At 41.2% G+C, this 115343-nt stretch carries 81 protein-coding genes (2 of these 81 running past the window's edge); 28 read left to right on the top strand and 53 right to left on the bottom strand.

Translation table 11 applies throughout. The annotated features are described in order from the left end of the window. On the bottom strand, window positions 1–4589 hold the 5' portion of the coding sequence (locus KHS79_RS10015; protein WP_233468367.1) for a transporter substrate-binding domain-containing protein. The gene continues 1672 nt to the left of window position 1, outside the view; the window shows 4589 of its 6261 coding nt (coding positions 1–4589); its start codon is at window positions 4587–4589; its stop codon lies beyond the left edge, outside the window. Between the two features lie 287 nt (window positions 4590–4876). Then, complete coding sequence (locus KHS79_RS10010; protein WP_212718638.1) at window positions 4877–6082, bottom strand: multidrug effflux MFS transporter; 1206 nt, start codon at window positions 6080–6082, stop codon at window positions 4877–4879. Window positions 6083–6220: 138 nt separating this feature from the next. Between KHS79_RS10010 and KHS79_RS10005 the strand changes: the two genes are divergently transcribed. After that, window positions 6221–7198, top strand: coding sequence for a LysR family transcriptional regulator (locus KHS79_RS10005; protein ID WP_212718637.1), 978 nt, complete (start codon window positions 6221–6223; stop codon window positions 7196–7198). A gap of 29 nt (window positions 7199–7227) precedes the next feature. Here the strand turns inward: KHS79_RS10005 and KHS79_RS10000 are convergent, their stop codons facing one another. Beyond that, complete coding sequence (locus KHS79_RS10000) at window positions 7228–7593, bottom strand: hypothetical protein (protein WP_212718636.1); 366 nt, start codon at window positions 7591–7593, stop codon at window positions 7228–7230. A gap of 378 nt (window positions 7594–7971) precedes the next feature. On the opposite strand from KHS79_RS10000, the gene KHS79_RS09995 reads away from it, so the two are divergent. The 3 genes from KHS79_RS09995 to KHS79_RS09985 all read left to right on the top strand — a co-directional run bounded on the left by KHS79_RS09995 (window position 7972) and on the right by KHS79_RS09985 (window position 11825). Then, a complete protein-coding gene (locus tag KHS79_RS09995) occupies window positions 7972–9198 on the top strand; it encodes an EAL and HDOD domain-containing protein (protein WP_027707419.1) in 1227 nt (408 codons plus the stop codon). Between the two features lie 126 nt (window positions 9199–9324). Next, window positions 9325–10089 (top strand): substrate-binding periplasmic protein, encoded by a 765-nt coding sequence (locus KHS79_RS09990; protein WP_212718635.1) that lies wholly within the window; start codon window positions 9325–9327, stop codon window positions 10087–10089. Between the two features lie 923 nt (window positions 10090–11012). Beyond that, entirely contained in the window at window positions 11013–11825 is an 813-nt protein-coding gene (locus tag KHS79_RS09985) for a glycine/sarcosine N-methyltransferase (RefSeq protein WP_084611134.1), read from the top strand. 5 nt (window positions 11826–11830) lie between these two features. Here the strand turns inward: KHS79_RS09985 and KHS79_RS09980 are convergent, their stop codons facing one another. Beyond that, window positions 11831–12439 carry a YiiX/YebB-like N1pC/P60 family cysteine hydrolase gene (locus KHS79_RS09980; RefSeq protein ID WP_094787145.1) on the bottom strand — a complete coding sequence of 203 codons (609 nt, stop codon included), beginning with the start codon at window positions 12437–12439 and terminating at the stop codon, window positions 11831–11833. A 289-nt stretch (window positions 12440–12728) separates the two neighbouring features. Between KHS79_RS09980 and KHS79_RS09975 the strand changes: the two genes are divergently transcribed. Further along, entirely contained in the window at window positions 12729–14498 is a 1770-nt protein-coding gene (locus tag KHS79_RS09975) for a bifunctional alpha/beta hydrolase/class I SAM-dependent methyltransferase (protein ID WP_212718634.1), read from the top strand. After that, on the top strand, window positions 14495–15898 hold the full coding sequence (locus KHS79_RS09970; RefSeq protein WP_212718633.1) for a phosphatase PAP2 family protein: 1404 nt from the start codon (window positions 14495–14497) through the stop codon (window positions 15896–15898). The genes KHS79_RS09975 and KHS79_RS09970 overlap by 4 nt, the downstream gene beginning before the upstream one ends. A gap of 145 nt (window positions 15899–16043) precedes the next feature. Here the strand turns inward: KHS79_RS09970 and KHS79_RS09965 are convergent, their stop codons facing one another. From KHS79_RS09965 to KHS79_RS09940, 6 genes are all read right to left on the bottom strand, one after another. Next, a complete protein-coding gene (locus KHS79_RS09965) occupies window positions 16044–16454 on the bottom strand; it encodes a hypothetical protein (RefSeq protein WP_027707424.1) in 411 nt (136 codons plus the stop codon). A 44-nt stretch (window positions 16455–16498) separates the two neighbouring features. Next, window positions 16499–17158, bottom strand: coding sequence for a hypothetical protein (locus KHS79_RS09960; protein ID WP_212718632.1), 660 nt, complete (start codon window positions 17156–17158; stop codon window positions 16499–16501). A gap of 218 nt (window positions 17159–17376) precedes the next feature. Beyond that, window positions 17377–18282: a glycosyltransferase gene (locus KHS79_RS09955; RefSeq protein WP_094787141.1), complete on the bottom strand. Its 906-nt coding sequence runs from the start codon at window positions 18280–18282 to the stop codon at window positions 17377–17379. A gap of 312 nt (window positions 18283–18594) precedes the next feature. Then, window positions 18595–19236 (bottom strand): MBL fold metallo-hydrolase, encoded by a 642-nt coding sequence (locus tag KHS79_RS09950; protein WP_094789397.1) that lies wholly within the window; start codon window positions 19234–19236, stop codon window positions 18595–18597. A gap of 139 nt (window positions 19237–19375) precedes the next feature. Further along, window positions 19376–27202 (bottom strand): non-ribosomal peptide synthetase, encoded by a 7827-nt coding sequence (locus tag KHS79_RS09945; protein ID WP_212718631.1) that lies wholly within the window; start codon window positions 27200–27202, stop codon window positions 19376–19378. A 579-nt stretch (window positions 27203–27781) separates the two neighbouring features. Beyond that, window positions 27782–28957, bottom strand: coding sequence for a DUF5610 domain-containing protein (locus KHS79_RS09940; RefSeq protein ID WP_212718630.1), 1176 nt, complete (start codon window positions 28955–28957; stop codon window positions 27782–27784). A 169-nt stretch (window positions 28958–29126) separates the two neighbouring features. On the opposite strand from KHS79_RS09940, the gene KHS79_RS09935 reads away from it, so the two are divergent. After that, window positions 29127–30605 carry a DnaJ domain-containing protein gene (locus tag KHS79_RS09935; RefSeq protein ID WP_212718629.1) on the top strand — a complete coding sequence of 493 codons (1479 nt, stop codon included), beginning with the start codon at window positions 29127–29129 and terminating at the stop codon, window positions 30603–30605. Window positions 30606–30693: 88 nt separating this feature from the next. Here KHS79_RS09935 and KHS79_RS09930 read toward each other — a convergent pair whose 3' ends face one another. From KHS79_RS09930 to KHS79_RS09895, 9 genes are all read right to left on the bottom strand, one after another. Further along, on the bottom strand, window positions 30694–31227 hold the full coding sequence (locus tag KHS79_RS09930; RefSeq protein WP_094787137.1) for a GNAT family N-acetyltransferase: 534 nt from the start codon (window positions 31225–31227) through the stop codon (window positions 30694–30696). Between the two features lie 118 nt (window positions 31228–31345). Then, on the bottom strand, window positions 31346–32362 hold the full coding sequence (locus KHS79_RS09925) for a hypothetical protein (protein WP_212718628.1): 1017 nt from the start codon (window positions 32360–32362) through the stop codon (window positions 31346–31348). Between the two features lie 238 nt (window positions 32363–32600). Continuing rightward, window positions 32601–33362, bottom strand: a complete 762-nt coding sequence (locus KHS79_RS09920; RefSeq protein WP_212718627.1) for an HvfC/BufC family peptide modification chaperone — start codon at window positions 33360–33362, stop codon at window positions 32601–32603. Continuing rightward, window positions 33355–34269: an MNIO family bufferin maturase gene (gene bufB / locus KHS79_RS09915; RefSeq protein WP_325167605.1), complete on the bottom strand. Its 915-nt coding sequence runs from the start codon at window positions 34267–34269 to the stop codon at window positions 33355–33357. Before bufB ends, KHS79_RS09920 begins: the two co-directional genes overlap by 8 nt. A gap of 288 nt (window positions 34270–34557) precedes the next feature. Next, entirely contained in the window at window positions 34558–34812 is a 255-nt protein-coding gene (gene bufA2, locus KHS79_RS09910) for a BufA2 family periplasmic bufferin-type metallophore (protein WP_027707435.1), read from the bottom strand. Window positions 34813–35427: 615 nt separating this feature from the next. Next, window positions 35428–35562 carry a hypothetical protein gene (locus tag KHS79_RS26080; RefSeq protein ID WP_267910734.1) on the bottom strand — a complete coding sequence of 45 codons (135 nt, stop codon included), beginning with the start codon at window positions 35560–35562 and terminating at the stop codon, window positions 35428–35430. Beyond that, window positions 35562–36563, bottom strand: a complete 1002-nt coding sequence (cydB, locus tag KHS79_RS09905) for a cytochrome d ubiquinol oxidase subunit II (RefSeq protein ID WP_212718626.1) — start codon at window positions 36561–36563, stop codon at window positions 35562–35564. The genes KHS79_RS26080 and cydB overlap by 1 nt, the downstream gene beginning before the upstream one ends. Window positions 36564–36572: 9 nt before the next feature. Then, entirely contained in the window at window positions 36573–37976 is a 1404-nt protein-coding gene (locus KHS79_RS09900; protein WP_325167606.1) for a cytochrome ubiquinol oxidase subunit I, read from the bottom strand. Between the two features lie 2 nt (window positions 37977–37978). Next, entirely contained in the window at window positions 37979–38125 is a 147-nt protein-coding gene (locus KHS79_RS09895; protein ID WP_165773376.1) for a hypothetical protein, read from the bottom strand. 298 nt (window positions 38126–38423) lie between these two features. On the opposite strand from KHS79_RS09895, the gene KHS79_RS09890 reads away from it, so the two are divergent. From KHS79_RS09890 to KHS79_RS09880, 3 genes are all read left to right on the top strand, one after another. Further along, window positions 38424–40328, top strand: coding sequence for a sensor histidine kinase (locus KHS79_RS09890; protein WP_051311002.1), 1905 nt, complete (start codon window positions 38424–38426; stop codon window positions 40326–40328). Next, window positions 40309–41727, top strand: a complete 1419-nt coding sequence (locus KHS79_RS09885) for a sigma-54-dependent transcriptional regulator (RefSeq protein WP_233468359.1) — start codon at window positions 40309–40311, stop codon at window positions 41725–41727. Before KHS79_RS09890 ends, KHS79_RS09885 begins: the two co-directional genes overlap by 20 nt. A 162-nt stretch (window positions 41728–41889) precedes the next feature. Continuing rightward, window positions 41890–42504 (top strand): PH domain-containing protein, encoded by a 615-nt coding sequence (locus KHS79_RS09880; protein WP_212718624.1) that lies wholly within the window; start codon window positions 41890–41892, stop codon window positions 42502–42504. Window positions 42505–42906: 402 nt separating this feature from the next. Here the strand turns inward: KHS79_RS09880 and KHS79_RS09875 are convergent, their stop codons facing one another. The 3 genes from KHS79_RS09875 to KHS79_RS09865 form a co-directional block, all read right to left on the bottom strand. Continuing rightward, window positions 42907–43821: a DUF4360 domain-containing protein gene (locus KHS79_RS09875; RefSeq protein WP_212718622.1), complete on the bottom strand. Its 915-nt coding sequence runs from the start codon at window positions 43819–43821 to the stop codon at window positions 42907–42909. A gap of 100 nt (window positions 43822–43921) precedes the next feature. Next, window positions 43922–44470, bottom strand: coding sequence for a hypothetical protein (locus tag KHS79_RS09870; protein WP_212718620.1), 549 nt, complete (start codon window positions 44468–44470; stop codon window positions 43922–43924). Between the two features lie 77 nt (window positions 44471–44547). Further along, window positions 44548–45171: a hypothetical protein gene (locus KHS79_RS09865; protein ID WP_212718618.1), complete on the bottom strand. Its 624-nt coding sequence runs from the start codon at window positions 45169–45171 to the stop codon at window positions 44548–44550. 626 nt (window positions 45172–45797) lie between these two features. Between KHS79_RS09865 and KHS79_RS09860 the strand changes: the two genes are divergently transcribed. Both KHS79_RS09860 and KHS79_RS09855 read left to right on the top strand, forming a co-directional pair. After that, the gene (locus tag KHS79_RS09860; protein ID WP_212718616.1) at window positions 45798–46559 is read left to right on the top strand and encodes a substrate-binding periplasmic protein; all 762 of its coding nucleotides are present in this window, start codon (window positions 45798–45800) and stop codon (window positions 46557–46559) included. 469 nt (window positions 46560–47028) lie between these two features. Next, window positions 47029–48540, top strand: coding sequence for an FAD-dependent oxidoreductase (locus KHS79_RS09855; RefSeq protein ID WP_212718614.1), 1512 nt, complete (start codon window positions 47029–47031; stop codon window positions 48538–48540). Between the two features lie 241 nt (window positions 48541–48781). Here the strand turns inward: KHS79_RS09855 and KHS79_RS09850 are convergent, their stop codons facing one another. The 7 genes from KHS79_RS09850 to KHS79_RS09820 all read right to left on the bottom strand — a co-directional run bounded on the left by KHS79_RS09850 (window position 48782) and on the right by KHS79_RS09820 (window position 60022). Next, entirely contained in the window at window positions 48782–49357 is a 576-nt protein-coding gene (locus KHS79_RS09850) for a hypothetical protein (protein WP_212718612.1), read from the bottom strand. 307 nt (window positions 49358–49664) lie between these two features. After that, window positions 49665–54734, bottom strand: a complete 5070-nt coding sequence (locus tag KHS79_RS09845) for an OmpA family protein (protein ID WP_212718610.1) — start codon at window positions 54732–54734, stop codon at window positions 49665–49667. A 70-nt stretch (window positions 54735–54804) separates the two neighbouring features. Continuing rightward, on the bottom strand, window positions 54805–55842 hold the full coding sequence (locus KHS79_RS09840; protein ID WP_212718608.1) for a hypothetical protein: 1038 nt from the start codon (window positions 55840–55842) through the stop codon (window positions 54805–54807). A gap of 79 nt (window positions 55843–55921) precedes the next feature. Next, on the bottom strand, window positions 55922–57466 hold the full coding sequence (locus KHS79_RS09835; protein ID WP_212718606.1) for a hypothetical protein: 1545 nt from the start codon (window positions 57464–57466) through the stop codon (window positions 55922–55924). 322 nt (window positions 57467–57788) lie between these two features. Further along, on the bottom strand, window positions 57789–58190 hold the full coding sequence (locus KHS79_RS09830; protein WP_212718604.1) for a VOC family protein: 402 nt from the start codon (window positions 58188–58190) through the stop codon (window positions 57789–57791). An 84-nt stretch (window positions 58191–58274) separates the two neighbouring features. Then, window positions 58275–58970, bottom strand: coding sequence for a hypothetical protein (locus KHS79_RS09825; protein WP_212718603.1), 696 nt, complete (start codon window positions 58968–58970; stop codon window positions 58275–58277). A gap of 116 nt (window positions 58971–59086) precedes the next feature. Beyond that, entirely contained in the window at window positions 59087–60022 is a 936-nt protein-coding gene (locus KHS79_RS09820; protein WP_051310680.1) for a LysR substrate-binding domain-containing protein, read from the bottom strand. Between the two features lie 298 nt (window positions 60023–60320). Between KHS79_RS09820 and KHS79_RS09815 the strand changes: the two genes are divergently transcribed. The 6 genes from KHS79_RS09815 to choV all read left to right on the top strand — a co-directional run bounded on the left by KHS79_RS09815 (window position 60321) and on the right by choV (window position 68603). After that, window positions 60321–60926, top strand: coding sequence for a sugar O-acetyltransferase (locus KHS79_RS09815; protein WP_212718602.1), 606 nt, complete (start codon window positions 60321–60323; stop codon window positions 60924–60926). Window positions 60927–62216: 1290 nt separating this feature from the next. After that, window positions 62217–63683, top strand: a complete 1467-nt coding sequence (betB, locus tag KHS79_RS09810; protein WP_027706578.1) for a betaine-aldehyde dehydrogenase — start codon at window positions 62217–62219, stop codon at window positions 63681–63683. 62 nt (window positions 63684–63745) lie between these two features. After that, complete coding sequence (gene betA, locus KHS79_RS09805; RefSeq protein WP_212718601.1) at window positions 63746–65413, top strand: choline dehydrogenase; 1668 nt, start codon at window positions 63746–63748, stop codon at window positions 65411–65413. Between the two features lie 120 nt (window positions 65414–65533). Then, window positions 65534–66469, top strand: coding sequence for a choline ABC transporter substrate-binding protein (locus KHS79_RS09800; protein ID WP_094787118.1), 936 nt, complete (start codon window positions 65534–65536; stop codon window positions 66467–66469). Between the two features lie 51 nt (window positions 66470–66520). Further along, window positions 66521–67366, top strand: coding sequence for a choline ABC transporter permease subunit (choW, locus tag KHS79_RS09795; protein WP_027706581.1), 846 nt, complete (start codon window positions 66521–66523; stop codon window positions 67364–67366). Window positions 67367–67427: 61 nt separating this feature from the next. Continuing rightward, a complete protein-coding gene (choV, locus tag KHS79_RS09790) occupies window positions 67428–68603 on the top strand; it encodes a choline ABC transporter ATP-binding protein (RefSeq protein WP_212718600.1) in 1176 nt (391 codons plus the stop codon). Between the two features lie 181 nt (window positions 68604–68784). On the opposite strand, the gene KHS79_RS09785 is transcribed toward choV, so the two are convergent. Beyond that, the gene (locus tag KHS79_RS09785; protein WP_165773374.1) at window positions 68785–68940 is read right to left on the bottom strand and encodes a hypothetical protein; all 156 of its coding nucleotides are present in this window, start codon (window positions 68938–68940) and stop codon (window positions 68785–68787) included. A gap of 636 nt (window positions 68941–69576) precedes the next feature. Here KHS79_RS09785 and KHS79_RS09780 point away from each other — a divergent pair. Further along, window positions 69577–70251 carry a TIGR01621 family pseudouridine synthase gene (locus KHS79_RS09780; protein WP_212718599.1) on the top strand — a complete coding sequence of 225 codons (675 nt, stop codon included), beginning with the start codon at window positions 69577–69579 and terminating at the stop codon, window positions 70249–70251. 2 nt (window positions 70252–70253) lie between these two features. On the opposite strand, the gene KHS79_RS09775 is transcribed toward KHS79_RS09780, so the two are convergent. Together KHS79_RS09775 and KHS79_RS09770 are read right to left on the bottom strand one after the other, a co-directional pair. Then, the gene (locus KHS79_RS09775) at window positions 70254–75530 is read right to left on the bottom strand and encodes an SEL1-like repeat protein (protein ID WP_212718598.1); all 5277 of its coding nucleotides are present in this window, start codon (window positions 75528–75530) and stop codon (window positions 70254–70256) included. A 470-nt stretch (window positions 75531–76000) separates the two neighbouring features. Beyond that, the gene (locus KHS79_RS09770; RefSeq protein WP_212718596.1) at window positions 76001–76771 is read right to left on the bottom strand and encodes a hypothetical protein; all 771 of its coding nucleotides are present in this window, start codon (window positions 76769–76771) and stop codon (window positions 76001–76003) included. A 274-nt stretch (window positions 76772–77045) separates the two neighbouring features. Here KHS79_RS09770 and KHS79_RS09765 point away from each other — a divergent pair, with 274 nt between their 5' ends. Together KHS79_RS09765 and KHS79_RS09760 are read left to right on the top strand one after the other, a co-directional pair. Continuing rightward, complete coding sequence (locus tag KHS79_RS09765; RefSeq protein WP_212718594.1) at window positions 77046–78197, top strand: ABC transporter substrate-binding protein; 1152 nt, start codon at window positions 77046–77048, stop codon at window positions 78195–78197. Window positions 78198–78698: 501 nt separating this feature from the next. Next, window positions 78699–79712, top strand: coding sequence for a sphingomyelin phosphodiesterase (locus KHS79_RS09760; RefSeq protein WP_212718592.1), 1014 nt, complete (start codon window positions 78699–78701; stop codon window positions 79710–79712). Between the two features lie 117 nt (window positions 79713–79829). Here KHS79_RS09760 and htpG read toward each other — a convergent pair whose 3' ends face one another. The 11 genes from htpG to KHS79_RS09705 form a co-directional block, all read right to left on the bottom strand. Continuing rightward, window positions 79830–81743 (bottom strand): molecular chaperone HtpG, encoded by a 1914-nt coding sequence (htpG, locus tag KHS79_RS09755; protein ID WP_212718590.1) that lies wholly within the window; start codon window positions 81741–81743, stop codon window positions 79830–79832. A gap of 82 nt (window positions 81744–81825) precedes the next feature. Further along, complete coding sequence (locus KHS79_RS09750) at window positions 81826–82641, bottom strand: hypothetical protein (RefSeq protein WP_212718587.1); 816 nt, start codon at window positions 82639–82641, stop codon at window positions 81826–81828. Between the two features lie 164 nt (window positions 82642–82805). Beyond that, window positions 82806–83519, bottom strand: a complete 714-nt coding sequence (locus KHS79_RS09745; protein ID WP_212718585.1) for a DUF599 domain-containing protein — start codon at window positions 83517–83519, stop codon at window positions 82806–82808. Window positions 83520–83768: 249 nt separating this feature from the next. Then, window positions 83769–84635 (bottom strand): prenyltransferase, encoded by an 867-nt coding sequence (locus KHS79_RS09740; RefSeq protein ID WP_212718583.1) that lies wholly within the window; start codon window positions 84633–84635, stop codon window positions 83769–83771. Window positions 84636–84969: 334 nt separating this feature from the next. Then, entirely contained in the window at window positions 84970–85716 is a 747-nt protein-coding gene (locus KHS79_RS09735; protein ID WP_212718581.1) for a M48 family metallopeptidase, read from the bottom strand. Between the two features lie 350 nt (window positions 85717–86066). Further along, window positions 86067–87170: an ACP S-malonyltransferase gene (locus KHS79_RS09730; protein ID WP_212718579.1), complete on the bottom strand. Its 1104-nt coding sequence runs from the start codon at window positions 87168–87170 to the stop codon at window positions 86067–86069. Continuing rightward, window positions 87167–89434: a thiamine pyrophosphate-dependent enzyme gene (locus KHS79_RS09725; protein WP_212718577.1), complete on the bottom strand. Its 2268-nt coding sequence runs from the start codon at window positions 89432–89434 to the stop codon at window positions 87167–87169. Before KHS79_RS09725 ends, KHS79_RS09730 begins: the two co-directional genes overlap by 4 nt. Window positions 89435–89489: 55 nt before the next feature. Beyond that, window positions 89490–90686: an acyl-CoA dehydrogenase gene (locus KHS79_RS09720; protein ID WP_212718575.1), complete on the bottom strand. Its 1197-nt coding sequence runs from the start codon at window positions 90684–90686 to the stop codon at window positions 89490–89492. Between the two features lie 443 nt (window positions 90687–91129). Further along, a complete protein-coding gene (locus KHS79_RS09715; protein WP_212718573.1) occupies window positions 91130–91342 on the bottom strand; it encodes a hypothetical protein in 213 nt (70 codons plus the stop codon). Between the two features lie 225 nt (window positions 91343–91567). After that, the gene (locus tag KHS79_RS09710) at window positions 91568–92428 is read right to left on the bottom strand and encodes a PEP-CTERM sorting domain-containing protein (RefSeq protein ID WP_212718571.1); all 861 of its coding nucleotides are present in this window, start codon (window positions 92426–92428) and stop codon (window positions 91568–91570) included. A gap of 751 nt (window positions 92429–93179) precedes the next feature. Continuing rightward, window positions 93180–94181, bottom strand: coding sequence for a PilW family protein (locus tag KHS79_RS09705; protein ID WP_212718569.1), 1002 nt, complete (start codon window positions 94179–94181; stop codon window positions 93180–93182). A gap of 501 nt (window positions 94182–94682) precedes the next feature. On the opposite strand from KHS79_RS09705, the gene KHS79_RS09700 reads away from it, so the two are divergent. After that, window positions 94683–94832, top strand: a complete 150-nt coding sequence (locus KHS79_RS09700; RefSeq protein WP_212718568.1) for a hypothetical protein — start codon at window positions 94683–94685, stop codon at window positions 94830–94832. Between the two features lie 193 nt (window positions 94833–95025). On the opposite strand, the gene KHS79_RS09695 is transcribed toward KHS79_RS09700, so the two are convergent. After that, entirely contained in the window at window positions 95026–95307 is a 282-nt protein-coding gene (locus tag KHS79_RS09695; protein WP_212718567.1) for a hypothetical protein, read from the bottom strand. A 416-nt stretch (window positions 95308–95723) separates the two neighbouring features. Between KHS79_RS09695 and KHS79_RS09690 the strand changes: the two genes are divergently transcribed. The 3 genes from KHS79_RS09690 to KHS79_RS09680 all read left to right on the top strand — a co-directional run bounded on the left by KHS79_RS09690 (window position 95724) and on the right by KHS79_RS09680 (window position 98620). Then, the gene (locus tag KHS79_RS09690) at window positions 95724–96824 is read left to right on the top strand and encodes a hypothetical protein (RefSeq protein ID WP_212718566.1); all 1101 of its coding nucleotides are present in this window, start codon (window positions 95724–95726) and stop codon (window positions 96822–96824) included. 266 nt (window positions 96825–97090) lie between these two features. Continuing rightward, complete coding sequence (locus tag KHS79_RS09685; protein WP_212718565.1) at window positions 97091–97801, top strand: hypothetical protein; 711 nt, start codon at window positions 97091–97093, stop codon at window positions 97799–97801. Window positions 97802–97888: 87 nt separating this feature from the next. Continuing rightward, a complete protein-coding gene (locus KHS79_RS09680) occupies window positions 97889–98620 on the top strand; it encodes a hypothetical protein (protein WP_212718564.1) in 732 nt (243 codons plus the stop codon). Between the two features lie 51 nt (window positions 98621–98671). On the opposite strand, the gene KHS79_RS09675 is transcribed toward KHS79_RS09680, so the two are convergent. Continuing rightward, window positions 98672–99232, bottom strand: coding sequence for a hypothetical protein (locus tag KHS79_RS09675; protein WP_212718563.1), 561 nt, complete (start codon window positions 99230–99232; stop codon window positions 98672–98674). Between the two features lie 728 nt (window positions 99233–99960). Between KHS79_RS09675 and KHS79_RS09670 the strand changes: the two genes are divergently transcribed. Beyond that, window positions 99961–100395 carry a SulA-like leucine-rich domain-containing protein gene (locus tag KHS79_RS09670; RefSeq protein WP_051310665.1) on the top strand — a complete coding sequence of 145 codons (435 nt, stop codon included), beginning with the start codon at window positions 99961–99963 and terminating at the stop codon, window positions 100393–100395. Window positions 100396–100569: 174 nt separating this feature from the next. Here KHS79_RS09670 and KHS79_RS09665 read toward each other — a convergent pair whose 3' ends face one another. The 6 genes from KHS79_RS09665 to KHS79_RS09640 all read right to left on the bottom strand — a co-directional run bounded on the left by KHS79_RS09665 (window position 100570) and on the right by KHS79_RS09640 (window position 109013). After that, a complete protein-coding gene (locus KHS79_RS09665) occupies window positions 100570–100806 on the bottom strand; it encodes a hypothetical protein (protein ID WP_027706608.1) in 237 nt (78 codons plus the stop codon). Window positions 100807–100979: 173 nt separating this feature from the next. Then, the gene (locus KHS79_RS09660) at window positions 100980–101618 is read right to left on the bottom strand and encodes a hypothetical protein (RefSeq protein ID WP_212718562.1); all 639 of its coding nucleotides are present in this window, start codon (window positions 101616–101618) and stop codon (window positions 100980–100982) included. A 43-nt stretch (window positions 101619–101661) separates the two neighbouring features. Continuing rightward, window positions 101662–104328 (bottom strand): type I DNA topoisomerase, encoded by a 2667-nt coding sequence (gene topA, locus KHS79_RS09655; protein WP_212718561.1) that lies wholly within the window; start codon window positions 104326–104328, stop codon window positions 101662–101664. A 300-nt stretch (window positions 104329–104628) separates the two neighbouring features. Next, entirely contained in the window at window positions 104629–105804 is a 1176-nt protein-coding gene (fadA, locus tag KHS79_RS09650; protein WP_094787092.1) for an acetyl-CoA C-acyltransferase FadA, read from the bottom strand. A 29-nt stretch (window positions 105805–105833) separates the two neighbouring features. Then, the gene (fadB, locus tag KHS79_RS09645; protein WP_212718560.1) at window positions 105834–107984 is read right to left on the bottom strand and encodes a fatty acid oxidation complex subunit alpha FadB; all 2151 of its coding nucleotides are present in this window, start codon (window positions 107982–107984) and stop codon (window positions 105834–105836) included. A 555-nt stretch (window positions 107985–108539) separates the two neighbouring features. Continuing rightward, window positions 108540–109013: a hypothetical protein gene (locus KHS79_RS09640; RefSeq protein ID WP_212718559.1), complete on the bottom strand. Its 474-nt coding sequence runs from the start codon at window positions 109011–109013 to the stop codon at window positions 108540–108542. A gap of 151 nt (window positions 109014–109164) precedes the next feature. Between KHS79_RS09640 and KHS79_RS09635 the strand changes: the two genes are divergently transcribed. Beyond that, on the top strand, window positions 109165–109596 hold the full coding sequence (locus tag KHS79_RS09635) for a universal stress protein (protein ID WP_027706613.1): 432 nt from the start codon (window positions 109165–109167) through the stop codon (window positions 109594–109596). Between the two features lie 68 nt (window positions 109597–109664). Here the strand turns inward: KHS79_RS09635 and uup are convergent, their stop codons facing one another. Further along, window positions 109665–111587: an ATP-binding cassette ATPase Uup gene (gene uup, locus KHS79_RS09630; protein ID WP_212718558.1), complete on the bottom strand. Its 1923-nt coding sequence runs from the start codon at window positions 111585–111587 to the stop codon at window positions 109665–109667. Window positions 111588–112109: 522 nt separating this feature from the next. Here uup and KHS79_RS09625 point away from each other — a divergent pair. Next, window positions 112110–114125 (top strand): transglycosylase SLT domain-containing protein, encoded by a 2016-nt coding sequence (locus KHS79_RS09625; RefSeq protein WP_212718557.1) that lies wholly within the window; start codon window positions 112110–112112, stop codon window positions 114123–114125. 88 nt (window positions 114126–114213) lie between these two features. Here KHS79_RS09625 and KHS79_RS09620 read toward each other — a convergent pair whose 3' ends face one another. Then, window positions 114214–115343, bottom strand: partial view of a S8 family peptidase gene (locus KHS79_RS09620; protein WP_212718556.1) — the 3' portion only. It continues 334 nt past the right edge of the window; 1130 of the gene's 1464 nt are visible here — the last part of the coding sequence; its start codon lies off the right edge, out of view — the gene reads right to left on this strand; its stop codon occupies window positions 114214–114216.

Raw genomic sequence — 115343 nt, 5'->3', positions numbered from 1 at the left:
GCAATACTCACTACCTTTTCAATATCGAGCCTACCAGCTATTTTAATTTCATGAGCACGCTGTTTTTGCAGCCAATAGCTAATTGCAGCGAGATCATCCACAAAACCATCGATATCACCTGAAACAACATCTTTAAGACCTTTTTCAACTGTTTCGTACTCTGTAATATGAATATCCAGATTATTTTTTTGCAAAATTTCCTTTGTTAGGTTATCCGCAATCACACCAATATGTAACCCCTGTAAAGAGCTAGTATCAATAAAGGATTTTTCCAGCCTAACCGCAACAACTAATGGCAAACGAAATAGTGGCCGTGTAAAGTTATACTTATCTCGCAATGAAGGTAAATCCATCGCGGCTATCAACACATCACAAGATGGATTCATGTCATCCTTACTGGTCACCAGAGAAAAACGTAAACCCGTCCTTTCAGTAATTAATTGTAAATAGTTTTTTGTCATCCCTGTATGCTCTCCCGCTGGGGTAGCAAACTCAACGGGTTGCCAATGCTTATTAATACAATACTTGACTGGACGTTTTTTAGCGACAAACTTCTTCTCTTCAGCTGATAAGTCTAACCTTAGACCTTCCATTACAGCATGAGAATAATCACCGATCCATTTTGCATTAATTTCCTGTACTTCATTAAGGCTTAACTCGCTTATTCCTTTATTCAGTATACTTAACAGAATCTTATTTTTTTTATTCACGGCAAGGTGTAAAGCTTCATGCCGCTTATCAAGCTCCAGCACGTTATTCGCAAGCACCAGATTTGTTAGTCCTTCTTTTTCTATTAAATACTTTGCTACAGCACCACTTTCTATGGTTGCATCCACCGCACCAGTACTCACCAGCTTTAACGCTTCACGGCTACTATGGGTTAGTCTTATTTTTATTTTAGGAAAAGATTTTTTTAAAAATTCCCCGACATAAAACCCCTCGGGAAATGCTAGCACTTTACCTTTAAGCTGCTGCAAAGCCTGATAATTATTTTCTTGGCGGCTAATTAATATGTTGGGTAGCTTTGCATAGGGTTTGCTAAATAACAGATGCTCACTGCGCTCAGGAGTTTTAACAATATTAACCAGAATATCCAAGCTGTTCTCATAAGCCTGGTTTAGTAATTTATTCCAAGATGATTCTGTAATAAACTCAACAGTAAAGCCTATTTTTTTGGCTAATAGATTTATATAGTCAACCGATAATCCTTGCGGTTTGCCATCATCATAAAAGTCAAAGGGTGGCCAGTCTGTCTCATTCGCGACTTTTAATACCGGATTACTTTTTAGCCACTCCTGCTCTTCGGGTGTAAGCTGTACTGTTTGTTGCTGCGCTGTCACGGTAGATTGTAACCAACGACTACTGAGCACCTTTTTTTCTGCATCAGAAATATTCGTTAACACTTTATTTATTATATTTCTTAATATTGGCCAATCATCTCTGACGGCAATAGTTAACTCATCATTATCAATATTGACACTGCTAGGCGTATCCACAACTTGCAACTGATGCATATTATGCCGCTCCAGCAAGTAATACAGTACCGGCTTGGAGTCCATATACATGTCTGCATCATTAAACAATACCGCTTGTAACCCTTTTACCGGATCACTGACAGAAACCAGTTCAGCCTCAGGAAAATATTCCCTTAACGTACGCTCGTAGTTATAGCCTTTAACAATGGCCACTCGCTGCTGCATAAGGTTTATTTGCATGGCTTGCTGTACTTGCGTTTTATCAATTGCAGCAACAGCCATGGGTAAAATAAGGTAAGGCTGTGAAAACAGCATATATTGTTCACGCTCCGGAGAAACAAATGCTGTATGCAATAAGTCCAGCTCATGGCTACGTATCATCTCCAAAAAGCGCTGCCATGGAGGCCCTGTAATATACTCAAACCGAAGACCTAAGTGCTTAGCCAGTAAATTCATCAAGTCAATAGAGTAACCCTTTGGTACACCATTTTCTGCATAATCAAAAGGTGGCCAATCGGTTTCATTGGAAACTCTTATTAATGGATGTTTACGAAGCCATTGTAACTCCTCATCCGTTAAAACCAATTTCATTCTTGAACTTGGTTCAAGTCTTGGAAGTTTTATCCACTTTCGTTGTAGCTGTTGCACTTCAACAGGTGATATTTGTTGCATTCCCTCGTTGATAATATCAAATAGCGTTGGCTCATTTTCAGAGACAATGAATAGCCAAGAGGTGCTATTTTTCAATGCTTTTATTTGCGGCTTACCCGTGATACTGATATCCGGCAACCAATAATTTCTAGTGACATAATTAAACGTCGCTTCATGTAAAATAGCAGCATCAACGTTTTGCTTACTCACCGCATTCAATAAAGTCTGAGCATCTTGAAAAACCTTCCATTCAGTTAGCGGATATTTTTCAGCCAGTAAATGATATGCTGTAGTTTCCTTTACGACCCCTACCACTTTTTTTTCTAAATCCTCTAATTGACTCAACGATCTTTTTTCTCTATGCCCTACCAGCACCCATTGATCCGCAAGTATAATCGGACTGAACAAAGCGTTATCCGTTGCTAATAAACCAGGAACATCACTGATCATCAACGAGTAATTATCCTGCTCAAACTGCTGACGTAATAACATTAAAGAATCATGAGGAAAAAACTTAACACGTAGGCCAATTTTACTTGCTAACAGTGTAATATAGTCTACGATGAACCCCTGAAATTTTCCTGACTGATTTTTAAATACAAACGGTGGCTGATTATCAACCAAAGGAACGCTGAGAACTGGATTTTTTTTAATCCAGTTTCGCTGTTCTGGTGACAGCTTTATTTCTTCTAACTGGCGCTGCCTGGTACTTGCCTCCAAGCTCAGTAATGCTTGTGTTAGAATGGGATATTGATGTTGATATTGAGTGATGTACGCCAGTTGTTCCTTAGCCGCTGTCGCGGCTGAAAACGCTTGAGAAAAAGTTTTATTTAATTGTTTTCCCCGCGCATTATTTGCAAAGGTAATGTGCAGTTGCTGAGAGCCCAACCAACGCCTGTTAATTTCCAATAGTTCTTTATCACCACGTAACTCGGGATGTGTTTGCATTAAATAATAATACACTGCAGGATCAATCACACTGGCATCAACAAACCCTTTTGACAACGCCTGTAGATTGTTTGCATCATCTAAACTGCTATACGTCTCAACTTCACCTAACGAAATTTTTCTATCCAATAATGGATGGTTTAAATATCCTTCAACAACTCCAATACGATATTTTTCTAAATCATCAATAATGCGCCAATGAATGGGGTAGGCTTTACGTTGAGCAAGCGCAACGTAACTTTGGCCAACAGGCTTGGAGTAAATAAAACGCTTGGCTAATTCAGGATCATAATATTCCGGGAAATAACCATCATATTCTTCATTTGCCGTACGTCGTACGGCTTCAGTCCACGGTAAAAAATCAACTTTAACTTGATACCCCACTTTCGCAAAAGCATCAACGACAATAGCTGATGTTAGACCATTCTCTGGCAGCGTTTTTCCTACAAATGGAGGCCATTCCAATGATGCAAGACGCACTTGTTTGCCCTGCAAACTCTCAAATAGCATTTCATTTAACTGTACATCTGAGCCGAACACCCCCATCGCCAAAAGGGCACGCCCCATTTTTCGTAATTCTCCCCAGTCTGCATTACCAACCTCAAGCTCCCCTTTTTCTAAAATAATATCTTTTAGCGCTTCAGCCTGCTGTTGCAGTTTTTTAGTGCTCAGCTCAGGCGAATAGTGCCGCTGGATGAGCTGTGCCATTTCTTCAGGATGCTTTAACGCATATTGCCAACCCCGAAGTGAAGCTGCGATGAAATCTCTCACCAACTGCGGGTGTTTGGCAGCATAAGCTTCTGATGTAAACAAGTTTCCCTCATAAAAATGTACATCCCATTCACTCATATGGAGTACTGTGTGAGGAATACCCAACGCTTGCACATCCGCAAGTTGATCTAATCTTGAGGTAAATCCTGAAATTCTTCCCTGCAGCCACGCTTGTAAAGGGTTTGGCTCAACAACCAGTTTGACTTGATCAAGAGGTATACCCTGTTGATACAAAAAAACGCGTGTTACCAAGTCGAGGTTATAGGGATTTGCAACGGCCAATTGCCCACCTTTTAATGCTTGAGGTGATTTATCAGCCCCCTGTAAAACAATCACTTTCGGAGTTTGCTTGAATATATTGGCCAATAATAATACTGGCTTATTGGCTAGCCGTGCTTGAATGAGTTTAGCGCCTGCAACACCAAACTCTGCTTGCTGATTACTCACCAGGTTAATAACATCGTGATCTGAATCCCCCGCCTCGATAGAAACCGTCAAGCCAAAAGCACGAAAATAACCTTTATCAATGGCAGCATAGTACCCTGCATAAGCAAACTGGTGAGGACCATTAATCTTTAATTTTACATGGTGAAGCGAAATGGGTTCTGCGGCCAAAACCAATGAGGAAGATAATAGTAATAAGGTGCAACATTGAATCAGCCATAGCCACAGGTAAATATACCGCATCAGTTTTATACAGTGTAAGTAATCACGAAGCTTGCTTAATTGCTGAAAAAAAACCATTAAACTCACTGCCTCAGGAATACCCTGATGAGTCGATGTATGTTGCCAGCATTCTTTTAATCAAATAATGGCTTGGTCTGTAGCCTTATCCTATATGCTTGGCATATGGCTAAATTATAGCCAGATTCCCTTCTCACTGCCGAAGTAATAGCTGGAGCCATTGAATTAATAAATGAGCTTTCGTTTTTTTGAAAGGAGTGATTTCTGCCCATTCAATAAGGCAAAAAAAAACCGTACTCACGAATAAAAGTACGGTTTAATGGTAAGGCATTCTGTCAAACAATAATTTATGCGCAGCTATGATTTTCTACTGGAAATGCATGACCTAGCCAGCTTTTACTTAATAGTAATGGAATTATCGCTAAAGTAATCATCACCAGTGACAGTGACATCAAATGTGAGAATGGCATCTGCACCGTGATAATACTTGCCACTGACGCCATCACCATCTGTAAGCAGCCCAACGTCGCAGAAGCAGTACCCGCACTTTTACCAAAGGGGGCTAACGCATAGCTCGCAGCTGAACCGAGTATTAAAGAAAAACCACAACCAGCGAGCATCACTGGTAATAAAAATCCTAGTAACGTTGTACCATGGATTATAAACCCAAGCAGCATGAGCAGACCTGCTATAACAATCAACAAGCAGCCTAACATAACACAACGGTGGCGCCCCAAATAGGTCATCAGCTTAGGCGCAAGTAAAAAGCTAGAAGCCATAATGACCAATGCATTCGCCCCAAAACAAAGAGCAAACTGAATTTGGGTCAGCTTTAATGTTTCAATCATGATAAAGCTGGCTACTGAAACATAACTACAAATCATGCCCAGTGCGACCATACAGCAGTAGCAATAGAACTGAAAGCGACGATGTTGAAGGATTTCCCAGTAAGGTCGCCAATGCCAATGTACCTTGGCAGTATCACTGGGCCGAGTTTCATCTAACCAGAACCAGACCATCACCCCTACCAGAGCCGCAAAGCCCGCAAGAAAATAAAAGCTTGCTTGCCAACCCCACTGTGTGGCAAGAATGCCCCCCAGCATAGGTGCAAGTGCTGGTGCGACGCTAACACAACCATTGAGGTAGCTGTACATTTTAGCGCCTTGTGCAGCAGAGAACACATCTCGAACGACAGCAAAGGCTACAACAGACGCACAGCAGCTGCCTAAACCTTGTATCGCTCGCGCGGTAATCAGCCAGTTAATCGTTGGTGCCCATGCAGCCGCCAGACTACAGAGCAAATACAAGACAATTCCAACAAGCACGATGGGGCGCCGACCAAAACGGTCACACAATGGACCGACAACCAGCTGACCAATACCCACCGTAAACAAAAATACACTTAGTGTGTATTGCACCTGATTGGTATTGGTATGGAAATAGTTAACGAGTGATGCCATTGAGGGCAGATAAATATCAATACCCATTGGCCCAAATAAAACAAGCGGCACGAGGGCCGCTATAAAAAATTGACTTACAACTTTAGACTTCATGTTGCAGTATTTTAAGCAGAAAGAGGTTAAAAAAATCAACTCACACGAGGTGGTTGCGCGTTCACTTTAGTATGATTAAGATATGATTTCAAATGACTAATATTCAAGGTAATATTTCCACCATGGAATATCATAGCCATGAAGCTAGATAAACTATCACGATATGACCTGAACTTACTAATTAATCTTCAAGTGTTACTTGAAGAGCAAAGTGTCAGCAAAGCCGCTAAACGCCTTCATGTCTCACAGTCTGCTATGAGCAAAACCCTGGCTCGGCTCCGTGATCTCTTTGATGATCCCTTGTTTATCCGCTCAGCCCATGGCTTGCGCCCCACCCCCCGAGCTGAAAATCTGCAACCCCAGCTTGCCAGTGCACTACAAGATATTCAGCAACTTATTCAGCCACCCAAGTTTGATCCCGCAACAACTCAACGAGATTTTAAGATTGTCACACTAGATAGTGCCTACCAGCTCTTTTTGCCGAGCTTTTTTGCTCCCTTAATGCAAGCAGCCCCAAATATGCTGTTAACTTTCGAAGACTGGTCTGAGCACTCACTTCAGGGACTTGCACAGGGACAAGTTGATCTTGGTATTACTGCGAGAGAAAATGCCACTGACTCCAGACATCAACAAGATCCCCTCCCCCATGGAGTGAAATTTGAACATCTATTAGAAGATAACTTTGTATGTCTGGTTCGCAAAGGCCATCCTATTTTATCCAAAGCATCGTGGCAGATATCAGATTACCTGGCACTCTCCCATGTTCAGGCTTCTTGCGAAGGACATGACCGCTGGGCACTGGATATCACGTTAGCGAAGCAAAACAAATCACGGCGGATCGTTGTTCAGGTGCCCGAGTTTCACGCCGCACTGGAAATCGCCCGACAAAGTGATTTAGTGTTTACCTGCCCGCAGATTTTTGCCCGGCATGCTGTTCAAAATTATCCACTCACACTGCTCCCCCTACCCATTGCATTGGATACGGTTACCTACCTGTTGGCTTGGCATCAGCGCTACGAGTGTGATCCAGGTCATAAGTGGCTACGTGAAATGCTTTATCGGCATATTCGTGAAGATCAGGCATCAACGTTAAATTTTGACCAGAAAGGAAAGTGAAAACAAAACCACTGACACATAAAACTACGCTATTTTTTAGGGTGATAACTAAGGAGCGTCATCAGTTGATCATAAAACTGATTAAAACCATGGGATCGAGCCAAGGTAGCCAGTTGCTGCCAGTCGATCTTAGGATTCATGAAGGCTTCTAATAGAGGATGTTCAGGTGGAAGACGATACCGCCACTCATCAACCAACCACTCTAGAATATCATCAGGTAGCCAGTGGTAGGGAAAATTTTGCTGCAGAAACTGCTGCCGGGCTTGATGGTTAGGCAAGTGCTGAAATTGATCAAAGAGTGATTCCATTTCATTTTTTGTGGGGTAACGAATACTTCCCGCTTCCTCCAAACCCGTAGGTGGTGGCTCTTGATAGTACTCACGAAATGTCGTCATATTCTTAGCTCCTTGCCACACACCCTAATGGACTGTTGATTCCCCCCCCTACATCATTGATGAGGTGCTTTCTGTATATGACCCCCCCTGGTTACTGCAAAACTGAAGAACATGCTCATTTAATGGGTGCCTGTAAATAGTATAGCTAGGATTTATTCCATAACATTACCAAACAGCACTGCTATACCATTCTGCACTCTTTTTCGAGAGGCCAGTTTTAACAGGCCAGAGAATCTCAGCTAAAACCCTTCGTCTTGGTTATAGCTATTAACAGCAAGCTTAAAGTCAAATTTGATACCTCTTGTCCCTTGCTGATCACATTATCCAGACTGAAAATCCTCATGTGCTATAGTTTTTCGTGTATTAGAGATTAGTAGTATGAATGAAGAAGCAGCACAAATATTAATGGCACGCCAGCCTATCATTGATACAAGCTATCGAATTCAAGGCTATGAGCTATTATTTCGAGATGCCCACCTAAGCCCTACAGATATTAGTGGCGACAAATCAACGTCTCGATTGATTGATCGTTTACTAACAACCTTTACCCTTGAAGAAATTACTGATAATAGTCGAGCATTTATTAATTTTACGCGTTTTTGGCTACTCAACCCACCTTCTTTATCACCAGATAATACAGTTATAGAAATACTCGAAACAGTGCCATTAGATGATGCTGTGCTGGCATCCATAGCTGACTTAAAAAAACAAGGTTTCACACTTGCACTGGATGATGTGATTGATACAGAGCGTCTATCGCCTCTACTTAAACTTGTGGATATTGTGAAAGTTGATGTACTACATTTAAGCCCAAATGAAATTGAACAAATAATACAACAATTAAAGCCTTATGACATTACCCTGCTTGCCGAAAAAATTGAAGATCATGAGGTGTTTCATTTTTGTAAATCCTTAGGTTTTTCACTATTTCAAGGCTTTTTCTTCAGTAAACCCCAACTTTTATCAGGCAAAGAACTTAATGCTAGCGCTCTAGCAGTAATGAACCTGATTGCACAGTTACAAGATCCTAACTGTAAAATCGATGATATTGAACAAATTATAAAGCAAGATCCTACACTCTCTATCAAACTATTAAAGTGGGTAAACAGCCCTTTATACCGTCGTCGCAAAGAAATTGAGTCCATAAAGCAAGCCATACTACAACTGGGCCTTGATCGAGTACGTAATTTTGTCACTTTATTATCGTTAAGCGATTTACAAGAAAAGCCTTCTATCCTTTGTCAAATGGCATTAACCCGAGCCAGTATGTGTGAATGGTTAGCCAAACACCATTTAAACGTACCCTCAGCGTCTTATTTCTTAGGAGGATTACTGTCCCTAATCGACGCTTTTTTTGATCAGCCCAAGGCTGATGTCCTCGAAAAATTACCCATCGATACCAAGCTGAAATCAGCCATCCTTAATTACGAAGGCCAGCTTGGACAAACTATTTTAGCGGTTTCTTACTATCAACAAGCTTTATGGGACTACATTCAGATGTCAACGCTGGACTCAATTCAAGCAGGTCTTGCAGACTTAAATCAGGCTTACGTCAACGCGATTCAAGAAACAAACCAATGGTTACATGTAGCCAGCAGGCCATAATCTTGATTACTTTTTATTACAAATTATTCTAACACCTTTATAGAAAACTGCTCTCTGTATACGTATTATCCGAAACAGCACACATTAATAAAAATATTTAAGTGCTTAACAAAGGAGAGCTGTAGTATGTGCTGTTCGCTACGAAATACGTTGTTAGGTCTCTTTTTTTTTCTTTTCCCGCTCGCTTGTTATAGCTACCAAAGCGATACCATTCAGTTAGCCTCAGGTGAATGGGATCCCTATGTAACAGAATTAAAACCCGGCAATGGCTTTATCACTGAAATAATTAAAGGAACGTTAGAAACCCAACTGCAAATTACACCCAAAATAAAGTTTATGAAATGGCGTGGCTGTGAAGCTCATTTACGCTACGGTAAAGTCAGGGCAATTTACCCTTACTATCGAAATAAAAAGCGGGAAAATCACTTCGCTTTTTCTGACCCCATAGCAGACTCTAATACGGTTTTCTTTTATATAAAAGAAAATATTCAATCCCCTCCTCATAACTGGCAGTCCCTGTCAGACTTTACTCAATACCGTATGGTAATTCCTAATGGCTACGCAGACGAAGACAAGTTACGTGCAGCCAACCTACAGGTCAGCCTAGCCAAAGATGAAGAAACTGCTTTTACTGAGCTATCTGCAGGAAAGCACGATTTTTTACCACTTGCAGAATTAGTTGGTTGGAATTTATTACTTAAAAAATTCCCTGATGCAAAGCAACGTTTTGCTACACTAAAAAAGCCATTTAATCATGCACAACTTCACTTAATGTTTAATAAATACGATACACGTGGTTTACAACTTATGGAGAAGTTTAATAAGGCACTGAGTGCTTTCAAAACAACTGAAAAATATCAAGAAATACTCACTAAATATGGCATCAATTAATACTCTGTAAAAACATAACACATTATTACTATACCCACAGCGAAGGATTTTTAGGGGCGGCTGTCAAATGCGCCTGCATAAACTACACTCCCACCGTCCTTGGTGGTCAAGAGTGCCAGCGACAAACCCTACTAATGTGTCGGGAACACATTAGAACAGCTTCGCTGGCCCATTAGGGTGAGCGCTATGGATAGCGCACATAAAACTGATTCGCAAAGGCTATATTTCCATACATTATAAAGCTTATTATTTTCCGTTAGCCAAGGATGGCAAACACTTCCTTTCTTTCAGTAAACCTACTTATCACCTAATTCCTTTCATATATTTCTTCATAATTAGTTAACATAAAGTAAGCGATACTATTCGCCTTCTTTTAGCTAAAATACGTTTAAGAGTATATAAGTCGAAGGTGCCTATACCCAAAACGAATGGTTTTTATACCCCAAGGGCACAAGGGTGCGGCCGTCAAGCGATGAAGCCCCTGGGCAAGTTTACTGCTGTGAAACTTGCGGTAGCCACTTTAATTGATATAACAGCGCTGACAACAAACCCTACTAATGTGTCAGGAACACATTAGAACAGCTTCGCTGGCCCGTTAGGGTAAGCGCTATGGATAGCGCACATAAAAATGATTCGTGAAGGGTATATAACACAAAAGAAAGCCTCCTCACGCATGCCAGTATCTTTTAGACGCAGTCATTCAAAAATATTCAGTATTGAAATAGCATTCCGCAAAACCTTTACAAGGAAAGCTATACCCAACACGAAGGGTTTTTAGTGGAGCTAACCTGCTCTGTTAAGACGAGCGATAGCAACCACAGTTTTTTTTAAACACGTTGGTAGGTCCATGAAGATAAGCACTATGGATCTCGCGCATAAAAATGATTCGTGATGGGTATACATAGATACCAAGGAGGTATCAAATGTCTCAACTAGCCACAAAGTCAGCTACAGCTCATTCAATCACTGAAAAAAGCCTTCCCTTCATTTCTGACAGCTACATTAATTGCTATCAACAGGAGTATAAAGATGATTTCGTCGATAAATGGGATGAAATCATTGACTGGAAACGTCGCCAGGAAAGTGAGGGGAATTTTTTTATAAAAACGTTACATAAATATGGAGTAAAGCGTGTACTTGATGTTGCAACAGGCACAGGCTTTCACTCCATCCAACTTTTAAATGCTGGCTTTGATGTCGTCAGTGTTGATGGCAGTGCCAATATGCTGACAAAAGCCTACAAGAATGCAAACCAATATGGTGTTCAAATAAAAACAGCCCAGGCTGATTGGCGGTGGTTAAGTCGGATAATTCATGAAAAATTTGATGCTATTATATGTTTAGGTAACTCATTTACTCATCTATTTACAGAAATAGATCAAAAGAAATCGTTAACTGAGTTTTATTATTGCCTAAAAAACAATGGCATACTCATCATTGATCAACGCAATTATGACGCTATTTTAGATGCCGGTTTCAGAGTCACACATGAGCATTATTACTGTGGAAAAAGCGTCACAATCCAACCAGTCTATATTGATGAACATTTAATTCGATTTTGTTACGCCTTTTCAGATGGCTCCCAACACCATCTAAACCTCAATCCACTCCGCTCTTGTAAAATGACGGAATTACTGAGCGGAGCAGGATTCAAATACCAAAAAACATATGGCGATTTTAAAGAAACATTCCATTGTTATGAACCTGACTTTCTGATTAATATTGTGAAAAAGTAAGCCGCTTAATGTTCAGACAGTAATATTGTATCTAATTGCTGGTCCACTAACTGGCTTTGCGGGGTCACTGTTTTTCGATTCCATGGGATGCGTCCAAAATACCACAACCGCCAAAACCATAGCTTAGTATTGGGATTACTTTTTAATAGCGTTTCAAATGTAACCACTTCACCCAATTGCATGTTTAATGCTTCAGCATAGACATGATGAACAAACTTTGAGCAATATTGCCGCGTAGCATCAAAATCAAAACCTAAATGATACAAAACTCTCATACGACTGTTTATGCTTGCTTTTAGCTGTAATAACTGTTCTTCACTTACGCCACCCTTAAGACGACGGATGCATACTTGCGTACCTATCGTTCTTTTTAAATATTTTTTTAACCGTGTTTTTCGGCTAAAAGGAACCGCACTTTCTGCTACCCACCACTCATTATTTTCTTTAATAGCAATACCAACATGGGATGTCCAGGTATTTGTCGCTTGGGCAACCTGCTTATAAAGTGCACTTTTTATCGATATAAAAACTAAGTCACCTTCCTGTAAATGTCGTGCTACATGATCATGAAAATCAGTCAGTGAATCATTTGCCTTGCCAAGTACCTGCTGCATATGCCCTCTCCTTTTTGATTACTATAAATCCAACTTTCTCCCCCCATGAGCTCAATCAATGAGGCATAGAAGTTAAATTTACTGTAACCACTAAAGCACTTATAACACAGCACCGCTATTAAGGTATTATATAGTGATACTTAAGACCCTATGAGATGAGAAGTGTCTATTCCAAGTAGTTCTTCCAGTCAGTTTAGGAGAAACTGGCTTAACAATGAAAGGCATCACATACTTATTTCCATTCACATTTATTTCCCTAAAAAGAAAACGGTAAAAGGGAGATCCACCCATGACACGCACACCGTTAGAACGTAACTTCAACAGCTGGGATAATACTCAACTGTTTTATCGGTACTGGCCTCCCCATCCCACAGGACATTATGCCATTATCCTCTTTCACAGAGGCCATGAGCATTCTGCGCGTTGGCAAGAGATGGTTGATCAACTCAATATACCTACCCTTCACCTGTTTGCCTGGGATGCTCGTGGCCATGGACTATCACCTGGTGAGCGAGGTTATGCGAATAGCCTTAATGAGCTTGTCAAAGATGCTGATAGCTTTATCCGTCATATCGAGAAAGACTATCAGATTTCAATGGATCGAATGATTATTTTGGGTCACAGTGTAGGCAGTGTCATTGCCAGTACGTGGGTCCATGACTATGCCCCAGCAATCCGTGGTTTGATCCTAGGCAGTCCTGCACTTCGAGTCCGTCTCTATGTCCCCTTTGCTATCCCTGCACTGCGGCTTCTCTTAAAATACCGCTCCAAATCGTTTATCAGCAGCTATGTCAAAGGGCGTTTACTTACCCATGATCCTGAAAAAATAAGCCAATATGACAATGACCCCCTGATATGTCCTGCAATTGCAGTCAACGTACTGGTTGATTTATACGATGCAGGTACTCGGTTAATGCAAGATGCAGGTGCAATTACTGTTCCTACCTTGCTTCTTTGCTCTGGTGCGGATTTTGTGGTCAAACAACAGGCACAACGTCGTTTCTATAATCATTTGCCGAATTTACGCAAAGAAATGCAGGTTTTTCCTGGTTTTTTTCATGATACTTTTAACGAAGTCAATCGCCATTTGCCTATTGCTAAAGCTCGTATGTTTATTCAGGACTTATTAGCGCGGCCTACCCCTGATGTCGATCTTACCAAGGCCGATAAACAGGGCTATACCTATGAAGAGTACCAAAAACTACTGCAACCATTACCCAAAACCAACCCCAAATACTGGTGGTTTAAGCTACAACAAAAACTCCTGTACTCCATTGGCTCTCTCAGTGATGGAATTCGTATTGGTATTCAAGATGGCTTTGATTCAGGCCATATGCTTGACTACGTCTACGCTAATAAACCCTCAGGAAAATTTTTAATAGGTAAGTGGATAGACTGGATTTATCTCAATGCCATAGGGTGGCGAGGTATTCGGCTACGACGTAAACTGATTGAGGCGGTATTACATCATGCAATAGAACAACAGCTCACCCAGCTTAAAGAAGTAGCCATTCTTGATGTAGCTGCAGGTCATGGACGTTATGTATTGGATGTGATTCAACAATACCAAGACCAACCATTACATGTGCTATTACAAGACTACTCCAAAGCAAATGTAGAACAGGGCCAACAGCGTATAGCTCAACTCAACTTAAGTGCCCAAGCGCAATTTCAGCGTGGTGATGCCTTTGATGCAGAAACTATTGAGCAACTCAGCTTCCGTCCCTCAATTATTATTGTCTCAGGACTGTATGAGCTATTTAGTGATAATGATGCAGTAATGAAGTCATTACACGCGCTCTACTCTATCCTAGCCCCCCAAGGCCTACTCATTTATACAAACCAACCCTGGCACCCTCAGCTAGAGTCAATTGCACGGATATTAACCAGTCATCAAGGTGGAAAACCATGGATTATGAGACGGAGAACCCAACAAGAAATGGATCAACTAGTCCATAAAGCTGGGTTTTATAAAGTCAATATGTCCATAGAGAAGTATGGTATTTTTAGTGTTTCAACGGCTGTAAAAAAACCACAGTGTCATCCGCAATTACCATGAAAAATCAACACCTATTCAAACAAGCATGTTATTCACTGGCTCTTTTAGGACCACTCTTTTTTATCAGCTATGGATTTGCCAACTATGTGACCTCTTTGCGTGCCCCTGTGTCCTCTGTATATTTTGAGTGGGAAAAGGCGATTCCAGTGATTCCTTGGATGATTATTCCTTATTGGAGCATCGATATTTTATTTGCCCTATCTCTCTTTTGTTGTAAGTCGTCACAAGCACTTTTTACGCTTTCTAAACGCTTGGCAAGTGCCATTTTAATTGCAGTCCTTTGCTTTCTAATATATCCATTGCAGTTTGCTTTTCCTCGACCAGAAATGGGTGGCTTATTAGGTGACCTATTTAATTTACTGTATGCATTTGATCAGCCCTTTAATCAGGCGCCTTCTTTACATATTGCATTACTGGTTATTCTCTGGGTACACTTTTTACCACTTTGTAATCGCCTTTTTAAAGGCTTAGTCAACATCTGGTTTAGCTTAATCTTACTTTCTGTATTATTTACTTATCAGCACCATTTTATTGATATTCCTACTGGATTAGCACTTGGCTGGTTCAGCTGCTACCTGTTTCCCACTATAAATAGTTCAATTAATAACCCACATTCTAAAAGCGCAAAATATTTTTCTTTTTGGCAGTGGCAAGGACTCATCCACACACGCTATTGCATTATTTATGGATTATTTGCATTACTATGCCTAGGGTTATCTTTTATTAACCCTCCGCTAACACTTATTTTATTATGGCCAGCTTGTTCTCTGACAATTATTAGTCTTGGTTATGCCGGCTTAGGTGCTAATATTTTTCAAAAGAATCAAGGAGCACTTCAACCTGCAGCTCGTTGGTTACTCCTTCCCTATCATTTAGGCGCTTTATTGTCTTGGCACTGGTATACAAAGAATCAACCTGCTTATCAAGAAGTTGATAAGCAGTTATCCATAGGCCGCCGAGTAAAAACATCAGACTTGAACAATTTGGAAGCGTTAAAACCATTAGCAATTGTAGACTTAGCCAGCGAATACAGTGAGCATCCTCAGCTTTTAAATTCCCAAATACCTTACCTGTCACTTGGTATTATGGATCTGACACCACCGAATAAGGAGCAGCTGCTTCAAGCTACTGAGTTTATCTACCACTATCAACAGCAAGGCTATCATGTTTTAGTGCATTGTGCCCTGGGTTATTCTCGAAGTGCTGCTGTAATTATTGCCTACTGGTTAGCAACTGGACGGGTTAAGACAACAGATGAAGCCATACGTTTTTTGCAAGAACTACGCCCTAACACGGTACTTAACCAAAACTTTATCCATACACTCAACTCATTCAACCAATCCCGTAAGATGGAAACTTCAACAGCATTATTATCTAAAACAATCTCTAGTCCCTGCTGACGTTATACCCTTCACGAATGATTTCTAGGTTTAGTTATCTTCACTCCTCACCCCAATCAACTATTAATATAGGCTCATGGGACTTCGTCACTCGATGGCCATACCTAAAAACCATTCGTATTGGGTATATTATTTAGTTTTTTTACTACTCAGGTAATTTAGGAATACATAACGCAAAATCAGACTCACTTTCGGCACCCGACATGCAAATAGCAGAGGCTTGATATTTTTCCCAACGCATTTGGCAATCTAAAATCAAGTTATTTAATTCATTAGTGTTATTAATAGCCTGCGTTAGCTGCTGAACTTGTTTATCTTTGGTCAAGTCCACCCCTTGCTCAGCAGCTCTCAGCTTTGCTTTCTTAAGAATATTAGGCATGAAACGCTTCATATTACTCATTGCTTGTTTACAATAGTTTTCTGCAACTGCGCTCTGTATTTTTTGTTCAGCAACTTCACCCTCTTTAGCATAAATTATATTTATTTCACTACACAAAATAATACATGCTATGTAACTTAAAGATTGCTTTTTTAATTGGCTGAAATCGAATTGCATTAGCTTCACCTTCATATTATAAAGTACCCCCGACGAGTTAAGAATCACATAATCTCTGCAAGAGACCAATAATAAATATCACCAGGTGCTAACCAATAGACTGTTTCAAAAGGGAAACGCAGTGTAAACCAATAAAAATCTTCATTTATCCCTAGAAATTGATAGTATGCTATAAATCTTTCATGCTCCACAGCCTCAGCAGTAAACTCCCAACCTTGCTTACCACTCACACCTTGCCAAGAGTGGACACCCAACTGTGACTTTGGGTGAACAAAACGTTGTTTACCTGCGAGAAAAAAATCTACTCCCCCAGATATTACGCTACTCTTTGCTGTAAGACATACCGAAATGCCTGACTTTCTAAGGAACATACCCGCCCGCTGATTTGCCTCATCATCAATTGAACCTGGAACAAACCCCATCACTACCAGCTTAATTGATGGATTATTCAGTATTACCTGAACTTTATTCACAATAGAAGAATCAATAACGCCTTGCATTAAAACCCAGTCAGGTCCTTGTTTAATAAAGGTTACTGAATCAAAATAAGGAGAAATGGAATGACTAACATGACAGGCTGCTGGGATGTCAGCCTTACCGTATGCAAAAGCAGGTATTAAAATAAAAAACCATAATACTCGAATCAAGCAACACCAATGATTATTTTCAAGCCTTCCATTGCCAACCAGCAAAAGGTTTATCATCAACACCATAACGTTCAAACATGATTTGTTGTGTAAGAATATTTTATAAGCGTAGCCTACTCAATCAATACCTTTAGGCATTATTACAACTTCATCAAAAGCTTTTTATAATAAATAATTATTTATACATATAAAAAATGGCTGACCCAATAACTTTCAGGTCAACCATTCTTAGAAAACGCGAAACAAAGCTTGCTGATAACGTAAAATTAATAACGCTATTTTACTTGTTCAGTATCCTTATTAATCTGTCTCCAAGCCAACATATCAAAATAGGTATCAAGCCCACGCCAGCTTAACTTAATTTCCTGCAAATAGTGCTGATACATATCCTTTACATCGCCAGGCAAGTAATGAGGACCTTTAGTCGTTAAAATGGCTTTTATCATTTTGTTTTGCCAGTGGCGGATGCTGTAACGCTGCTTGCGTCGATAGTATACTTTCCACTCCCGCCATGATAGCCACCCCATTGGCTCATAAGTAAAACGTGCTTGTTCGCAGACGCCTATACGCGTTCGATCCCAACCTTTCGTTACATCAAGATCAAAGCAAGCTAGGGCACCCACTAGGCTATCTTCTCCAATAGTACCTATAGGTAACTTAATATTTTCAGTTCGAACACGTTTAATAAACTGATGGGGCAAGGCATATAAATTACCCGCCAAACCACCGCGAGTAACCATCGTAATAATTTGCTGTTTGGTACCTCGGCCAATATCCATGGGAATGGCTGCCAATGCATTCTTGTTAGGATGCATTTTTTGATATTGATATAGCTGGTATAACGAATCCCCTACCACTTCACAATCACCATCCATAAAAATGTAGGTTTCAGCCTCAACAGCAACGTCATGCACGAATACGTTCCATGCATTTGATTTATCACCTTCCTTAATATCGACTAAATTGACCCATGAATACTGCTTTTGATATTCCGCAACAACCTGTGCAGTATTATCAGAGCAGCCATTTGCCAATACAAAACACTGGAATGAATCTTCAGGTAATGCGTTACAGGGTGAATTAATAATGCTAACGCGGATGCTTTCTAAGCAAGCAGTGATGCGGGCAGATTCATTATGAGCAAAAACCGCAATTGCGAGGGCAGGATTTGAGTCCTTCATGCATTTTATTCCGTGATTACTACTATTAGGTGATGATAATAAGGCGTCTAGGCTATGAATTATGTAATCCTACTTTATCCCAAAACATTCCAAAACTGACACAATCCCGCATCAGCAACTAAAGGGTACGGTTAGTTTCCAGAATATTGAATTGATGGCTAGCTTTAACCTATTAAAACGTGAACTAGCTTAGAAAAAGTTGTTAATTTAACAAGAGAAATCACAAAAGTTGTGTCAAAAGGTTCCTTCTGTTAAACACCTTACTTCAGCTAATAATCAAACATCTCATCACGCAAAGAAAAATGTGTCAACTCAGCCAAACTCGCCACTCACAAAAGGATTTGAGCGACGTTCTCTGCCCAGCGTGGAGTTTGGCCCATGACCTGGCACAAATTCTACATCATCCCCCAGAGGAAAGAGTACAGATTTAATTGAGTGGATTAATGTATCAAAATCACCTTGGGGAAAATCAGTTCGACCTATGGAGCCCGCAAACAGTACGTCCCCCACAAATGCCAGCTTACTATCCGCTTGGAAAAAGACCACATGGCCTGGGGTATGCCCTGGACAGTGAAATACTTGAAACGTCAATTGCCCTACCAGTACTTCATCCCCTTGTTGCAACCAACGATCAGGCTCAAAGCTGCGCACAGGTGGAAAGCCAAACATTGAGGCTTGCATAGGTAATTGATCAAGCCAAAAACGATCTGCCTCATGAGGGCCTTCAATGGGTACATTAAAATACTCTGCCAAACTGGCGGTGCCTCCCACATGATCCAGGTGACCATGAGTCAATAATAGCTTTTCAACGGTCACACCGGCTTCTTCAATGGCTTGTTTTAGAATATCTGTATCACCACCAGGATCAATTAACGCTGCACGCATTGTCTGTTGGCAAATCACTAACGAACAGTTTTGTTGGAAAGGCGTAACAGGAATTGTAAGAACTTTCATCGGGGCTAATGCTTTAGTGGTCATCTGAATCCAATATCTAAAAAGGCTGTGTTAATATCCACATAGCGCTAACCTTACTGTATCCAGTAAGGTTTAGCAATTTTACCCAAGTACACAGCAGCTAAAACATCAAGTTAAATCATGACACCAGACCTTCTTCTACCACTTTTACAACAACGTCTTTTTCTAGCGGTTGTTGCTTGATAACGGCTAATTGTAAATCCACATAAGCCGATAAGGCTTCTTTAGACAAGATAGGCTGTTGTAAGCCTAACCTATGTAACCTGTCTCGAGTATTCTGTTCCTTTATCTCTACAGCCTGATACCCTTCGTTATCAAATATCCCACTAAACAAATAAGGTGCAAAAGGTAATTCTTTTCCTGAGGCGATCCATGCCTCAGCTTTTGCTTGCCATTCAGCCACACTCACTTCTTTTAATCCTTGCTGCTCAACCAGTAATAAATTCCAGTCGATTTGCTGGCTTCCCAATAAGTGGAAACTATGCTCAGAACTTTGCTGCAAACTCAAGATAGCAATGGCTGCTGCGGTATAATCAACAGGAATAAAATGCTCTTTAAACATCAGTTTAGGTACAGTTTTAAGCATTAAACAGGTTTGCAAATAGCGAGCTATCACATCTGTCGTATTGCCTCTTTGAGGGCACTGAGCAGGAGCACCCACTCTTCCTAAACGTACTAATTGCACATTCATGCCATGACAATACGCTTCCTCAATAAGCTGCTCAGCTACCCATTTAGATGCTAAATAACCATTATTTTGCCAATGCTGCTGTTCTTGTACTGAAGATAACTCATCATAAGGGTGGTCTGTTGCCGCGTTAAACACACCAGAAGTAGAAATAAAGACCAAACGACATTTTTGACGGTTTGCCGCAAGTATCAACAGCTCCAGAGTTGATCCCACATTACTTGCCTCAAGACAAGTGTAGGGTAATAAGTGATTAACGCGTGCTCCATTATGGATAATTAGATCCAGTTCTTCGGCAAGTGTATTCCACTGAATATCGTTTAACCCCAACTTGGGTAACGATAAATCACCTAGTAAAACTGTTATACGATCAGCAAATTGTGGTTGCCATAGGCCATAGGCCTGTAAATGCGTTTTGATTCTTACTAAGCCGCTAATCTCATCTTCTGCTCGAACTAAACAGTAACAGTACAGGTGCTGATTTTGAACTAACAACTGATGCAATAAATAACCACCCACATAACCCGTCGCTCCCGTTAATAGTGCGTATTTTATTGCGCCCTCCACATAATTGTTATCGACTTTTGCTAGAGGGAGTAAACAGTCTTTTGCTCGCTGTAACCAGTCGTCTGCAGTAACCCTATCTGCATTCTGGCGGCTATTATTAGTAAAGTCCTGATTACTGTTTTTCTGAACATGCAGACGTAAGTAATGCGCTAACTGTTGTATAGTAGGATGCGCAAAAACAATTTGTACTGTAATCTGGGCATTTAAGTGTTGCTTTATTGCTGACACCATTTTAACTGCTAACATAGAGTGCCCACCCAGCTCAAAAAAGTCAGCGGTAATGCTTAACTGCTCATACCCCAGCAACTGTTGCCAAATTTCACATAGTGAAACCTCTAATGCATCTGTAGGTGCTGCATAGCTTTGACTAATATAAAAGTCCGCCTGTTCAGGCACTGGTAATAAGCGATGATCAACTTTACCATTAACGGTTAACGGCAAAGCATCAATCGTCACAAAGGCAGCAGGAACCATATACCGAGGTAAGGTTTCAGCCAGCTTCATTCTCAATGCCGTTATCATCGCAGCCTTGTCTTCAACCACACTCTTATGATTTTCAGTACTCGCTGCATTATTTACAACAATATAGGCAACAAGCTGTGCTTGTTGTGTGTTCGGAGCATGTAAGACAACACAGGCTTGACTGATCACATCTTGCTGGGTCAACGCTGATTCTATTTCGCCAAGCTCAATTCTATATCCCCTCAGTTTAACCTGATTATCAACACGGCCTAAAAAGCAAATATTGCCATCAGCGAGGACCCTGACTAAATCGCCTGTTCGGTACAAACGCTGTTTTAGATGGTCGGCAACAGCATAGGAAATAAAACTTGTCTTATTCTGTGATGCCCGATTTAAGTAACCTCTAGCAACACCTTCTCCACCAATGTACAGCTCACCAACTGCACCTTCTGGTACAATCCGTTGCTGGCTATCTAAGACCACAAGCTGAACATGCGATAATCCCTTGCCTATAGGCACATTCTCCCCTTTAAAACCGCTTGGCACTTTATATATGCTGGCAGCAATGGTGGCCTCTGTCGGTCCATAAGCATTTAATAAATCACAATGACATACTGCGGCACTGGCTGCCCATTGCTGAGCAAAGTTAGCATTCAGAGCTTCTCCACCAACAACCACGCGCATTAAACAACTTTGTTGTTGCCAAAAACCAACATCTTCTAATACTGTCGTAAACACTTCCTGGGCATAAACTGGTGGAATATCAATATGGGTAATCTGGTGTGTTATCAACCACTGCCGGAAGGCTTCTGCTGACCATAATGATTCCTCTCGCATCACTAATTTAGCACCAATGCCAAGTGCTTCCCACGCTTGCTCTAGTGACGCATCAAACCCAATATTAGCAAAGGCCAATACGCAGTCTGAGCTACTCAGTTGATACCAATCAATCACTTCTTGAATATGTCGAGCAAAGGAATGGTGCTCAATCAATACACCTTTAGGTGTACCTGTGGAGCCTGAAGTGTAAATAATATAAGCCAGTTGTTGTGTAGTCAGCTGAGTCTGTTGCTTCACTTCATGCAGTAAATCACCTGCCTCATCAGCGCATTTAATGGATGAATAGCCCGCTAATACATCACGCGTATTTATTACTGTATTAGACATTGATATTAAATTATGACCTCGAGCTATTAACCCAGGCTCAGCAATAACATAATTAACTTGGGCATCCTTCAACATAAAATGTAATCGTTCATCAGGATACTTCGGATCAAGTGGCACATAAACACCACCGGCATACCAAATACCCAGCATGGCAACTACCCAGTCTATCGAATGATGTGTTAATACACCGATCGTGTCTTCTGACTGAATACCAGCAAGGATAAGTTTACGTGCTAAACGTAAAGCACAGGTTTGTAATTGAATAAAAGTGATTGCCTCGTTGCCTGCTTGTACAGCAATATTATTTTTTTGAATAAGACACTGTGAGTTAAATAAATCACAAATGGTTTTTGGATAAGATAATAACCATTGGTCAAAATGTTGGGTTAACCACTGCTGCTGTTGGCGATTAGTCTGTAATAAATACTCGTCTAATAAGAGGTCAGGTGCTACAGTCCATTGCTCGAATAACTGTAGTAAGCACCGATTAAACTGGCTAATGGTACCTTCCTTAAACAACTCTCGATTAAACTCCCAAAGTAACTCTGCACCTTTATCACTTTTTGTAAATTGTAAACTTAAATCAAATTTAGCAGGCAGTTCAGGGTAAGGTAATGCGGTAGCAGACTGCTCACCCAGGGTAAACATCGTATTATTATCATCTTCAACCGTTAACATAATTTGAAAAAGCGGATGAAAACTTAAGGAACGTTCTGGTTGTACTAACTCAACAACACGCTCAAAAGGAAAGTGTTGGTGTGTATATGCGTTTTTCACAACCAACATAGCATCATTAAGTAGCTGGTTAAGAGAGCGATTTCCATTTATTTGCCAGCGCAAAACTACTGTATTCACAAAGTAGCCAATTAACTCACTGAATGCTGGGTTATCACGATTCGCCATAGGGGTACCAATCACAACATCTTGCTCACCCGTAAAACGGTATAAAAACGCAGCAAATATCGCATATACGCCACTAAATAAGCTCACGCCTTGTTGCTCGCATAATTTTTGCAAGCGGGTTAATTTATCTGAAGCGATCTGTGCCCGAAACAATCCTCCCTCATGCAGTAAACGATCAGGTCGAGCAAAGTCTAATGGTAACTGGTGCAGTTTAGGTAATTCAGCAAGCTGTTGTTGCCAATAATCAGCTTGTATTTTAGCCTCATCAGTATTTAGCCATTGCCGCTGCCAGGCCGAATAATCTACATATTGATAAGGCAACGGTAACTGTTTTTGTGTTTGTTTTTCATAAAATTGCTGATAAAAAAACTGTAGCTCTTTCACAAAGAGTGCAACAGACCAACCATCAGCGGCAATATGGTGAAATGTAATAAGTAGTATATTTCCTTGTTCAGAGCCAAGCTCCAGACGTTTCACTCTAATTAAATAACTATCATCCGTTAAATTAAATGACTGATAAATCTCTTCATACCGAAGTTCATTAACTTCATCCCATAGAGCTTCATTATTCGTTTTTTTAAAACTGTCGCAACTTTCTAACTTAATGACCTCGATGAGATTTTGACAAGGCGGAGGCGACACTATTTGTAAAACATCACCTTGTTCAAGTGTAAAGCGAGTACGTAAAGTTTCATGACGAGTAATAATTTGAGTCAATGCGTAATTTAAAGCATCATCATCAATCTTCCCCCGAATATGGTAAGCAGCAGGCATATTATAATGTGTACTACCCTGCTCCATATGATCAAGAAACCACAAGCTTCGTTGTGCATAAGACGCATAAAGCTTCTCATTTCTGTCAACAGGCGTGATTACGCCATGAGCTGTTTTTTCATTTTGAGCACAAAGAATCTTCTCAGCAATGCTTTTTATTGTAGGCTTGGCAAAAATATGACTTACAGGTAGCTCCACCGAAAACGCATTACGTATAGCAGCCACCATTTTCATGACCAGTAAAGAATGACCTCCTAAACGAAAAAAATTGTCCATCCTTTTTATTCGTGATTGATGAGGTAATAATGTTTTCCAAATTTCACACAACTGGCGTTCAACCACGTTAAAAAACACATCAGGCTCTTCAACGTCTAATGCGTTCTGTTTCTTTTCTGCCATGTGTGAAAGGGTACGATAGTCAATTTTACCATTTACGTTTAACGGCAGCTTATCAACAATGTACCATTTCGTTGGCAACATATAGTCTGGTAACTGCTGTTGTAACTGTTCTCTTAATAATTGAATAATTTGATTTTCATCTTTACTATTCAGTGACTCATTTCCCTCAATATCATTTACTATTTTGTCGACATCACACACTATAAAAGTAACCAAACAGCGACTCTTATCCTCAATATCCGTGCATACAGCTGCTTGACAAACACCAGTAAGTTGTTCCAGTTGATATTTGATTTCTCCTAGCTCTATCCGAAAACCACGTATTTTTACTTGATCATCTATCCTTCCAACGTATTCAAGATTACCATCGGGTAACCAACGAACTAAGTCACCTGTTGCATATAACCGCTGCGTCTCCTGCTCACAATCAAACATTGATAGTTCTGCAAATGGGCTTAACCAACAAAACTTTTTTGCGGTCAACGCAGGTTGGCCAAGATAACCCAGGGTAACACCATCACCACCAATATATAACTCACCAATAGCCCCTATCGGTAATAAATGCTGCTGCTTATCCAGAACATGGAGAGAGTATCGCTTTAATGGTTTACCAATGGGCAACTTATTTTGCTGAGCCTGATAAGCTCCTAGCGTCGCACACACTGTTATTTCTGTTGGACCATATACATTGATTAACGGTACTTTTTGGGACCATTCTGCCGCTACTTGAACATTACATGCTTCTCCACCAATAAACAGTTGTTGTAATCCCGACCAATATTCTGCATCCAGAGAAGGCAGTAAACCGGGTGTTAAGAAAGCATGGGTTATACATAACTCACTAACCTTTTGGTTTAATAACTTTGGATCATAATTAATTGACTTTGGCAGTAGGTAAAGACAAGCACCCGCATAAAATGCTATCCCCCACTCAAGTACAGATGCATCAAATGTTATTGCTGCAAACTGTAACACACGACTGCTAGCGTCAATATTAAAAACCGAAGCTGATTTAAAGAGATTTACCACATTAGCATGAGAAACCAATACGCCTTTTGGTAGCCCTGTAGTACCTGAGGTATAAATAACATATGCATAATTATCTGCAGGTATGGGCCTTTCACACTGTAAATTTTCTTTGGGTAGCTGTTGTATCTCGGCAAGGGTAATATCATCATCAATGACACAAAGGAAAGTATCATGGTTATCTATTAATAGTCGTTCAAGCGTATATGAAATGTTTTTTTCCGAAATAACACACTGACAATGACCATCTTTAATAATATATTTTAAACGTTCTTCTGGTAGTTCTTGGCTTAGGGGTAAATATCCAGCACCTATTTTCATTACAGCCATTATTGAAATAAATAAAGCAGGAGAACGTTCGAGATAAATACCGACTAATTCATTAGGCTTTACCCCTTGACGAATCAAGTAGTGTGCAAGTTGATTCGCTTGTTCATTAAACTCTTTATAAGTGATAGTATTTTCCAAGAAGTACATAGCGGGATTATTGGGAAATACCCCAGCATTATGCTCTAACCACTGATGTACATAATCACACTTAGGTTTGCAAACTTCCTTTCTGTTAACTTCTGAATGATGAAGCTTATTTATATTTGGTAGTGATTTAACTGCATCAAAATCGTTAACTGACCAGCTGCGCAGCTGTTGATATTCATCAACACTACAAATAGGAAGCGCTTCAAGTAACTGATCAGTATTTTCGATCATGAACGCCCAGATTTTTAACAGTCTTTTTGCCAACAATGAGATTTCCATGGGCGCAAAATAATCTTTACGATAAGTGATAGAAAGCTGCTGCCCAAAACGGTCACCATGATCCAGAACCCTAATATTTAACGGATAGGATGAATCATCTGTATATATATCCTCTAATCGATGTAATAACCTATTAAAGTCTGTATCTAGGGCAAAGGAGTTATAAGAAAATAGTACATCAAATAATCGGTCATTATGGCCACTAGCATGTTTGATCTGTGCAGTAGAAATACACTGATGACGATAAACATGTTTAATGACTTGGGCAACGTATTTGATTAAATCACTACATGTTTTTGCCTGGTCAACAGTAATATAAAATGGTAATACTCCCGAGAACATTCCAACAACATCACGTTGTGCTTTTCCCTTCCGTTTATGTAATACTGAACCCAATGCAACAGTTGATGATTGCTGGTAAATTGAAAAATGAAGTGCTAAACCAGCCAAACATAATGCAAGTGGCCCACCAATATTTAATCTCTGTGAAGCTTCAAACATACCTTCTTTCATCAAGCGGGGCATAGCACAGCAATAACTCGCCACGCCTTTACTTACTTCACCCAAATACTTTGCAGGTAAAAGGTTAATTTTTGGCGAGTGCAAATGGACTGTTTTTTTCCAGTATGCTTCAACTTTGCAGTAGTTTTCGGTTTTTGAATATTCTGTACTTTCAATAACACAAGGTAAATATTGCTGAGTATTTCCTTTCCACTCAACCCCTTTTATATTAGAAATATAGGCATCACCCAATTTATTAATAAGCTTTACGATGCCATAACCATCAACCACAATATGATGCGCTAAAACAACGAAAACATGACGTTGATCTGACTCAGTTAACAACACCACACGAACCAAGTCACCGCGGTCCAAAGAAAATGCATATGGGAGTTCATTCTTTAACCATGCTTGTAACTGCTGACTCGGATCTAAGGTTTGGCTAAAGTCAATTGTTGAAAGCTCAGGGTATTGCTGTACATTATACTGCTTTGGTACACCATCAACGAGTGTAAATCGAAGCCCCACAAAGTCTAATGACTGAAATACTTGATTAACGGCTTTTGATAATGCTTCTTTATCCAATAAACCCTGCAACTCAATAATTAGACCGACGGTATATTTTGTTGAATCAGTTTCCTGACACTGATCGAAATAAATAGCTTGTTGCTCTGGGTGAAGTGGATAATGTGTATACTTCATAAATACTCCCTAATAAATTCAAGCACAATCAACAGCTACGTTAAGATTGTTTGCTATACCTTTAGCAATAACGCGAATATGACTGAATCAGCCATACTTTCATAGGTACAAAAAGTAATTGGCGTGTTCTTTAGCAAAAAAGAAGAGAAAGGCTATCATATGATCAACTCCTTGATGCTCACCTGTTGTACATACTACAGGTAACCACTAATCCTAAAAAAAGCTTAATTATTGGACAAAAAGTGGCCCTTGGTGAAAGGCATATATACCCTTTACGAATAATTTTTAGGGTTTGTTGTCAGCGCTATTAAAACAACTATGGTTGCGCTCGTAAGTCCTAACAGACTAGACTAGCACCGCTAAAAACCCTTCGTTTTGGGCATATAAAACAAGTGAAGCCTATCAGAAATCAGCTGAATTTCCATCCGTAAAATACGAAATGTATCAAACTGCGTATTGATATGTATCAGGCAATGTCGTAGTAGCGGCTACGCTACAGATATAAAGCGTTTGCATTTCTTTTCACAAACGTAAAAGCCTATCTACCTTTTTCAATAGGTAGATAGGTTACATGTGGTATCAACTTTCTAACGAAGATAGAAAATAATCTGTTATTTCCTGCAACTTCACTAACTCGTCATTTAATACGCTTTCCTGGCGCTTATTATTTTCTAATTTGACAGGTTCTAACTGACTCAGTAACTTGGCTAGCAGTTTACCTGGTTGATCAAACAACTGCCCTACCTTTTGATATGTATTTTGGAGCTGTTGACCAAAATCAGCTAATTGGGTAATAGGAGAGCGATTATTCAACGCTTCAAAGCCTCCACCGTTAGCTGAGGCATATGCCTGCTGCATCTGTTGTACTTCAGTTTGTTGCAATGTCAGTGAAAATTCACTGAGCGTAGAGGCATCAATACCCAACGACAAAGCCTGGTCAAATGCGCTGCTGACATTACCTTCAAAAAAATCATTAGCTAATACTGTTACATCAGCTAATAAAGCATTAATCGCATTTAACTCAGACTCATTTAAATCCCCTTCAACACTCAACTGAAACCCACTTTGGTACTGTGTTTGATTAGTGCTGACCGCTGCTTGTCCTTGTTGCAAGTATCCATTTGCAGCTGAAAACTGTTTAAATGCATTTATCGTCACCACATCGCCCTCTTTCGTGGTAACCTGAAAGGAAAACTGATTATCTAACTGATAATACTGTTGATGACTACGTAGACTCGTCGTTTGAGGCTCTCCCCCTAGGGCAATATCACTTAACGAGATTTTATCCGCATAATCAGTAAACCTACTCTGTAGCTCGTCAAGCCCTGCAGATACCAGATCAAAACTAGTATCAATATCTGCTTCTAAGTTGGGATTTAATAAGCCTAAAGCCTGAAGATCTTCACGAGCTTGAGCAAAACCTTTTGCAACGCCCTCCCTTGCTTGTCCTAATAAGTTTTGTAATCGCTCATTATCAGCACCTTCGGATTGTTCTGTGACTAAACGCTGTTCTACAAATTTTAAAATAGTATCGGCCACCTGCTCTGGTCGATACCCCGCAGATTCAGCTTTTAAGGGTTCTTCAGCACCTAGCTGCTGCCCTACACGTTGTAATAACGTATTCTGCAACAGCTGACGTGTACTTCCCCCAGCAGACGACCGCATTAAAGCTTGACTGTTTGTTGCCGCTTGCTGATATTGTTCGGCATGTTCTGGCCGCATTGAGTTCAGTAAATGTCCTGGTGTGATATTCATTAATGTAACCTCCAGATCGCTCTCTCCGACACTGACGCCATCGAACATGCCTTAAAGAACGTACTGATTCAGTCCTCTCTATATACTCGTTATCGGCATACGCCGCCAACACTTTAAGACTGCTATACTCATTCACAACTCATAATTAAGTTGGAAGCCATTGCAAGCCATGACGGCGCCATCTAAGCAAAGAATTCACGACTTACTGCAACAATTAGGCCTATCTCCAGATGCTTCGTTGCATGATGTTAAACAAGCTTATCGACAACGCGTAAAATCATTACATCCCGATAAAAACCCAGGGCAAGATACGACTGCAGCGTTTCAACAGTTACAACATACCTACCAAACTTTGGTGCAATACTACCAGTATGGAGCTCAGCCTCCACCAGTCCAACCGCCCTCTCATCACACGAAAGAAGAAATCACCACACCTGTGTCATTTGCTAATCAGGCCCCCAAACCGCCACCACCTATACCTAACCCTGTCATCAAACAAGCTATCGTTTGTCGGCATTGCCGTAAAGATAGACAAGGTTTGCGTTATCGCTGTTGGCAAAAAGTCACTGGTTTGATCATTATCACTCGACACAAACTGGTGTCAGGTATTTGGTGCCAGCATTGCAGCTTACGCTTAGCACTCAAAATTAATATTTGGAATTTACTACTGGGTTGGTGGAGTATAACCGGGCCTTGGCATACCATCCGGAGCTGGTGGACAAACACTTTAGGAGGCAAAACACCGCTAGCCGAAAACAGTAAATTAGAATATCGACTGGCATTGCAGCATATTGCAAAAAGCCGATTTAATGAAGCAATCGGTCACTTGTATTGGTTGAAACACTATTGTCAAAATCAAGCCATGCAAGACAAAGTCAATCAGCTATTACATCAACTGGGTGATCCCAGCGAGGCTGTCGCTCAGCCTCCAGAATCTACTCACTTCTTTAAAAGTCAGTTTATTTTGCTGAGCTTGATGATATTGTTTATTAGTCTACCTATACTGATATGGCAACAGGCATTTGAACCACTTGCATTAGTCAGCAAACCACCCATTTCTGCAAATCCCATTGCACCAGAAGCCCAACATCAAGCTCTTTATCGAAGCCATCGCTTAGGAAGTCATTATACGCTTGACGCTGTCGCCTTACTTTCTGCTCCAGATATTAAAAGTGCCATTATTACACGAGTAGGCCAATATGCACCTGTTAATGTAGTATCTAAAGGACCTCAAGGCTGGGTGACACTATCAACAACTAAAGGCTTGCAAGGGTTTGTTGCTGAACAGCTTATAGGATTTGGCAATCATACTATCGCAAAACGTTACCAGTGCCAGCAATACCCTGGTCCACGCCCATTTAATGGTGAGCTATTAGGACAACATAATGGAAAAAAACGCTTATCCATCGAAAACCCACACACAAACGATGCGATTGTTTTATTTAGACAACAAAATAAAACCGTTCAATTAGTTTATATTTACGCTCAGCAGCAAATCCACGTTCAACGCTTACCTAATCGAATTGACAATATTATTATTCGCCATGGTCAATTTTATAACCACGCCTGCCGCACATTTACTGCTAATTTAGAAGAACGCAAAGAGCCCCTTACTATTATTAGCAACCAACAAAAGCTACAGTTATAATGCTTACGATATTGCTACTGACAAGCAAGAGCAAATTTAATATTCTCAATTACAACAATTAACTAAAAAATTGACAAAGTATTTATATTTAATTCTTTTTATTTTGCAAATATTGAGTTTTAGTGAGCTTAAATATATCACACTGCTTCCCCATCACGGTTTGAGAATGGCTATAAACTTCACCTACTTTTAGAGCCACACTCTTTGATGCTTTATTTTCCGGATGGATTAGACTAATCAGCTCAGGTGTATCAAGATAAGTGAACCCCCACTCAATTGCTGCCAGTGCTGCTTCGGTTGCATACCCCTTGCCCCAATAATCAGGCGAAATCCCCCAACCTACTTCAATGCCTGGCCATCCTTCAGGCTCCCAAATTCCGACTCTACCCAAAAAGTTACTTGTTTTTTTATCCTCAACAACCCAAAGTCCAAATCCCTTTAAAACCCAATGTCCCGCAAGAAGAGCAAGTACTCTCCAGCTTTCTGCTTTATTAATTGGCTGTCCTGCACCAATATATTTGGCAAAATCAGCGTTTGCATTCAACATAGCAAATGCATCCGCATCGGCTAATGACCATCCTCTTAAGCGAAGTCGCGATGTTTCAATAATAGGAATTTCCATTTACATACTTCTCTTTTTTTACAAATGTAATACCACTGCTTAAATTGTCATGTATACCCATAATGAATCATTTTTAGGTGTCAAAATAAAGTGGCATTATCTTTTGGGAAAGTGGCTGCTATTCATTAACGACATAGCGTGGTTTTATGTAACGATATGCATAAGGCGACTCAGAAATAGGATAATCTGCTAATTGTTTGCCTTCTTTACTCCAATCCTTAGGCATCAAATCACCTAATGGTTGAACGGCTATGGACTGTTTCTGACACACAAAAAAAGGCATCGCAGCAACAGGCGTCAATGGTACCTGATGGACTTTATCTGTTTTGTTATCCTTATAATAAAAAATATTTCCTCGTGGATGAGGTCTGATAACTCGATAATCCGCAAATAATAACTCATTATCTGCTAACCCTTCCAAAGCCTCTACATTCATTCTTAACCGCACCAACTTTCCAGGCGCTATATTGTTATCAAAGTAAGGCTTAATACAAGCACCTTTACCATAGTGTGCTTCTGCTTCCGCAATGAGTCTGGATCGAAAGTCACCTACTGAAACCTGTCTTCCTCCTACCCCTTTTCTACGCCAATGGAATTGCACTTTAGCAATTGTCATAGGCCTTATTTCATCTTCTGGTGAAAACAACGGCACTTGACGATAAGCCTGCAAAAAAACGACCGTTTCTTGCCTTGGACCTCTCACATATTTATGCATATGACGTCGTATTCGTTGGGGTAACGCCGCCATTGCCTGGCGTAAACATTCTTTCTGTACATTAAATAGCTGAAGTTGCTGATAACTTTGCAAACTTACGTTTACAAGCCCTGTCAATCGTTTCGTAGTATTAATGTTTTGCTCAGGCGATTTATAAAAATCCGTTAAAATATCTATAATCGACGCTTTCGTATTTTGCGACTCTGGGGGTAATGATTCTACATGAATAGCGGTAGGGACTTCAGCTTGATCGCGAATGGGAATATGGCTAGCACAGAATACCCGCCAATCACTATCATGGGCTAACTGATCACGCACAGTCTGGGAAATAGCCAATAATTTTTCAAATTCGATCCTGACAGCCTCTCGTAACAAAGACTCTTCAGCAGAAAATTTTGGTGTCGTTATATGACCAGACATAAGCTCACTGTAATGTCCATTACTTAGTTGTGAGCAGTTTTACTGATTAAAAGGGCAAAAGCAAGCATCCCCACCTTAAGAGGCTGTCGCAAAACTACTTCGCTTGCAAATACAGCGTTAAAAATCGACTCAAAGTACTCATTTATTAAGTATAAACTCCGCCTTTTCGCCGATTTTTGCCTTGTCTTTGCTTCGCTCATAACCTTTTGCGACACCCTCTTAAAGCAAGAGAGAAGTGTTAGTGCGAAATCACTTTTCGAATCAGCTCATCATTTAACCACTGCTGCAGGAGTTGTACAACACGTGTAGCCACCACATCTGGCTCATGCCATTGGCACAGCTGCTCACAAAAAGAAGCAAAGTTATGTCCTTGTAGACTAAGCTCCAAAGCGACACGTTCATCTTTATGGACTGAGCGGAAGTTTGTCACTAGCCCCTTACGCCAAATAATCCAATCCGTCCGCTCTTCGACAATAGCTGGCGGTGTCTGTTGTTGCTCAAGGGCCTGCCATACTGCAACAGCATTTGTTTGCCAGGATACTATTTGCAGCGAGGGAACTAACTCAAGCTGTAATGTTGGCCACTGTTCAGCCGTCAACTGTTGTACATGATCAATGACAGCTATTTCACTTCCTGCCGCATCAAAGGCTAATCTTAAACGCCATTCCCACTCCGCTAATTCAGCAACAATTGGCATGGATTGATAATGTACTTGTTCACGAATAAATGCAGGTAAATATTGACCAAACCAACGCAAAGAAGGATCTGACGACGGATGATGTACAATATAATCAGATACCAGTTGGTTGAATTGCGCATCTCCCAACAACAGACCTAGACAGGGGTAATCTCCATCAAGCGCCTCTGTTAAGCGTTGTTGATAGGCATTGGCATATATCGCCAACCCAGGCTGCTCTTTTGTCACATAGTTTGTAATCGGTGTAGATTGACCTTGTAAATGCCCTAAAAAAATCTTTTGTAAATCTGCCAACTCAACCATAGTGCTGCTCCTGCACACCCACTGATGGTATGGTACTCGTAAATTGATAACGACTGGTTACGGGTAATACGACAGATGCTTGCTGTTGGCTATAAATTGGCTCTGCGAGTGTCCTTGCAGAATTTAACTCAGCCAGCAATTCAGAAAAAGTGGGCATGTTATCATCCCGCTCAATCATCGTAGAAACGGGACCAAATAACTCAGCAGCCACTTTATACAGCTGCCAAACAGGGTCTACCACAGGGGCATCATGGGTATCGATAATATAGTCTCCATAATCACTATGACCCGCTAAATGGTGCTGCATAACACGTTGAGGAGGCACACCTTTTAAATAATCAAGGGGGTCAAAATGATGGTTTCGGGCACTCACATAAATATTATTAATATCAAGTAGCAACATGCAGTCAGCCCGTTCAACCACTTCACTTACAAAGTCCCACTCAGTCATATCTGATTCAGCAAATGAAACATAGCTTGAAAGGTTTTCTAAGAGTATTTGCCGGCCTAAATAATCCTGAACAAAGTTTATGCGCTCAACAATATGTTTAATCGATGCCTCGGTATAAGGAAGGGGTAATAAGTCATGACTATTTATGCCACCGACACTAGTCCAGCACAAATGATCTGAAATAAAGATAGGATTAATACGATCTGCAAGAGATTTTAAATTTTTTAAGTAGTGCTTATTTAGTGGATCAGTACTACCGATCGATAAAGAAACACCGTGCATAGCAATAGGATATTGCTCACGAATAGCATCTAAAAAATACAGTGGTTTGCCACCATCAACAAAGTAATTCTCAGAAATAATCTCAAACCAATCTACAGCAGGCTGTGTGGCCAAAATTTCACTATAATAATCTTTCCGCAAACCTAAACCGAAGCCATGGAATATTTTTTTCACAGCATGCTCTCACAATTTTTATCATTATCAAATCAGGCGTGGTAAAAAATACCTGGATATTAAATAACATCCAGGTTTACTCGCAAACATTTATACCCTTCACGAATGATTTCTAGGTTTTGTTATCTTCACTCCTCACCCCAATCACCTATTAATATAGGCTCATGGGGCTTCGTCACTCGATGGCCGCACCTAAAAACCATTCTTATTGGGTATAGTTAAGCGTTGAGTTCAACAAAAAACCATAAACTCAACACTCTCAAAAAATTAAAGACTTAACGCTAACGTTTATTCTTTAACCGTACCACCTTTTTCTTTACATTCTTCAGCTGACATATTCAGATAGCCCTGACCTTTACAGGAACCCATACCTTTACAGTCATTAGTGGCTGTCGCACAATCATTGTGCCCTTTACAACTATTGATACCCCAACATTTCACCTGATCTGCTTGGCCCGCCACAGCCAACTCTGCGCCCATCGTAAACAAGCCTGCTGCAGCAACGGCTAATGCAGTACCACTCACTTTTTTCATTGTGCTCATAATAAAGTTCCTAAACTCTGCAAATAATCATTAGCAGCTCAACTTATGTAGAAAGCAAGACTTTCGACCTCCTTTAGTCAGAGTCTATATCCTGACTAAACGGCATAATAAGCTGTGCTACAGTTTTTTGTTCACATGTAAAAAGCCATTCACATTGACTTTCAACTAAAGACAGCTAAGGAAAGAAAAAAATTTCATTAGTAACAGCAATTTTTTTCTCCTTATGAAAATAGTCGAATTTTTTTTGGAGAGCACGTTTAATATCTACTTAAAATATTTTTACGACACAGGGTACTAAATCCAGCCTTTGTAGTGCCCTAAATATATTGTGCTATTACTGTTACTGATTTAAGCAAAACTGGGGTATAGCAAAAAGAAGGTGGGCAATACTTGAATTTGTTTGTGTATTTTTAGAGATACCCTTTTGTTTACACATGTAATTAGTTCCATTAATCGGTGGTTTTACTCATATATAATTATAGTTAACGTTAGGATGGTCTAAGCGATGAGCTAAAAAAATTTCTTCAACGTGGAGATATAGTAACTGAGATAGGGAAAGTACAAAGGCTAGCCATCCTTAACTTGGACAGCTAACCCGTAGAGTAACATATCAATTTAGAAAATTAACCAGCGTACACCATAAGCCAGTAATGTGGTGCCACTTATTCCTACAAGGTACAACAACAAAAACCACCCCCAAGGATGTCGTATTTGATCTGCTGCAGTAGGCTCAATGGACTTTTTCATCATTAATACCCCCCATCCAAGGTATCCAGTTTACCGCTGAAGACCTTATAACCAAACAAGGTATACGCCAAAATCACCGGCACTAATACCAGTACTCCCGGTAAGATAAAATTTAAACTTTTGGCGGGTGCAATCGCTTCCCAAATTGTCAGCTGCCAGGGAATTAAAAATGGAAAGACACTCACCACCAAACCAATAAATGACAGACCAAAAACAGCGATAACCCATGCAAACGGCAGCCATTCACGCTCAGAAGGCTGCTTTAAGCCACACCATGCACGCCAGAGCGCATAACCTGTCAGTAAAGGCAAAGGGGCTAACCACAACATGTTGGGAAAGCTAAACCAGCGATCCATAATGCGTGCATCTAATAAAGTGGACCAACCACTCACCACACACAATAAAACAGCAATAATCACCAACAGCATAATGGCAAGCTTACGACTGTGCTGCTGAATAGCCCCCGATGTTTTCCACACCAGCCATAAACTACCGAGTAAGGCATAGCCCACCATTAATGCAAAGCCTGTAAAGACACTAAAAGGTGTTAGCCAGCTCCATGAGCTTATCGTGAGCTGCCCTTCTTCTAATGTTAAGCCTTGAAGTAATACGCCCAACATTAAGCCCTGACAGAATGTTGCAATTGAAGAACCCGCAAAAAAAGCAAAATCCCACCAATGCTTACTGGTAGTTGCTTTAAACCGGTATTCAAAAGCAACCCCTCGAAAAATTAATGCCCATAACATGATCATAACGGGCAAGTATAAATGGCTAAGTACTAAGCTGTAGGCTGGTGGAAAAGCAGCAAACAATAAAACGCCTCCCAACACCAACCATGTTTCATTACCATCCCAGATATGTTTAATGCTGTTCATCATCAACAAACGTTCATCAGGCTGATACCAGGGGTAAAGTATCCCTAGCCCTAAATCAAAGCCATCCAGCACAACGTACATAAAGACGCCAAAACCCAACAATAAGAACCAAACAATTGCCCAGTCCATAATTACTCCTTAGGATGGTATGCCGGTTGTTGTAGATGAAGTTGTTAAATACTCAGCCGATTGTGATTTTATGGACTCTTTTTCATCAACCGGTGCATCGATTGAGGGCAAACGTTTTAATAATTTACGCATGAAATAAAGATACACAGCAAATAGCAGGCTGTAGAGAATAACAAAAAGAATCAAGGTGAATAGCACACGCTGCTCCGGATGGGCTGAAACCATGTCATTAGTTCTTAAGAAACCATGAACTAACCAAGGTTGTCGCCCGACTTCAACAACATACCAACCAGCCAGTGTTGCTACCAAACCTGCTGGAATCATCCACTGCAAGCCTTTATGAAACCAGTTAGCACTATACAAACTCCCACGCCAGCGTAACCATGCACCTACCACAGCAGCTAACAGCATCAGCATGCCAATGCCAACCATGATTCGGAAACTATAAAAAACCACTGCCACTGGAGGTCGCTCATCCGCAGGCACAGACTTTAAACCTTGTAATGTACCTTGTGCATCATGGGTTAAAATCAAGCTTGCCAGGTAAGGAATTTTAACTTCAAAGTGATTTGTTTCCTGCTCTTGGTCTGGCACCGCAAATAAGCGTAACCCTGCACCCTGCTCAGTTTCCCAAATGCCTTCCATTGCGGCGACTTTGATGGGCTGATGCTCAAGTACATTAAGTCCATGAAGATCACCGACCCAAGCTTGCAGTGGAGCAAGTACCAAGGCAGCCCACAAGGCAACACTTAAGCCTTTCCGCGCCACAGGATTTTGTCGATCTTTACGTATATGCCAGGCTGAGACACCAGCTATCAAGAACGAAACTGTTAAGAAGGAAGCCAGCAGCATATGCACTAGACGGTAAGGGAAAGAAGGATTGAATATCACCTCCATCCAACTTACTACTTGAAATACACCTTGCTTATCCAATACCGCACCCGCAGGTGTCTGCATCCATGAGTTGGCGGCCAATATCCAAAATGCCGAGATAATAGTGCCTATTGCGACAATAACCGTCGCCACAAAATGCATTCGCTCACTGACCCGATTCCAGCCAAACAGCATTATGCCCAGAAAACCCGCCTCAAGAAAAAAAGCAGTTAAAACCTCATAGGTTAACAATGGACCTAATACGGTTGATGTCGCCTGAGAAAACTCGCTAAAGTTAGTGCCAAATTCATAGGATAAAACGATGCCAGACACCACTCCCATACCAAAGGTTACTGCAAATGGCTTTATCCAAAACAACAACTGGGCACGATAAACGGGATTTCGGGTTTTCAGCCACAATCCTTCCATGATGGCCAGATAACTTGCTAAGCCTATAGTGATCGTGGGAAATAAAATATGAAAACTGACTGTCCAGGCAAACTGAATACGCGATAACAATGCACCATCCATTTCCATCATCGTTACCCCCTGCCTTGCTCACCTACCCCGACATCAGCGCGTCGACTTTGCAGCACATGGCGCCACTGAGCTATACCACCAGGCACGAGTGCCAGACTAATAATACAAACAAATGTCAGCAGGTCTTGCCACACAAGAGCAGAACTCATATGCTTCTCCTACAACTTATACTTCAAAGTAATAAATGAAAAAGTTTTAATACTCTTCATTTATACAAATATCATGCCATATCTCTTATATACTCCAATTGCACTGATTTATATCAAGTTTTAACAAAGTAAACCCACCCATCTGTAAACCTTGTTTACAGTTTGATAGACTAGTCAGTGTAAACGCCGTTCACAGTCCAACCCATAACAGTGACTCACAGAACCTTTCAGCCACACCCAGTGTTGATAGCGATCGGCCTATAGTCTTGTTTAAGGGAATACTTAATCTGGAAAACAAATGTCTTTATTGCTTGTTTTTAACACAGCGATGCTGATAACAACGTTGGCAGGAACTGTCGTTGGTTGCTGGCTATGCTGGGGTATTAAAGAACCTCAACAGCTCGCCCTCCGCCCACTAGGTGGGTTTTGTTTAGGTATGGCTATTTGGTGCGGAAGCCATGTCCTCATCCAGCATAGCCATCCAGTCATGAGTCAACTGGGCCTTTTGGGGCTACTGGCAAATCCTTTTATACCTACCACATTTTTACACTTTGCTTTGCTGTTTATTGCGCCTGGAGATAACCCTCAGCAACTTAGGCAACGTTTGCGCAAGCCAATTGCCATATTGTATTTACTGGCCCTGGCTGTCACATTAGTCAGTTTTAAGACAACTGATGCATTTCTGCTTCCCTGGCTGGTATTTCCTGCATTCATTGTGCTAGATACCCCAGGTTGGTTAAACCTGTTCTACACCATTGTTGTGGGTGTCATCGCCCATGCTATTTTAATCTGGGGATGGCACATCAGTAGTGCCAATAAACGTCGCTCGATTGTCGCATTATTTTTAGCTGGTGGCTGGGGATTGGTACTCGCCAGTAGTTTTGTCTTGCCATCACTGGATATAGCCTGGTTTCCCTACCCTATGTTACTGCTGCCCAGTTATGTTTTACTACTGGTCTATGGCATTGTGCGCTACCAGCTTGTAGTGGTTAATCGTTGGGCTGTACGTGCCGTATTTTGGCTGTGTATTTTACTCACATTATTACTGCTTATTACGTTATTCACTTCAGTTGCAGACTTACTGGGGGCAGAACCATTCACAGATATCCCTCTTTGGGAGTTATGGTTATATTCTGCCTTTGTACTATTCATTGGCAGTTCACTCTATCGACCCGCACAGCGCATTGCCGAAAAGTTAATTTATCCTGGAGCACAGCTTCGCGAGCAAACACTTCAATACTGGCTTTCCACCTTACAAAACTGCGGTAGCTGGGAAACGCTAAAACAAACAGCAACCCAGTTACTCGAAAAACATTTGTCTATGCCAGTGCATATCTGTTTTGAACAGCCCAGCGCCTCAAACACAATACCTACCCTTTTTTGCAAACGTCATCACCAAGGCTGGCAGTTGCATTTGCTACATTGGGAAAATGCAACACCTGCCGCTATTCATGTCGCTGAAATGTTTGGCACCTTATTGGCCAGCAGTTGCCGAGGACTTCAGCAACAACTTTACCTGGCAGAACAAACACAACAACGTTTACAAGAGCAACATTTAGTTGAATTAGGCGCGTTAGCTGCTGCAATGGCGCATGAATTACGTAACCCTTTAAATATTATTGCAATGGCCAGTACCCAGTGTGACCAAACCACCCGACATCATATCAAAATGCAGATCGAACGGGCTGACCACTTAATTACTGATATGCTTTGCTATGCAGGTCCCTTATCCTTACAACTTGAACCACTCACATTGCGCCCTTTTTGTCAGTCTATCGCCCACTATATTGAACAACGCTACCAAGTACCTATTTCAATAGAGGTAACGAATGATCTCACTCTAAATGCAGATCGCCACCGTCTACAGCAGGTATTAACTAATTTATTAGAAAATGCTGCAGCATTTACCCGCAATGTCACCAATGGTCAAATACATATTTCAGCTATCAAGACAGCCAATAACACCTTACAGCTAGGCATTCATAATAATGGGCCAGCCATACCCGAAGAAATCCAACAACATTTATTCCAGCCTTTTATCAGTAAACGACAAGGTGGGAGTGGATTAGGTCTGGCTATCATCAGGCGAATCATGGATGCCCATCATGGTCAAGTGTGGCACACCCAGATCGAACCCTGGTCCTGTAGTTTTATTTGTGAATTTCCCCAGCATGGGGCCGAAGATGATGCAAGTAGAGAATAACAAAATGGCAGAAAAACTTATTTTGACGCAACGAATTTTACTCGTGGACGACGAACCTGCCTTTTGTGAACTTTGTAGTCAATGGCTACGCCAGGTGGGTTATCATGTTGATAGCTGTCACGATATAGCCTCAGCTCAGCAACGACTACAACAGCAGTCGTATAGTTTAGTGCTGTTAGACTTAGCCCTTCCACCTTCTTTTACGCCACAAGAAGGACTGAAACTACTAAACGACATTAGCACTATACCTGTTATCGTTCTCACAGGACATGCTGATCGAGAACTAGCACTTGCCGCTATCGCTCAAGGAGCCTGGGATTTCCTAGCCAAACCGGTTGATCCCGACATGTTAGCGATTGTTGTCAAACGAGCATTAACCAAACACAGCCTGGAAAATGAAGTACAACAGCTAAAAGCACAACTTGCGGAACAACAAACAGCACTTGGTTTAATTGGTGTCAGTCAGCACACTGAAATGTTGCGTAATCTGATTAGCCGTATTGCACCAACAGATGTATCGGTTTTAATCAGTGGACCCAGTGGAACAGGTAAAGAAGTGATAGCCAAAGCCATACACCAGCTCAGTTATCGAAAAAATCAACCCTTTATCTCAGTGCATTGTGGCGCTATACCCAGCGAGCTATTAGAAAGTGAATTATTTGGTTATAAAAAAGGGGCTTTTACTGGTGCAGATCGTGATCGCCAAGGACTTTTAGCCCTTGCTCACCAAGGCACATTATTTTTGGATGAAATCGGTGAAATGCCACTGAATATGCAAGTCAAATTATTACGGGTCTTACAGGAAGGTAAATTCTATCCAGTGGGTGGCAGAGAAATTGTATCCATTGATGTACGTTTAATCAGTGCCACAAATAAAGATTTACCTCATGCCGTTAACACTGGCACCTTTCGTGACGATCTTTATTATCGGCTTAAAGGTATTACCATTAATACCCAACGTCTTGCTGATCGGCCAGAAGATATTCCCATATTAGCGCAGCACTTTTTGCAACATTACAGCCAAAAACACCAACGGCCTCTACAATTGGATGCAAATGCTTTACATTGGTTTATCACTCAGCCTTGGCCAGGCAATGTGCGTGAATTAAAAAATACCTTAGAAAGTGTCGCCGCTATTGCTCAGCAGCCTGTCATAGGTATTAATGATATTGAGTTTTTAAATGGAAATAAACTTTCTCAATCATCCAATACAATTCCAGAGCTGCCTAATGAAACCCTTGATAATCAAGTACGACATTTAGAAATACGATTGATCCTTGATGCATTACAACAGGTTCAAGGAAATCGAACACATGCCGCACGTAAATTAGGCCTATCCCGTCAGGGTTTATTAAAAAAAATGGAACGCTATGGTATTCAAGATATTGACCACAGCTAGTCAACTTTATTAAGGCCTGTTAGAAGTTAAATATAATACACTTGTTTTGTGCTATATTAACCAAATCAATGCATGACTACTGGTTCAGTATAATAAAATATGTCACTCTTAATTGACGTGTAATAACAACGTTTAAAACTATTTATCACTCAGGAAGATTGTATGTTCAAACGTGTTGCTGCAGATGCTTTGGGTTTAAGTGATATTGGAGAAATCATCGACCCACAAGACTTCGACAAAGTCGATGCTGATGACTACGTCATGCATGAAGACAACGAAAAAATCTATTGTTTGATCAAATCAAAAACAGATGAATATTGTTTCACCAATCTGGCACTTATTCATCTTGATGGCACCAGTGCCCTCAGCAAAAAAAGACTACTAAAACGCTTTAGTTATCATGACCACGATATTCGCGATGTTTTACTTGAGACAGCGGGCACAGTAGATTTAGATGCTGAAATCAAGTTTTCGATTGGTAGCACGTCATACTCTATCGATGTTAAAAAAACACAAATAGAACACCTGAAAGACTTATACAAAACATTATATTCAATTAGTGCTATTCAAAAAGAGAATAGCCACCATTACCGCACTGCAGAGCGAAGTATAGAGCTGACATCAAATACAGTACACCGCTCTTCAAGCTCAACCACACTAGAAGAACAATTTAAAGAAATCAATCAGCATATTTTCAACTGGTTACACTCAGCCCGTAAAGCCTATTGTCGTAAAGATTATAGTGAGATATATGAAAAATACATTAACAATCAATAAACACTAGCTGCTCATAAATAATAATATTATTATTGTAAGTATGACCCCAGCTATATAAAAGGCTGGGGGTTCATTACTTTTCTCTCCTGCAGAAAACCTATACCCTTCGCGAATGATTTTTAGGTTTTGTTATCTTCACTCTTGACCACCAAGGATGTTGGAAATGCAGTTTATGCATAATGACATGGATGTCATATAGTAGAGCAATGCAGGAGCTATTGCCGAGGAGCATTTAACTGCCACCCCAATCACCTATTAATATAGGCTCATGGGGCTTCGTCACTCGATGGCCGTACCTAAAAACCATTCGTATTGGATATAATTGGAGTTCTTTCGTATAATTTGCACTCACCACAAAGGATTTTTAGTGAAGCATGCCTGTTCTGTTCCACACAGACTATTTTATAACTTAAAATAACCCCACCATTCGCCTTGAGTACCATTTATATCACCCCATTCACCTTGAAAATTTCCATGGGGATCATAAATGTTAGAAGCTTTAAATTTAAACCATCCTCCGCTATCACTGGCTTGCCAGGTACCTTTTATCGTTTTCCCTTCATCCTCTACAGTGATGTTGGAAAATTGACCTATAAACCCTGCTGATGACTGAAAGGTACCTGTAGTATCATCAAACTTTATCGTTGCTTTATAGGTTCTTCCATTGTACGCACGATAATAGGAAGAAAACGACTGGTTCCGCCAAAAATCACATTTTCGCCAATTCCAGTTCCAACTTAACTGATATCCTTGACCCGCTTCATCAATATCAATAGTTGAAAAGCCATCAGATTCTTGTTTTATCATCAGATTGATAACACCTGAGACCTTAACATTACGGTCGTAGTCAACGCATGTGGTAAAACCCAAATTGTCTACCTGAGCAAGTATTGAAAAGTCACCTTCACCCAAAAGATCTTTTGATACCTCCGCTTTGGAACCAATTTCATCAAGAGTATAGTCAAACCTGGCATATCCATTTGCCTGATCAATTAAATAATAATAACCATCAAGAGCCCCAGAAATAGCACGAAACTGGTGACCTTTAGGTACCTTTATTTCCGCCTCCAGATGGCATTTGCGTGATATGACACCACGGGATTCAGTTTGAACACCCAGGTCATTAAAATAAACGCGCAGTGACTCTTCTTTAATTGGTCCCTCCATTGAGGTCACTTCTTCTTTATAGTCAGGATTATCTGGATCATCACTAAGATAGCCACACCCTTCACTATGGCTAAAACGTTGGAGATTTCCTACTGCGAATACATTGATAGATATTAAACAAACTAATAATAAAAAAAATAATTTAGACATAGGGTTACAATCGTAAAAAAGAAGTTTAAATACCCCATTAATCTATGAAGTAAAGTGCGGCACTGAATCTAAAACTTAACAGACTCATCATTTTGCTGTCTTAGACGCCACAATCTACTTCAATTAATTCAAAGGGTGTTATTTCGATGTGTTTTATGGTTAATTTTGGCAATGGCATTACATTAGCGTAAAGCGCTACCTTGACATTTTCATCAATATAAATAGCGGTATCACATGCTGGGATTGCAGGTAGCTCTACTTTTAAAGTAAACGAGTGATTATTCGGTGGGGTATCATCCTCATCGTTGACTACATTTATTGATGTATTTTCTGATGCTCTTGTTTCAGAAAAATAATCATTAGCATAATATACGACCCGACTGGGCTTACCTTCCACTTCAACAAAGTGTTTGATTGTCAGACTTGCGCCGTACCGATTGAAGTCATAATACTTTACATTAATTAAAACCTTACCCTCTCTTGCCTTAGCACTAAATCCAGGAGGAATTTTCAAGCTTTCTTGCTTTAACTTGCAAATAGTAATACCCCCCATCGCGCGACTATCACACTCTAAATTAGCTGATGCCACTAAACAATTTGAGCTAAGGGTGAAAGCGCCCATAAGAAAGCAAAGAATCCATTTTCTCATTTAGGCTATCTCATTATGAGGGACCAACCTTTAAAAAAAGCATCCATATAAAGGCTGTCCCAAACCATTGATATCAGTTATGAACAGGGAACACAGCGTACGCGAGCTATATCGAAACCAGAACTGCTAACCCCTTCATCCAATGTAACCGAGGTAATTTGACCTCGATCAGTGGATGGCATTCTCGCTTGTGCATAAAGTGACGTTTTAAGTGGAATTGATGCCCCACACTGTTGAGAAGAATGACCTAGCTGATTGGCTTTAATTGTACCTGTATGGTCATTTATATCCCCAGCAAGAGGATCTCCATTAGCGGCACGTTTACTCACAGTTGTGCGGACTGATGGTGCATTTTCTACACGATGAGAGACTGTTAGACGCACACTACCACTGTTAGATAACTCGTAGTTTGCATCAACAGAAAAATCAATAAACTCTAAACGATAACCAGGAGCTACTTTTAAGTTATAGTTCATGAGGCATGATTTTTTTTGTGAGAGCGCCAAGGTTCCATCAATGGTTGCATCCATATCAAAAAAGAAAGCCTCAATATAATACTCACCATTTCGGCCTTGAACGATTTCAACTTGGTCATTGATACAATCAAGGCTTGTTTCCAAATTTTCGATTTTTACAGGAGATTCTGCAATTACATGACTGGACATGATGATAGAAGTAACCAGTAAGAAATGCTTCAACATTGTGCTAACCTTTTTTCCCTAATAGGCGATTGATAGAAACTAATACCGTTTAGCAATTCAACTTAAGCTATACATGCCCAACTCGAAAAGCTTTTAGCAGGGCCAGTCTGATTTGTTAAGACTAGCGATACTGGCGTCAATTGTTATAACAACCCTACTAATGATTCCTAACACATTAGCACAGCATCGCTGTGCCCGTTAGAGTAAGCACTATGGATAGTATGTATAAAAATGATTCGTGAAAGGCATATACAATATCAGCTTAAGTCATGGTGATTCTAGCAACATAAGTATGACAAACTAAAGTTCACCACCCCTGCCAAACAGTCGCGTATAAAAAAACTTTTAAGAACAAAGACTGTGCCAAAGCAATACATGAATCAATTTGTTCTCCCCACAGCAGAACACCATCCTTGGCCTCTACTGCTCACTGCGTGTTCGAAGGGTATTATGTAGACTTGGGGTACACTGGCTTTAAAGGAAAATTATAAGCGATTGCTCTAATGCAACTACCTGTACCACCCGCCATATTGAGGAATCAATTTCGTCTATTTAAGCTAATATCAATTATAGGAACATGAATACACTAAGTTAACAACTATTCATTCTATAATTGGGCAGTCAGTATGAACAAAACCTTCTTGCTATTCATAGGAATATTATTATCCGGTAATTTATTAGCGGATAAAAAGATAAATATTTGCACAGACAATAACTTTTGGTATCCCTTCACCTTAGTAAAAGAAGATGCTCCCGCAGGTATACATGTTGACATAATAGGCAAAGCACTTAATAACCTGGGATACCAACCCAACTTTAAAGCACTTCCCTGGAAACGCTGCCTTGATCAGGCAAAACAAGGTGAGTTTGATGCAGTTGCTACAGCATCATATAATGATGAGCGTGCTTCTTTTATGTATTACCCTGATGATGCAACTTCAGCAAGCAAATCTTCTCACCGAGTTATGCAAGTTGAGTATGTTGTGGTTACATCAGCATCAAACGATTATGAGTTCGATGGTAACCTTCAGTCTTTACCAGCCCCCATTAGAGCTCCTCGCGGTTATTCAATTGCTGAAGACCTTAAAAAAGAAGGCTTGGATGTTGATGATAAAGCATCTGGTGATGAAAATAATATCAAGAAGCTATTAAGGAATAATAAAGGGTCAGTCGTAACCATTCCAGAAGTGGTTAATATGTTAAGTAAGCAACCAACCTATTCAGGTAAGTTAAAAATAAGCTCTAAACCAATAAAATCTAAGTCTTACTTTATTCCATTTTCAAAAGCAAGCAATATAGCGAGAGAAGAACAACAAGCTATTTGGAATGAAATTGCTAAAGTGAGAGATGATACTGACTTTATGTCAAATACAGCATCAAAATATTAATTCAAGTTTATACCAAAAATAAATTGTTTTTAGCGGAGCTAGTCTTAACAGCTTAGGCTAGGGCCTGTTAACACTATTTGAATATCACTGTTATGACGGTAAAAACACTCATCTAGACGCGAAGCGAGAATTTTAGTGGTTCTAAATGAACAATGAGCAACAACGAGTAGTGTTTTTACCGTCATCACCCTTCGGGCCGAGATTATTTTTCCACCTAACGGCGTTACAAGTTATTTATGTAGGTTGAAAAGGCTACATCTTTCTTACAAAATATACATTCCCAATAAAAAGAATATATTTATTTCAGAAAAGTATTTTCACCCTACCTGCTTAACAGCTTAGCTATAACAATAACACCAGCACAAAAGACTTGCTTTGGTACAAAAGATTTAGGGCACCGCTAAAATAGTGCATTTTTAAAGGTGTTCGTTATAGGGAAATTTAATCACACATAAAGGAGTACTATACCATGAAGCATCTAGTGTCAACTAAGGACCTTTTAAGGAAAAACATTGCCATTATTGGCGCTGGAGCCAGTGGCCTTTTCACAGCGGTTGCCCTCAAAGAAAAAGGGGTTCAAAATATTGATATTTTTGAGTCAAAATCAAAAGTAGGCGGTGTTACTGATACATTAACAGAATCTGACGGTACTACCGTCGATGTTTCAAATAAGATAATCGATGGTATTTCACTGACAGCAGGCATTAAACCTGATGAAGAATATTTTAACTTTTTAAAAAGATATAACGCCCAATTTATTGAAGGGAAACGTGTTGCCTTTTTTGACCTTATTCAACGAAAAGAACTACCCACATTCAAATTCTTACTTGAAAACCCATTGAATACAATTAAGCAAATTGACCATATTGTTCGCTTACTCAAACAAATTATTCCTTTTGGATCGGACCCTGCAGCAGCAATACATTCAGGCGTTGTAAACCCTGGCGAAGATCTTGATAGTTTTTGTCAGCGCTGTGATATCCCATTATTTGCTGAACTGGCTCGCCAAAAGATGGCAGCAGTGACATTTTCGACAAGTGTTGTGCAAGATGCAGCAAGTGTATTATCTTATTTTATTGCATTTCCTTCAATTTTATTCTGGGTATTTGCTGCCTGTAAGCCTACTACCAACATCTTTGCGGAAGTAGATCCAATATTTTCTAAAGCCCGAGATGACCTGATGACAGGAAGTAATCCCTACCCAATGTCTTTAGGCGGACAAGGATTCCAAGGAGTGTTTGAAGACCTAGTAACACAAGAAGCATTGGCAGTACACTTGAATCAACCAGTTGAGCAACTCGTATTTGATACAAATACAGCAAAATGGCATATACAACCCAAACTTGCACACTCGAATGCGTACACCTATGACGTTGTTATCATAGCTACTCCACCCAATATTACCCGCAAATTACTTCCCCAAGATCACCCATTAGTTGCTTTATTTAATAACACTATCCAACCTGCTCATGGCCGGGTTTGGGCTATTTCACTCTCTTCCAGCGACTTACCCAAGAGCATAATGGAAAATGACAATGTTTATGGGCCTGTGCTTGGCGTTAATATTGGGTATGAATCACTAGATACCCCCTTTGCTCTGTTCCACACTAGCCCACAAGGTTTATTTTTGTGTACAACACTGACAAAGGGGAGTTCTCCGATAGTTGATGGTGCTCAAGCAGAGACTGTTATACAAAAAGAAACACCCCAACTCGCTGCAACTTTAGAAAAAAGAAGCCCAGGATTAACTCTTGGCAAAGTTCATCAACTTTATGAGTATGCCTTCCCTTATTATCCTGATATTAACGTAGCCCCTAAAGATTTTTATTTGAAACTAGAAGCCGTTCAAGGCCACAATAATGTTTTTTATATCTCTTCATTAAATGCAGGATTAACAATGCCTAACGCCTTAGCATACGCCCAAAAGCTGGCTAAGTTGATTTTAGAAAGAGGCTTAACCAGTCAGGATAATTACATATAGGTTGCGTTTATACACCATTGTCCAAAGTCAACATAACGTCCGTCGAACACACCGTAAACTCGTTCCTGAAGGCTTGGTTGACGCTTCCTTGCGGCAAACAGTTCGACGGACGATATACAGACTTTGTCTTACAGGCCCTACATCAAAATATCGTTAGTCTCTGTTGAAAACTCTTAACATACCAGACTAGCCCTACTAAAAACCCTTCAAATTAAGTATGGTATTACTCGAAACACGATTATTAGCTATTAGATCTTTTTCGCCATAAAAGACCTATCAAACCCAAAAAACCGAGCATGAGCGTATTAGGGGCTGTAACTTTGGTATACGAAACAGCATCTAACAATAGATGTCCATAATGACCACCTAACAAGTTTTGAATAGCCAGCGCACCATCTTCTGAACCTGTAAATTCGTAGCTGAAAGAATGCCAAACACCTGTTTGGCCAGACATACTATCAGCAAAATTTCCTTCATATGGCCAATTAGGAAATAATAACAGTGCTCCTTGAGCGACTTCAGTTAGCAAATACTGAAACGTTAACCGATCACCTTTTGACCACTCTAGGTCAGTCCAAATTAATGCTGCACCGATGGGAAGCACTGCAAAATATTCTCCAGAAGCAGCATTGTAAACTTGTCCTGCCGGATCAGTAAATGACTGTACAATAGCAGGTGCTTCTAAGCCTACTTCATACATTCGATCACCCAGCTCTCCATCCTCAAAATCATCTTGTAACAATAATGCTTGTGCATTACTCATCCAGCCAATCATGATGAGACAAGCCATTAGTCCTTGAAGTATTTTCTTGTGCATGGTCAATCCTATTAAATGACTAAAAATTTTAAATAAAAGTTTGTTGCTTAGCTATATACAAAATATACCCAAAACGAAGGGTTTTTAGGGGTGGCCGTTAAATGCTCCTCGGCAATAGCTTCTGCATTGCTCTACTATATGACATCCATGTCATTATGCATAAACTGCATTCACACCATCCTTGGTGGTCAAGAGCGCTGACAACAAACCCTACTAATGTGTCGGGAACACATTAGAACAGCTTCGCTGGCCCGTTAAGGTGAGCGCTATGGATAGCGCACATAAAAATGATTCGTGAAGGGTATAATCACTCACTAAAAACCTGAGCCTCTTTTTTCTCTGGCTTTTCTACCCAGTCTTTAATTGCCATTTTTCTATAGTTATGCTGACCTTTTTTATCAATTTGAGTATAAAAATACCATTTAACTGCAGGTTCATCCGTTGGTAGTTTTGGCAATTTATCCTTAGGTAGATTTAATTTTTTACCTTCACGCTTCATATCTCGTAAGATGTCAATGTACTTTTGTTCTGCTGCTTTAAGTACTTCCTTATCACTGGCGTTAGCAGCCCAAGGCACTACCGAGGCATCAGCCCACTTTTTAGGTGCAGGAATATAAAAGAAGCAGTCGTCATCATCATGTTGCGGTGCTTTAAAATGCTTATCACTCAGTCCTGATTCGCCCTGACTTTTCATATTTTTTATCCAGAACTTAAAGTCATGCATTTTCCCGGTATCGAGCTCAATTTTATCTTCATCGAGTAATCCAAATAAATCCCAAAATCCAGTATGACCTGCTTTATTTCCAAAAGGACGAAGACCATTCACTTTATGTCCGGCAGGTGCTTTATAGTTTAATTTACTTACACTTGCATAAACATGGAACTTGAGTGTTTGCTTTGGCTGAAAACCCGCTGTATTCGTTTTTGTCATACCTGTACGAATGATTTCTAGCATCTGCTGCTTTTGGGTCTTTTCATCGGATAACAACATGTTAATCAAATCACGCGAGCGATAATGTTTTTCATATAAATCATTTGCCAGTATATTTTGAGCAAGTGGCGTGATCTTTAATAATTTTATTGTCGATTTATCAATATTAATGCTATATGTATATCGCTCATTATTTCCATAACCGGCCGTTGTAACATCATATTTTGCATCAACTTCAACCTCGCCGACATAAACAAGCTGACCTTTTACTTCAGGCCCTAAGGTTGAGCCATTTGATTCTTCTGACACGTTTGCAGTATACGCCAATAGATCAGAGCGATGCTTCATCTCTTTATATTTTTGTGTATCTAACTTATCCGCAAAGACTAAAATGCCAAGATCAACTTCATCTTTCCAGTTAAAATCTTCAAGTTTATCGTGATGTCCAACAGACTTTCTTTTACCGCTAAATGGCGTACCATTTAAAGCATATGCATACTTCGCGGACATAAAGAATGGACCTTGGTTGCTTACCCGTAACAAAGGTGCACCAATCGTATTACCATTAAATAGCTTAGGGTACTGGTAAACACGTTCTTTAGATTTAAGGAACTCTTTATCAAACAGCAAGTGTTCAAAGTGTTGGTCCTTAACATGCGCTCCCTCAGGATCCCAGATAGGATTATTTCGCGAACTATCCACTGAAAGCATAAATTGACTATTCAATGTTATTTCAGGAGCATCTTTTTTGAAACGCTCATACAACTCAACACCTAAACCAATACCTGGCGTGTATTTAAGGATATCAATTAACGGTAAACTACCATCCTTCATCAGTTTATAATAGTCGGCATCCTGACCATCAATACTGACGGGCCTGACCAGTCGTGTACTGCGTGTATCGCGACCAACTTTAACCTCATATTGATAATGCATGGTGATACACTGCTCATTGGTTTTCCATTCTGCCCAGTCAGCAAGATAAACTGTTGAGCTGCTCATGGGTTTGGTGCCTTTGATGATTTTATGTTCACCATACTTAAAACGGGGATAAAAAATAGCCCCATAGTGATCCTTAAACGCCTGCTCCTCTGCTAGCAGCTCACCCTCGTCAAACTTCTGAGTAATATCCGTATAAGCTGGTCCTTCATTATCAGGCCAGCCCGTGTTCACCCGAATGGGTTTAACACAAATCGGTAATGGCCGCTCAATGGTACGGTTAGCATTTTTATCAACATCGTCGTAATAATCGGTATTGATAGTTTTATATTCTTCATCCCTACGCAGTACGATAATAATACGTATTTCATCTAGTGGGGAAACAGGTCTATTGTCAGTCCTTTTCAGGTATTTATCCAACCGCTCCCATTCTGTTTTTTCTTTGGTACAAGGCTTAATATAAATGGCTGTATATTTATAAATACCGAGATCTAAACCCGCATAAGATAAATCCATGGTTGAAATCAGAGCTTCTGCGCTGCTACTGCCCATATTATGAATAGGAAAACACCGTTGAAAGTTAACAGGAATCATATTCTTATCAATATTTGCCGGTCCTACAGGTAAAAACATACCATTTACGCTGATAGAATGTGATTCATGACTTTTCTTTAACTTTTGCTTGCTGAAGTGTTCAAATTGTGTCATTAACAGAGAGGGGTTACTTTTTAACGTAACATTATCTTCCCAAATATCTTCCATCCCTAAATAATCCATCCAAAACTGATCCAATGGATAGTTTTGGTAAGTATCATTAGGGTATGGCCACTCTTTATTTAATACAAATAACTCAATAAATTTATCAATTTGATACTTTTTCAGTCCACTTTGATAACGATTCCAATCCAGTTCTCGGGTATTTTTTAAAAAGCTAAAGGTAAAATCATATTCATGGGCAACACGAACCAGCAGTTTAACTAAACTATTTAATACCTCTGCACGAATTCGATATTGATTATTTAAATATTTTACATAATCAATTTCACCCTTTTGTGGGCTATAGTTAGTAATAAACGTCCGGTTGTATTTCGATTTCTTTTCCAGATCACCTTCTAATTTATTGTAGGCAATGTATTCATTAATAAGATTATCATGTAATAAGTCATCTAAGTGTTGAGCAAGCGAAACCATTGTTTTAGAGGTTTCACGAACAATTAAGATACAGTTAGCGATTAACATTGTTTGCGGCACCATCGTTAAGACACCACATGCCGAGTCAAATAACTTCCACAGAAAATCACTGACCGCTTGCTCATAAGCACAATAAGCAGCCACCTGTTGTTGGCGGGTTTGCTCCAGGTTATACATCGCTTCTCGTGATGGACGAAAAATCCGCTCACCACAAGGCACACTAATAATTAATTCAACACGCCGACTTGTTATCAAGTTAACCGTCTTATCCTCATTACGCACAGGACGTGTTTCACCATGCCAGGTAATGGCCATGCTATCGGTTGCTATCCCCTTTTGCTCTAGTTGCTTCTTAATATGCAATACACGTCGGCGAGATAAGTCTTCATTGTATTGATCCGTTCCTTCTGGACTGGCGTGTCCTTCTAACCCAATCTGCGCATCAGGTCTGGTCAGGAGTTCCTTAATTTTATTAAAGGGCAAATCTGCCGTGCAGTCTTCATCGCGTCTAAAAATTAAGGACGTTCGCATTATATAGCGACCTTCTTTAAACCCGGATATCACTTTCGATGTCGTTGACGTCAGCTTACTGATTTCTTCTAATTGTTGTTGAGCCTGTTTAAAATCATCTGTAGCTGCTTCCCCTACTTTTTCTTCATACAGTGCCAGTGTTTCATCAAAAAAAGCTTTACTGTCCTTGGCTGCTTGACTTTTCTGATTAACCTCAAGAAAGCTATTGATAACACCTTTGGCATCCATTGCCAAGTTATAAGCCGCAAGTGCCCTTGTACCAAAGTGAATAAACCTGGGGTTAATCCCTATACGCGTACCGTTAAGCCATGTACTTTCGAAGTCTTTAATCCACTTTTCCGCTTCTGCTATAGCATTTTTACCTGGTGCAAACCATTCTGGCAGGTTATAAATTTGTTTAAGTTTTTCAAATTCAATATAACGCCTTTCCTGCAAACTGCGCACAACGTCCATTGCTCTAGCACTGCGTTCGGCACTGATGCTATTGTTAACAAAATTCATTGCTCCCGCTATTTGTTCTTGGCGCCGGATATATTTTTGCTGATTGGTTAATGCTTCTTGAAACTTTCCCCAAGACTTCCACAACTCCTGACCATCAAAACCAAGACGTGCGATAAGTGCAGCATCTGTATGGCCTTGCTCAGTTAATACATTTTCTAACAGTTGGCCTGCACTTTCTATGTAACTGGCATAACTGGTGCCCGGTTTCTTTTCATTTGGATCAGGGTTAGGGTTATTGGCATAGGCTGTTGCTTTGCTTTGATCCTGATGTATTGTCTTTATGAAACCTTGCATAATCGACGAATATTCATGGCGCACACTAATATCATGCATATAGCTGGATAAACCAGGGCGTACATCCTTTTTTAAATTACCACTGGACATTTCACGGGTGATTTTTATAGTATCGCGAAAAACATCAGGAAATTGCTTAATAATAGCTTCTTCAAGGCTGATCGGGTCTGCATTGATAAGACAGATATCCGCTGTAGGTAATCGTACATTAAATTTTATTTGTTCTTTGAGTTCATAGTAATATTGTCCAATTGAATTTTTGGAGTAAAGGCTATGACTATTATCAATATTTTTACTAACTAAAGTATCAAATGTCACTCTAAAATTATGAGCACCTTCATTTAAAGAACTATTATTACTAACTAGAAATGCAAATGGCAACATACCTTCTTTATAAATAATTTCAAATTCCCCATTTTCACCCATAGCGCTTTTATGAGGCCAAACGTTAATCGTAGCACCTTTTAAAATATTATTTTTTGAAAAAGCAAAGATTACTAGCTTAATACGCGGAATCACAATCCCTTCATAAATGTAATCATGAGGTTTGTTTGATTCTTCAGGTTTCTCAAGCATTTTCTGTTCAATTTTAGTATTAACCTTAACACTAATACAGCTATTCAGCTCTTTCTTTCCTATCAGTTCTTCAATTTTTTCTAAAAACAGATCTGAACCATAACCCGCATAAAGTTGAGCAATCACTTCCAGGGGTGGAAAGTATAACTTGATCTCATCATCATTTGGAAACGTTCTTATACGACAACCTAAAGTAAAGTCACCATTAACTTGATCAATAAAACCTTCTTCATTGGTCGACAGTAAGGCTGTTTTACCTTCTTTACCAACTAAAGGGCTTTCTGCAAGCATTAGCATATTGGGTATAGGCCGTACCGTACCAGCTTTAACATCACCTGTTTGCGGGTGCATTTCAGCAGAAAATAGATAACGTTCTTTAATAAAACGACATTCGTTCAATTTTTTTTGGCTCATATATAGTACTGCACAGTAATTAATGCTTTATAGATTTCACTAATATTTAAAGGGAAAAATTACATTCTAGCTACATCTTTCTATGGTTATAATAGTAAGGAACCCCCTGACTACCTTGTAACTCTATTAGTGGATCACTAATTTCAACTTCAATAAGCTTTTTATTTTTCATATCCCACGCAACATCAAACCCATGCTTCACTTGCTCATAACTGTTTAAACTAAAGTCATACACCCTACTAATAGAATTTCCATTTCTAATAATATCTTTCTCAGGAAAATCGATATTTTTAACAACAAAATCACCTTGAACCTTAAATCCAAATATTTTATTATCTTTATATTTAATCAACCCCCAATGATAGACTTCCGGATAACTTTGTTGATAAATTTTTTCACCCGTTTTTACATCACGAATAATAATTTCTTCATTTCGAGTAAATACAAACTTCGTATCATTATCCATAAGCAAAAATGAATTACCGTGTTCTTCATACTTTGTTACAATAGATAGTTTTTGGCTTGGCACATGAAACTTTTTCATATTTCCAGCTTCATTAAAATAAAGTGTATTACTGTCTTGCGTCCATTCAAATGCAGGTACTACAGGGCCTTCACTCACAGGAATCATTTCTTTTGTTTTAATATCGTAGATTTTTTTAACAACCTTATCTTTCAAAAACGCCAGGGCAACATAACGGCCATTAGGTGAGGGTTTGGTATCAAAAATTGTTCCTTCAATCAGCTCTTTGGGTACTCGTAACTTAGGGTCTGTAAAGTCTGCTTTTACACTCCAAATTTCTTTACTCGTTTGTTTATTAATATCTTCTTCTCTAGCCTCGGTAGGAGGGTTAGCCCAAATAAACTGTATTCTGGGCTGATCATAACTATCTGGGTCTTGCCATACTTCTTCTTCAATTTTAATCCCTTTCTCTTCCAGCAAACTGTCAATGATCATCTCATCTGTTTGTTCTTCTTGTTGGTCAGCAGGTAGCTGAGCAGTTGTCGATGAGGTGCTGTTATCTTCATTACAACCACTAATCACTAAACATCCCAAAAGCATTAGTGGAAGTATGTATTTTTTATTAGTAGTACTTGCTAATTTCATAATGCAAAACCCAACTGTGTTGTTTATGCTACAGCCTATTCTTTCCAAAAATATACCCTTCGTTTTGGGTATATATAGTTTAGCTTTGATAATTCAGCGTCCGTAATGTCTCATAAGACATATTCCTAAAGATGTAAAATGGTTTTTTACCCTTTTCTTGCGGGTCTTGTATTAAGTTAAATTCGCCACTTTCTGGTACATCATAAAAAACCAGCTCCAGCCACGATGTTGATGTGCCATCCACAAACTCACAGGTCTCAACGGTAGGTTTAGACGCATGTTGCCAACTATTATCCGTTGTTTTTAATGTAAAAAGATCATTGCGTGATTTAGGTGCATGGGAATCCATCTCAAAGTGAAGAATAATTCTTTTATCGATGACTTTTAGATACACGACAGGAATTTTAGTAGCGCGTTGTCGATCAATTAATTTAGGATGTTTTGACAAGCGTGGTATTTCTTGCTCGTTTAAGTTTTGCTCGTCTTCAGTTTTCACTTGATGAGTTAATGCACTTACAATAGGACCAATATTACCTTGTTGATGATCAAAATGTTTACCACTTTCATAGCTCATAATTTGATCAATTGAGGTGCCTTCCTTTTGCAGTTTAGCCGTATTACTTTCCAGCTCACTGATTTTATCCCAGCTCCACTGCACATAACTGTATAACAAGTGAACCGCATTGGCTCCTTGCTGTACTTCGCCATTGAGCTTAAAAGGTACCCAAATGCTGTGTAACTGCATACCCAGTGCTGGTCTTAAATCGCCATTCACCTTGATAAGACGGCCATGACGTTGATTACGAAAATACTCCACACGCACATCACGGAAAAACATACCATTAACGACTTTTAGTTCACGCCAAAGTTTCCCTCGCCAAAACACATAGACCCAGCCCCCGTCCGGAAGCAACGCAGACTGGTCACGCCGCATTGCCTCGGTGATGTAACCTAATGGTTTTAACGGCACGATAATATTTTCCCAGCTGGCTTTATCAGTCGTTTCCTCCACAGGAGAAGCCGACTCTACTAACCTTAAACGCAAAGCTGGCTCCCCTTTCATGGGTATATAGATAAAAAGCCCCCTTGGTTCACTGGGTATACCTTTCAGCGTAACCAGGCTACGATGTTTGCTAGCCTCAGCATTATGAGGCTGAGGGCCTTGTAAGGCATCACGTCCTTCGCTGTCTTTTGATAAATTGATACGTTGACTATCCCCTGGCCCAACACCTGCTACTTCCACCACAATTTTATAGTCGAGGCGTTCACCTTCTGGTTCAGGTACAGGTGGTGGTTTAGGCAATATAATTTCGGGTTGCTTATAGCGGGGTCTGACCATCGCCGGCATTTCCGTAGGGCAATCCAGCGTAACCTCCAGTTTTTTTTCCATAACCAGCTTAACGAATGTGTCTTCCAAGACTTCCAGGGAGTCACAGTGACGCAATAAAGGCAATTTTAAGAGACTTTCTTTAGCATACCATGACTTATTCAACACCATTTGAATATAGTCACGGCACTCTTTTTCATTATAGAAATAGCGGTAGTTAAAAGCATTTCGCTTAGGAAATCCCTTTTGAATGACTTCATGTGGCTTGCCATCAATATAATACTGGGCAAATAGCATCTCAAATACCTAGACCAATAACCAGAAGAGGCTATTTTACGAATCAGTGTATAGCCATGCATAAGGCCAAGTCTCATATTTTAGCGAGCCATATACTTATTTTGTTGCATTATGTAACTGTTTTTTAGCTTGTGTTAGTTTTTTATAAGCCAGATGTGGGAAGTTATTGGTTGGAGTTAGCAAAATGCGGGATGGCAATGCTTGAATTAGTTTGTGAAACAGGTGCCGGGAGCACCGTAAGCAGTAGTGACCAGGGATGGTCTTCTACTGCGGGAAGAACAAATTAATTCATGCAGTGCAACACATAAGCGTTGGTCTTATACTACGCTTGTATTATTTCTACGTAGTTTTCCTCTGGATCTTGAATAAAAAAATACTGAATACCTGTTCGTCCTTGTTGTATTTCCGAAGGTATCAACCCATGCTCATTAATAAACCATTCCCTAGCGGCCAATAAATCACTTACTTTTAAAGCTATATGCTGCCACCCAGGTTGTTTAAGATGTTGAGCTAATGGTTTCGGCTCCAATATGGGAGATGCACTTTCCGTAAAGACAAAAAGCTCTAAACAAAAAGATCCTAACAGCATATGTATTATTGAACAATGAGCATCCGAATAACGCCGTTGCAGATTAAACCCCAATTTCTCATAAAACTGCTGTTGTTTTTCTAAGTTTCGGCAAGTCAACGCCACATGATGCAATGAGAAATCCGGTTGATTCATATTAAGTCCATGTTATTTATTTTTCATTTAATTAATTACAAAAAAAGAAATACGAAAACCTGTAAATAATAGTTTTTTTTGCTTTTATTCATCTAATTGTAATGTCTTCATCACCAGTCTCTGTACTGATGTTGGCATATTTTTTCCGCGAATCACTAGCATTTTATTTTCAACATCTTCATTAGCAATAAATAACCAACGTGATGTATCCCCTTCTGCAACAAAAACCAGCCAATCATCCCAAGCCATTCGTGATAATGTTACGGATTCCGTAAATAATCCTTTTAGGCTATAACCTTTCCTTAATTGACGTTTTGTATAAGGAAGAATGCCCGGCAAACGACTGGCAGGCGTTGTAAAAACCAACTCCAGCAAATCACGCGCTTGATAAAGATCAAAAATATAGTAGGCCACATAATAGTCAGTATATTTAATCACCGCCATACTATCACTTGCTGAGCGCATACCTTGTGGCCTTGCAGGTAACTGAAAAGCAAATTCTGCGGTACCAAAATTTACTGTTTTATCATTTAGCTGGGGGTCATCAACCACTGTCACATCATTCGACAATGGTTCTGATATAGGCAACTTATTTTCACTGGGCTTATTTTTACTTTGTTTGTTTTCTCTATGCTGTTGCACAGCTTGTGATGCAACCAATTCACAATACTGTACTTCACACACATCATGAAAATCTCTAGGCTCACCCGCCATCCAAAAACAACCTGATAATGTACTCGTCCCCATAACAAGAAATAAAGGGAGCATTACTCGAAACATAGTGATATCCCGGAAAAAACAACAACTGATTTATCTGGGCTATACAATAATGCGCCTGCTTCCCGCTCACAAGCGATTCAAACGCACATCGTGATCAAGATAGCGGTGTTTTACATTTACAATGGTGATACAACACCTGAAGGAAAAGTATGATGCATGATTTCATCATGAAGCCAACGTATAAAGGCTTGGTAACGAGGTCTTGCACCATGCTCACGGGGATAAATCAACGTATAGTCTAAACCAGCAGGAACATGTTGCTGTATAGGTGTTACTAATGCCCCAGAGGCTAAATAATCAGCAACGAGGTGTAGTCTTCCCATGGCAATCCCCATGTGCTGTAACGTTGCTTGCAGCGTCATATGATAATGGTTAAAAAAATATTCTGTGCAGCTTTTGCTTGATAGTATACCTACCCCCTGCTGCCACTGTTGCCATTCTGCCCGAGGATCTGCATGGTCCAGACACTCAGAACAATGCAGCAATAGACATTGGGATATTCTCTCCGGGTTATCATAAAGCTGGTGTCGTTCTGCATACTCAGGCGTACAAACAGGCACGAGCTGCTCACTAAGCAAAGTATCCACCACCACTCCACGATAATCACTTCGCCCATAGTATATTCCCAAATCCACAGGCTCATAGCGGAAATCTAAGGCACTTGCCTTAATTCTCAGCCTTAAACTCAGTGCCGGATATGCCTGTTGAAATCGAGCCAGTTTAGGCATGACCCATAACTGAGCAAATGTCGGTGAAATACCAATATAAAGCAGTCCGCGTAAGTCATTACGACGAATATCTTCTATCTCTTCTTCAATCCGCAGTAATGAGTCTGTCAGCGTTACCAGTAACTGTTCACCCTCTTTGGTAAGTTTCAGCTTTCTGGTTAAACGGATAAACAACTTGAACCCTAACTCTTCTTCAAGCCGTTTAATTCGGTGACTCACTGCAGCTTGTGTCATGTGTAATGCTTCACCGGCTTTGGTGAAACTCATAAACTGAGCCGCCATTTTAAATGTATGCAATAAATCTAATAATGCTGGATTATGCATACCCACCACCCCATCACTTCTAAATACTTCATTTCACACGATTCCAGTGGAATATTCATTCAATATATTTATGCTTTCTTGATCATAGATTAGTTCTATTTATCTATAAAGTTTGACTTTTCATTTGTCAACAACACGATTTCTAATTTCAATAGAAGACACATAGCAATGCTTGAGGATACTTGCAGTCTACCTTTGATGGGATGTTATAGATCAGCATCCGATAAGTTATAAGCAAAGGTTCAGTATCCTAAAGAGCAAAACGAGCCAAGCCTAATCCTTTTAGGAACGTAAATCGATGTGTGAATTAGAGAAAATGCTCGCAGGAGAGGTTTTTGATGGAAATGATCAAAGCATTGCAGTACTTCGTAATCAAGGCCAATTTTATCTAACACAGCTTAACCAAACACCCAATAGTGACACAGAACAACGGACTAAAATATGCCAACAGCTCTTTGCTGCTTTTGATGAAACAAGCTTAATTAGGTCACCTTTTGTCTGCGAGTTTGGCAGTAATATTATTATTGGTCAAAATACACTCATTAATTTTCAAGTAACCATTCTCGATGTCTCATCAGTCATAATTGGCAATAATGTGCTCATTGCACCTAATGTACAGCTGTATACTGCAAGTCACCCTCTCAATACCAAGCAACGACGCAAATGGGAAGTCTATGGCAAGCCCATTGTCATTGAAGATGATGTCTGGTTAGGTGGTGGTGTCATTGTGTGCCCAGACGTGAAAATTGGTCAAGGCTCAGTGATTGGTGCAGGCGCCGTAGTCACACAGTCAATTCCTGAAGGCGTTTTAGCTGCAGGCAACCCATGCCGCATTATTCGCTCGCTGACCGAGGAAGAGATGAATACTTCAGCACCAAATGACATGACTGCCATGACAGGCTAAGCCTAAAAGCCATATCTCTCGATAGTTAATTACAGCTCAAAGCTTCTCAAACTCCCTCCCTATAGCCAGTCGAGCGCCTCATAGCGAATATGACTGGTTTGTTATATTTTTATTTCAGGGTTGAAATTTAGATTTCAAAACAATAGTATAAAAAGAGAATCTTATGATTAACTAAACTATTTTAAGTGAACAAGACCTTAAATGATAAAAAAACAGAGAGGAAACCAGTCTCCCATTATTGTATAAATAAATTATTAGCAATATAGCACTCAATGCGACTATACAGTTTTAGCGCTTATTAATAAGCATGCTGTACTTTTTTGCATGTATTTAAAGCCTTCACTATCGTGTAACAGTGGGCCTTACGTTTCACATTTTGTCTTAAACTGCATACTATTACTTTTTTACTAAAAAGGATTCTCTATTAACTAAAGTACTCTTTAAAAGTATTTTTTAAACGTAAGGAAAAACTGTACTAGAAAAACCGTACTAAAGGATAAACTGTGCAAAATGGGCAATATATAAATAACATATAATGACTAAACCTATATATTTGCGGCAACAGCCTCAAACTATTTCTACATACTGACTTAGCTATCAGAATAGTGCTGATACAGCTATCACTGGAAAAGTATATTGATAGAGGTGACCTTTAATTACCTAAACTATTTTTAATAATGCCCGGTTTAAGATGCCAGGTTTAAGTATAATTTAAGGTTTATGTTTAAGGTTAAAGAACAGCAAGCTTAATTTAGAAAAAGCAGATAGTACTCATAGGGTAGAAATAACAAAAAGCTTTTCATTTTCCGTTACAAAATATACCCATAATGAATCATTTTTAGGTGTCAAAATAAATCAGATTTAAAACTTAGTGGGATAACTAGCAAGCCAGCCATAACATGTAAACATGGCGAAGAAAGGCTTTATTTTGTACCAGTAAATGAAGTCATTATAACGATTATTATATGCTCACAGCAAAGGTATTTTCGTGGAGATAGTCTTTATACTTTTTCTTTATATCTTTGCAGATCAGACCGCTAGGTCATTCCGACAATAGCGACCACGGCACTATTAAAAGCATTTGCTGAGCCGTCAAAGAATGATGGTCTCATTATAGAAACATGCATAATAGATAAATGCATACTGAGCAGCGTATCGTATATCATTTGTACAAACAGGCCACCATTATACGGCTTTTTTTATTATCACTTTGCTGTCATATATCAATAAATACAACAATGACAACTAACCGTAAAACATATTTGTGTAAATTTTAAAGGTTAAACATTTATGAGCTTGCCTTTATATCGTTCATTTATTAATGGCGAATATATATCCAATACGACAGGAGAAACCTTTCCTGTGGTAAACCCTGCAACAGGTGATGTCATTTATGAAGTTGAACAAGCGGATAATTCTCTGATTACTGCTGCAGTTCAGTCAGCAGAAGCAGGCTTTATCAAGTGGTCTTCCCTCTCTGGAATGGAACGCAGTCGAGTACTGATAAAAGCAGCTCAGCTTTTACGGCAACGCAATGATGAGCTGGCTAAAATAGAAGTTATTGATACAGGCAAACCCTGGCAAGAAGCCAGCACAGTTGATATTCAAACAGGTGCTGATAGCATCGAATACTATGCTGGACTTGCATCCTCTGCATTAACAGGTCAACAACAATCCATAGGAAACGATTTTTACTACACTCGTCGTGAACCTTTAGGCATCTGTGCAGGCATTGGAGCCTGGAACTATCCATTACAGATCGCCTGTTGGAAAGCAGGACCTGCATTGGCCTGTGGTAATAGCATGATTTTTAAACCTTCAGAAGAAACACCACTAGGCGCATTAAAACTTGCCGAAATATTTATCGAAGCAGGTTTGCCACCAGGTGTTTTTAATGTAGTACAAGGTGATTATCGTGTAGGACAGCAACTCACCCATCACCCCGCTATAGCGAAAATATCTTTTACTGGTGAGGTGAATACGGGCAAAACCGTCATGGCGGATGCCGCCTCATCATTAAAGTCAGTCACTATGGAACTTGGTGGAAAATCACCACTTATTATATTTCCTGATGCCGACTTAGATAATGCAGTAAGCGGCGCTATGGTTGGTAATTTTTATACACAAGGTGAAGTCTGTACTAATGGTACACGCGTCTTTGTCCATGAAAACATTGTTGATGCCTTTATTGAAAAATTACTCACTCGCATCAACAACAATATTGAAATAGGTGACCCTCTCAATCCCAAGACAAATATGGGCGCGCTTATTTCTGCAAATCATATGGATAAAGTACTAGGCTACATAGAACACGCTAAACAACAAGGTGCTAAATGTATTATAGGTGGCCAGCGCCTACACCCTACGGGTAATGAACAGGGCTTTTTTATCTCACCTACGGTCTTTACTGAATGCACAGATGACATGAGTATTGTGCAAGATGAAATTTTCGGACCCGTGATGAGTATTCTTACCTTTAAAGATGAAAAAGAAGTGGTTCAGCGAGCTAACCAAACACATTACGGACTTGCTGCAGGTGTCTTTACTCAAAATATTCAACGTGCACATCGTATTATTCAACAACTACAAGCAGGTATTTGCTGGATTAATCAATACGGAGCATCACCGGTCGAAATGCCTGTGGGTGGTTATAAACAATCCGGTATTGGCCGTGAAAATGGCACGGCTACCCTTGAACACTATACCCAGTTAAAAGCCGTTTATGTTGGTATGACGCCAATGGAATCACCTTTTTAGTTGAATGACACAAAACATACCGAAAATGACGGGTGTACAAGGTGTAAAGGATAAAAATTACTATGCATTTTGATCAAGACGTAGATTATATCATTGTAGGTACAGGTTCAGCGGGCTGTGTGCTCGCCAACCGATTATCTGAAGACGAAAACTGTCGTGTTCTAGTATTAGAAGCAGGCCGTAAAGATGATACCTGGAAAATCCACATGCCTGCAGCTCTCACCTATAACCTCAGTGATGATAAATACAACTGGTATTATCATACTGAACCGCAAGCCTTTATGAATAACCGCAAATTATACTGGCCTCGCGGTAAAGTTTGGGGAGGTGGTTCAGCTTTAAATGCCATGGTTTATATTCGTGGACATGCTTTTGACTACGATCGCTGGGAACAGGAAGGTGCCTCTGGCTGGTCTTACTTTGATGTTCTCCCTTATTTTCGTAAGGCAGAAAGCCGAGAAAAAGGTGGTGATGATTATCGTGGTAACGATGGACCACTCAATGTTCACACGGGTAATGAGCCAAACCCACTGTTTAATGCCTTTATTCAAGCAGGACAACAAGCCGGTTACCCTTTTACTGAAGATATGAATGGTTATCAGCAGGAAGGGGTTGGTCTTATGGACATGACCATAAAAGAAGGTAAGCGTTGGAGTACAGCTCAAGCTTATCTCCGTCCGGCACTGGAGCGCCCTAATTTATTAACCGAAACAGGTGCGATGACCACGCGGATTTTATTTTCAGGTAAAAAGGCGATTGGTGTAGAGTACCTACAAAAAGGTAAAACAATCAAAGTAAAAGCCAATTGCGAAGTGATTCTAAGTGCTGGGGCTATTAATTCACCACAACTACTGATGCTCTCTGGCATTGGCCCAGCAACTACACTCCATCAGTTGGGTATTGAGGTTGTTGAAGACCGCCAAGGTGTCGGTCAAAACTTACAAGACCACCTTGAACTTTATATACAACATGCCTGTAAACAGCCTGTTACCCTTTACAAATACACCTCACAACCAGGTAAAACCGTTGCTGGTGTAAAATGGTTTGCTAACCATGATTGGGGTCCCTGCCGGACAGCGCATTTAGAAGTCGGTGGCTTTATTCGTACCGAAGCGGGTGTACGCCACCCAGATTTACAGTTCCACTTTTTACCTTCACAGGTCATTGACCACGGTCGGCAAGATCCAGAGTGTCATGCGTTTCAAGTCCATGTAGGACCTATGCGGGCAACAAGTAAAGGCTATCTTACCTTAAAGTCAGCAGATCCCTTTGAGCACCCTGTCCTTCAGCCCAATTATCTCAGCACCGAACGTGACCGGTGGGAAATGCGTCAAGCGGTTAAATTAACCCGCGAAATTTTCCAGCAAACGGCTTTTGATGAGTTTCGTGGTGCAGAGCTTCGTCCTGGCCCTGAGACCCAAACCGACGAAGAAATAGATGCATTTGTACGGCAGTATGCGGATAGTGCTTATCACCCTTCCTGCACTTGTAAAATGGGTAACGAAAATGATCCGCTTGCTGTAGTTGATTCAGAAGCGCGGGTACACGGTATTGAAGGTCTACGAGTGGTCGATGCCTCAATTATGCCGAGTATTGTCAGTGGTAACCTTAATGCACCAACCATCATGCTCGCTGAAAAGTGTGCAGATCATATAAAAGGTGGTCCCCTGCTTCCAACAACACCTGTACCTGTTTGGGAGCATCCACACTATAAAACAAAACAACGTTAATTAAATCAGCATGACAATGCTGCCCCTCAAATTTCACGCTAACCGTTTCTTCCTAATTGGGGACAGATAAACAGTGTGATCTTAAAACAGGTTTGAGGGGAAATTATAAAAGAGGATCTTATGAATTTATTACGCTCACTACTTATCACTGGCTTGACGTGTTTTTCATCACTTAGCATAGCGGCTAATCAGTGCCAGACTATTCGTTTTGCTGATGTCGGCTGGACAGACATTACCGCCACCACTGCCATTACCTCCGTCATTTTGGAAGGGCTGGGTTATCAAACTGAAACCAAACTACTGTCGGTACCTGTTACTTATAAGTCACTTGCCAGTGGTGATATTGATGTTTTCTTAGGTAACTGGATGCCAACCATGGAAAATGATATCGCCCCTTACCGAAAAAAAGGCACCATAGACATTTTAGGCAAAAATCTAACGGGTGCAAAATATACATTAGCAGTCCCCCGCTATGTATATGAAGAAGGTGTTAAGTCATTTGCTGATATTGCTAAATATGCCAATAAATTCCAACAACGTATTTATGGTATTGAACCAGGAAACGATGGTAATCGCATAATTCAAGATATGATTGACCAAAATGCCTTTAAACTAAGCGAGTTTAAAGTGGTTGAATCCTCAGAAGCAGGTATGCTTTCACAAGTTAAACGCGCCGTAAAAAGAAAAAAATGGATTGTTTTTTTAGGCTGGGAGCCACATCCAATGAATACACAATTTGATTTAGTTTATTTACCTGGCGGTGATCAGTTCTTCGGACCAAATTTAGGCGGCGCTGAAGTCTACACGAATGTCAGAAAGAACTTCGCTCAAGAGTGTACTAACGCTGGACAGCTGCTCAATAACATACAGTTTACCCTGACAATGGAAAATGCGGTCATGGATAGCATTTTAAACCAGGGATTATCTCCCAAAGAAGCATCAAAGCAATGGCTTCGAAACAATCCAAAAGTGCTTACCCAGTGGCTTGAAAACATTAAAACAGTTGATGGAAAACCTGGCCACAATGCCGTTACCCAGTCGCTGAAGAAAAGTTAAAAAACCACGTTTTAATGGGAATTTCTATATCACTTTTAGTGAATTAAACGTATGAGCATTATTACTGACTATAAAATTCCACTAGGTCAATACATGGAAGATTTTATTGACCTATTGGTTGAACATGCAAGTTGGCTTTTTGATTACACGGCAATCACCCTTGAGTGGTTGATTGAGTCCTTAACCCAGTTATTACTTTGGTTTCCTCCCCTCATATTCATTAGTTTAATCGCTGGGCTGGCTTACCTCATTCACAGAAAAGTAGGTATTGTCATCTATGCGGTGCTTTCATTGTTACTTATTCTCAACCTCGGGTATTGGGAAGCCACCATGACCACACTGGCATTGGTGCTGTACGCAACCTTTTTCTGTGTACTCATTGGTACACCCGTGGGAATATATGCAGCACACCACCCCTGGTTATACCAATTATTACGCCCACTGCTTGATCTGATGCAAACTATTCCTACGTTTGTCTATTTAATTCCAACACTCACACTCTTTGGTTTAGGCGTGGTGCCAGGATTAATTTCCACAATTATTTTCGCAATAGCCGCACCAATCCGCCTTACTTATTTAGGGATTAGTGAAGTACCCAAAGAATTGATAGAAGCAGGAAAGTCATTCGGCTGCACCCCACGACAGTTACTGTATAAAGTTGAACTTCCTGCCGCAATGTCAAGTATTGCTGCAGGTATTACCCAATGCATTATGCTGTCACTTTCAATGGTGGTTATTGCCGCACTGGTCGGAGCAGATGGTTTAGGCAAGCCTGTCATTCGAGCACTGAACACGGTTGATATCGCCAAAGGCTTTGAAGCTGGCCTCGCCATCGTGCTTATTGCTATCCTGCTAGACCGTCTTTTCAAACAAGAATCGGTCACACAAACATCATGAAGGCATCACCTCAAATAAGGTAATAGCCATCATTGCGAATAGATAAATAGAACCTGAGTATATGATTACGTTAAAAAATATCGATGTCATTTTTGGTGATCGACCAGAGCAAGCATTTCCCCTAATTGATCAAGGGTATAACAGAGAACAAATCCAACAAACCACAGGCCTGATTACAGGCGTTCAACAAGCTAACCTGACAATTAAAAAAGGGGAAATATGTGTTCTAATGGGGCTATCAGGATCAGGTAAATCTACCCTGCTCCGCTGCCTTAATGGTCTCAATACCATTTCCCGTGGCGAAATTTTAATTGACTACCAGCAGCAATCCATAAACTTTAGTGAAGCCTCTGAAGCCCTTAAACGCGAAATTCGTATGCATCATATTGCAATGGTCTTCCAAAGCTTTGCGCTAATGCCATGGCTTACTGTCGCTGAAAATGTCGCCTTTGGTTTAGACTTACAAAAAATAAGTAAAAAAGAAAAAAATAAACGCATTTCACAACAATTGTCGTTAGTTGGTTTGACTGAGTGGAAAAATGCTTTTCCTCATGAATTATCGGGAGGTATGCGACAACGGGTTGGGTTAGCACGTGCCTTAGCGTCAGAATCACCCGTTCTATTAATGGATGAGCCTTTTTCGGCTCTGGACCCATTAATTCGTCATCAATTACAAGAGGAATTATTATCCCTTCAGGAAGAATTACAAAAAACCATTGTTTTTGTAAGTCATGACCTGGATGAAGCGTTAAAGCTAGGAACACAAATTGCCATTATGAAAGATGGCTGTATTGTACAGCATGGCTCACCAGAAGAAATTATACTTCATCCTGCAAATGATTATGTCCGTAGCTTTGTCTCAAATACGAATCCTTTAGGTGTATTAAAAGCTAATACACTAATGAAACAATATGAGGTATCTGAGAAAGAAGCTGTCCCCATCAATAATGGTTATTACAGCCAATTAATCGTGAATGGTGACAAGCTCCAACAGGCTTATATTACCCAAGAAGGAAAAAAGCTGGATTTACAACACTGGCAACCAGGCCACTCAATACAGCAACTGAAAAGCTTACCAACAACCATCCCTTTGGATACGCCAATGCAAGACATTATTGCCATAAAAAATGCAACCCGACAAAATATTTTTGTCGTAGGTGCAGATAAAATTATTGGCTACATCACGGAAAGCGAGCTTTATCACGGCTTTTTAGGTAAACATTTAGCTCCCGCCTAGAGAGCGCCTTTGCATTTACCTGACTGCTAACTGAAGTACACTAAGCACTTAAAAGGACTTATCAAAAGGTGTACTTCAGCTCAGTACTGATATCAGCATAAGCCATATACATCGAAAGACAGATAATTCTTCGCCGTAGATAACACTATTATTACAACTGAACCTTTTACAACATCTAAACTTATGACATCTGGATCGCAGAAAGTGCAGCTAGCGCGCCAGTAAAAAGGACAGGGGCAACCATCCAGTAGGTTATATCTCTGACAAACTGTACAGTTTTATTTAGCAGGTTAAAAATAACATTAGCATTTTGTTTTTTTGCTTTCGTTTTGTTCATAGTATCACTCCTTAGTCAATTATAACCCTTATCGTCTTTACCCTGACTATGGATGTTAGATATAGAGTTATAATATTTATGATTGAATACCTCTTATAAAGACCTCCTTACAAGTATAGGTATAACTTAGGATTTTAGCATATTTTTTTAATATTGATACTAGTAGATTTGCTTATTTGTTAAAAGTTCCCGAAAAAAGTTTACTCTGTGCACCTCTTACAAAAGAAAAAAATTATACCTAAAACGAAGTACTCCCAGCAGCCGTTTCACAACCCCATTCAAGCATTGCCAGTCTACTTTTTGCGATCGTCCAATCACGCTTAAATAATCACAAATGATATTTCGGTTTATGAACTGTAAAACAAAGGATGGGTAACGTACACTAAAAACCCAGTCCTAGTGGCTATATACCCAATACCAATGGTTTTTAGGTGCGGCCATTGAGTGACGAAGCCCCATGAACCTATATTAATAGGTGATTGGGGTGAGGAGAGAAGATAACAAAACCTAGAAATCATTCGTGAAGGGTATACTTCTCGGGTATTGACATTACCTATATCGCCAGCTAAAACCTTGGAGCAAGTACTTTGCTGTTACCGAGTCGAGTTTTATTAAGTGTTAACGAGTCATTACTGCATGCTTGAAATTATTTCAGAACACCCTGATTTTTACGTTATTTATAAACCTGTCAACATCAGTGTTCATCAAACTGCTGAGCAGCCGGGTATTATTCCTCTGGTGCAGCAACATGTTGGCTGTCAGGCACCGCTCTGGCTGGTTCATCGACTTGATCAAGTCACCTCTGGCCTATTAGTGTTAGCACGAAATCAGCCATCAGCCCAAATATTTGGTCGTCTGTTTAGTGATCGACAAATAACCAAATATTATTTAGCTATTACCACTGGCCGCCCCAAAAAGAAACAAGGAAAAATTATCGGAGATATGACAAAAACCCGTAATGGAAACTGGAAATTACTTCATACCAAACACAATCCTGCCATTACCGAATTTGTGAGTACGGGTTTTTTACCAGGAAAACGTTTATGCCTTATACATCCTCTCACGGGAAAAACGCATCAAATACGAGTTGCGCTAAAAAGCCTTGGTGCACCTATTTTAGGTGATCCTCGTTACTCTCCCAAAAACCATGAATCCGCTGATCGCTGTTATCTTCATGCTTACGCTTTACAATTTAACTGGCAAGAAAAACGCTTAAGTTATAGCTGCCCACCGAAAGAAGGTCACTGCTTTTTAGCACAAACTTGCCAAGACAAGTTAGCCTGCTATGACGCTCCCTGGAACCTTTTTTAGGACTATTTTGTTTTATCAAGTGATAAATACGACAGAGGAATTAATAGCCAATCTAAAGGTATATTTTCTTGTTCAATGGTTACCACATGCAGTAAACCATTATATTGAAAAATTAATTTAAACTGACTTGGCATAGCGTCTTTATGTTGAAGCCACTGCAATAAATTCGCAGAGCCTGGTATTTTTAATTGTTTGCTAGCAATCCACAGTGCGTCTTGATGGCTGCGTGTTACCTGAACAGGCGCTAATTGCTGCCACAACATAGAAAATGATTGATCCTTCTGTTGCCAATACCAACGGAGTGCTGATTGATTCGGCATTTGCTCTACGGTAAAAAATGAGGGGGAATCAGGCCACTGCTGTCGTGTTTGCTGATAGGAAGTAATACGCTGGTTTAAAGCATCCAGCTTAGCCTTTGCTAGGGTTAACATGTCCTCATCCATAGGTTTTTCTAAGGATGTTTTGTAATGCTCACTGCTCCTATCCGGTTTAACCTTTTTACCCTCAACATTCGTGTCGACTTGTTGTGGATTGGTCACTTCTTTTTCTTGTCCTTTGGCGACTATTTGCAAATCCAATTGACACACAGTCCACGCACTGATGATTGCTTCTGCGGGTAGTGATTGATCTGCATCTAAGGCCGCGTGACTAAAAAACTCGCAGGCTGTTGATAATAATCCACCAGGTAACTGAGGTAATGCTTTATCAATAATCTGCCACCATGGCATTTTACCCTGTTCTGGGTCCTGCCATGCTAATCGAGCCAGATAGTAAGCAGCGGCCCCTTGTCCTTGCTCCCACTGTTGATGCCAAAAATGCCATAACTTTTCAAAATATGGATCAGGATTGTTTTGTGTTGATTGCTGTTGACGCCAGCGACGATAAGCATGCTCAATCACAGGAAATAGTGAAGGTATCACTAAATCAGGGTCTGACTGCATCACAAGTATCATATTGTCCAATACTTGCTGAACATCAATCCGCAAAAACCGACCAGGTGAAAACAGATTATGCTGCCGAGCAAACAGTAAAGCCAAAGCACGCTGTGCATAGGGATTACTTTGTCCATTAGCGAGCTGTTGAATCCTATCCAGAGGTTCAAAAGGACCCGGTTCTAACACGATAGATAGCAACTGGGCCATGACTTGCGCATAAGGCTCTTGTTGTTGGGCTGCTTTGGTATACCAAAGCGATGCCTGTTGCAAAACATACTCGTTACTGGCACTTTGCTCCAGCCAATCCCCCAGCTGCCGCTGGGCTGCAACATCATTATCACTGGCTTGCCGTTGAGTGGTGGTTAACTCTGATAAATACTGCTGCCATAAACTCACCAGCTTTTTCATTGCTGGATCCTGATACTGCTGATAATGAGCAATAAGCAGTCGAACGGCTTCTGTATTACCTGCTGCTGCCAATTGCACAGCTTGTGCACGCGGTGCTGGTTGGTTGGGTATCTGTTGTTGATGCTGCCACTGTTGTAATGAGCTAAGTAACCCTTGCCATTTATCCTTGTTATCAGCAGGAGGCCAATTGCCAGTACTGGCTTTGACTAGCCAGTGGGCAGCAAGGTCAACATCCTGTTCTACGCCAAGCCCTAACTGATAAAACTGTGCCAATAAAAATGCTCTGTAGGGTGGTACAACCGCTTGTTTATCCTCAATCAACAAATCAGCGACAACCTCCTTAACCACATCTGGTTCTTGAGTCAACAGCGCCTGCAATTGTGCAACCCCCTGCTGTTGCACTCGATAATCCTGGCTGCGTAACCAGTACTGTAATGCAGGTATTTGCCACTGTTTATCCTGTTCTGCAGCTCTCGCTAACCAATACCTGGCCATGGACCGATCGCCTTTTTCCAGCAACCACTGTCCTAATGCCCATGCTGAGCGCGCATGTCCCTGCAGTGCTGCATGACGCCACCAAAATACGGGTGGCACTAACAGCTGCTGCGGAGATACAACCAGCAGCGAATCATCAACCGCAAGTAACTCAGCCAGCCAATAGGCTGATTCAAGGTTATTTTCAGCATCACTATGCAATGATGCCGCCCAGGGTTTCATTGCCTCATGGCTAGTCCTGGGTTCTAGGGCAAAGGCTTTTCGGTAGTAGCCAATTGCTTTTTGTGGCTGATATTCTAGAACAGCACCTTCGGCATAGGCCTTTGCAACCTGCAATAATGCGGAAACACTTAACGGTCCATCGACAGCCGCCAAACCTTTAACCGCTTCAGGCGATTTCATCAGCGCTAAATGATCAATAATCAAGGCTTTGAGCGTTTTAGATAATTCATGCTGTTGGAGTAAGCTGACTAGTGCTGGAACTACCACCTTTTGATCCAGCTTATGGAGTGTTGCCATAATAGAAGTCAGTAATGCTTCATCTGCACCGGGCAAGTAAGCAATTAACGCGTCTGCCGCAGCAGAAAAACCACGCATTCCTATTGCTTCAACTGCAGCGATACGTAACAGCGCACTGGTGGATGACTCCAGGGTTGAAAGCAATTGCTCAGCTAATGGCTTATCACTGGCTGTAACTGACAGCCAATCCAATAGCGCTTGGGCATCTCCTTGGCGAGCAGCCTTCTCTAACCAATCTGCAGCGAGTTGGGGCTGTCCCGTTGCTAAAAGGTATTGGCCCAGTGCCCGCTGCGCTTTTTGATGTCCCTGGCTGGCTGCCTGCTGTAAATAGTCACGGGCTAACTCAGCAGGAATCAAGACAACAGCTGTTTCATTACCCGTTTGCAGCCAACGCCATAGCGCATATTGTGCTGCCACCTCACCTTGTGCTGCAGCTTGTAAATATAAGTGAATAATGTCGCTCACAGAGCCTTGCAAGCTCTCATCCTGTTCATACCATTGGGCAAGTATCAATTGTGCTTTAGCTTCACCCAGGTTGGCAGCCTCTTGATACCAGCGTAAGGCTTCATGTGGCTGTGGTGCTAACAAAAATGCACCATGCTGGCTTTGTATACCCTGATAATAAAGATCCGCCAGCTTTAGCATCGCACCACTGTTCCCTTCTCGCGCTGCATACTGGAAATAGCGATAGGCTTCAAAGGCTTGATCCCGTTGCTGGTGTAACTGACCAAGATAATAATAACTTTGTGCAGATCCCAACTCTGCCGACTTTTCAAACCAATACTGTGCAGCCTGCAGATCATGCTCCCCTGCGATGCCATACCAGCAACGAAGCCCCCAAAGCAACCACAAACGTTGTTGAAAGTCTCTATCAGTTTCAGGTTTTAGGTCAGATGCCAGAACAGGTAAGTCTGCCAGCCATTGTTGAGCGGTTTTATCCTGTTGAGCTGCGGCTTTTGTCAGCCAGAAGGTTGCTTGGGCGATATTTCGTGGCTGCCCCCACCCTGCCAAAGCACTCATACCCAGCCACCGTTGCGCATCAAGCCAACCCGTCCGCCCCGCACGCAGCATTAATTGAAATATTGCTACTTCTTGATTTCGTCCACCTTGCCCCTGCCATAAGCCTTGTGCCAAAAGCCAGTAGGCCTCAGCGGCCTGGGGGTTTAGTTTAATTGCATGCTGTAACAATTTAGCAGTATCTGCCCAGGTACCGTCCACCTGTTTCGTAAGCTGGAGTTTAGCCAGTTGCAGTGCAGCTTGACTGCTACCTTGATCACTAGCGGTTTTTAACAGCTGAATACTGGATTCATTCCACTGTTGTTGTTGCTGATACTGGGCCATCACTGCCCAGTAAGCCCCCTCTGGATGTTGATGTTGCTGCCAAGCAGACTGTGCCCAGAATAGTGCTTTCTCTAATTGATCGGCCTTCAAAAAAAATTCTGCAAGCGCAAGCTGGCTATACACCCAACCTTGCTCTGCTGACTTTTCGTACCAGTGACGTGCATCCTGCTTGTTAATCGTAAAGTAGCCACCATAGTGATAACTTTGAGCGAGCTGAAACTGCGCAGCAGCATCACCCTTTAATGCTTTAGCGATAAAGTCTGGCGTTGGCCGTTTTGCAGGCACAGACCGTAATGGCACCTCCAGTGAAGTTGTTTGATCCTCAGCCAGATTAATCCACACTTTTAATGTACCGTGAGAAGCTTGCCAGGGGACGTGATAAGTCGCATATCCTTCGTTATCTGTCTGCCCTTCGTAGGTTTCTCCTACCACCTCAAGCTTAAAGGGACGCCGCCGCAATACCTGACCATTATCTCCCACCAGTTTAATCATTAAATAAGCATCCCCTGGCTGGCGCTGACTGGCTTCCTCCGCCAACACTTTTTGTTCTTCAGCAAGCAGAACTTTACTATTAAAAATTTCACGGCTTCGGTGTGCTCGCTGCCGACGATGAAATGTGAGAACCTGAGTAAGCTTCATATCAGGCAGTTCAAGTTTAAGCTGTAAAACCTGCTGACCTAGCTGACTAATAGACCACCGAAATTCCTGTCTTTGATTGCCCATAGCATCCCATTCAATAACATGAAGTAATTGCTGTCTGTTTTCAGGCTGAGCGCGATCAACTTTCAGTGTGTAAGTACAATAATGATGATCCGATAGCACCACATCACTGGGTGCACACAGCAATGGTTTATTCTTTTTAGCTAATGCAAAATATTGATTGGGTTCCAGCAACATAATAACAGCGTCCCCTTCGCTAAATGCGACCCACTCACCCGGAACCAATGCTTCAGCGTTATCATCCTGCTGCAGTAAATTATTTAACAGTTGATGTGTTATTTGTTGACGTAAAGGCATCGTTAAAGAAGTCCCTTCCATGCCAATAAACTGTAAATGACTCAACTGCTCTATTCCAGGTAAAGCGTTAATTGAAGTGGCAGCAATATTCAAATAACTCAGGCGTTGCAAATTATCCAAACCTATCAAGCTTTGTAGAGGGTTATCATTTAGCTCTAATACTTTTAAGGTTTGCCAACTTGCAGGAATGGTTAACTGGTTTAGACCAACACCCACTAACTGTAATCCTACAAGATGTTGCAGTCCTAATAACGGCTCAATACTAATAACAGGCTGACCATGCACAGCCAGCCAACGTACCTGACCTTTTTCATCCAGCAACACACACTGCTGGCAAAGTAAAGGTATCCAGGTAGCCAATTCTGTAACATCAGCATTTTTGGGAAAGGGAGGAAATTGTTCCAGGGACAACAGCTCAAAAGCAGGAAACAGGCCATTCACTTCAGCAAAGTGCACAACCCGCGTCGTTTCATCGATACGACCTGCCATCGCTAGTCCGGTCCAGCTCAATAGGCTAACTACAATGGCAATAACTGCGTTAACCTTGCGCAGCATGACGATCATCGTGTGACTACTCAAATTACTACTAATATTTGCTAATACACGCTAACAGCACTGCAATTTTTTACAGACTAATCAAAAATAAATTGCTGTACTGATAAATGACATCGATAGTTTTCAGTAGTATAGGCAAAGACAAGATAGGTATTCAGAAAAATTAAATGAATAATTATTCAATTAATTTTCTTAAGAGTAAGTGGAAAACAGTGTTTTATGCCCTTCGAACACGCCGTAAACTCTTCCCTGGAGACCCCTAATATCAGAATAGTTGTCGCGTCCTTTCGGCAAACAATTCAGCGGCTATTATCCAACCTTTGAAGTGCCCTTAAAATATAGTGAGCTATTACTGTTATTTAAGCGAGATGAGGGTATAGCCCAAAGAGGGTCTTCTGCTACGGGAGGAACAAATGAATTCAAGCATTGTATGAGTATAATCTCTGATCATCACAGACTGTTTTTATATGCGACAGCCCTCAAAGTACCATCTGAAAAAGTACCGTCTGAAAAGGCAAGCGCTCCGGTTGAATCTGGAGCAACGTAATCATTAACATGGCAAATAAACTACTTAAATAAAAACACCCAGGTAAAACCAAAAACCAACACACTGCACGCCAGCCTTGCTGCTTATAAAACGTCCGTACGCCTTGATAGGTTATCCAAATAGACCAGGCAGGTAACACGACCAATCCATATTCAACCATGTACACCGGATGCGCCCAGGCATCGATATACATAGAATAACGACAGCTCTCATAGATCGTGAGCAGCATAATGGGTAATGAAGTAATTAGTGAAGGCAAAATAAATAATTCTTTGGCAAATGTTTGCCCCATTGTTGAGTAAGATGGTTTTAAGTGAGTACCACAAAAAATTATTCCCCATCGAACCCAATAACACCCTAGATTCAATACAATAATACCAATCGGTAGCCCTACAGCCGCAACACACAACCAATACCAGAACCACTGTGTCATGATGGTTTGCCAGTAGCTAAATGGCCCTCCCAGTTGAATTTCAAGCATCTGTCGGTTAATGATATCAACCATAACCGTCATACCCAGCAACCAACTCGCCACAAATACCAGTTTAGGAAAACGACACATTGAGTAAACTTTTAAAAAGCGAGAAGGTAAAAACAAAGCTCCAAGTAACGCATACCAGGGGACTGAGTGCTGCTTTTCAGGACTAGTTGTTGGAGGCTCAAGTAGACTGGCTTCCGGAGGGTGATAAAACCGATTTATCATAAAACTCTAAACGGCAGTGGTGATTCAAATAGTGTTAACAGGCCCTAACATAGAACCATTAAAAATGTGCGCTAATCACACCAAAAATGTAGTACAACCTAATTAATTACGCCACGCTATTTCAAGGCTATCGATTACACAGATACACAACACTACACCAACACATTACGTGCAACGCTGCATTCATATGCTATACGCTATACTGTGAATCTATAGGGCACCTCTAACCTATGAAGGGTATAAAGAATAAGATCGTCAATGAGAGATTGATTACTTGTTAAAATATATTATCAACTCACCTTTATATGTCTTTTTTATTGAAGGCATCATCTTTTTTTTTCTTGTTTTTTCAGCCTTCGCTTCATCTTATTTAAGAGCAGCCCATATTACCCCAAGTATTGCCTTCATTTCCTTTCGCGCACCTGGTGATGCCTTTTGGGGACCTGTTGAAGATTTTATGCGGGCAGCTTGCAATGATCTAGGCATGACACTTAAGGTTTACTATGCACATGGTAAGCGCGAAAATATGATGAAATACTATCTACATGCTGCACAGGAGGATCACGTTGATATAGTGCTAATTGGCAACTTTCGCAAAACTGCCCACCATATTATTAAACTGTCCTCACAGGAAAAAACACCTGTTTTTTTATTTAATGGCGGATTATCTGAAGATGTAGCCTCAGAAATTGGACCTCCCAGAAAAAAATACCCTTTATGGCTGGGTGAACTGTTACCTGATGATGAACAGGCTGGCTATGTACTTGCCAAAACATTAATTGATGCTGCACGTAAACATAATACTGAACGTAAAGCAACACTGATTGGTATTTCAGGTATTAATGTATCAACAGCTTCTATAGCCCGTAATAAAGGCCTAAAACGCGCTTTACTTGAATATACAAATAGTGCGGTATTAAAACAAATAGTACATGCCAACTGGGAACCTAAACTAGCAGCCCGACATTTTCACACACTCTATAAGCGTTATCCTGAAGTCAATATCGCCTGGGCGGCCAGTGACCTGATGTCGATAGGTATTATCGATTCTCTCTCTTCAGTTGACCCAGTACTAATACCCAATAAAAACTTCTTTACTGGAGGTATTGATTGGGCTAAACAAGGACTCACTTATGTTCAACAAGGTAAAATGACTGCTACCATTGGTGGTCATTTTATGGATGGTGCGTGGTCCGTGATTCTCATACATGATTATTTTAATGGTATCGATTTTGCGGATGATAATGTATCAATGCGTTCCAAAATGAATATCATCACCGCTGCGAATATCGATGCATACTTACACCACTTTGCAGGTCAACAGTGGGATAAAATCGACTTCAAAAGTTTTTCAAAATATTATACTCCTACCCTAAAACAGTATTCATTTACATTAGATGAAGTCATGAAACAATTTAGTCATTAATAGCCTCTCTAAACTTCCCCAAACTATAAATAGTAGCTACTTCCTTGTGGTAACTATTCTGATATAAGGGCCTCCAGAGAAGGAATTACAGCGTGTTCGAAGGGTATATATAGACTTTGGCTACAGGTGCTTTAATGGAAAATTATATGCAATTGCCCTGCTTGGTTCAGAGGGATAGCGTAAATAATTAAAACAAACGTTTAAAACCTTTTCATTTTTTTAACAAAAAACTAATTACTCTCATCGAGCTTAAAGTCTTTTAAAAATCACTTTTTTCACTTAACTGTTAAACTTTCGTCATACTCCTTTGTTAGAAATAAATACATACCAAGCTCAGCCCTAATACAGAATGAGCTTTCTTAGGTATACACAAAATAAAAAACATACTTACAACAAAAAAAATACAAGAATAATAAAAAAACAAAAACAATAAAAAAAATCACTCTATAAAAACCTATATTTTAACTAAAAATATGGGTCATTAGCATGGGACATTAAACTATGTATAACCTAAGCAAATATTTGCTACTGGCTGCTATTGTTTTATTTTCGTTTTCTTCTCACGCAAAAACATCACTGACTGTGATGAGTTATAATATTATGCAATTACCATTTCAAGACTGGGATCAAACCTCTCGTTTACATAATACCGCCAATACTATCCGTCAACTATCTGTTAACCCAGATGTACTTATTATTAACGAAGCATTTACCGATGATGCCTATCAAACACTGACTCACTCACTGGCCGATATTTATCCTTACGCCACACCTATTGTAGGCCAACACTGCTCTACAGATCACTCAAATTGGCAGACAATACAAGGTCGATGCAGTAATTCACCATTTATCATTCGAGGGGGAACATTTATTTTAAGCCGTTATCCTATTCTCGAACAACATGCCTATGTTTTTACCCATTACAGCAAATTATTTGAGGCGGCGGATTATTTTTCTAATAAAGGGGCTGTCCTAATCAAAATCGCCCAAAATGGTAAACCTCGTTATATTGTTGGCACCCACCTTCAAGCAAGTTATAAAAAGTATGTTGAAAAAGCACATACCATTAGAATGCAGCAATTTAGTGAAATTAATAGTTGGTTGAAACAATTTAAAATATCCCCTACTCACCCTGTTGTGCTGGCGGGCGACTTCAATGTCGAATACAAAAATACCCCCAAAAAACACCTTGAAATGATAGATCACTGTCAATGCACTATTAATTATAATTTTAATGGAGGCTCTTTTTCTGCAGCAACAAACTGGGTTGCCAAAGCGGGGGCTTATTATGATGGCTACGATCTGAATTATGACGACACATTAGACTATGTTGCCTATCATCAGCATTATCAACAGCCTATTCAGTATTATATGGAAATTATTAAAGCTAAAGCTGATACCAAGTGGTATTGGCATTACTTAGCAGGCAAATGGAATGACCAGTTATATCATGATGGCTATTACAGTGATATTTCTGATCACTATCCAGCCGTTGGTTATTTTTACTTTGACTAAATTAGGGCTTTCTAACACTAATTTATTAAAAAAAACGCCTGCTGTTGTCAGCAGGCGTTTTTTTACTCAATGATTTTAACAGGATAATAAGCTAAACAAAGACGTTCAGCTATTACTTTATCGGCTCATTTCAAGCAGCAGTTTATTCAAACGGTGTACATAGTTTGAAGGATCTTCCAGCTGCCCACCGGCCGCTAATTTTGCTTGGTCAAAGAGTACTTTCGTTAGGTCATTAAAACGATCAACATCCTGCTCATCATGAAGACGTTCGACTAAAGGATGAGTAGGATTAATTTCAAAGGTAGGCTTGGACTCAGGCATTTTTTGCCCTGCAGCTTCCATCACCTTACGCATTTGAATACCCAGGTCATACTCGCTCAGCACCAGACAAGCAGGAGAGTCTGTCAAACGATGACTCAGTTTAACTTCTTCAACTTCATCTTTTAAAACGTCTTTAATTTTTTCAATTAAATCTGCTTTTTCTTTGCTTGCCTCTTCAATGGCTTTTTTATCTTCTTCAGAATCAAGCTTACCTAGATCAAGATCGCCTTTTGAAACGTCAACAAATTTCTTACCATCAAACTCCATAAGTTGCTGGATAAGCCATTCATCAATACGATCATAAAGTACCAGAGCTTCAATCCCTTTCTTACGGAAAATTTCCAAGTGAGGGCTGTTTTTCGCTGCCTGGTAGTTTTCACCTAATACATAGTAAATCTTGTCTTGTCCCTCTGGCATACGACTAATATAGTCTTCAAGGGATTGATTCTGCTCATCATTGTCATTATGCGTTGAAGCAAAACGAAGCAGTTTGGCAATTTTCTCTTTATTACTGAAGTCCTCAGCAGGTCCTTCTTTCAGTACCTGACCAAATGTTTTCCAAAACTCAGCATATTGCTCAGGTTCTTTTTTAGCCATTTTGCTGAGCATATCAAGCACACGTTTAGTCAATGCTGCGCGCATGCTATCAATTTTCGGATTATTTTGGAGGATTTCTCTGGAAACGTTCAGTGGTAGATCATTAGAATCCACCGTACCTTTTACAAAACGGAGGTACAAAGGTAAAAACTGCTCAGCGTCATCCATAATAAAGACACGTTGAACATACAGTTTTAAACCACGTTGTACATCACGATTCCACAGGTCAAATGGTGCCCGCTTTGGAATGTAAAGCAAACTTGTATATTCTGCTTTACCTTCTACTTTGTTATGACTCCAGGTCTGAGGCTCATCAAAGTCATGACTGATGTGCTTATAGAACTCTTTATATTCTTCATCGGTAATTTCATTACGTGGGCGCGTCCATAATGCGGTTGCCGTATTAACGGTTTCGTACTCAACCACATCATCAGCTTTTTTCTCTTCTTCTTCATCCCCTGCAGGTGCAGCCTCTTTCACCATTTCAATAGGCAAAGAAATATGATCTGAATATTTGCGAATAATATTACGCAGACGGAAGCCATCAGCAAATTCTTCACAATCAGACTTTAAGTGCAGGGTAATTTTAGTACCACGCCCCGCTTTTTCTGCTGGTTCAATGCTGAATTCACCTTCTCCAGCAGACTCCCAGCAAGTAGCTTCCTCAGTACCGGCATGACGAGATGTTACTGAAACCCGGTCAGCGACAATAAATGCAGAGTAAAAGCCTACTCCAAACTGACCAATCAAGTGTGCATCTTTCTTTTGATCACCTGTAAGCGACTGCAGGAATTGGGCTGTACCTGACTTTGCAATCGTACCAAGGTTATCGATCATTTCCTGACGTGTCATACCAATACCGTTATCTTCTACGGTGATGGTTTTGGCCTCTTTATCAAACTCAATGCGAATTTTTAAATTCGGGTCATCAGAGAGTAACTCCGATTTATCTAACGCAGCAAAACGTAATTTATCGACGGCATCTGAAGCATTAGAAACCAGCTCACGTAAAAATATTTCTTTATTGGAATATAAGGAGTGAATCATCAGGTGAAGTAGTTGTTTTACTTCTGTCTGAAATCCAAGAGTTTCCTTTTTAGTTTCTACTGTCATGTGCTGTTGACCTTCCACAGACGTTGAACTTACTCCGAGCTACCTCGGAATTCACAATTGACAGCAAGATGGGGGAGTTTTTTTATTTTTCAAGGGGAGACATGGTTAATAATGGCTTTTCAACGGGTAATTGGCTCGAATCCTCGCTCCACGGTAAGGTTCCTCGTAACCGGGTTTGCTCATTGAGGTATAAATCCAGTGTTACAAAACGAGGCGTCGCATGCAGCATAAAGCTATGAGGTTTGGCTAAATGATCTTTCAGAGAAGGTCTTTTCGTATCAGCAGGACGAGTCAATTGAGAAAAAACCAATGGATAATTACGCACATCTAACATTCGTCCCATCACTAGCTTGCTATCCGGAAAGGTAATGCGTAACTCGCGAAGTGGCACAATATCATTGACTTGCTGGCGCTCAGCAATGACTAGCTGGCCTTTACGCCACTCAATATAGTTTGGGCTAAAAGGTTCATTATCTAAGGTCCCCATCATGGGTAAATGCAGTAGAGCCTGCTGGCGCTCCGCTTGCCAGTCTTTAACAGGTGCGAGCATGGTATCAGGCTCATTATGGGTACCTGCCCACCCCATCTGCAAAGGTGCAATGATGGCTGCATATTTTGCTGGCGCAGCAAACTGCATATTATGCAGCGCTACTGCGGCGGTTATCAAACTAATGCCTTGCACCAGCATAATGACCTTTAATCTATCCCAGTAACGCCAGACAAACTCCAGCGCTAATACTGGCACCACCAGACACTTCAGCAGCGCCTGCCCACTTTGCAGCCAAATAAAATGATAAAGACAAGGTAAGCTTAAAGCGAAAACCACCAAAGCGGCATACAAAATAAATTCTTCGACAACCAAAATAATGACCAGCACGTCAATAAAATAGGCTGCCAACTTTATCACACTCAAACAGGAAGTGAATAGCTTGTCTCAGCCCTTACTGATCACAGCATAGTGATCTGAAATAAATTACGCCCCTCAGCACTCCACTCTTTACTCCAGGCTTATACTACATGACCTGTCTGTTAAAATGAGCTGTTTTACTGATTAACCGTACTCTAATGTTCTGGTGAGACTGACACCTTAGCTTTTAAGGGAGTAATGACCATTGCCTTTAACACGGTTGAATGAAATTCACGCTGGTAGAGGATAATCACCACCAGTATGGTTGCCAACATATAAAACCAAGGGTTCAGAAACCACGCTAATGTGGCCAGGCCAAAATAAAAAGCCCGCAGTCCATAGTTAAACCGATTCGCCGCCAACGACAGTACTTTAGCTAACCGTAATCCATAGTTACTTCGCTCCTGATCACTCACATCCTGCTCCGAAGGCAGTGGTGCACTGCCTAACAACACAGAGGCAAAGTTATATTGGCGCAAACTCCAGGTAAAGGTAAAAAAGGCATAAACAAAGATGACTAACAGCACCATAATTTTTAACTCCCAGGCTTTGCGCGAGGGTGCCGAAACCCAAGGCAGATCTGATAGCACTAATATGGCGTGTTCGGTGGCAGTAAACGCTGTCACTAATCCTGCCACCACTAAGATAGAGGTTGAGGCAAAAAACGTGACATTGCGCTCTAGGTTTGCAGTAATGCTCGCATCCCCAATGCGATTCTCTCGTAGCAGTATTCGAGTTGCCCACTGCTGTCGGTAATGGTGTAAAACTTTCGCTAAACACTGCTGCCTTCGCCCCTGATACTTGGCAAAAAAACTATAACCAACCCATGCCAGGAGTAACCAAATTAAAGCAACGACATCCCAAAGCATTGCACTGACTTCCTTACAGGTATCAATTGAACGGGTGAACTACCCAGCAACAGCTTTACAATAACACCCACATTAATGCCCTATTGTGACTTCACAAAAGCGTTAGGCTATTGCCATACCTTTACCCACCTCACCCATACCCTACCGCCATGTTATTAATATGAAAAACCATTATTATTGCCATTGACCTTCTCAAACTAAGTCTTCACTTGTCTTATGCCAGTTAATAGAGCCTAGGGCCTGTTAACCCTAATAAAGTGCCAAACTATAAGCCACCCCAAAGACCAAAAAAAACAGCCCTGTTTTTGGGGGCAACTGATAACGATCTTTCAACTCCTTTTTAAGTAAAGTCAGGAGTCCAGGTAACAATAATAAGGGGACAACCAGCCAATATACGGTAAGCAACTTGCCCCAATACCACATAAGCACGCTCGTGACATAACATATCAGCAATAATCCGTAGTACAGACCAAGGCTACACTGTAGACCCCACCTGACGGTCAGGGTTTGCATACCTTGCTGTTCATCAACATCGATATCACGAATTTCATTACTTAATAACAACAAAGCAGAAAGCACGCTCACAGGAATGGCTTCGAGCATTACCGTGTACTTCCACTCGCCAGCCACCGCATAATACGCACCAGCCACCATTAATATACCCATTAACCAGAAAACACAGGGTACACCCAGTCCTCTAGCCTTATAGTTAATTGGCTCACCGGTATAACCATAACCGCCCACTAAACCAACGGCACCTAACAGCAGTATCCCCCACCCCACTTGCCAAGTGAGCCAAAGTCCAATTAATACCGCAATACCCGCAGCCGCCATTCCCCATAAGGTGTGTTGCTGAATAATCGACAACACCTGTAGCTTTTGAGGATACTCGCTAACACTAGCCTGCTCCCATAATGTCCGATCACTGTGGTTATTTAATAAGTTGACAGCTACCTGTAGCAATATGCCTGCAACCATCACAGCCATCGCCCGAAGATCATCACCTAAGCCATCACGATAGGCGAGTAACACCCCCAACCCACAGGTAATGATGGCCACACTGTAAGAAAAAGGTCTGAGGGCTCGTTTTAATGTGTATTTTTTTGGATCTAACATGTTTTTCCGCAAGCTAGCTAAATCACTGCACATAGCAACTTCGATGCAAGATGCCAAGCATATACATTGAGGATATGTGCATATCGATGAAATAATAGAAGTGAAGTGTAATCAGATACTCGCACGGTGTCACATAGGCACTGTACGTATTCGATTAAAACACGATGAAGAAGGATTCGCGGAATGTCACTAAGAACCAGATCAGCCAGAGGTCATCATACTCTGGCTAATCTCGTTTTCTTATGACTTTGGCTTTTTGCCAAAGCATTTGCACTTATTTTTTAACCACTAAGCCATGGGCTGACTATAACCACAGCTTAGTGCTATAAAGCGCTTACAGCTGAGCTTTTATCTTTTCAATACGCTCAGAGGTTGACGGATGGCTTGAGAAGAAACCACCACCTTCTCCTGAGTAGCGCTGCAGTTTCTGGAAAGCACTGACCATGGCATTCGCGTTGTAGCCATTTTGTTTCATAAACTTCACACCAAAGGTATCAGCCGCTAACTCGTCTTCCTGAGAGAAATGAGCACCAACAAAGGTTTCTGCTAACTCACCCGCTTCAGATCGTGCGTACTCGCCAATTTTACCGCCAGATGCTGATAACCCCTTACGTGCTGCAGAGGTTAACAGGGTTGATTTGTACTGGTTAAATGAGTGTTTAAGAATCACATGACCAATCTCGTGCCCGATCACACTGAGTAGCTCTTGATCATTCATTTTGTCCATAAGTCCAGAGTAAATGCGAACAGTGCCATCAGGCATCGCAAATGCGTTTAACTCTTCATTCTCATAAACCTTAAAATTAAATGTCACACCCTGAACAGTCTGGTGTTTGCTCACCAGACGACTGAGCCGCTGCTGGTACTTACTGTTAGCAGGTGCCACTTTGACTTTTTTATCCATCTCGGCAGCAGACAATCGAGCACTATCAATTACTTCCGCTTCAGTAACCGTCATAGCGGACACTGCATCTCCCAACGCATCAGATGCCAGCGAGTTTGATTTCAACTCATCCAATTTACAACCGGAAAGACTGATTGCAAATACGGCAGATGCAGCCATTACAGTTAACTTCTTCATTCCTGATTGCCTCTCCACATGATAAAAATAAATCTGATTCACTGCCTTCACCGCGACATGAACATCTCAGACTGGAAAGCAGCTGACAGTCACAATTAACCTACTGATGACAGAGTCAGCATCATGAAAACCACCTACTCTGTTAAAAATTACCGGCGTTTAAAACCACCGGATTAGTACGTTAGATTAGTATGCCGGCGCGCAACATACATGGTGAAACGATCAATGGTCAAACCCATGTTTAGACATTTATCACAATGCTGTGTTGATCCCACTAAAGAAATTACAATCCCTTACTTAGTCACACTATTTAGTCACATCAATTACCCGGTAAGTTGCCTCTGATACATTTATAAATGTTCAATCACATGAGGTTGCATACCTGTCACTGTGAGCCGCTGATCAGCTAACCCCATTGAAACCAAGCTACGTTGTTCAGCCTGGTGCTGTGTAAACTGTTGTTTATTCTGCCAACCATACCACTGGTGTTGGATAAGGACTTGAGCAACAGGCCCCCCTAAGGTATTCCCCGGTCCTAATAAAATAATGCGATCAGGTGCATACTCTTTAACCGCTACCTCAAGGCTACGGCTAAAATCATAGGGTGTTGTGACCTGAGTCTGAAGCGTATACTGCATTAATTCATCGACTCTGGTTGCCCAAGGCAACCATTGATGTCCTCGCCCATCAATTAATGGTGTTGCGGGTGGCTTAAGGGGCAACGCCTGCAACCGCTGGTATGCAATAGTGGATATTGTCTGCATCAATGGAGTATGAAACGCCGCATGTCCAGCAATAATCTGGGGATAGCCACCCGGCTGAGGTGGTAACTGTTGCGCCAATAAACGGATACCCAGCTCATTCCCGGCAAGAATTAAATATCCACCAAGCTCAATGGAAATATACAGCTCTGCCTGTTCATGGGTTTGCATAATTTCATGCATAGTCGCCATAACTTTGGCACGTACTTCAGGCTGATAGTGCCACTGGTCATCTACCCAGGAATAAATCAGTTGTTGCCCACTCCCTTGCTGATCCATTAACCGACCCATAGTGGTCACTAACGATAAGCCGGCCACTGGAGATAATGCCCCAGCCACTGCTAGCGCGGTATACCACCCCATGGAGTTGCCTAGCACAGCGACAATATCAAACTGGTCTTGCTGAATCGCTAAAAAGTCTGCGTAGCTACAGGCATAAATTAAGGCCGCCCCGTTTTCTCCCGAGTTATGTAGTGGCCGTTGAAAACGTTCTGCTTGATCCAGGGCGCTAATGGCTTTCAAGTGATGCTGTAACCGATTTTTATCAAACTCATGCACTAACCCATGTTGATGTTCGTGAAAGCGCTGTAAGTAGCCCAAGTCCGTGCGCTGATAACTGGCCCGACCTGGGCATACCACAATTGCAGTTTGTTTTTGCTTAGCTGTTTTGACTGCAGCTTGTGAATTTTTCATGCCACGCCTCCAGCGGTCAGCTCTGAATGAGTGGAAGGTGCATTTTCATTAGTGCCTGAGTATGTGTGCCACATGTGTCGTACTCGTTGTACAATCTCATCACACTGTGGCAACACTAGATTGGCAGCCGCACCTAGAGGAATAAAACTATCCGCGGCAGTAATACGTTCCACAACAGGTAATGGCTTTAGGTGCTCAACCAATAAGGTGACCAGCTGCTCACTGACTGACCCTGTTTGCCGACACTCATCGACGATCAGTATATGAGAACAGTGCTGAATTTCTTTCACTAGTGCCTCAACATGAATAGGTGCCAGCCAGCGTAAGTCAATAAGCTTAATAGGCAGGCCATCCTGCTGCTCAAGTATGCGTATCGCTTGTTGAGACAGCCTCACACCATTGCCATAGGTGATGATGGCAATAGGCGCCTCGTTACCATCAACGCCTATCTCCCCCACCTCGATGATTTGACCAATTTCAGGATAAGCCTGAGCCCACAAATTATCCCCTACTTGATGTAAATCTTTTGTCGTATATAACGCTATTGGCTCAATAAAAACCACCACTCGTTGCTGTTGCCAGGCATAGGCCACAGCACTGCGCAGCATCGCAACCGCATCAGCACCATTAGCGGGACACGCAATGACCAGTCCTGGAATATCCCGTAATACGGCAAGTGAATTATCATTGTGAAAGTGTCCACCAAAGCCCCGTTGATAAGCTAAACCAGCAATACGAATCACCATCGGGTTAGTGAACTGTCCTTGAGAGAAAAAGGCTAATGTCGCTGCCTCGCCTCGTAACTGATCCTCTGCATTGTGTAAATATGCCAGAAACTGTATTTCTGCCATCGGTAAAAAGCCATTATGGGCTAACCCTGTAGCCAGCCCTAAAATACTTTGCTCATCCAATAAAGCATCCATTACCCGGGCTGGGCCGAACTTGTGTTGTAATCTGCTGGTAACGCCATAAACGCCACCCTTTTTCCCGACATCTTCACCACAAATCACTATTTGCTGGTACTGTAATAACAGATCTGCCAAGGCAAAATTAAGTAATTTATTCAGTGGCTGAGGCTGGCTCAACTGTCGCCATTCATTGCCGAATAGTGATTTGCGTGCAGCTGTAGAAGGTAAATCTGGAACTGGCCTCTGTTGCGCGCAGGCGGTGATGGTCGACATCACCTGTTGTCGAGTGGTTAATTTAGGACGTTTCACGACTTCACCGGCAACCCGAGAGACTTGCTCCCACTGTTGCTGGCAGCCTGCAATAATATCCTGCGCTGACATTATATTCAGATCGAGCAGTAGCCGCGCACTGTACAACAGCGGGTCCTGCTGCTCTTGTCGTTGAATCTCCTGGGATGATAAATAACTGGTTTGTGCGTCGGAACCCGCATGCCCATACAAACGTACCATTCTCAAATGTAATAATGCTGGCCGTCGATATCGGCGCACATAATCGATAGCCTTTACGGATGCTTGGTAAACCGCAAGCATATCCAAACCATCCGCATAAAAATATTTTATACCTGGCCGCTGCTTACAGCTCATCGCCACCCAGTCTGTGGGGGTTTTAACGGATATCCCCAAGCCATTGTCTTCACACACAAGCAGCAATGGTAACGGTAAATGCCGATAATGAATCCAGGCTGCAGTATTTAAAGCACCTTGTGCTGTTGAGTGATTTAGTGAAGCATCCCCAAAGCTGCACATCACCACAGCATCTCCGGCTAAAACCCCTTGGCTGTTTAACTGTTTATGCAGTGGAATGCTATAGGCTGTGCCCACAGCTTTGGGCAGATGTGAGGCAATGGTACTGGTTTGTGGTGGGATGTTCAGGAGCAAACTGCCAAACACTTTATGTCGTCCACCAGCAATGGGATCTTCTGCAGAGGCCGCAAACGCCAGTAACATATCGTAAAGTGGTGTACTTCCGGGCAGTAATTTACTCCTTTGCATAAACAGCGCGCCACTTCGGTAGTGCAGAAATAACATGTCCTGCAACCCTAACAACTGCCCCAGTACGACATTCCCCTCATGCCCAGCACTGCCTATGGTATAAAACCCTTGACCTTGCTGCTGCATTTGCCGAGCTTTCAAATCCAACAGTCGACTCAGCAGCTGACTATGAAACATATCCCTGACAGCTTGCGGAGATAATCCAGTGTCCTTAATGCCAATAGTATGCTCTCTTTCAGGTAGCTCGCCCTTTGCAACAAGTTCACAAAATGCATTAACCCGGGCTTCATCCACTTGCCTCATTCGACCCTCCCTGGCCTATATACGATTCCCTCTGTGGCAATAACTAACAGTGGCATTAACTAAATGCAGCAATCCCTGTCTGTGCTTTCCCTAAAATAAGTGCATGAATATCGTGGGTGCCTTCATAGGTATTGACGGCTTCCAAGTTGAGCATATGACGAATAACAGGAAAATCATCAGCGATCCCATTACCACCTAACATATCCCGCGCCTGTCGGGCAATGGTTAGCGCTTTACCACAGGCATTACGCTTGACCATTGAAATCATTTCCGGGGTCACTTGATGTTCATCTATTAAACGCCCTACACGTAAACTGGCTTGTAATGCCAAGGCAATTTCTGTTTGCATGTCAGCAAGTTTTAACTGCACCAGTTGATTAGCGGCTAAAGGCTGCGCAAACTGTTTTCTATCCAATGTGTATTGACGCGCGGTATACCAACAGCATTCAGCAGCCCCTATTGCTCCCCATGAAATACCATAGCGAGCTTTATTTAAGCAGCTAAAGGGGCCTTTTAAACCAGCCACATTGGGTAAAATCTGCTCCTCAGTAACAAAAACATCATCCAGTACAATTTCACCGGTTACTGAAGCCCGCAATGAAAATTTGCCATGAATAGTCGGGGTAGAAAGTCCTTTACTGTCCCTTTCCACCAAAAAACCTCGGACCTGACCATCGAGCTTAGCCCAGACCACACAAAGGTCGGCAATCGGTGAATTGGTAATCCACATTTTGCTACCTGTTATTTTATATCCTCCCGTCACTTTTACTGCCCGGGTTAACATGCTGCCAGGATCTGATCCTGCATCAGGTTCCGTTAAACCAAAACACCCCACCCATTCACCTTTTGCTAAAAGCGGTAAGTATTTTTGTTTTTGTTCATCTGAGCCAAATGCCCAAATGGGATACATCACTAATGAAGACTGCACGCTGAGAGCTGAACGATAGCCACTGTCCACTCGCTCAATTTCTCTTGCCACCAAACCATAAGCTACGTGGTTAACATTGGCGCAACCATAAGCCTCAGGTAATGTACAGCCTAATAAGCCTAGCCGACCCATTTCAGTCATTATTTCACGATGAAAAAATTCTTTACGGAAAGCTTCCTTCACTCTGGGCGTGAGTTCCTGCTGCGCGTAATCCCGTGCACTATCCCTGATCTGTCGTTCTTCAGCGGACAACTGTTGTTCGATTAATAGAGGATCTTCCCAGACAAACTGCGGCTTTGCGACACTCGCGGTTTCTTGATTCATAGTCGTTACCATACACCCTAAAGCGTTTTATACCCTTTGCTCTCGATATAAATAATCGCTTACCATTTAATGAATATTTATTGTCACTATTCCTTTATTAGCCGCATTATGCTAAAGCCCCTAAAAAACTACAAGCAGAATGTAGTAGACAAAAACCTGTTAAAATTGAAACATTTCTTTAAAACAAACACCTTAATAATGTAATCCTATCCGAAAAATACGTTTCAACTCTCCGCTTTTTAAATACAAGTGGAACACCAGAATGTTGGTCTAAAAATAGTTTGTAATGGGAGTTAAGCGTTGAATTCCTCTAACAGGCTTCCTTGCCTAGTAGAGAGAATGAGAGGAGAGAATTGCTGGTCAGTGCTTTAAATAGGTAGTTTAAAATAGGCACTTAAAACAAATTAACTATAAAAACCCTTATATCAATTGAGTATTATGATTTACATTGGGGAAACATGGGTAGCTAAGTGAGCACCTTGCTCTTTTCTTGAAAGCAATAACCTTACCTCTTGCCCAGGTGTTAATTGATGTCGACCAGGTTCTTTAAAACTCAAATGATTAATATAAACCTGATTAATACCATCAATATCAATACAACCAATCCCATTATTTTTACAATACCATTTAACATGGCCAACACATTGAGTATTCATTGTAATGCTCCTTATATTTTCCCTTCCAGTTTTAAATATTTCTTTTGTAAAAAATACCCTACCGGTGTTCAACAAACCTTTACCAAGATCAAAAAAACGCCTTATTTTTTCATTAAAATTCAAATAACATTATTAAAAAACCTTCTTTGCAGAGCCATACTGCTCAATACATCGTGGCTATTTTTTCCATCACAGCTCAACAAAGAAGCAAGTACCAGACAACCCTTATTTTTTAAACTTACGACGGCTAGCCATTAATAAACCCAGGCTTAACAAGGCAACAGAAGTAGGCTCAGGCACTTTAGTTAACCGAGCAAAAGTATATAAATCAGTCGCCGCATTCTCAGCCGTAAAGTAATCAGGGCCTAATTCAATGGTTGATCCATCAGCATCAAATGAACTATAAATAAAGAGCTCATAGGCCATGTCATCAATCATTAAATCTAATGTCACAGGAAACCCGGCTAATGTTGTTAATGAGAAAAAGTCATCACAAATAGAGCCTTGTGGGTTACCAAATGGACAGCCAACCACATTAGGTGTTTCATTAAAATCAATATCAAATAATGTTACCAATGTCTTACCATAATCTGCGACAGGGACTAATGCAGGCACATCAGGATCAGCAATTTGAAGTGCAGTTGCTAATGCCAATGGTGTTCCCATAATTGATGCTGATTGAAAACCCACACCTAATGTACTACTCAACGATAATGCACCTAAAATCTGAGCTGTTTCTAAAGTAGGAAATGCCCCATTCAGTACATTATTGTTATGGGTGGTAATTGAAATCTCATAAGGAATATCTAAAGCAACCATTGAAATTGACTTATGACTTAACAGCTCCAAGTTACTTTGATCACCACCTGCAGCAATTGGCACTCCCCAACTTAATGTACTGCTAAGATCTGCTCCAAGATCAGCGTTTACAATCGTTGCAGGAGGAATTGCACCTGGACCTACGGTAGGGTTTTGGAAGATACCTGAACCAGCAACTATCGTTAAATCAAGAATACCTGCTTGCGTATTAACGGCCGCTGCAAGACATGAAACCGTAAATAGTTTGGCAATATTAGATAAGCGCATTTTCCTTTCTCCTTTCACATAATTTATTGAGTGTTCAAACTGTTTCACCCCTAACAGTGCAAGGAGATTGCCAAAACTGAAAAATATCAGAATATCATAGCGTTACCTATTCATTAGCTGTCCAAAAACCATTTATTGATAAGTGACTCAACAACCAGACAAACATAAAAAGCAGATTATTAGGGTACACGGCATATTCCCTGTACTGATTATGTAAAAAAAGCTTAAGTCTAATAAATCCATGCCCTCCTACACAGTTAATTCCTACATGCACAGACAGTTCAGTGGACCTCAACCTAACTTTACAGTAGTTTTTTCTATCCTTTGTTCAACGTCTGCATAACGTCCATCAAACACACCGTGAATCCTTCCCTGGAGGTTTGGTTGCCGCTTCCTTGCGGCAAACAGTTCGACTGTGCGTTATCCAGCCGCTGGCTACCCATGTTGTAAATCGTAAGACCACTATTGCTAAATAAATAATGATTGGGGTATAAAAAATAGGTATAAACGCTGAAGGTGGGGTATTATCGGAGGTTATTTGTGAAACACGTGCTGGGAGCACGGTAAGCAGCAGTGACCAGGAAAGGCCTTCTGCTGCGGGAGAGCAAATCACCTCTGATAATGCATTTAATGAGGTAGATTGGTTATTTAAAAAATGTAAATATTTCAGTAAGTTAACTTTGCTTTAACAACAGTCTTTTGTAAAAAAACTGATAGTTTGCTCGATCAATTAAATCATGATTAATCTTTACTAGGTATTTCTAACTTTAATAAAAAAGTCAAAATCACGGGCAATGGTATTTCCCTGGCTACTGACTTCATCTACCGTATTTAAACGTAAATGGATCTGAATGGCGACGACCCTATTCATATCACCTACTAAATCTGCGGTAACATAACGATTTGGCACTTGGTCCGCATTGGTATCTTCACCATAAAGGAAAGTCATCTGTTCAACGCCTCTAACCAATTCCTCTGCAGCATTCAAGCCTTCCTGGCGCCATAGCGAGGTTACAGTATTACCTTGATTATTTGGAAAAGCCGAGTTGGCTAAATAATAAATGGTTGACTCCATTTTATAAATAGCGGCATCTTCTCCGTAAGGAATGCCATCATCCGTTAATTCTTTCTTAGCATTGCCGGGGTCAATTGACCCTCCCGTATTATGAACAATATTATATTCCGTTCCACTTCTAATGACAGCCAAGTTGGTTATTTGAAATAAGGTCGCTTTAGTACAATCACTGATTAAAACAATTTCTTCATCCTCCAGTGAAATACTGGCTTCCACTTTAATATCTGCGGAGGTGTTTGGCATTGCTTGTGTTACCCTAGCACCTTCATCTGAGGTTCGACGAACGACTAGAATATCGGCCGATGAACTTGGGTTAAGGTTCTGTAATTGCGTATTCAGTGTTGGTGACCAAGTACCGCTTTTATACACATAACCAGAAAAAAGCGTCCCCATATCCATCAAATAATCTACATCTGAAGGCTTTAAGCGGTTGATAAAATTACTAAATGCAACCTTTGAAAGACAGCCCATATAGCCTGCCATTCTTAGGTCATGACTGATTAAGTCAAAGGCTAAGCGAGCATTGTCTTGTAAGCGGGACAATCCATTAACAACACGATATGATTGCTGATTGGCACTAAAGATACTGATCATTCCCCCCATTAATACCAGCCCCAACAGCATTGAGACAAGCAGCTCAATAATGGTAAATCCTTTTACATGATTAACTGAGTACATAACTCAAGCGTCCTTTTTAGAGTCCTCCTGTCATAAAATTGTATACCTGGGTACGCTTATCGAACAGTAAGTCAAAAAAACTTAATAAATCTACTTGTAGTGCTAATAAACATGTAACGCAAGAGCACACTATTTATCCGTTTATTTAACCAGAAAAATCATTAAAATTACTCTAGGGCCTGTTAACACTATTTGAATCACCACTGCCGTAGACTATTTTTTCGCCTAGCAAGGCACAAGGAATGCCGTGTAGTCATTCTACATAAATGACTTGTAACACTGCTAGGTGGAAAAATAATCACGGCCCGAAGGGTTATGACGGTAAAAGCACTACTCGTTGTTGCTCATTGTTCATTTAGAATAACTAAACTTCACTCTTCGCGCCTAGATTAGTGCTTTTACCGTCATAACAGTGATATTCAAATAGTGTTAACAGGCCCTAGCTAAAAAAGCAGGACAATCGCATATAAAAAGAGTTTATGATGATCAGAGATTGTATTCATGCAATGCTTGAATTCATTTGTTCCTCCCGCAGCAGAAGACCATCCTTGGTCTCTACTGCTAACGGTGCTCCTGGCACCTGTTTCACAAACAAATTCAAGTATTGCCAACCCTCTTTGTGCTTTACCCCAATCTCGCTTAAATTCATAACAGTAGTAGCTCAATATATATTAAGGGCTTTACAAAGGCTGGATAATGGCCGCTGAACTGTTTGCCGCAAGGAAGCGGCAACCAAGCCTCCAGGGAAGGATTCACGGCGTGTTCAACGGGTATTATTTAGACTTTAGGCACAAGTTTAAGGGAAAATTATATGCGGTTGCCCTAGCTAAAAGAATAAACACTGTTACTCATTATGAATAAAGCTTTGCGCAACTTTCAAACCATAAGCGTCAAATTTTGCGTAAACCAAAGGGGCATCATAATAATGCTCCGGGTTTACTCTTAATACTTTATAACTAGCACTCAACTGACCATCTTTATTAAATTCCTGAAAAACAAACTGTTCCTTGACTTTTTCATTTACTGAGCTTTTATGCCTTTTTAAACGAAATTCATGGTCTTCAGGAATATCAAGTAAACGTTTAAACAACAATTCATTTACAGATGACTCATCTAATAAAAACATCGCTAGCCTCCTTGTAACTTATTAGCCTCGCAAACATTCACAACGACAAAAGGTAAGCTAGGGGTAAGCATAAAAAGAGCCAACTTGCTTTATAAGCATTCAGCCACTATTTCAACCACTGATAACATCATGAAAATAAGCCCTTCAGGAGAGTATTTACTAAAATAGTATATTTTTATGACATTACATATAAAACAGTTCACGCCTAACCTTGTAAAGTAAATAGACAGCAAATCGCTCATATATCTGCCACCTAAAATTAGGTTTTAAATAAATCACTAGCCAATTTTTTTTACATAATGGAAAGCTCATCCATTTTTGTATTCATTAACTAGTTGAATGAACATACTTTTTTTAATCTGGAATAGTTCCTGCTCTACATGGGGTGTTTAAAAACAACCCATCAGGAATGTGCCATGAAAACACCATTTAAAAAGCTCCCACTTGCGTTAATTGTAACGGCAGGACTCTCTGCACCCTTAACTCAAGCAGCAGAATTATCACTCATATTGCCAGATCCTTTATTACCCTATGCGATTCAATATGATGACTTTGCTTCCTATTCTTTGCCTGTTTTAAACTACTTTACTCAGGCGGATAATTCAGTCGCACTTGTACCTGGCCCCTATGGAACTACTATTCAACCTTCCGAACCTTGGTTCATTAAATCAGCTCCCGGTGAGCTTGGGATGGATGGTGAATATATTGTTATAGCCACAGGAACCAATAATGCGGGTGTTAACAGTAATGCCGACATCAGTAATCTGATTGACCCTGCTTATAGAACGCCTGATGGTGCACCCGCTAACACTGACAGCTTTAGTACCGTCACTCTTGATCCTGTAGTTTTACCAGAACCATTAAATGGTGTGGCTGACCCAGGTGGTATCAGTGCAGAGGCTAACCTTAATGATTTAGAAGACAGTTGGGATATTAATGTAGGTACTCTGCTAGATTATCTTGGTGAAGAAAACCAAATGGTGGTTATGTTTAACCATAATGAGTTAAACAGTGCTGCAGGTCCTTTTGGTGCTCAAGCCTTGTTTGCCTGGGCAAAAGTATGGATTACCGATAATGATGGAAATGACTCAGGTTTAGGCTCGTTTTACTTACGTAATACTGAACTTGGCGTAAATGATCCTATGCCCACAGACTGGATTTTGGCAGCAGGTGATGTTTGTCTAGACCCAACCACCTTTATTCCTGACCCAGGCTGTTTAGGACCTGACCCTGAAAATGACGATATTCTCTTTAAACATAATTTAGGTGCTGATAATGCCGCTTATGCCGTGGTATCGCCAACACTTGATGCAGCTATGCGCAGTTTAGCAAACCCTGAGAACTATACATTACACGCAGATATTCGTCTTTATGATGAAGATGATGGCTACGAACAGGCATTTATAATGGCTGCTCGTAAAACAACACCTGATGAGCCACCTCCTGTGCCAACACCCGGTATTCTTGCATTATTTGGATTAGGCTTATTGTCTATGAGATGGACTCGTCGCAAGTAGTCAGTCATCGAAGGCTTAACAGTGTCAGCGAGTAAGACATTATACCGACAATGAAGGGTATACATAGGCAGTATTTTCTCGCTGACGATTTTTTCCATATTAATCTATGCTAGGAGATATCACTTACCTTACTTAAAAAAGTAATCTTAACGTCAACTGTAGGATAGGCTATGGCATTTCGGGGACTCATGCTCTGTTACATACTACTCTTGCCCTATTCTCTCGCTTTTGCTACATCGCCAAAGCCTGTTCTACAGTTACATTTGATGAGTTTTAACAATAACAATCATTTATACTTTCATGAGCTTTTAACATCTTCGTTGAACGCTATCAATCAGCCAGTCTCTATTACCATTTACCCTGAAACCCCTCAAACTCGCATCATTAAATACCTTAATGAAGGCAGAATCAGCTTACATTGGATGCTGCAAACACCTACCAGAGATGCACGTTATACTCCAGTTAGAGTAAATTTAACGGGGGGTTTAATAGGTATTCGGCTCTTACTGATCCCTAAGGGGAAAGCCTATATATATCAAAACATCAACTCGCTTGGTGAATTTCGACAGCTGCCAGTCGTCGGTGCTTTAGGAAAAAGTTGGTATGATGCTGATGTATGGAAAGCAAACGCACTTAATTATATTCCACTGGAAGGTGATTGGCGCCAAGTCTATAAGCCTTTAGCCCTTGGCAATCGAGGTGTTGATTATTTTCCCCGAGGCGTTAATGAAATCCTGAATGAGGCTGCTGAGCACCCAGACCTTATAATAGAACCCCGACTCGCACTCATTTACCATCGAGACTTCATTTTTTACCTTGCCAAGCCTTATATATCTTATAAAGACGTTATTGAGAAAGCCCTCAAAAAAGCAGAGCGATCTGGTCTTCAAGCAAAGCTACTCAATAAACACTGGGGACATACTACCCGTACCTTAAAGCTCAACAGTCGTGTACACTTATACCTTGAAACGCCATAGCTATTACAGCACTAAAACAGAGTAAGCTTGCAGTAATCCATATATAAACAGAGCGTAATGCAGCAAAACCAATAGGATAAATTCACTATGGCAGGTATGAAATACTCGTTGACCATACTCTTACTTTTGACAGCATTTCCTCTCTCAGCCGCTACCATTATAGAAGCAATAGGTAAAGCCTATGATTTAAAGTCAGGTCAGCCCGTTTATATTGAAACACATATCATTCAGATCAATAAGACAACAAAAATCAATAAGCTTATTGTTGCTATGCCTCTTAGTGACCAAGTGACATATGCTTCACCTGATGGCAAAGTGTTTGCCACTAAGACCGTTGACTACGGAACGACACCACTTACCCCAAAGGTTGTGTTTAATAACCTAAAATTTAATCAGCGCGAATCTGTCTTTATTCAGTCTAATAATGTTGTCATTCTTCATGAGGAAGATAACCAACGCCAACAGCACCAATTACCACTTAAATCAGACCTAGTAATTGATGCTGGTTTTGATACATTCATTCGCAAACACTGGGCTAGTTTATTAGCGAATAAAACCCACCGTTTTGAGTTCTTATCCATCAGCGAAACATCAACGTACGCTTTTAAGGTTAAAAAGTCGGATGAAGACACAAACACTGTAACATTCACAATGACTCTGGACTCATTTATTGGTGGACTTTTTATAGACCCAATTATCATTACCTATGAAAAAAAGGAACATAAATTACTCACTTATCAAGGACTCACTAATATTCCTAAAGATAAAGATAGTAACTTCAGCGCAAAAATTATTTATACCTATAAGGAAAAACCTTGAGGCGAGGCACAACAAACATGACCTAAGGGCACCTCGCCCTGCACCAGACTATTAAAACACCTCATCTGTCAACTTTCTTGAAGGTGAGCCTTTATGGTCGTTAGGTAATTCCCGATATTTTTCAAGTGCCTCTTCCGCATTATCAATTTCACATTGACCAACTCTACGCCACAAAGCATTTCCCCAACCAAAAGTTCGACCGAACTTCTCATCGGTAAGCCATTCTTGCCAATGACCACTGCCAATGGTTCTTTTCCCCGTCACAATTTGCCACTGTAGTGCATCATGTCCTGCATAAGGAATATTGTGATACCACCTAAAGTCACCATGCATAAAGATTTGGTCACCTTCTTGGGTTGCTCTGCCATTCCAATCAGGGTAAGTATCAGAAACCCAAACATACTGTTGATGTGTACCCACATTGCCTGTTGGATAAAAACAAATTCCTTGCGTAGCCCATTGATCATGTGTAGGACTGGTATCATTGTAAAAGGTCACTAACCAACGATTTCCACCTTTGGTTAAATCAGGATAATGTGGCGGCATAGCATAAACAGCTGTAGCCGTACAGACATATACCCAAGTTAATGTAAATAACGTTGCTTTATTCATTACAACCTCCCTGCTAATTTGCTGATAAGCTAAATAAACCCTCCATTTCCTTTAGCCAAGCTTATAACTCACCTCTTGATTTTGATTACAGATAACTACGAACAGCTAATTAAATACTGCATTACTATCTATATAACAAAGTATCTCCTACTGTTAAAAATACTCTTTCTTACTAACATCACCGTTTAAATTGCAAAGCTGTATGGGATAATGGCACGCAAAAAATAGCTACCGACCATATACTTATAGCCTTTACAACTTACCTTTATGGTTCACAAAAAAATTCAAACACTGTAAACCCTCTTCTTTTACTTTACCCAGTTACGATGAATGACACCTGTGGTATTTCCCTATGGTAATGGCCAGAGGAAGACAAATGCAGAATCACGCACAGCAAACTGCCTGTCGCAAAGATGCAGCAGCTATTCAGGCTTAAGGAGCCTCCAGGGAAGGGTTTACGGCGTGTTCGCTGTGAGTATACGTTAATTAAATGTGAATTAAGTATCAAAATTACGCATTACTCAGCGATCTCAGATGTTTCTACACTTTTTTTATTATTTTTAGTGACAAATTATAAAGTCGAGAGACATAGCAAAAAAATAAGATATTTATCACCTTAATTTATCGACTAAGCAAAAAACATTATAAGAGTGAATTACTGCAAAGTTGAAATTATGGTTTGTTGGTATTATCCGGTTCGGGTTTTGGAAAAAAATGGAAGAATATTCATGTCTATTCAGGTTGAAGCCCGACCTATTTTACAACGACAACATCATAAAAATAGCAAACGAGGTCGAGTAAGTGAGTTTGTTTTTTCAGGGCCTGAACAGCTTCTGGCATCAATTATACCCTCAATATTAGCGGATCTTAATAATGATAATACTAAGCGCTGGTTAACCATCGTTTGTCCACCCGAGCTTAAATCACTCACTATACGCTGGCTGCAAGATTCTAAACTCAATCGGCAAACAACATTGTTTTTGACCGCAACGAGTGAGGTTTCACTGTTACAGCTTACCTTGCAAGCCTTACAAATGGGAAAAAGCCATACCGTCGTCTGCTGGCTGGATTATATTGATGAGCATACTGTGGAATTACTAGAAGGGGCTGCACAACGGGGTAATAGTCAAGCCATTAATATTTTACAAAAAATTCTTGTCTAACAATTAAGGATCACCCCTAGCCATTAGGATGCTACTCCATTAAAAATAAAAAGGTTTTTAGGTAAGACTTGATGCCTAAAAAGCTCGGATCATTACAGGAAGGAATCGCCACCAGCAGCTGCTAATGGCCTAAATACTGTGGATATGCATTAACAACAGATGACAGAAAATGGGCTAATGCAAAACGTGGTCTTTTTCATCAGCTTCTAGCGTTGACTCAGACATGAGGCCTACCATTTGAATTCCAGCACTCATCATTGCCTTTGCAACCTCAACGTGATTTTCTTGCAAAATTGCTTTTGCCTCTTCAGAAAAGCTGATTGTTACCAGTGGCTGCTCCTCTTCTGTGTCCGTTCGCTGTAACGCAATGTCTCCATCCGGTAACTCAATAATTTCCAAATAAGAAGGCATGATTTCTTCTCAATAACAGTTAAACACTTTGGCCATTCTACCACTACAAGAGCAAGGCACAACCCGAAACTATAAACTTATCAGGGAACGCCTACCAACACAAACAGTATAATTAAATTATTACCGGCTAAAGACACCTAGAAAGTAGCGACTACTTGGTTATTTTTTAATAATTAATATTCAATGAGCAGCATTCGCACTCGTCTGATTTCCTCCAGTAAAGAAGTCAACCATGTATTACCACATTGGAAGACCCTGTCCGTGATGCTTATATTATCACTTAATAACACGTCAACAGCCTCTGCAGAAGTAGCCTGTACATCAAGCTGTTTGACCGGAATCTGAGTACTCAACACCTGATTTATATGCTGGTCACCTTCACCACCTATAACGCCCATCGGTGATGGCATGGAAAGGGATGAGCTGACACTCGCCCCCACCAAAATTGGCCTAACGGCTCTCAACAGTTGAGCTAGCCAGGCATCAGGTTGACTGGCTAGCTCAAATAAATGTTGAATATCCATAGGCAATGACGAGACTTCCGTTATATCCTGAGGATTAAGTAGCTGCACAGCCTCACAATGACACTGGTAATGCACATTTAGCTCATTCACCCAGCCAATAACAGCCTGCCATAACAGCAAGAGAAAAGCATCTGCAAAAAAATGCTGAGAAGATGAACTCTGGTCACACTCAACATTATCCTCAGTCTGCTGCTGCCAATGCTGCATTAGCTGTAATGCCCGCTGAGTACGCACATCAACATAGCGCTGACATGCTTGTAATTGAGTTGATTCAGTTAATCCGGACATAATCTATACAACAGCAAATGTACACCCTGCATTTAGCTATCAATTAAGCACCTGCGCTTTTCTTGCTGGTTTTGGTGGCAGTTTTACGCTTACTCTGCTCTATGGCCCATTTTCCATCTCGATAAAATGCGCGCCAACCGGTAGCCTTACCATCAACTTCAGTCATAACATACTGCTCTTGCGTTTTACGACTGAAACGGATAACCGCAGGATTTCCCTCAGGATCACTTTGCGGTGCTGACAGCAAAAAGTGGTATTTAACATCTAAAGCCTGCTGATGAGGTAATAATTCTTTCACTAATGGCGCGCGTGTTTCACGATTTTTAGGAAACTGGCTTGCCGCCAAAAATAAACCGGAAGCCCCATCACGAAGTACGTACGTATCATCTACCTTCTCGCAAGCAAGCTCAGGCATTGGAATAGGATCCATTTTAGGTGGTGCAGGCTCACCGTTTTTAAGTAATTTACGGGTGTTTTTACAGCTTTCACTGGTACAGTCAAAGTACTTACCAAAGCGTCCTGTCTTAAGTTGCATTTCTGCACCACACTTATCACACTCAAGGGTTGGCCCTTCATAGCCTTTTAATTTAAACTGCCCTGCTTCAATTTCATAACCTGAACAATCCGGATTATTACCACAAATATGCAGCTTACGTTGTGCATCAAGCAAGTAGCTATCCATCGCAGTACCACATTTAGTACAGCGATGTTTAGCACGTAATGCATTAACCTCACCCTCTTCATCATCGGCCGCAACCGCTTCTTCACCCGGCACCAGATTGATGGTTGATTTACAACGTTCTTTTGGTGGCAGTGCATAGCCAGAGCAGCCTAAAAATACGCCGGTACTGGCCGTACGAATCTGCATTTTGCGCCCACACGAAGGACAGTCAATATCTGTCATGGTGGGCTCATTAGCACGCATTCCCTTTTCAGTATCATTTGCCAGCGTTAGCTTTTTGGAAAAGTCCGCATAAAAACTATTCAACAACTGTTTCCAATTCAACTCACCCGTAGCGATATGGTCGAGGTTCTCTTCCATATTGGCTGTAAAACTATAATCCATTAAGTCTTTAAAGTTTTCTGTGAGCCGATCGGTAACAATATCCCCCATTTTTTCAGCATAAAAACGGCGACTTTCCAGCTTCACATAGCCACGATCCTGAATGGTAGAAATAATTGAAGCATACGTCGAAGGTCGTCCAATGCCACGCTTTTCAAGCTCTTTCACTAAAGATGCTTCCGTAAATCGTGCAGGTGGCTTGGTATAATGCTGACTCGGATCGAGCGCTTGTAATGCAAGTAACTGCTTAACCGTCAACTCAGGGAGAATTATGTCCTCTCCCTTCTTACCGATAGGCGTTAACACTTTGGTAAAGCCGGCGAATTTAAGCACACGACCCCGTGTTCTTAATTCAAAGTTATCAGCCCCTACGACAATACTGGTACTGAGGTATTCTGCTGGTGACATCTGACAGGCTACAAACTGTCGCCAAATTAACTCATATAAACGCTCAGCATCTCTCTCTAGCCCATCAATAGAACCAGGCTGCGCATTGACAAAAGAGGGGCGAATGGCCTCATGAGCTTCTTGAGCACCTTCTTTACTGGAGTAGCGGTTAGCCGCTTTCGGTAAATAGGATTTATCAAAATGTTCTGTAATATACTCACGACAACTGTCTACCGCATCTTGACTGAGGTTGGTTGAGTCAGTACGCATGTAGGTAATATGGCCTGCTTCGTACAAGCGCTGCGCTAACGTCATGGTTTTTTTAACACTAAAACCTAAACGCGTACTGGCTGCTTGCTGAAGGGTTGACGTGATAAACGGTGCAGGAGGCTTAGTTTGAGTCGGCTTTTGTTCAACATTTTTTACTGCATAACTGGCTTTTTGTAATTGCGCTAAAGCAGCATCTGTCTGCGCTTTATTGACAGGACGAAATGCTTTATCGCTCTGTTTAGTCACTTGCAAACGCAGTGCATGACCATCATCGGTGGTAAGGTCTGCAAAAACTTCCCAGTATTCTTCGGGAACAAACGCACGAATTTCTCGCTCCCGCTCAACAATTAATCGAACAGCAACTGATTGCACACGCCCTGCCGATAAACCTCGGGCTATTTTGGCCCAAAGCAAAGGAGATACCATGTAACCCACGACACGATCTAAAAACCGTCGTGCCTGCTGCGCATTGACTCGATTTTTATCCACTTGCACAGGGCACTCAAACGCTTCCTGAATCGCTTTTTTGGTAATTTCATTAAAAACGACCCGACGATAGCGGTCACTATCTCCGCCAATGATTTCCTGCAAGTGCCAGGCAATGGCTTCTCCTTCACGGTCCAAGTCCGTTGCCAGATATATCTGGTCAACACCCTTGGCTAATTTTTTTAATTCATCAACAACTTTTTCTTTGCCAGGCAGCACTTCATATTGCGCTTTCCAGTCATTTTCCGGATCAACCCCCATACGACCAATGAGTTGTTCTTTGGCCTTACGCTCCTTATGGATAGCGCGCTGTTCCGGCGTCAGTTTACGTGTTTCTGCTGCAGCTTTTGCACGCGCCTTGGGATCGACTGCCTTTTTATTCCCACTTACTGGTAAGTCACGGATATGACCCACACTGGACTTAACGATATAATTGCTACCCAGGTATTTGTTTATTGTCTTGGCTTTTGCTGGCGACTCAACAATTACTAATGATTTACCCATGCTGACCTGTCATTTCCAGAACAAACGTAAATTTATCCATAAAGATAGAAAATCTATTGAATTTTGCGACATATATAAGGACGATCTTACACACTATCAAGTCTACTCATAGCTGTCATCATCCCAAATATGTACTAAAAGCAACAACATACACCTAAAGCCGCTATCTCAAGCCGCGATCATTAAACGCGATTTACCTAAAAAATACTTTAAATCGCAATCACAAAAACCCAAAACAAATAAAGTCTCTTAAAACAAAAAAGCCGGAGTTAACCTCCGGCTTTTGACGTATACCAGGAATTAAACCCGTTCAAAGACCGTGGTGATCCCTTGGCCAAGTCCTATACACATGGTGGCTATACCCAAAGTACCATTCTGTTGTTGCATAATGTTCAACAATGTACCAGAGATTCGGGTACCAGAACAACCAAACGGATGACCAAGCGCAATTGCTCCTCCATTGAGATTGACTTTTTCATCCATTTTGTCAAGTAATTTCAGATCTTTTAATACAGGTAATGCCTGTGCAGCAAACGCCTCATTGAGCTCAACATGGTCAATATCATTCATGGTCAATCCCGCGCGCTTCAAGGCTTTCTTGGTCGCAGGTACAGGCCCATAACCCATAATGGAAGGGTCTACACCTGCCGTAGCCATCGCTCGTACTTTAGCAATAGGCGTTAAACCTAAATCTTTTGCTCGCTGAGCAGACATTACCAACATAGCAGATGCACCATCAGTTATTTGTGAAGACGTGCCTGCTGTAATAGTGCCCGCTTTAGGATCAAACGCCGGACGAAGCTGACTCAGTGTTTCGTAAGTCGTTTCTGGACGAATTGTTTCATCCTCAGTAAATATCCTTAAATTGCCATCTTCATCCAAACCTTCCATCGGTGCAATTTCGTTGGCAAAACGCCCTTCAATTGTCGCCTTATGAGCACGTTGATGAGATCGCGCACCGAACTCATCCTGTGGTTTACGACCAATGCCGTGCATTTTACTGAGAAATTCAGCGGTAATTCCCATCATACCAGCGGCTTTCGCTGCATGAAGGCTAAGCTCAGGGTTTGGATCAACGCCATGCATCATACTGATATGACCCATATGCTCAACACCGCCAACGACAAACACATCACCATTATTGGTCATAATAGCCTGTGTTGCAGTATGTAATGCAGACATTGAAGAGCCACATAAGCGGCTGACTGTTTGGCCGCAGGAAGTATGAGGAATAGGTGTCATCAACATAGCCATCCGGGCAATATTCCAACCTTGCTCCAGTGTTTGGTTAACACACCCCCAAATCACATCTTCAACCTCAGCCGGGTTCACATCCGTATTACGCGCTAAAAGCGCTGTAATCAGCTTACCTGACAGGCTATCTGCACGAACATGGCGATACATGCCACCTTTGGCACGCCCCATCGGGGTCCGCACGAAATCAACAACGACCGCATCTCTTGGTTGTAAGCTCATGGTTCTTGTACCCTCTTCCAGTCACTGAATTAGTTATCAAAAAAAAGCTGGCCGTTCTTTGCCATTTCCCTAAGTTTTGCTGTGGGCTGGTAAAGTGGCCCCAACTCAGCGTACTGGTCTGCTAGTGCACAGAATTCAGCAATTCCCATGTCTTGGATATAACGCAATGCGCCTCCGCGGAAGGGAGGGAAGCCAATACCATAAATCAACCCCATATCCGCTTCATGTGCACTGGCTACAATGTTGTCTTCCAGACAGCGAACTGTCTCCAGACACAGAGGAATCATCATCCGTGCAATAATCTCTTCTTCAGTGAACTCCCGTGAGGGTTGAGTCACCTCTTTCAGTAATGCTTGAACATCTGCATCCACTTTCTTCTTCGGTTTGCCACGCTTATCAGGCTCATAGCGATAAAAACCTAAACTGTTTTTCTGGCCATAACGCTTTTCAGCGAACAGAACATCGAGAGCACTCTTGAAATCTCGTTTCATACGATCAGGAAAGCCATCAGCCATGACTTTTTCAGCATGTGCTGCGGTATCAATACCTACAACGTCCAACAGGTAAGCAGGTCCCATTGGCCAACCAAAACGCTCCATCACCTTATCAATCTGGACAAGGTCAGCCCCATCGCGCAATAACAGGGCAAAACCACCAAAATAAGGAAACAATATGCGGTTCACCAAAAAGCCTGGGCAGTCATTGACGACAATAGGTGTCTTCCCTAATGATTTGGCATAGGCAACAACAGTCGCCACCGTTTCTTCGCTGGTTTTTTCACCACGAATGACTTCCACCAGCGGCATCATATGTACTGGGTTAAAAAAGTGCATACCACAGAAACGCTCTGGGTGCTTAAGCGATTTAGCGAGTTCAGTAATGGAAATCGTTGAGGTGTTAGAAGTTAATACCGCGTTTTCAGCAAGCTGGCCTTCGACTTCAGCAAGTGCTTTATGTTTTATTGACAGATTTTCAACAACTGCTTCCACTACCAGGTCGACATTATTCAACTCACCATAAGACAGTACAGGTACAATACGATTGAGTACCTCTGCCATCCCCGCCGCTGACATCCGTCCTTTATCAACACGTTTTACCAACAGCTTGGCGGCTTCTTGCAGACCCAGATCCAAACCTTGCTGGTTAATGTCTTTCATGACAATAGGCGTGCCTTTATACGCAGACTGATAGGCAATACCACCGCCCATAATACCGGCTCCCAAGACACCCGCTTTGGTCACCTTCGCCGCTTTTTCCTGATAGTCTTTTGCTTGCTTTTTTAAGGCTTGATCATGCAAAAATAAATTAATGAGGTTTTTCGCCACACTGGTTTTGGCCATTTTCACAAAACCTTTGGCTTCAATCTTTAGCGCCTCATCACGGCCTTTGGTGGAAGCTTTTTGCATGGCTTTAATAGCTTCAACAGGTGCTGGGTAGTTTGGACCTGCTTGTGAAGCAACATAGGCTTTTGATGTTTCAAACGCCATCATCGATTCAATATTATTCAGCTTTAATTTTTCATACTTTGGCTGCCTTTTTGCCAGATAATCCAGCTCACCACTGACACAGCGTTTCGCCAAATTGACTGCAGTGTCATGTAGCTTATCCAGAGGAACCACTACATCTGCTACACCCACTTTACGGGCAGACTCAGCATCATGCTCTTTACCTGCACATATCCACTCAATGGCATTATCGGCCCCCACCAGTCGAGGTAAGCGAACAGTGCCACCAAAACCAGGATAAATCCCAAGCTTAACCTCAGGTAAGCCAACACGGGCAGTATCGGCCATTACGCGATAATCACCCGCCAAACACATCTCCATGCCGCCACCTAAGGCAATACCATTAACCGCAATCACTGTTGGGAATGGTAAGTCCTCAAACGCACTAAAGATGGCATTGGCCTGTAGATTTAATTCCATGAGTTCTTCTTCGGGCAGGGAGAAGTTATCCAAAAATTCTCCAATGTCTGCGCCAACAATAAATACATCTTTACCGCTCGTAACCACCAGACCTTTTACTGCACTATTTGCCTTAAGCTCCACCACAGATTGCTGGAGTTCCAGTAGCGTTTGTTTATTAAATTTATTGACCGATTCTCCTTGCAAATTAAATTGCAACTCGGCAATACCCTCTTCCAGGAGCTTAACCGTTATGGCCTGACCTTCATAAATCATCTAGTGATCTCCACGCTGAGTTAGCTTGTGTTCCGATCAAAAACTGTGTGGCTTACTGACAACAGCTAACGCACTCGCGCCAGCAGGAGATGGGTTGCATAGAGATAGCATGTTCTGTCATAAGGTACACAGTCTGCCGGTGCCACCGGCTTATAGTTCTACAAGTTGAGTAAGCAATAATTCATACGTTTGTTTAATTATAGATTGCAACCTTCGTTAAAAACAGACAATTTGTCAATAACCCTTAAGTCAAAAATAAAATGACCTTTAAGTCAGAATCACATCTAAATGGAACATCTTCGTTACTGAGTAGAGAAAGATAGAATTAATTGGCTACGCTTTAACCCTAACGTCCAAGCGATTGCAAAATGATGATCCGTCAAGAAAAACACATTACCTGTCTTACCTGCACACTCTTACCAGCACATTGGTAAAACAATCCAACCAGCATGACACTTTAATGACAAGCATCAGCTGAATGCACGTATCAGAGCTACTTCATAATACTCATCGAGCGGGTCCTTCAGGTGTAGCAAGGCTTGAAAAACCCTTAACTCACACAGATGGTTCCAGCCAGCCTTTAACCTGATGTAAAAAATGCATAATGTTGTCTAGTGCCTCTGGTGTTCCCTTTTCCTGCCACAATACAGAGACATAGGCTGACGTGATTGATACTCGCACAACGTCATCAGGCAATGATGCGACCATTTGTTGCAAAGCAGACCAGTGCGGCTGCAAGCGACGATCATTAACTGCAGCAGGCCATCCAGTCCACTGCGGCGAATCGTTTAACTCATGCTGCAGGATAATTTCAATATCACCTTGGGGTCGCGCTATGCGACAGGTGTAACCAATACAGGTGACTGATTTTCCATTTTTATCATTATAAGGCGTTTGGCGTACTTCTATCCCTTTTGCTATTGCTGCCTGACGCAGCGCCATTCGCTTTCGGTCTGCGGGTGAGGGCAATATCCACATCAGCGACCCTGCAATTGCAAGTACACCCAGCAAGATAATGAGATACGTCATAAATTTTTCCTACAATACCGTTACGATAGATTTAATACTACTCAGCCGTATTTTATAGACAACACATTGTGGGTAATGTGTTTTCCAGGACGCACGGACACATCAATAAGTCCTGTTAAATAAGTTATATAAAAAGCAAGGAGTCACTTTAATGAGTCGTTATAAACATATTCTGGTTGCCGTGGATTTAACAGAAGAAGCCGATATTGTTTTGCAACGTGCCCAGGAGATAGCCAAAGACCACAATGCTGATATTACCCTGGTTCATGTTGTTGAACCTTTAAGTGTTGCTTATGGCAGTGATATTCCTCTGGACTTAACCACACTACAAGAAGAAATTGCACAGCAGGCCCGTCAACGGATCAGCGAGCTGGCTAAGCGCCTTAATAATGAAGGCCATCAACATGTCGTGTATGGACGCCCCGAGAAAGAAATTCACCGTATTGCTGAAGAGCGAAACGTTGACCTGATTGTGGTCGGCAGCCATGGACGTCATGGGCTAGCCCTGATACTCGGCTCCACCTCTACAGGTATTCTTCATGGTGCTAAATGCGATGTGCTGGCCGTTCGGGTCGGCAAGTAAATTTATTGTGTATTAATGACTATTTGTAAAAGCGATGCCCATCTACATGGGAATCGCTCTATATAACGCTATTCAGACTGCATGGCTTCTAACTCAGTCCAGCGTTCAAGCTTGTCTTCAATTTGCTGCTGTAACTCCGTCAGCTGTTGTAATGTTGATTGCACTTGAGCTTGTTCCTGCTGATAAAAGTCTGGCGCATTCACTTGCTGTTCAAGCATACTTTGCTGCTGCTCCAAGTCTTCAATTTCTTCTGGCAGCTGTTCCAACTCTCGCTGTAATTTATAACTGAGTTTTTTTCGTGAACGCTTAAGCTCATTTTCAGCTTTTTGTTGAGCAAGGGGTGCTGCTTTTTCTATAGGCTGTGGTGATTCTTCCGGTTGCGCTGCAGACACTAAATCCTTAAATGCCCCCCCTTGTCGAATCCAGTCATGGTAACCACCAACATATTCTTTGACTTGACCATTACCTTCAAAGACAAAGGTTGAGGTCACAACATTATCTAAAAAGGTACGGTCGTGACTGACTAATAGCAATGTGCCATTAAAGTCCAGTAGCGCCTCTTCCAAAAGCTCCAGGGTTTCAACATCCAAATCATTGGTTGGCTCGTCCATCACCAACATATTGGCAGGTTTACTGAACATACGAGCCAGCAGCAAACGGTTACGCTCACCACCTGATAATGCCTTGACGGGGGTACGGATACGCTCAGGGGTAAATAAAAAGTCCTGCAGATAACTCATGATATGTCGAGACTTACCACCAATTTCAATACTGTCACGTCCATCAGCCACGTTGTCTAGCACGGTTTTTTCTTCATCAAGCTGAAGTCGTAGCTGGTCAAAATACGCTACTTCTAGCTTAGTACCATGCTTAATAGTCCCTGACTGTGGTTTTTCCTGTCCCAGTAGCAGCCTCAATAAAGTACTTTTACCGACGCCATTGGGACCAATCAAACCAACCCGATCACCACGTAGCAGTCGGCATGAAAAGTCATCAATTAAGAGAGCTTCATCATAGCCGTGGCAAACATGTTCAGCTTCTACAACCAGCTTGCCCGATTGCTCAGCTTTATCTAGTTGCAGTTTGGCTTTACCCTGAACTTCTCGACGTTGAGCTCGTTCTTTGCGAAGTGCCTGCAGTGCTCTGACTCGACCTTCATTTCGTGTCCGTCGTGCCTTTATTCCCTGTCTAATCCAGGCTTCTTCTTGTGCCAGTTTTTTATCAAATTCAGCATTCTGACTGGCTTCAACTTCCAGTTGATGAGCTTTATGTGCCAAAAAGCTAGCGTAGTCACCACTCCAACTGGTGATCAAGCCTCTATCCAGCTCAATAATTCGGGTAGCCACTTTCTGTAAAAAAGAGCGGTCGTGGGTAATGAATAATACCGCGCCTTTAAACTCAGCTAACTGCTGTTCAAGCCATTCAATGGCGGCTATATCCAAGTGGTTGGTCGGCTCATCCAGCAGCAATAATTCCGGATCACTGACCAGCGCTTGCGCCAAAATAACCCGTCTTCGCCAGCCTCCCGACAGCTCTGCCATGGTTTTATCTTCAGGCAAGTTCAAGCGCTTGATCATGGTTTCAATACGCTGGTTTAAACGCCACCCATCTTTTTGCTCCAAGGCCGACTGGACATGAGCCAACGTTTGCAAGCTTGCTTCATCATTTGCTTGATGAGTAAGTTGATGATACTGGGTAAGTAGCTCACCTACTTCAGCTAAGCCTTCAGCCACCACCTGGTAAACGGTTTTCTCATCCGCTTTGGGAAGTTCTTGTGGGAGTGCACTGATACGTAGCTCTGGTTGACGCCAAAGCGTACCACCATCAATATCCTGAATACCTTCAACTACTTTTAAAAGGCTGGATTTACCCACCCCATTTCGCCCAATAAAACAAATGCGCTCACCACTATCAACTTGAAAACTGACCTGATCTAATAACGGCATTGCACCAAACGCGAGAGAAACTTCATCAAAGCGCATAATTGGCATAAGGGATTACAACCTCTTTTTCACAGCAACTAATTTCACAGTGGCTAAGCGTAACAAATAATAAGAAAGCAACGAATAAGTGAGAATTAATTCACACTAAAAACATCTTACCTATCAACCTAGTGCACATTAGGTCTATGTCCTGTAACAATTCAACCTTTAACGGCTCTAATAGTAATTAACAGCTACTAGCAACTAACAGATCGACTAGTAATGGCTTAACCAGCAGCCACTCAATAACACAACATTAAATGCCTAAATGTGTACATTAACTGGGTAGCTCAGGCAAACATCATTATGACACCTGGGCGCATTCAATCTGTAGTATAGAAGCGGTTATGCTGGAGCCAGACACCTGACTAAACTCAATGTGCAACTTCACAGAGTGATTCACCAACGTACCACATTATTGATTAAGACAAATGTTATCAACGGAACTCCAAGACGACTATTATTATCTGTACATAGATACTATTTTTGACATAGCCCTTTTCAACAGAATTTAACCAAGACAGCAATTCCATGATGCCTATTAACGTATTGCTCAAACCCATCCCCATAAGTCAGGTGTTGCGCGTCGGGTTCTTGCTGCCCTTCTCCACCTGTATGACGCTGGCCATTACCAGCCAAACAGCCTTTGCCAGCGCCCAGACACCTTACAGCAAAGAGCGCAGCTACTATCAGCAAGCAATAAAAGCCTATCGTGCTAATAATAACAAGCAATTTAACACCCTAAAAAAGAAGCTGAGCCACTATCCTCTTTACCCCTACCTTGAGTACTATCAGCTTGATAGAGGACTGTCTTCAAAAAGCAATCGCACTATTGCTCAGTTCGTGAATAAATATCAGGATGTTCCACTCACAAATAGGCTGGAGCAAAAATGGTTACGTTCTTTAGCAAATAAAAAGCAGTGGCAAACTTTGCTCAAGCACTTTCCTGAAGATAATAAATCGACTGATCTACAATGCAGCTTTCATTATGCTCAATTACAAACAGGTAATAGCAAAGCAGCCTATGCCGGTGCACAACAACTGTGGCTAACAGGCAAATCGCTACCCAAAAGCTGTGACCCATTACTGAATAATTGGCGGTCTGCCAATAAATTAACCCCCGATTTAGTTTGGCAACGCATGGTCTTGGCCTATGCCGAAAATCAAGGTACTTTGGGCCGCTATCTCATTCGTTATTTACCCAAATCTCAACGTGGCCTGGGTAATCTTTATTTCAACACCTATCACCAGCCTAATCGGCTCACCAAAACCGCAAATTATTCTGCTAAACATGCCCAAATGGGTGACATTATCAGTACTGGTCTAGTTCGCCTGGCAAAAAGCAAGCCGAGTAAAGCCCTCTCCCTTTGGACTACTTACCAGAAACAACACAGGTTTACAGATAAACAGCAAGCTTATGTAGAAACTAAGTTAGCCTACCGTTTAATGCGAAAGTACACTAAAAAACACCAACAATGGATTGATAGTGTCCTGGCAAAGCATCAAGAAACCGAGCTAATTACCTGGCGCTTACGCCAAGCATTGCGACAACTGGACTGGGCCAGTATAGCCAAATGGACACAAGCCTTTCCTAAAGAAGAAAGACAAACCAGCCGCTGGCAATATTGGTATGCTCGCGCTATTGAAGCCAGCAATCCCTCACAGGCTAAGCGTGATGAAGCACATGCTATCTATCGCAAACTCGCGGATAGTGAACGGGATTTTTATGGCTTTTTAGCTGCAGATAGAATGAGCCGGAATTATGCGCTTCAGCATAAGCCTTACCCAGTATCGTCAAAAACACGAAGCCGTGTACAACAGCTACCAGCCGTTCAACGCGCTCAAGAATTTTTTCAAATGGAGCAACTTTGGCCTGCCCGTCGTGAGTGGTATCACATGGCTAGCCAAATGAATCGCGAAGAGTTATTAGCTGCAGCTGAAGTTGCCATGAGCTGGCAATGGTATTTTCCTTCTATTATTAGTACCGCACGTGCTGAGTATTGGGACGATTTAAACCTGCGCTTTCCGGTTGCTTATAAAAAACCCATCCTCAAAAATAGTCGTGCCCAAGACCTTGATAGCAGCTGGGTTTTTGCTATTACCCGACAAGAGAGTGCCTTTATGTATAAAGCTCGCTCTCACGCAGGGGCAATGGGCCTTATGCAGCTGATGCCAGCAACGGCTCGCTATGTTGCTCGAAAAAATAGCATTCCCTATCAAAGTACCAAGCAACTCCTAAAACCTGAAACCAACATCAAATTAGGTAGCGCTTATCTGGCTGAGCTGTACAAGCAATTTAATGGTAATCGAATTTTAGCCACAGCCGCTTATAATGCTGGACCTCATCGTGTAAATCAGTGGTTGAAGCGCCATCGCAAGTTACCCCATGATGTATGGGTTGAAGTGATACCCTTTAATGAAACCCGAAAATACGTACAAAATGTACTGGCATATCAGGTTATTTATCGGGATAAGCTTGGCCATAAGCCCATGTTCTTAACTAAAAATGAAGTCAACTACAGTTACGAGCCGGCTAAAAAGCCTTAAAAAAAATCATAAAAACCGTTACACACAAAAAAGGTCAAGCAATGCTTGACCTTTTTCTTTAGAGACTCTGAGTTAAATACTCTATTTATCAGTAATAAAGTTTAGCTTTCTTAACCGCTTCATAGGCATCTACCACACCAGCACCACACTCATCACAGTCAGTTTGTCTCGCAGTGCTTTTCAGAATTGAGCGAACTGTACTGGGTTTAATTTTTGGATTAACTGCATACATTAATGCTACCAACCCAGCCACATGAGGTGTCGCCATACTGGTTCCCTGATAGTAATCATAGTTATCACTTCCAGGATAAGACTGCCCAGCATTTAAAGTTGATAAAATGCCACCTTCAGGTCGCTTCTGCCAAGTGTATGTACCAGACCAGTAGTCATATTTCTTAACTTTAGTTTCACCACCGGGTGCAGCAATGTCAACGTAGGCACCATAATTTGAGTAGTAAGAACGCTCACCACTTTTGTTATTAGCCGCAACGGTAATAACACCAGAACAATTGGCAGGCGCTGCATTACGACTAGTGATACGCACGCCTTCATTACCGGCAGCAACAACAACGGTGGTGCCTTTTTCAGTGATATCTTCAATTGCTTCCTGATACACACGGCTACATGGCGCTTCACCACCTAAACTTAAATTTACAACTTGTGCTGGGTTTTTATTTGCAGGTACCCCATCAACTTGTAAACCTGCAGCCCAGCGCATACCTTCAACAATATCACTGGTATAGCCCCCGCAGCGACCCAATACACGTACAGGCAGAATCTTACTCTTCCAAGCAACACCAGCGACACCAATACCATTATTACTTACCGCAGCAATGGTTCCCGCAACATGAGTACCATGCCATGAACTGGTTTCATCTCTCGAAGGTACAGGTTGACCACTTGAGTAACCACACTCCCCTTGCCGAGTAAAATCACCAGAATCAAGCGGATTATCATCTCGACCATCACCATCATTAGCGACAAACTCATCTGAAATAAAATCATAGCCAGGAACAATATTATCCATTAAATCTTCGTGATAACGGATACCTGTATCGACAACAGCAACTACGACATCCTGACTACCTTGAGTAATTGACCAGGCATCAGGTAAATTCATACCGCCGGTAATTTCATCATTACTATGATAACTCCACTGTTCCGCATAACGAGGGTCATTTGGATGCGTTTGTTGAATTGTCATAATATAGTCAGGCT

The sequence above is a fragment of the Zooshikella ganghwensis genome (assembly GCF_018263875.1).
Classification (GTDB): Bacteria; Pseudomonadota; Gammaproteobacteria; order Pseudomonadales; family Zooshikellaceae; genus Zooshikella; species Zooshikella ganghwensis.
This window is presented reverse-complemented; position numbering and strand designations above follow the sequence as displayed.

What these genes read in the sequence shown, in the direction of transcription:
- KHS79_RS10010 (WP_212718638.1), bottom strand. Translation starts at nt 6,082, where the DNA reads ATGAAGTCTAAAGTTGTAAGTCAATTTTTTATAGCGGCCCTCGTGCCG.
- KHS79_RS10005 (WP_212718637.1), top strand. Translation starts at nt 6,221, where the DNA reads ATGAAGCTAGATAAACTATCACGATATGACCTGAACTTACTAATTAAT.
- KHS79_RS10000 (WP_212718636.1), bottom strand. Translation starts at nt 7,593, where the DNA reads ATGACGACATTTCGTGAGTACTATCAAGAGCCACCACCTACGGGTTTG.
- KHS79_RS09995 (WP_027707419.1), top strand. Translation starts at nt 7,972, where the DNA reads ATGAATGAAGAAGCAGCACAAATATTAATGGCACGCCAGCCTATCATT.
- KHS79_RS09990 (WP_212718635.1), top strand. Translation starts at nt 9,325, where the DNA reads ATGTGCTGTTCGCTACGAAATACGTTGTTAGGTCTCTTTTTTTTTCTT.
- KHS79_RS09985 (WP_084611134.1), top strand. Translation starts at nt 11,013, where the DNA reads ATGTCTCAACTAGCCACAAAGTCAGCTACAGCTCATTCAATCACTGAA.
- KHS79_RS09980 (WP_094787145.1), bottom strand. Translation starts at nt 12,439, where the DNA reads ATGCAGCAGGTACTTGGCAAGGCAAATGATTCACTGACTGATTTTCAT.
- KHS79_RS09975 (WP_212718634.1), top strand. Translation starts at nt 12,729, where the DNA reads ATGACACGCACACCGTTAGAACGTAACTTCAACAGCTGGGATAATACT.
- KHS79_RS09970 (WP_212718633.1), top strand. Translation starts at nt 14,495, where the DNA reads ATGAAAAATCAACACCTATTCAAACAAGCATGTTATTCACTGGCTCTT.
- KHS79_RS09965 (WP_027707424.1), bottom strand. Translation starts at nt 16,454, where the DNA reads ATGCAATTCGATTTCAGCCAATTAAAAAAGCAATCTTTAAGTTACATA.
- KHS79_RS09960 (WP_212718632.1), bottom strand. Translation starts at nt 17,158, where the DNA reads ATGATAAACCTTTTGCTGGTTGGCAATGGAAGGCTTGAAAATAATCAT.
- KHS79_RS09955 (WP_094787141.1), bottom strand. Translation starts at nt 18,282, where the DNA reads ATGAAGGACTCAAATCCTGCCCTCGCAATTGCGGTTTTTGCTCATAAT.
- KHS79_RS09950 (WP_094789397.1), bottom strand. Translation starts at nt 19,236, where the DNA reads ATGAAAGTTCTTACAATTCCTGTTACGCCTTTCCAACAAAACTGTTCG.
- KHS79_RS09945 (WP_212718631.1), bottom strand. Translation starts at nt 27,202, where the DNA reads ATGAAGTATACACATTATCCACTTCACCCAGAGCAACAAGCTATTTAT.
- KHS79_RS09940 (WP_212718630.1), bottom strand. Translation starts at nt 28,957, where the DNA reads ATGAATATCACACCAGGACATTTACTGAACTCAATGCGGCCAGAACAT.
- KHS79_RS09935 (WP_212718629.1), top strand. Translation starts at nt 29,127, where the DNA reads ATGACGGCGCCATCTAAGCAAAGAATTCACGACTTACTGCAACAATTA.
- KHS79_RS09930 (WP_094787137.1), bottom strand. Translation starts at nt 31,227, where the DNA reads ATGGAAATTCCTATTATTGAAACATCGCGACTTCGCTTAAGAGGATGG.
- KHS79_RS09925 (WP_212718628.1), bottom strand. Translation starts at nt 32,362, where the DNA reads ATGTCTGGTCATATAACGACACCAAAATTTTCTGCTGAAGAGTCTTTG.
- KHS79_RS09920 (WP_212718627.1), bottom strand. Translation starts at nt 33,362, where the DNA reads ATGGTTGAGTTGGCAGATTTACAAAAGATTTTTTTAGGGCATTTACAA.
- bufA2 (WP_027707435.1), bottom strand. Translation starts at nt 34,812, where the DNA reads ATGAGCACAATGAAAAAAGTGAGTGGTACTGCATTAGCCGTTGCTGCA.
- KHS79_RS26080 (WP_267910734.1), bottom strand. Translation starts at nt 35,562, where the DNA reads ATGATGAAAAAGTCCATTGAGCCTACTGCAGCAGATCAAATACGACAT.
- cydB (WP_212718626.1), bottom strand. Translation starts at nt 36,563, where the DNA reads ATGGACTGGGCAATTGTTTGGTTCTTATTGTTGGGTTTTGGCGTCTTT.
- KHS79_RS09900 (WP_325167606.1), bottom strand. Translation starts at nt 37,976, where the DNA reads ATGATGGAAATGGATGGTGCATTGTTATCGCGTATTCAGTTTGCCTGG.
- KHS79_RS09895 (WP_165773376.1), bottom strand. Translation starts at nt 38,125, where the DNA reads ATGAGTTCTGCTCTTGTGTGGCAAGACCTGCTGACATTTGTTTGTATT.
- KHS79_RS09890 (WP_051311002.1), top strand. Translation starts at nt 38,424, where the DNA reads ATGTCTTTATTGCTTGTTTTTAACACAGCGATGCTGATAACAACGTTG.
- KHS79_RS09885 (WP_233468359.1), top strand. Translation starts at nt 40,309, where the DNA reads ATGATGCAAGTAGAGAATAACAAAATGGCAGAAAAACTTATTTTGACG.
- KHS79_RS09880 (WP_212718624.1), top strand. Translation starts at nt 41,890, where the DNA reads ATGTTCAAACGTGTTGCTGCAGATGCTTTGGGTTTAAGTGATATTGGA.
- KHS79_RS09875 (WP_212718622.1), bottom strand. Translation starts at nt 43,821, where the DNA reads ATGTCTAAATTATTTTTTTTATTATTAGTTTGTTTAATATCTATCAAT.
- KHS79_RS09870 (WP_212718620.1), bottom strand. Translation starts at nt 44,470, where the DNA reads ATGAGAAAATGGATTCTTTGCTTTCTTATGGGCGCTTTCACCCTTAGC.
- KHS79_RS09865 (WP_212718618.1), bottom strand. Translation starts at nt 45,171, where the DNA reads ATGTTGAAGCATTTCTTACTGGTTACTTCTATCATCATGTCCAGTCAT.
- KHS79_RS09860 (WP_212718616.1), top strand. Translation starts at nt 45,798, where the DNA reads ATGAACAAAACCTTCTTGCTATTCATAGGAATATTATTATCCGGTAAT.
- KHS79_RS09855 (WP_212718614.1), top strand. Translation starts at nt 47,029, where the DNA reads ATGAAGCATCTAGTGTCAACTAAGGACCTTTTAAGGAAAAACATTGCC.
- KHS79_RS09850 (WP_212718612.1), bottom strand. Translation starts at nt 49,357, where the DNA reads ATGCACAAGAAAATACTTCAAGGACTAATGGCTTGTCTCATCATGATT.
- KHS79_RS09845 (WP_212718610.1), bottom strand. Translation starts at nt 54,734, where the DNA reads ATGAGCCAAAAAAAATTGAACGAATGTCGTTTTATTAAAGAACGTTAT.
- KHS79_RS09840 (WP_212718608.1), bottom strand. Translation starts at nt 55,842, where the DNA reads ATGAAATTAGCAAGTACTACTAATAAAAAATACATACTTCCACTAATG.
- KHS79_RS09835 (WP_212718606.1), bottom strand. Translation starts at nt 57,466, where the DNA reads ATGCTATTTGCCCAGTATTATATTGATGGCAAGCCACATGAAGTCATT.
- KHS79_RS09830 (WP_212718604.1), bottom strand. Translation starts at nt 58,190, where the DNA reads ATGAATCAACCGGATTTCTCATTGCATCATGTGGCGTTGACTTGCCGA.
- KHS79_RS09825 (WP_212718603.1), bottom strand. Translation starts at nt 58,970, where the DNA reads ATGTTTCGAGTAATGCTCCCTTTATTTCTTGTTATGGGGACGAGTACA.
- KHS79_RS09820 (WP_051310680.1), bottom strand. Translation starts at nt 60,022, where the DNA reads ATGCATAATCCAGCATTATTAGATTTATTGCATACATTTAAAATGGCG.
- KHS79_RS09815 (WP_212718602.1), top strand. Translation starts at nt 60,321, where the DNA reads ATGTGTGAATTAGAGAAAATGCTCGCAGGAGAGGTTTTTGATGGAAAT.
- betB (WP_027706578.1), top strand. Translation starts at nt 62,217, where the DNA reads ATGAGCTTGCCTTTATATCGTTCATTTATTAATGGCGAATATATATCC.
- betA (WP_212718601.1), top strand. Translation starts at nt 63,746, where the DNA reads ATGCATTTTGATCAAGACGTAGATTATATCATTGTAGGTACAGGTTCA.
- KHS79_RS09800 (WP_094787118.1), top strand. Translation starts at nt 65,534, where the DNA reads ATGAATTTATTACGCTCACTACTTATCACTGGCTTGACGTGTTTTTCA.
- choW (WP_027706581.1), top strand. Translation starts at nt 66,521, where the DNA reads ATGAGCATTATTACTGACTATAAAATTCCACTAGGTCAATACATGGAA.
- choV (WP_212718600.1), top strand. Translation starts at nt 67,428, where the DNA reads ATGATTACGTTAAAAAATATCGATGTCATTTTTGGTGATCGACCAGAG.
- KHS79_RS09785 (WP_165773374.1), bottom strand. Translation starts at nt 68,940, where the DNA reads ATGAACAAAACGAAAGCAAAAAAACAAAATGCTAATGTTATTTTTAAC.
- KHS79_RS09780 (WP_212718599.1), top strand. Translation starts at nt 69,577, where the DNA reads ATGCTTGAAATTATTTCAGAACACCCTGATTTTTACGTTATTTATAAA.
- KHS79_RS09775 (WP_212718598.1), bottom strand. Translation starts at nt 75,530, where the DNA reads ATGATCGTCATGCTGCGCAAGGTTAACGCAGTTATTGCCATTGTAGTT.
- KHS79_RS09770 (WP_212718596.1), bottom strand. Translation starts at nt 76,771, where the DNA reads ATGATAAATCGGTTTTATCACCCTCCGGAAGCCAGTCTACTTGAGCCT.
- KHS79_RS09760 (WP_212718592.1), top strand. Translation starts at nt 78,699, where the DNA reads ATGTATAACCTAAGCAAATATTTGCTACTGGCTGCTATTGTTTTATTT.
- htpG (WP_212718590.1), bottom strand. Translation starts at nt 81,743, where the DNA reads ATGACAGTAGAAACTAAAAAGGAAACTCTTGGATTTCAGACAGAAGTA.
- KHS79_RS09745 (WP_212718585.1), bottom strand. Translation starts at nt 83,519, where the DNA reads ATGCTTTGGGATGTCGTTGCTTTAATTTGGTTACTCCTGGCATGGGTT.
- KHS79_RS09740 (WP_212718583.1), bottom strand. Translation starts at nt 84,635, where the DNA reads ATGTTAGATCCAAAAAAATACACATTAAAACGAGCCCTCAGACCTTTT.
- KHS79_RS09735 (WP_212718581.1), bottom strand. Translation starts at nt 85,716, where the DNA reads ATGAAGAAGTTAACTGTAATGGCTGCATCTGCCGTATTTGCAATCAGT.
- KHS79_RS09730 (WP_212718579.1), bottom strand. Translation starts at nt 87,170, where the DNA reads ATGAAAAATTCACAAGCTGCAGTCAAAACAGCTAAGCAAAAACAAACT.
- KHS79_RS09725 (WP_212718577.1), bottom strand. Translation starts at nt 89,434, where the DNA reads ATGAGGCAAGTGGATGAAGCCCGGGTTAATGCATTTTGTGAACTTGTT.
- KHS79_RS09720 (WP_212718575.1), bottom strand. Translation starts at nt 90,686, where the DNA reads ATGAATCAAGAAACCGCGAGTGTCGCAAAGCCGCAGTTTGTCTGGGAA.
- KHS79_RS09715 (WP_212718573.1), bottom strand. Translation starts at nt 91,342, where the DNA reads ATGAATACTCAATGTGTTGGCCATGTTAAATGGTATTGTAAAAATAAT.
- KHS79_RS09710 (WP_212718571.1), bottom strand. Translation starts at nt 92,428, where the DNA reads ATGCGCTTATCTAATATTGCCAAACTATTTACGGTTTCATGTCTTGCA.
- KHS79_RS09705 (WP_212718569.1), bottom strand. Translation starts at nt 94,181, where the DNA reads ATGTACTCAGTTAATCATGTAAAAGGATTTACCATTATTGAGCTGCTT.
- KHS79_RS09700 (WP_212718568.1), top strand. Translation starts at nt 94,683, where the DNA reads ATGCAATGCTTGAATTCATTTGTTCCTCCCGCAGCAGAAGACCATCCT.
- KHS79_RS09695 (WP_212718567.1), bottom strand. Translation starts at nt 95,307, where the DNA reads ATGTTTTTATTAGATGAGTCATCTGTAAATGAATTGTTGTTTAAACGT.
- KHS79_RS09690 (WP_212718566.1), top strand. Translation starts at nt 95,724, where the DNA reads ATGAAAACACCATTTAAAAAGCTCCCACTTGCGTTAATTGTAACGGCA.
- KHS79_RS09685 (WP_212718565.1), top strand. Translation starts at nt 97,091, where the DNA reads ATGAGTTTTAACAATAACAATCATTTATACTTTCATGAGCTTTTAACA.
- KHS79_RS09680 (WP_212718564.1), top strand. Translation starts at nt 97,889, where the DNA reads ATGGCAGGTATGAAATACTCGTTGACCATACTCTTACTTTTGACAGCA.
- KHS79_RS09675 (WP_212718563.1), bottom strand. Translation starts at nt 99,232, where the DNA reads ATGAATAAAGCAACGTTATTTACATTAACTTGGGTATATGTCTGTACG.
- KHS79_RS09670 (WP_051310665.1), top strand. Translation starts at nt 99,961, where the DNA reads ATGTCTATTCAGGTTGAAGCCCGACCTATTTTACAACGACAACATCAT.
- KHS79_RS09665 (WP_027706608.1), bottom strand. Translation starts at nt 100,806, where the DNA reads ATGCCTTCTTATTTGGAAATTATTGAGTTACCGGATGGAGACATTGCG.
- KHS79_RS09660 (WP_212718562.1), bottom strand. Translation starts at nt 101,618, where the DNA reads ATGTCCGGATTAACTGAATCAACTCAATTACAAGCATGTCAGCGCTAT.
- topA (WP_212718561.1), bottom strand. Translation starts at nt 104,328, where the DNA reads ATGGGTAAATCATTAGTAATTGTTGAGTCGCCAGCAAAAGCCAAGACA.
- fadA (WP_094787092.1), bottom strand. Translation starts at nt 105,804, where the DNA reads ATGAGCTTACAACCAAGAGATGCGGTCGTTGTTGATTTCGTGCGGACC.
- fadB (WP_212718560.1), bottom strand. Translation starts at nt 107,984, where the DNA reads ATGATTTATGAAGGTCAGGCCATAACGGTTAAGCTCCTGGAAGAGGGT.
- KHS79_RS09640 (WP_212718559.1), bottom strand. Translation starts at nt 109,013, where the DNA reads ATGACGTATCTCATTATCTTGCTGGGTGTACTTGCAATTGCAGGGTCG.
- KHS79_RS09635 (WP_027706613.1), top strand. Translation starts at nt 109,165, where the DNA reads ATGAGTCGTTATAAACATATTCTGGTTGCCGTGGATTTAACAGAAGAA.
- uup (WP_212718558.1), bottom strand. Translation starts at nt 111,587, where the DNA reads ATGCCAATTATGCGCTTTGATGAAGTTTCTCTCGCGTTTGGTGCAATG.
- KHS79_RS09625 (WP_212718557.1), top strand. Translation starts at nt 112,110, where the DNA reads ATGATGCCTATTAACGTATTGCTCAAACCCATCCCCATAAGTCAGGTG.